The sequence below is a fragment of the Glaciimonas immobilis genome (genome assembly GCF_011947285.1).
Lineage (GTDB): Bacteria > Pseudomonadota > Gammaproteobacteria > Burkholderiales > Burkholderiaceae_D > Glaciimonas > Glaciimonas immobilis.
Window position 1 is genome coordinate 1 of sequence record NZ_JAAOZT010000010.1, and the last position, 90,200, is coordinate 90,200.

The 90,200-nt window shown below is 51.1% G+C and carries 79 protein-coding genes and 3 pseudogenes; 38 read left to right on the top strand and 44 right to left on the bottom strand.

The window, feature by feature from the left end:
• Window positions 1–1,041 precede the first annotated feature (1,041 nt).
• The 5 genes and pseudogenes from HAV38_RS16480 to HAV38_RS16500 form a co-directional block, all read left to right on the top strand.
• Entirely contained in the window at window positions 1,042–1,347 is a 306-nt protein-coding gene (locus tag HAV38_RS16480) for a hypothetical protein (protein ID WP_168056491.1), read from the top strand.
• 234 nt (window positions 1,348–1,581) lie between these two features.
• Complete coding sequence (locus HAV38_RS16485; protein ID WP_168056492.1) at window positions 1,582–1,851, top strand: hypothetical protein; 270 nt, start codon at window positions 1,582–1,584, stop codon at window positions 1,849–1,851.
• 130 nt (window positions 1,852–1,981) lie between these two features.
• Window positions 1,982–2,488 carry a YbaK/EbsC family protein gene (locus tag HAV38_RS16490; protein ID WP_168056493.1) on the top strand — a complete coding sequence of 169 codons (507 nt, stop codon included), beginning with the start codon at window positions 1,982–1,984 and terminating at the stop codon, window positions 2,486–2,488.
• A gap of 18 nt (window positions 2,489–2,506) precedes the next feature.
• A complete protein-coding gene (locus HAV38_RS16495; protein ID WP_245182403.1) occupies window positions 2,507–3,421 on the top strand; it encodes an MBL fold metallo-hydrolase in 915 nt (304 codons plus the stop codon).
• Window positions 3,422–3,865: 444 nt separating this feature from the next.
• Window positions 3,866–5,275: pseudogene (locus HAV38_RS16500) on the top strand (alanine/glycine:cation symporter family protein); the annotation flags it as partial.
• A 40-nt stretch (window positions 5,276–5,315) separates the two neighbouring features.
• Here the strand turns inward: HAV38_RS16500 and HAV38_RS16505 are convergent.
• From HAV38_RS16505 to HAV38_RS16515, 3 genes are all read right to left on the bottom strand, one after another.
• Entirely contained in the window at window positions 5,316–5,705 is a 390-nt protein-coding gene (locus HAV38_RS16505; protein WP_168056495.1) for a VOC family protein, read from the bottom strand.
• Between the two features lie 91 nt (window positions 5,706–5,796).
• Entirely contained in the window at window positions 5,797–6,081 is a 285-nt protein-coding gene (locus tag HAV38_RS16510; RefSeq protein ID WP_168056496.1) for a HepT-like ribonuclease domain-containing protein, read from the bottom strand.
• Window positions 6,078–6,368: a nucleotidyltransferase family protein gene (locus HAV38_RS16515; protein ID WP_168056497.1), complete on the bottom strand. Its 291-nt coding sequence runs from the start codon at window positions 6,366–6,368 to the stop codon at window positions 6,078–6,080. The genes HAV38_RS16510 and HAV38_RS16515 overlap by 4 nt, the downstream gene beginning before the upstream one ends.
• Before the next feature lie 286 nt (window positions 6,369–6,654).
• Between HAV38_RS16515 and HAV38_RS16520 the strand changes: the two genes are divergently transcribed.
• Window positions 6,655–7,614 carry an NAD(P)H-dependent flavin oxidoreductase gene (locus HAV38_RS16520; protein WP_168056498.1) on the top strand — a complete coding sequence of 320 codons (960 nt, stop codon included), beginning with the start codon at window positions 6,655–6,657 and terminating at the stop codon, window positions 7,612–7,614.
• Between the two features lie 377 nt (window positions 7,615–7,991).
• On the opposite strand, the gene HAV38_RS16525 is transcribed toward HAV38_RS16520, so the two are convergent.
• The 3 genes from HAV38_RS16525 to hisC all read right to left on the bottom strand — a co-directional run bounded on the left by HAV38_RS16525 (window position 7,992) and on the right by hisC (window position 11,414).
• A complete protein-coding gene (locus tag HAV38_RS16525; RefSeq protein WP_168056499.1) occupies window positions 7,992–8,741 on the bottom strand; it encodes an META and DUF4377 domain-containing protein in 750 nt (249 codons plus the stop codon).
• 250 nt (window positions 8,742–8,991) lie between these two features.
• Window positions 8,992–10,143 (bottom strand): MFS transporter, encoded by a 1,152-nt coding sequence (locus tag HAV38_RS16530; protein ID WP_168056500.1) that lies wholly within the window; start codon window positions 10,141–10,143, stop codon window positions 8,992–8,994.
• 197 nt (window positions 10,144–10,340) lie between these two features.
• Complete coding sequence (gene hisC, locus HAV38_RS16535) at window positions 10,341–11,414, bottom strand: histidinol-phosphate transaminase (protein ID WP_168056501.1); 1,074 nt, start codon at window positions 11,412–11,414, stop codon at window positions 10,341–10,343.
• 325 nt (window positions 11,415–11,739) lie between these two features.
• Here hisC and HAV38_RS16540 point away from each other — a divergent pair, with 325 nt between their 5' ends.
• The gene (locus HAV38_RS16540) at window positions 11,740–12,660 is read left to right on the top strand and encodes a mechanosensitive ion channel family protein (protein WP_168056502.1); all 921 of its coding nucleotides are present in this window, start codon (window positions 11,740–11,742) and stop codon (window positions 12,658–12,660) included.
• A gap of 245 nt (window positions 12,661–12,905) precedes the next feature.
• Here HAV38_RS16540 and HAV38_RS16545 read toward each other — a convergent pair whose 3' ends face one another.
• From HAV38_RS16545 to HAV38_RS16555, 3 genes are all read right to left on the bottom strand, one after another.
• On the bottom strand, window positions 12,906–13,208 hold the full coding sequence (locus tag HAV38_RS16545; protein ID WP_168056503.1) for a TonB-dependent receptor: 303 nt from the start codon (window positions 13,206–13,208) through the stop codon (window positions 12,906–12,908).
• Window positions 13,209–13,429: 221 nt separating this feature from the next.
• Window positions 13,430–14,557, bottom strand: coding sequence for an asparaginase (locus tag HAV38_RS16550; RefSeq protein ID WP_168056504.1), 1,128 nt, complete (start codon window positions 14,555–14,557; stop codon window positions 13,430–13,432).
• Between the two features lie 22 nt (window positions 14,558–14,579).
• Window positions 14,580–15,188, bottom strand: a complete 609-nt coding sequence (locus HAV38_RS16555; RefSeq protein WP_168056505.1) for a LysE/ArgO family amino acid transporter — start codon at window positions 15,186–15,188, stop codon at window positions 14,580–14,582.
• A gap of 164 nt (window positions 15,189–15,352) precedes the next feature.
• Between HAV38_RS16555 and HAV38_RS16560 the strand changes: the two genes are divergently transcribed.
• A complete protein-coding gene (locus HAV38_RS16560; protein ID WP_168056506.1) occupies window positions 15,353–16,267 on the top strand; it encodes a LysR family transcriptional regulator ArgP in 915 nt (304 codons plus the stop codon).
• A gap of 55 nt (window positions 16,268–16,322) precedes the next feature.
• On the opposite strand, the gene ettA is transcribed toward HAV38_RS16560, so the two are convergent.
• From ettA to HAV38_RS16575, 3 genes are all read right to left on the bottom strand, one after another.
• Window positions 16,323–17,990 (bottom strand): energy-dependent translational throttle protein EttA, encoded by a 1,668-nt coding sequence (gene ettA, locus HAV38_RS16565; protein WP_168056507.1) that lies wholly within the window; start codon window positions 17,988–17,990, stop codon window positions 16,323–16,325.
• A gap of 311 nt (window positions 17,991–18,301) precedes the next feature.
• Complete coding sequence (rarD, locus tag HAV38_RS16570) at window positions 18,302–19,180, bottom strand: EamA family transporter RarD (protein WP_168056508.1); 879 nt, start codon at window positions 19,178–19,180, stop codon at window positions 18,302–18,304.
• A gap of 189 nt (window positions 19,181–19,369) precedes the next feature.
• Window positions 19,370–20,608, bottom strand: coding sequence for a Bcr/CflA family multidrug efflux MFS transporter (locus HAV38_RS16575; RefSeq protein WP_168056509.1), 1,239 nt, complete (start codon window positions 20,606–20,608; stop codon window positions 19,370–19,372).
• 523 nt (window positions 20,609–21,131) lie between these two features.
• On the opposite strand from HAV38_RS16575, the gene HAV38_RS16580 reads away from it, so the two are divergent.
• A complete protein-coding gene (locus tag HAV38_RS16580) occupies window positions 21,132–23,222 on the top strand; it encodes a putative bifunctional diguanylate cyclase/phosphodiesterase (RefSeq protein ID WP_168056510.1) in 2,091 nt (696 codons plus the stop codon).
• Window positions 23,223–23,308: 86 nt separating this feature from the next.
• Here HAV38_RS16580 and HAV38_RS16585 read toward each other — a convergent pair whose 3' ends face one another.
• The 6 genes from HAV38_RS16585 to HAV38_RS16610 all read right to left on the bottom strand — a co-directional run bounded on the left by HAV38_RS16585 (window position 23,309) and on the right by HAV38_RS16610 (window position 31,004).
• Window positions 23,309–24,547, bottom strand: a complete 1,239-nt coding sequence (locus HAV38_RS16585; protein ID WP_168056511.1) for a M20/M25/M40 family metallo-hydrolase — start codon at window positions 24,545–24,547, stop codon at window positions 23,309–23,311.
• A gap of 197 nt (window positions 24,548–24,744) precedes the next feature.
• Window positions 24,745–26,907, bottom strand: coding sequence for a xanthine dehydrogenase family protein molybdopterin-binding subunit (locus HAV38_RS16590; RefSeq protein WP_245182407.1), 2,163 nt, complete (start codon window positions 26,905–26,907; stop codon window positions 24,745–24,747).
• Window positions 26,908–27,033: 126 nt separating this feature from the next.
• Entirely contained in the window at window positions 27,034–27,501 is a 468-nt protein-coding gene (locus HAV38_RS16595) for a (2Fe-2S)-binding protein (RefSeq protein WP_168056513.1), read from the bottom strand.
• Window positions 27,502–27,925: 424 nt separating this feature from the next.
• Window positions 27,926–28,663 (bottom strand): GntR family transcriptional regulator, encoded by a 738-nt coding sequence (locus tag HAV38_RS16600; protein ID WP_168056514.1) that lies wholly within the window; start codon window positions 28,661–28,663, stop codon window positions 27,926–27,928.
• A gap of 198 nt (window positions 28,664–28,861) precedes the next feature.
• Complete coding sequence (locus tag HAV38_RS16605) at window positions 28,862–29,947, bottom strand: BMP family ABC transporter substrate-binding protein (protein ID WP_168056515.1); 1,086 nt, start codon at window positions 29,945–29,947, stop codon at window positions 28,862–28,864.
• Between the two features lie 220 nt (window positions 29,948–30,167).
• A complete protein-coding gene (locus HAV38_RS16610; RefSeq protein WP_245182404.1) occupies window positions 30,168–31,004 on the bottom strand; it encodes an outer envelope protein in 837 nt (278 codons plus the stop codon).
• A gap of 589 nt (window positions 31,005–31,593) precedes the next feature.
• On the opposite strand from HAV38_RS16610, the gene HAV38_RS16615 reads away from it, so the two are divergent.
• The 5 genes from HAV38_RS16615 (at window position 31,594) to HAV38_RS16635 (ending at window position 36,986) form a co-directional block, all read left to right on the top strand.
• Window positions 31,594–33,204, top strand: coding sequence for an ABC transporter ATP-binding protein (locus HAV38_RS16615; RefSeq protein ID WP_168056516.1), 1,611 nt, complete (start codon window positions 31,594–31,596; stop codon window positions 33,202–33,204).
• 25 nt (window positions 33,205–33,229) lie between these two features.
• Window positions 33,230–34,291, top strand: a complete 1,062-nt coding sequence (locus HAV38_RS16620; RefSeq protein ID WP_209216787.1) for an ABC transporter permease — start codon at window positions 33,230–33,232, stop codon at window positions 34,289–34,291.
• The gene (locus tag HAV38_RS16625; RefSeq protein WP_168056518.1) at window positions 34,288–35,217 is read left to right on the top strand and encodes an ABC transporter permease; all 930 of its coding nucleotides are present in this window, start codon (window positions 34,288–34,290) and stop codon (window positions 35,215–35,217) included. Before HAV38_RS16620 ends, HAV38_RS16625 begins: the two co-directional genes overlap by 4 nt.
• A gap of 154 nt (window positions 35,218–35,371) precedes the next feature.
• A complete protein-coding gene (locus HAV38_RS16630) occupies window positions 35,372–36,418 on the top strand; it encodes an aldose epimerase family protein (protein WP_168056567.1) in 1,047 nt (348 codons plus the stop codon).
• 103 nt (window positions 36,419–36,521) lie between these two features.
• Window positions 36,522–36,986, top strand: coding sequence for an RDD family protein (locus HAV38_RS16635; RefSeq protein WP_221313789.1), 465 nt, complete (start codon window positions 36,522–36,524; stop codon window positions 36,984–36,986).
• A gap of 163 nt (window positions 36,987–37,149) precedes the next feature.
• On the opposite strand, the gene HAV38_RS16640 is transcribed toward HAV38_RS16635, so the two are convergent.
• Window positions 37,150–37,503 carry a PXPV repeat protein gene (locus HAV38_RS16640; RefSeq protein WP_168056519.1) on the bottom strand — a complete coding sequence of 118 codons (354 nt, stop codon included), beginning with the start codon at window positions 37,501–37,503 and terminating at the stop codon, window positions 37,150–37,152.
• Window positions 37,504–37,797: 294 nt separating this feature from the next.
• Window positions 37,798–38,109, bottom strand: coding sequence for a hypothetical protein (locus HAV38_RS16645; RefSeq protein WP_168056520.1), 312 nt, complete (start codon window positions 38,107–38,109; stop codon window positions 37,798–37,800).
• 317 nt (window positions 38,110–38,426) lie between these two features.
• Here HAV38_RS16645 and HAV38_RS16650 point away from each other — a divergent pair, with 317 nt between their 5' ends.
• Window positions 38,427–39,524: a tartrate dehydrogenase gene (locus tag HAV38_RS16650; protein ID WP_168056521.1), complete on the top strand. Its 1,098-nt coding sequence runs from the start codon at window positions 38,427–38,429 to the stop codon at window positions 39,522–39,524.
• A 433-nt stretch (window positions 39,525–39,957) separates the two neighbouring features.
• Entirely contained in the window at window positions 39,958–41,313 is a 1,356-nt protein-coding gene (locus tag HAV38_RS16655) for a carbohydrate porin (protein ID WP_245182405.1), read from the top strand.
• A 59-nt stretch (window positions 41,314–41,372) separates the two neighbouring features.
• Here the strand turns inward: HAV38_RS16655 and HAV38_RS16660 are convergent, their stop codons facing one another.
• The 5 genes from HAV38_RS16660 to HAV38_RS16680 all read right to left on the bottom strand — a co-directional run bounded on the left by HAV38_RS16660 (window position 41,373) and on the right by HAV38_RS16680 (window position 47,315).
• Complete coding sequence (locus HAV38_RS16660; RefSeq protein ID WP_168056522.1) at window positions 41,373–42,080, bottom strand: transcriptional regulator NanR; 708 nt, start codon at window positions 42,078–42,080, stop codon at window positions 41,373–41,375.
• A gap of 156 nt (window positions 42,081–42,236) precedes the next feature.
• Window positions 42,237–43,631 carry a 3-oxo-isoapionate kinase OiaK gene (gene oiaK / locus HAV38_RS16665; RefSeq protein ID WP_168056523.1) on the bottom strand — a complete coding sequence of 465 codons (1,395 nt, stop codon included), beginning with the start codon at window positions 43,629–43,631 and terminating at the stop codon, window positions 42,237–42,239.
• Window positions 43,628–44,872 carry a ribulose-bisphosphate carboxylase large subunit family protein gene (locus HAV38_RS16670; RefSeq protein WP_168056524.1) on the bottom strand — a complete coding sequence of 415 codons (1,245 nt, stop codon included), beginning with the start codon at window positions 44,870–44,872 and terminating at the stop codon, window positions 43,628–43,630. Before HAV38_RS16670 ends, oiaK begins: the two co-directional genes overlap by 4 nt.
• Window positions 44,873–45,121: 249 nt before the next feature.
• The gene (locus HAV38_RS16675) at window positions 45,122–45,952 is read right to left on the bottom strand and encodes a phosphogluconate dehydrogenase C-terminal domain-containing protein (RefSeq protein ID WP_168056525.1); all 831 of its coding nucleotides are present in this window, start codon (window positions 45,950–45,952) and stop codon (window positions 45,122–45,124) included.
• 103 nt (window positions 45,953–46,055) lie between these two features.
• On the bottom strand, window positions 46,056–47,315 hold the full coding sequence (locus tag HAV38_RS16680; protein ID WP_375791670.1) for an MFS transporter: 1,260 nt from the start codon (window positions 47,313–47,315) through the stop codon (window positions 46,056–46,058).
• Between the two features lie 443 nt (window positions 47,316–47,758).
• Between HAV38_RS16680 and HAV38_RS16685 the strand changes: the two genes are divergently transcribed.
• Window positions 47,759–49,519: a glycosyltransferase family 2 protein gene (locus HAV38_RS16685; RefSeq protein ID WP_168056526.1), complete on the top strand. Its 1,761-nt coding sequence runs from the start codon at window positions 47,759–47,761 to the stop codon at window positions 49,517–49,519.
• 148 nt (window positions 49,520–49,667) lie between these two features.
• On the opposite strand, the pseudogene HAV38_RS16690 reads toward HAV38_RS16685, so the two are convergent.
• Both HAV38_RS16690 and HAV38_RS16695 read right to left on the bottom strand, forming a co-directional pair.
• Window positions 49,668–50,096, bottom strand: a pseudogene (locus tag HAV38_RS16690) (gluconate 2-dehydrogenase subunit 3 family protein); the annotation flags it as partial.
• Window positions 50,097–50,114: 18 nt separating this feature from the next.
• Window positions 50,115–50,261, bottom strand: a complete 147-nt coding sequence (locus HAV38_RS16695; RefSeq protein WP_168056528.1) for a hypothetical protein — start codon at window positions 50,259–50,261, stop codon at window positions 50,115–50,117.
• A gap of 184 nt (window positions 50,262–50,445) precedes the next feature.
• Between HAV38_RS16695 and HAV38_RS16700 the strand changes: the two genes are divergently transcribed.
• From HAV38_RS16700 to HAV38_RS16735, 8 genes and pseudogenes are all read left to right on the top strand, one after another.
• Complete coding sequence (locus HAV38_RS16700; RefSeq protein WP_168056529.1) at window positions 50,446–50,931, top strand: MarR family winged helix-turn-helix transcriptional regulator; 486 nt, start codon at window positions 50,446–50,448, stop codon at window positions 50,929–50,931.
• Window positions 50,932–51,273: 342 nt separating this feature from the next.
• A complete protein-coding gene (gene msrA / locus HAV38_RS16705; protein WP_168056530.1) occupies window positions 51,274–51,999 on the top strand; it encodes a peptide-methionine (S)-S-oxide reductase MsrA in 726 nt (241 codons plus the stop codon).
• 418 nt (window positions 52,000–52,417) lie between these two features.
• Window positions 52,418–52,846: a VOC family protein gene (locus HAV38_RS16710; RefSeq protein ID WP_168056531.1), complete on the top strand. Its 429-nt coding sequence runs from the start codon at window positions 52,418–52,420 to the stop codon at window positions 52,844–52,846.
• Window positions 52,847–53,085: 239 nt separating this feature from the next.
• The gene (locus tag HAV38_RS16715; protein WP_168056532.1) at window positions 53,086–54,444 is read left to right on the top strand and encodes a DEAD/DEAH box helicase; all 1,359 of its coding nucleotides are present in this window, start codon (window positions 53,086–53,088) and stop codon (window positions 54,442–54,444) included.
• 132 nt (window positions 54,445–54,576) lie between these two features.
• Window positions 54,577–55,581: a polysaccharide deacetylase family protein gene (locus tag HAV38_RS16720; protein WP_245182406.1), complete on the top strand. Its 1,005-nt coding sequence runs from the start codon at window positions 54,577–54,579 to the stop codon at window positions 55,579–55,581.
• Window positions 55,582–55,930: 349 nt separating this feature from the next.
• The gene (gene ggt / locus HAV38_RS16725; RefSeq protein ID WP_375791669.1) at window positions 55,931–57,592 is read left to right on the top strand and encodes a gamma-glutamyltransferase; all 1,662 of its coding nucleotides are present in this window, start codon (window positions 55,931–55,933) and stop codon (window positions 57,590–57,592) included.
• Between the two features lie 240 nt (window positions 57,593–57,832).
• Window positions 57,833–58,159, top strand: coding sequence for a barstar family protein (locus HAV38_RS16730; RefSeq protein WP_168056534.1), 327 nt, complete (start codon window positions 57,833–57,835; stop codon window positions 58,157–58,159).
• Window positions 58,160–59,104: 945 nt separating this feature from the next.
• Window positions 59,105–59,965 (top strand): annotated as a pseudogene (locus HAV38_RS16735) (crotonase/enoyl-CoA hydratase family protein); the annotation flags it as partial.
• A 236-nt stretch (window positions 59,966–60,201) separates the two neighbouring features.
• Here HAV38_RS16735 and pdeR read toward each other — a convergent pair.
• The 5 genes from pdeR to HAV38_RS16760 all read right to left on the bottom strand — a co-directional run bounded on the left by pdeR (window position 60,202) and on the right by HAV38_RS16760 (window position 66,812).
• The gene (pdeR, locus tag HAV38_RS16740) at window positions 60,202–62,214 is read right to left on the bottom strand and encodes a cyclic di-GMP phosphodiesterase (protein WP_184013402.1); all 2,013 of its coding nucleotides are present in this window, start codon (window positions 62,212–62,214) and stop codon (window positions 60,202–60,204) included.
• Window positions 62,215–62,396: 182 nt separating this feature from the next.
• The gene (locus HAV38_RS16745; RefSeq protein WP_168056537.1) at window positions 62,397–62,639 is read right to left on the bottom strand and encodes a hypothetical protein; all 243 of its coding nucleotides are present in this window, start codon (window positions 62,637–62,639) and stop codon (window positions 62,397–62,399) included.
• Window positions 62,640–62,747: 108 nt separating this feature from the next.
• Window positions 62,748–64,001: a 6-phosphofructokinase gene (locus tag HAV38_RS16750; RefSeq protein WP_168056538.1), complete on the bottom strand. Its 1,254-nt coding sequence runs from the start codon at window positions 63,999–64,001 to the stop codon at window positions 62,748–62,750.
• A gap of 239 nt (window positions 64,002–64,240) precedes the next feature.
• The gene (locus HAV38_RS16755) at window positions 64,241–65,437 is read right to left on the bottom strand and encodes a glycerophosphodiester phosphodiesterase family protein (RefSeq protein ID WP_168056539.1); all 1,197 of its coding nucleotides are present in this window, start codon (window positions 65,435–65,437) and stop codon (window positions 64,241–64,243) included.
• Between the two features lie 544 nt (window positions 65,438–65,981).
• Complete coding sequence (locus tag HAV38_RS16760; RefSeq protein WP_168056540.1) at window positions 65,982–66,812, bottom strand: AraC family transcriptional regulator; 831 nt, start codon at window positions 66,810–66,812, stop codon at window positions 65,982–65,984.
• Window positions 66,813–66,943: 131 nt separating this feature from the next.
• On the opposite strand from HAV38_RS16760, the gene trxA reads away from it, so the two are divergent.
• The 3 genes from trxA (at window position 66,944) to gorA (ending at window position 69,468) form a co-directional block, all read left to right on the top strand.
• Entirely contained in the window at window positions 66,944–67,276 is a 333-nt protein-coding gene (trxA, locus tag HAV38_RS16765) for a thioredoxin (RefSeq protein ID WP_168056541.1), read from the top strand.
• 166 nt (window positions 67,277–67,442) lie between these two features.
• Window positions 67,443–67,838 carry a DUF4148 domain-containing protein gene (locus tag HAV38_RS16770; RefSeq protein ID WP_168056542.1) on the top strand — a complete coding sequence of 132 codons (396 nt, stop codon included), beginning with the start codon at window positions 67,443–67,445 and terminating at the stop codon, window positions 67,836–67,838.
• Window positions 67,839–68,091: 253 nt separating this feature from the next.
• On the top strand, window positions 68,092–69,468 hold the full coding sequence (gene gorA, locus HAV38_RS16775; protein WP_168056543.1) for a glutathione-disulfide reductase: 1,377 nt from the start codon (window positions 68,092–68,094) through the stop codon (window positions 69,466–69,468).
• A gap of 160 nt (window positions 69,469–69,628) precedes the next feature.
• Here the strand turns inward: gorA and HAV38_RS16780 are convergent, their stop codons facing one another.
• From HAV38_RS16780 to HAV38_RS16810, 7 genes are all read right to left on the bottom strand, one after another.
• Window positions 69,629–70,420: a class I SAM-dependent methyltransferase gene (locus tag HAV38_RS16780; protein WP_168056544.1), complete on the bottom strand. Its 792-nt coding sequence runs from the start codon at window positions 70,418–70,420 to the stop codon at window positions 69,629–69,631.
• A 17-nt stretch (window positions 70,421–70,437) separates the two neighbouring features.
• On the bottom strand, window positions 70,438–71,763 hold the full coding sequence (locus HAV38_RS16785; RefSeq protein WP_168056545.1) for an MFS transporter: 1,326 nt from the start codon (window positions 71,761–71,763) through the stop codon (window positions 70,438–70,440).
• A 46-nt stretch (window positions 71,764–71,809) separates the two neighbouring features.
• Entirely contained in the window at window positions 71,810–72,979 is a 1,170-nt protein-coding gene (locus tag HAV38_RS16790) for a HesA/MoeB/ThiF family protein (protein WP_168056546.1), read from the bottom strand.
• 287 nt (window positions 72,980–73,266) lie between these two features.
• A complete protein-coding gene (locus HAV38_RS16795) occupies window positions 73,267–74,025 on the bottom strand; it encodes a hypothetical protein (protein ID WP_184013399.1) in 759 nt (252 codons plus the stop codon).
• Complete coding sequence (locus HAV38_RS16800; protein WP_168056548.1) at window positions 74,022–74,696, bottom strand: TfuA-like protein; 675 nt, start codon at window positions 74,694–74,696, stop codon at window positions 74,022–74,024. The genes HAV38_RS16795 and HAV38_RS16800 overlap by 4 nt, the downstream gene beginning before the upstream one ends.
• The gene (locus HAV38_RS16805) at window positions 74,677–75,891 is read right to left on the bottom strand and encodes a YcaO-like family protein (protein WP_168056549.1); all 1,215 of its coding nucleotides are present in this window, start codon (window positions 75,889–75,891) and stop codon (window positions 74,677–74,679) included. The genes HAV38_RS16800 and HAV38_RS16805 overlap by 20 nt, the downstream gene beginning before the upstream one ends.
• 52 nt (window positions 75,892–75,943) lie before the next feature.
• Window positions 75,944–76,102 carry a hypothetical protein gene (locus HAV38_RS16810; RefSeq protein ID WP_168056550.1) on the bottom strand — a complete coding sequence of 53 codons (159 nt, stop codon included), beginning with the start codon at window positions 76,100–76,102 and terminating at the stop codon, window positions 75,944–75,946.
• 760 nt (window positions 76,103–76,862) lie between these two features.
• Here HAV38_RS16810 and HAV38_RS16815 point away from each other — a divergent pair.
• Window positions 76,863–77,642 carry a helix-turn-helix transcriptional regulator gene (locus HAV38_RS16815; protein ID WP_168056551.1) on the top strand — a complete coding sequence of 260 codons (780 nt, stop codon included), beginning with the start codon at window positions 76,863–76,865 and terminating at the stop codon, window positions 77,640–77,642.
• A gap of 85 nt (window positions 77,643–77,727) precedes the next feature.
• On the opposite strand, the gene HAV38_RS16820 is transcribed toward HAV38_RS16815, so the two are convergent.
• Together HAV38_RS16820 and HAV38_RS16825 are read right to left on the bottom strand one after the other, a co-directional pair.
• Complete coding sequence (locus tag HAV38_RS16820) at window positions 77,728–78,246, bottom strand: hypothetical protein (protein WP_168056552.1); 519 nt, start codon at window positions 78,244–78,246, stop codon at window positions 77,728–77,730.
• 313 nt (window positions 78,247–78,559) lie between these two features.
• Window positions 78,560–79,642, bottom strand: a complete 1,083-nt coding sequence (locus tag HAV38_RS16825; RefSeq protein ID WP_168056553.1) for a calcium:cation antiporter — start codon at window positions 79,640–79,642, stop codon at window positions 78,560–78,562.
• A 582-nt stretch (window positions 79,643–80,224) separates the two neighbouring features.
• On the opposite strand from HAV38_RS16825, the gene HAV38_RS16830 reads away from it, so the two are divergent.
• From HAV38_RS16830 to HAV38_RS16840, 3 genes are all read left to right on the top strand, one after another.
• The gene (locus tag HAV38_RS16830) at window positions 80,225–80,488 is read left to right on the top strand and encodes a hypothetical protein (RefSeq protein ID WP_168056554.1); all 264 of its coding nucleotides are present in this window, start codon (window positions 80,225–80,227) and stop codon (window positions 80,486–80,488) included.
• A gap of 31 nt (window positions 80,489–80,519) precedes the next feature.
• The gene (locus HAV38_RS16835; RefSeq protein ID WP_168056555.1) at window positions 80,520–80,702 is read left to right on the top strand and encodes a hypothetical protein; all 183 of its coding nucleotides are present in this window, start codon (window positions 80,520–80,522) and stop codon (window positions 80,700–80,702) included.
• A 101-nt stretch (window positions 80,703–80,803) separates the two neighbouring features.
• Entirely contained in the window at window positions 80,804–82,294 is a 1,491-nt protein-coding gene (locus HAV38_RS16840; RefSeq protein WP_168056556.1) for a DHA2 family efflux MFS transporter permease subunit, read from the top strand.
• Between the two features lie 62 nt (window positions 82,295–82,356).
• Here HAV38_RS16840 and HAV38_RS16845 read toward each other — a convergent pair whose 3' ends face one another.
• On the bottom strand, window positions 82,357–83,955 hold the full coding sequence (locus tag HAV38_RS16845) for an EAL domain-containing protein (protein WP_168056557.1): 1,599 nt from the start codon (window positions 83,953–83,955) through the stop codon (window positions 82,357–82,359).
• A gap of 375 nt (window positions 83,956–84,330) precedes the next feature.
• Between HAV38_RS16845 and HAV38_RS16850 the strand changes: the two genes are divergently transcribed.
• The 5 genes from HAV38_RS16850 (at window position 84,331) to HAV38_RS16870 (ending at window position 88,656) form a co-directional block, all read left to right on the top strand.
• The gene (locus tag HAV38_RS16850; RefSeq protein ID WP_168056558.1) at window positions 84,331–84,873 is read left to right on the top strand and encodes a hypothetical protein; all 543 of its coding nucleotides are present in this window, start codon (window positions 84,331–84,333) and stop codon (window positions 84,871–84,873) included.
• A 349-nt stretch (window positions 84,874–85,222) separates the two neighbouring features.
• Entirely contained in the window at window positions 85,223–85,501 is a 279-nt protein-coding gene (locus tag HAV38_RS16855; RefSeq protein ID WP_168056559.1) for a DnaJ domain-containing protein, read from the top strand.
• Complete coding sequence (locus tag HAV38_RS16860) at window positions 85,498–86,037, top strand: hypothetical protein (protein ID WP_168056560.1); 540 nt, start codon at window positions 85,498–85,500, stop codon at window positions 86,035–86,037. The genes HAV38_RS16855 and HAV38_RS16860 overlap by 4 nt, the downstream gene beginning before the upstream one ends.
• Window positions 86,038–86,358: 321 nt before the next feature.
• Window positions 86,359–87,081 carry a hypothetical protein gene (locus tag HAV38_RS16865; protein WP_168056561.1) on the top strand — a complete coding sequence of 241 codons (723 nt, stop codon included), beginning with the start codon at window positions 86,359–86,361 and terminating at the stop codon, window positions 87,079–87,081.
• Window positions 87,082–87,411: 330 nt separating this feature from the next.
• Window positions 87,412–88,656: a hypothetical protein gene (locus HAV38_RS16870; RefSeq protein ID WP_168056562.1), complete on the top strand. Its 1,245-nt coding sequence runs from the start codon at window positions 87,412–87,414 to the stop codon at window positions 88,654–88,656.
• An 86-nt stretch (window positions 88,657–88,742) separates the two neighbouring features.
• Here HAV38_RS16870 and HAV38_RS16875 read toward each other — a convergent pair whose 3' ends face one another.
• Window positions 88,743–89,036, bottom strand: a complete 294-nt coding sequence (locus HAV38_RS16875) for a 2Fe-2S iron-sulfur cluster-binding protein (protein WP_168056563.1) — start codon at window positions 89,034–89,036, stop codon at window positions 88,743–88,745.
• A 487-nt stretch (window positions 89,037–89,523) separates the two neighbouring features.
• Between HAV38_RS16875 and HAV38_RS16880 the strand changes: the two genes are divergently transcribed.
• The gene (locus tag HAV38_RS16880) at window positions 89,524–89,928 is read left to right on the top strand and encodes a hypothetical protein (RefSeq protein ID WP_168056564.1); all 405 of its coding nucleotides are present in this window, start codon (window positions 89,524–89,526) and stop codon (window positions 89,926–89,928) included.
• Window positions 89,929–89,999: 71 nt separating this feature from the next.
• Here HAV38_RS16880 and HAV38_RS16885 read toward each other — a convergent pair.
• Window positions 90,000–90,200: hypothetical protein (locus HAV38_RS16885; RefSeq protein WP_168056489.1), on the bottom strand; the 201-nt coding region annotated here is incomplete at its 5' end.

Here is a 90,200-nt window from a genome sequence, read left to right on the forward strand (position 1 = left end):
CAACAGCAACAGCAACAGCAACAGCAACAGCAACAGCAACAGCAACGTCAAGGACCGCAACCAAGATAATCAACCATCCAATTAACAAGGCTGCGGCGGTTGCGGTTGCTGTTGACCTGCCCCGTCATAGGTGATGCCGGTTATTTCGGCTGTCAGTCGGGAATTGTCGGAATACATGTTTGAGCGCCAGCGAGTTGGTATTTCGACCCGGCTGATAGTCGAAATAATCGGGGACCCGACCAAAGGGAGGGCAGCACCTCTGCGGTCGCCTTCTTTTTGGTTACTTTTTCTGCGGGGGCGCCTAGCCGAAGCAAGAAAGAAGTAACTGGCCGCCGGGCCACTCCCGGCCAGCATCCACGGAGCACTAACCATTTTAGCTATCGAATAACCGAACCAACCAAACCAACCAAATGGGTCAACGTCGGCGGCGCTCCATTCCCGTCTGATGACTAAAACAATGAGAGAAAGGTACTAAACTATTCGCGCTCTCAATCGCCAAGACAATCAACCCTCCAATTAACAAGGCTGCGGCGGTTGCGGTTGTTGTTGACGTACCCCGTCATAGGTGATGCCGGTTATTTCGGCTGTCAGTCGGGAATTGTGGGAATACATGTTTGAGCCACAGGCGAGTTTGTATTTCCACCCGACTGATGGCTAAAACGCTTGGGGAACCGAAGGGCAGCGTCGTTGCGGTCGCCTTCTTTTTGGTTACTTTTTCTGCGGGGGCGCCTAGCCGAAGCAAGAAAGAAGTAACTGGCCGCCGGGCCACTCCCGGCAAGCATCCACGGAGCACTAACCATTTTAGCTATCGATCAACCGAACCAAGAAAAACTGGGTGAGCGCTAACCATTTTAGCTATCGATCAACCGAACCAAGCAAAACTGGCTGTCGCACCACCCCCGATCAGCATCCACGGAGCACAAATCTAATTCATACATTAAATGTCAACACGCCCTAGTCATGTTGCTAATATTAAACATTAATTTGCCTAATATTTTAGACATTTTTCGGATCGTCTATATTGCGTTATCGGAGGTCTCCATGATGGACATCAAAACATTGGGCACAAAAGTGCGGCAACGACGGCTAGCCGTTGGCCTGGCGCAACAACGGCTAGCCAAGCGGGCAGACCTGTCACGTCAGACGCGGCGACTTACGGGGGCTATCGGCAGGAAATGTGGAAATGACAGAAGCTCAGCTCACGCCGGGGATTTGGCAATCACTTCTTCCGAAAGCCTTGCACCAGGCCACAACAGTGTCGCTATCCATGATCTGCATGGACTTCCTGTAAGTGCCAAAGACTACTCAAAGGATGGTGAAATTGTGCGCCTCCGTTATCGTAATTGACCTATCAGTACCGAAACGTCGTCTAGTCGAACGATTTTTGCGCATATCTAGCAATGTAGGCCTATCGCTACGTGTTATGACAAATGCGCTTCGCGCTTAGCTTGATGGGGGGCGCTCGTGGCGCTCACGGCTTCGGTACTGTGGTTGAAATAGATGTCAACATACCCTAATAGTCTGCTTTCAGCGCCGGGACTGCGTAGAATGGCGAACATAATTTAATCAGGAACTGAAATAATGAAAAAATCAGGCATGGCAAAAATGCAAGCAATGAAACTTTCCGGCAAAATGAAGCAGCCGGGCACTGACGCCGCGTTCGGTCAGGTCGCTCCGGTGGCGCTGGATCGTCGTGAACAACGTAAACTGGATCAGTCGCTAGGATTGGTGCCATTCGCAGTCAAACTCAATAGCGACCTGGTACAGCAAATACAAACGCTGGCACAAGAGCGCGAAGTTGGCGTGAATGAACTGGTCGCAGAATTGTTGATCAAGGCATTGGCAGCGTAATAATTCAGCAAGGACTGATTAAACCGCTCGCCTGCATTTGATGCTAACTTGGCAATAAGTTACTTAGCATAAATAGTGGCAAGCAACCGCCCGGCGGCAGGTACCGCACAATGACCATTGATCGCGCCACATGTTGATACCAAAAACGATAATTCCCGATAGCGCCCGGCGTGTAGCCGATTTGCTGGCAGCAATGGGGCATGACAAGTTGGTGGTGATGTTGCCAGCAAGTGGCAAAACCTCGGCAGAAGCTGCGGCCGGGTTGGGATGCAGCGTTGCCGAGATCGCTAAGTCCATCGTTTTTCGCCGCCTCAGCGATGATGCTGCGGTGATGGTGGTTGCCAGCGGCAGCAATCGTGTGGACGAGGCTAAGGTTGCGGCGATCGTTGGCGCGCTGGGTAAAGCCGACGCCCGGTTCGTTAAGGAGCGGATAGGTTACGCTATCGGCGGCGTGTGTCCAATCGGTCACGTTGGCAAAACTATCATGCTAATTGATCAGGATTTGCTGGCGCTGGATAACGTCTGGGCGGCGGCGGGTCACCCGCACGCGGTATTCAATCTGACGCCGCAACAATTGGTCGCCATGACCGCCGCGCCGGTAGCCGATGTGGCACTGGTCACACTTCCGAATTTATAACTGTCCATGAGCGGGTCCTTGCGTGATTTATTTCCGCCGACGATACATGTGTTGCAACGCGGCTGGTTATCGTCCAATAACATTCTCTTTGTTGGTCGCGAACAAACCGCGCTGATCGATAGCGGCTATGCCACGCATGCACCTCAAACGGTCGCGCTGGTTGCAGAAGTATTACAAGGCCGCTCGCTCGACTGGCTGATCAACACGCATATCCACTCCGACCATTGCGGGGGCAACGCAGCCCTGCAACAAGCTTACGGTTGTCGCACCTCCATCCCCGCGGCAGAAGCCTCCAGAGTGCGCGATTGGGACCAGAGCGCTTTAGGTTATCTCGCGACCGGTCAGCAATGCGCCCGCTTTAACTTCGACGATACGTTGCAAGGTGGTGACGAGATCATGCTTGGGGACGTGGGCTGGCAAGTGCTGGCCGCACCGGGGCACGATCCGCATTCACTGATTTTTTATTGCCCGCAATATCGGACGCTGATTTCTGCCGATGCATTGTGGGAAAAAGGCTTCGGCGTGATTTTCCCCGAGCTCGATGGCGAGTCGGGATTTGCAGAAGCGCGGGCGACGCTGGAGATGATTGCAGAGCTTGATATTGCGCTGGTGATTCCCGGTCACGGTCAACCGTTTACCGATATCGCGAGTGCGCTGACTTTCGCCAACTCACGATTAGATTATCTTTCTGCCGAGCCTGCTCGCAACGCGCAAAATGCGCTCAAAGTGTTGCTCAAGTTTTTGCTATTGGAGCATCAGCAACTTAGTCTGGCAGAAGTCAGCCGGATCGTCGCAACCACGCCGCTGATCGTCTCGACCAATGCGCGTCACTTACATCTCTCGGACACCGAGTTGACCACTTGGCTCATCGCCCAATTGGTCCGCGCCGGTGCGGCTAAAGTGGACGGCGATAGCTTGCTGAATGCAGATTAATCTGTACGCCTCTACAGATTAATGTGAAAAATTTCTAAGAGTTTTCTCGAATGGTATAAGACTTTTCTAAAATTTCGACTTTATCCCGATACCCAGCAGTCAATGTGCTAAATTGCGCCATTTGGCGGATAAACTCCAGCGTGACCACTAACTTCTACATGGTCCAACGCGCCACAACCAGACGTCTGATTTGCTCATCGATCGATACCTGCCGTCAGGGCACATAAATCGAAGCGCAGCTTGCTTATGCGTCGCAAACCAGTCGCCTCCTGGTTGCAGTTAAGTAGCCAATAAGTAGCTAAAAAGTAGCCAATAAGTTGTGCAAAAGCAGTCGTGATGACTTCGCGTTTGCACACAATTTTTTAGCACAGCGGTCTTACGGAGTCCTATAATCCCGATCCCAAAAATCCATTCCTTTCTTTTATCGGAGACAACCCAGCAATGATTGAAACCTTCCTTCATCCCATCGTGAACTTCCTTAATCAGATTTTATGGGACTACGTTCTCATTTATTTGCTGCTAAGCGTCGGAGCATTCTTTACGATTCGTTTTGGCTTTATTCAGTCGCGAGTATTTCGCTCGAACCTTTTTAAGCGCGAGCCAGGACAATCTGTTGAAGGGATAACCGGATTTCAAGCCTTTGCCACCGGCATCGCTAGTCGGGTTGGTACCGGTAACATTGTGGGGGTCGCGGTCGCATTGACCGTCGGCGGTCCGGGTGCAATTTTCTGGATGTGGGTGGTGGCACTGCTTGGCATGTCTTCCGCTTTTGTGGAAGCGACCTTAGCCCAGATTTTCAAGGTCCGCAGTGAGGACGGCGGATTTCGTGGCGGACCCAGTTATTACATTCAGATTGGCTTGCGCTCCCGTATCTTCGGCATCGTATTTGCACTCTCGCTGATCCTGGCTTTTGGCTTTGTGTTCAATGCGGTGCAAGTCCAGTCGATTGCGGAAACGATGAATATTTCCTTTGGGATTCCACGGCATTGGGTTGGTCTCGCGCTCATGTTATTGACTGCGCCGGTTATTTTCGGTGGTATTCGACGCGTGGCAAAGTTTGCCGCAGTGATTGTGCCGATCATGGCGCTTGGTTACCTCGGGGTAGCGGCCTTCGTACTGGTGACGCATGTGAATGAACTGCCGGGCATCTTGAGTTTGATTTTTAGAAGCGCGTTCGGCCTTGAGCAAGCAGTCGGCGGCACCGCCGGATACGCGGTCACGGTAGCAATGATGACAGGTATAAAACGGGGATTGTTTTCCAACGAGGCAGGGATGGGCTCAGCCCCAAACGCGGCAGCAGCAGCAGTGACTTCGCACCCGGTCTCGCAAGGTTTATTGCAAATGTTGGGCGTCGTGGTGGACACGATGATTATTTGTACCGCTACGGCATTGATTATTTTATTGTCCGGCGAATACGTTCCCGGTAGCGGCACGCAGGGTGCCAGTCTGACCCATGCCGCGATTACTGCGCATTTAGGCAGCGGCGGCGGCATATTTCTGACCGTAGCGATTTTCTTCTTTGCCTACTCATCAGTGTTGGGTAATTACGCCTATGCAGAGGGTAATGTGCAGTTCATCAGTAAGCATCCGATGCTGTTGTTGGTATTCCGCCTTGGCGTACTTGGTATGGTGATGTTCGGCGCTACCGGCAGCTTGCCGTTGGTGTGGAATATGGCCGATACCAGTATGGGTTTAATGGCGGTAATTAATCTGATCGCGATTGTGCTATTGAGTAAACATGCTTACGCCGCGTGGCGAGATTATCTGGCGCAAAAGAAGCGCGGTGTTGCGGTACCTCAATTCACCCGGGATTCTATTCCGGCGCTGCGGGATACGTTGCCTAAGGATGTCTGGTAGGTTTAGCGTAATTGATTATGGGAGTTTTCCTTTGTGTTTACTCCAGCGGCTGATGACAAACAGCTTGGATGTTGTGGCCGTCGGGATCGAGCACAAAGGCACCGTAGTATTTGGGGTGGAAATGCGTCCGCAGTCCAGGTTTGCCGTTGTCTTTGCCGCCAGCCAGTAAAGCCACGCTGTAAAACTCATCCACAAGTTTTCTGTCATTGACGCGAAATGCGACATGAATCGACGGTTGGTTTGGCGTGCCTTTACTGATCCAGAAGTCCGGCTTGCCTGCTTCACCGAATCCAGCAACATCGGTGTGTCCGATAACAGCGGCAGGGAATTTTGCCAAAAGGTCATAGCCGATGGCCGCGAGAGCGGATTGATAGAACTTCTTGCTGCGCTCGAAATCGCTGACAACTACGCCAGTGTGATCAATCATGCTGTTACTCCGTCGATTAAATTTTGTTTGATGTGTTTTGCACAAGGGATAGTTGCTTCAATAATTCTGGTAACGCGGTTTGTATCGTCTCTCACACCACATCGAGGTTAATGTCAAAGTAGCCGTGGGCGATGCGGTTGCGCATGCCTCGCATGCTGCGCCATGCGACTTCAGGGTGAGCTAGCGTGAACTCGGCGTATCCCTCCTTTACTTTCGTAGCGGCCTCGCCGATGATGATGAAGCTCATGACGACGGCCTGCTGGGTGCGCTTATCGGCAAGGAAGTCGTCTTTGCTCAGACCCTCCACGAAGGCGCACACATCGGTTGCAGCCTGCTGTATGTGTTCGAGGTAATCGGGCAGTCGTTTCTCATTCATACCGGTTGCGCCTCCGCGAGCACCTTTGCTCGAAACTTTGGCGGCAAGTCGCCTGGTGTCAGCAAATCAACGTGAATGCCGAGCAGTGACTCCAGATCGTCTTGTAGACCGCCTAAGTCCAATAACGTGGCACCAGGCAGCGCATCAACCAACAGATCAAGGTCGCTACCATCCCGGTCGGTGCCATGCAGCACCGAACCGAAGACGCGCAGGTTCGCCGTACGAAAGCGGTTCACCGCTTCGCGCACTGCACTTCGCTTCATGTCAAGGACAACGGACGGTCGCATGGGCATCCTTTCTTATCGAAACTCACTGAAAATGGTAAGGGATCGAGAATAACATTTCAAGAATTATTTTCGCGAATCGCAACGCCTTGATTGCGCGCGTCGCGTCGGTGGTCGGTTGTCGCGTCAAATAAAGAGAATCAGGAAGTGATGTCTTCCGATTTGGAAATAGCCGCCAAAGATGCGCTTCACCAAAGTTTGCAATTAGAGCGCTAAATCTAGCACGACCGTACTTTTTAATTCTTTTCACTTTATAATCATTTCTTTGATTCCCATTGAAGAGGTCGTTATGTCACTGCCTGCTGTGTTGCAAAACCTGAGTCTTCCTGTTATCGGTTCTCCGATGTTTATCGCCAGCGGGCCTGCTTTAGTTGCAGCGCAATGCAAGGCGGGGATTGTCGGGTCCTTTCCAGCGTTAAACGCCCGCCCAGCGGCGGAGCTGGATGTCTGGCTGACACAATTGCAAGCAGAGTTGGCCGCCTATCAGGCCGAACACCCACACGCCAAAGTAGGTCCGATCGCCGTCAATCAGATTGTCCACCAATCGAACGACCGTCTGGCGCATGACGTAGAAATGTGCGTCAAGCATCGTGTTCCGATTATCATTTCCAGTCTGCGCGCGCCACCAAAAGAGATGATGGACGCCATTCATAGTTACGGCGGGATTGTTTTGCATGACGTGATTTCAATCCGTCACGCAGAAAAAGCATTAGAAGCTGGCGTTGATGGCCTGATTCTGGTCGCGTCCGGCGCGGGCGGTCATGCCGGGCCTTTATCGCCGTTCGCACTGGTTGGCGAAGTCAGAAAGTTCTACTCGGGCACGATTGCATTGTCTGGCGCGATTGCTACCGGCGACGCTATTCTTGCGGCACAAGCAATGGGCGCGGATCTGGCCTACATCGGCTCGCGCTGGTTAGCGACCAAAGAGTCTAATGTGGATGAAGCGTACCGGCAGGCCATCGTTGACTCATCCGCGAATGACATTGTGTACACAAACTTATTTACCGGCATCCACGGCAATTACCTGAAAAAATCGATCGTCAACGCAGGACTCGATCCCGATAATCTGCCAGAAGCGGATAAAAACAAAATGAATTTCGGTTCTGGGGCGTCCGGTGCCAAAGCCTGGCGTGATATTTGGGGCGCAGGTCAGGGCGTTGGCTTAATGGATGACGTGCCGACAGTAGCGGCGATGGTAGATCGCCTGCAAGCGGAATATCAGGCTGCACGTCGGCGATTGGCGCTTTAGGCCGTTACGTTATGTAGGTATTAATAATTTGAGGTTTCGTAGAGCAAAGTACAATGCCCCATCGCCCGCACACAGGATCGTGCAGCGATGATTGTTAGCTGAGACAGCATTAATGTTGTGTTCTCTGCCGCTTCTTATAATGCGCCGGTGACGCTTACCCAAACTAGCGTCTATTTTTGGCTTAAGAATTTCGCAGTTAGAAATGAAGGGTAGCTACCTAACGCCGCCAGAAAATGCCGTCACACTATAATTTCAAGCCTGTAGTGTCGGCGAGAATTGTTCATCAAACTTCGTTGAGAATTTAATTACCTCGGAAATCCACTGATTAAGTGCGGTCAAGTCAGAGCTTGCCACCGCACCAGGTTCAGCCTCCTCCCTTACCTCTGCGATTCCACCAACTCCTGCTCCACAATAATATCCAGCGTCCACTTAACCGCGCTGGCATCGGCGGCAGGATTGGGCACCTGTTCTTCTAATATGCGCAACCGATATTGGACGCCGGGAGATGGTTTAAAACCGATGATGTCGCCATACCAGAGTTGCCACGGGGCTTTTTTGTCCTCACGTATCTGATAACAAGTAGTCTGCATGACGCCGGTGGAGCAAGGTACTTTTTTGGCGGCCACGTAAATGAATTTTATTTTGGCCGTGGCACCGACTTTTTCACGCGCCTGAAAAGTCATGGTTTTGCCGTCGACGGTTTGCATACTTAACTTTTTGCCAGTGATTTTGTAGTTATTCACGGCTTGCAGCTTTTCAAGGAAGTCGGCCTCAAAGCGCATCGCTGGTTCGTCGCACGCCATGCGGGTAGTGACTGCTTCCACAATCGTCAGTCGACCGGGGCCGCGGATCGAGAAAGGCGCGGTGAACTGATTGCACCAGGCGCGACCACTGACGCGGCCCTCGCCCTTTTCGACGCTAAAATTGAGCACAACCGGATCGCCGTTATCACCGTTTGGGATGATATGTTCAGGCCAGCTGGTGAGCTCCCAACGCGATGACAATAATTGTGGATCATCCGTCGCTGTGCTTTCAGACGAAAGGCTGGCGCAGCCAGCGAGTGTCACGCTAGCAACACAAATAATGGTGAGAGTGCGAGCGAAAATACGAGCAGACAAAAATGGCATGACGGCGGGCTCCAGGGCATTGTAAGCGGGAATTGGTATTGCAAATTGACACTATTTTATAGGAGTTAGAGTGTTTTTAGCGATAGCCTCTATTTTGGCCTGTGTGGAACTAGGTCGCAATCATCAATGTTGGTCAATATAGTTACCCGCCCAGCCCTATCCCAGAGGGCCTTCCGGTGCGTATTAAACTGGCTTAAAGCGATTAATCCGATTCTTAAGCGACCAAGTACGCCTTCAATCATCGCCAGACTTACTCTAACCATCTGGCCCGGCTGGCCGCTAAGGCCACGGCCAGACATAGCACGCCGACTAGCACTAGCGCTGCGTGCAGGCCAAATCCATGGGCCAAAAAACCGATCATTGGTGGCCCGATCAAACCACCGCCATAACTCAGTGTGGCGACCCCAGCCAGCGCGGTGGAACCATGGCGACCCGCAGCGCTAAATACAAAAGGGAAGACAGTCGCAACGCCAACGCCGGTTAACGCAAAGCCAGCGATTGAGCTGGCGACGTTGGGCGCGACGAGTGCGATAAACATTCCGACACTTGCGACCAATGCGCCAGCGGTAACGACCTTGCGTGCATTAAAGCGTTCCTTGAGACGATCGCCTATCAGTCGGGTGATCAACATCATGCCAGCAAAGGCCGCAAAAGCCAGCGGCGCTACGCCGTCGGTGGCATGCAGCCAGTCTTTCATATAGACGCCACTCCAGTCGGCGACTGAACCCTCGACAATGGCACCGCAAAATCCGATGACGCCCAGCACGATCAATGGCCCATGCGGCATGGAAAAATATTTCTTGCCGACAGATGGCTCCGGGCGGTCATTAGGTAAGGCGTTGTAGCAAAGACGCAGTGGCACCGCGAACACGATGGATAACAATCCGAAATGGCAAAACGGGGACATCTCAATCCCCGCAAAAGCGCTTCCGATCAGCGCGCCGGATAGCGTCCCTACGCAGAACCATGCGTGTAACAGTGACATGATGGAGCGTCCAGCAACTTTCTCCGCGGTTGCCCCGAGCGCATTAATAGCGACATCGAAGCAGCCGGAACCCAGACCGAGGCAGGTCATGGCCAGCATCAGCCACGCCATATTGGGGGCCAGCGCCAGACAAGGCATCGTGAGCAATAATCCGATACCGGCATACCCCGCACTGTGACGCGCGCCGAAATGACCTGTCAGCCACGCCGCCAACGGAAACGAACCCACTGCACCAATCCCGGCGCAGAGCAACACCAGACTCAGCTCGGCAGGGTCGAGTTGCAAGGCATCGCGTATTGCCGGTATGCGCGAGGCCCAAGTGGCATAAACCATCCCCAGCAAAACGAACAGCAGCGGAAGTGCTACCAGACGTAATCGGCTGATATGAGGTGCGGGAAACACAATTTCACTAGACATTGGTATCAAGATACGTGACAAAAACCGGGCGCGCAGGCGGCTAGGAGAACAACGTTGTTGAGCGATCCAAAAACGCAGGAGTCACGCAAAACCGTCCCAGCAACGAAGTTGTCAACCCTGCCGACGCAGACAGTACGCCAGTACCAAGCATGCGGCAAGGAAAGCACAACGCCGATGGGGCGATTTTGCGCAATTCCTTATAGTAAATGCTTTGGCAATGCGGTCAGCAACGCGTGACAATCGCTATCCGAGCCCACAGTAATGCGTAAAAATTGGGCAATGCGCTCATTGGTGAAATGACGCACGATGACGCCATCGGCGCGCAATCCCGCAGAAAGGATTGCAGCATCGTGGTGCGGATGACGGGCAAAGACGAAATTGGCGGCAGAGGGCAATACCTCGAAACCAAGGGCGTTCAAACCGGTAACCAGCCCGGTGCGGGTATTCATGACGGCCAGACGCGTGCGGTCGAAATGGGCTTGGTCCTGCATTGCCGCGGTGGCACCGGCAATCGCCAGTCGATCCAGCGGATAGGAGTTGAAGCTATTTTTGACCCGCTCAAGTGCTGCGATCAGATCGGGATGACCCACAGCAAACCCAACCCGTAGGCCAGCCAGCGAACGCGATTTGGACAAAGTCTGTACGACTAGCAGATTAGGATAACGTGATACGAGTGGAATCGCGCTGTCGCCGCCAAAGTCGATGTAAGCCTCATCCACAATCACGACGCTGTCGGGCTGTGCCGCGACCAGACGCTCAACTTCGGATAAAGGCAACAGACATCCGGTGGGCGCATTTGGATTCGGAAAAATGATACCGCCGTTTTTGCCCGCCTCAAGATAATCATCTACCTCAATCATGAAGTCGTCGGAAAGCGGTATCGTCTTATAAGCGACCTGATACAAGCGTGAGTAGGTCGGATAAAAACTGTACGTAATGTCTGGATACAGAATCGGCTCATCGTGCTGCAACAATGCCTGGAACGCGTGCGCCAATACCTCATCGGAACCATTGCCAACAAAGATGTGCGCAGGCGTTACACCGTATTCTGCATTTTGCGCGGCGATAGCGAGCTTAAGCGGTTCCGAGTCAGGATTTGGATACAGTCGCAACGTGTCGGCGGCTTCGCGCTGAATCGCTGCGATCGCCAGCGGTGACGGGCCGTACGGATTTTCGTTAGTATTCAGTTTGATCAAATTATTGATCTTTGGCTGCTCGCCTGGGGTGTAAGGCGTCAGACGACTGACAATGGGACTCCAAAATTTGCTCATGGGATCAATCAAGTGGGTGGCGGATGCGTAAGCCGATATAGTAGCAAACCCGCGCAAAGTATCACGCTGCATTGCTGCCTTATTATTCTCGGTACTGGCGAATAGAGTGCTGTGGAGGACTTATTGCAATGAATTGTACCTAACTACTCAGATCGGGGCTGATATTGCAACTAAATGGGGGATTCTGTACCTAACTGCGAACTTTAGATGGGCCGAGACTTTAGGGGGTACTAGACGCAAGTCAAAATATACCGGGTCTGTAGCGTGCATTCATCTCTCTATGATCTGCTTTTTAGCTTGTTTGTAATTGAATAGGAGTTTACTTTTGAATACTTTTGCCATTGACCAACTTCGTACGCTTTGGACGTTTTTGGCTACATCTTCATTGCACTACGCGGTGAATGCGTTACTGGCAATTATTATATTGATGTTGGGATGGTGGTTCTCATCCAAGCTGTCGCGTGCTTTTGAGCGCTTGATGATACGCTCCAAAGTGGATGCGACGTTGCGACCGGTCTTACGCAGCGTGCTCCTGTGGCTTATCCGGTTGATCACGGTTATCGCGGTATTGGGACAGTTTGGTGTACAAACAGCCAGTATTATTGCTGTATTGGGCGCAGCCAGTTTGGCAATAGGTCTGGCTTTGCAAGGCACATTGCAAAACATTGCGGCTGGCATGATGCTGCTATTTTTGCGACCTTTTCAGGTCGGTGAATACATCGCAAACAGTAACGCGGAGGGCACGGTCAACGAAATCGGCCTTTTTGCCACGAAGCTGACCAAAGCCGATGGCGTATGTCTGTTTGTGCCGAACAATCAATTATGGAACAGTGCGGTAACCAATTTTAGTCGGCATGACCGGCGCCGTATGGATTTGCCAATTGGCATCGATTATAAAAACGATCCGGCCATAGCGATCCGTGCATTAACTGACATGCTGGAGGCCGACGCACGCATCTTAAAGACCCCAGCGCCGTTGGTCGTCGTCAGCGATCATGCCGAAAGCGCGGTAATGCTGAAAATACGGTTTTGGACCATGACCTCTGATTATTGGGCAGTGTGCTGGGATATCAACCAGCGTATCAAGCCGACACTGGATACGATTGGATTTTCGATCCCATTTCCGGTGCAAGAATTACGGCGGGAAAACAAGGCACATCAATCATCCTTGCCATTACCAGATCCCGCATCTTCAAAAGGGAGTTTAGGATCAACTCCGCAACCGACTAGCGGCACCGTTAATTAATAGGAAATGAACGGCATCGCTAAGTGTGAGCGGAGATGAAAGGTCAGGCGAGGCAATAAATCATCGAAAAGGCTAAGCGGCTCGACGGGCGTCTCAGACCTTGTGAGAAAAATCTGAAGACAAAATAAATGGCGGATGGGAGCTAATCCCATCCGCCATTTTTTTAATCCCGGTGACGGCCTGCAATGCAGTGAGAGCGTGTACCAGTTCTAAGACAACATCACGCGCGCGAAGCGTCAGTAAGATTAATCGTTAGTGGCCGAGGCGGATTTTTTGTCGTCAAATTGACATGTCAAGCCAACCCGGAAGCCTCGACTGGTGGATGGCACGACCGCCAGTTCATTTTGCGCGGTGTACATGTTTTTTTCAAGGAAAGTACTGTAATTCTTAATGAAAAGGTTACTTACCTTAGCAAATACCTGCCAGTTTGACGCTAAGTTGTAATGCGTGTCCAGATTGAAGATCGTGTAGCCCCCAACGGACCATTCGCGTCCTGATTGTTTTCGTTTCCATGTGCATACTTTTCCGGCTGCAAGCGTTGATTTCATCTATTCACTCCCCTGCCAAGAAATCAGAACAGGAAAAAGAAGCACAATGCATGCCTGTGAATATTGTCTAGTCTGGTGCTAAGGTTAGCAAAGTACACACGGTGGCGATCCGGGCGAAGTATTCAGTAATCAGATCGCTAGTTTTGTTTCACGGGACACAGTGATCGCAACAATAAAGCGAGCGGAGGGTGGTCTGCATATCGACGATACGTTGATAAGAATCAATAGGTGTAAAACATCCGCTGAATTTCCTGCGGACTAGTCGTTCTGGTCAATCCCAGCATGAGCAATACGCGCGCTTTTTGAGCATTGAGCGTATCCGCCACCACGAAGTCCAGTGCGTCGTCGCTGGCCTCGCCGTTCCGGGCGACAATACCTTGGCCGACACGGCTGGCACGTACGATGATAACGCCTTTTTTGCGGGCAGCAAGGAGCGGCACTTTCATCTGGGCGGCGACACTGCCATTCCCCACACCTGCATGAATGATGCCTTTGGCACCCGCTGCCACCTGCCCATCGAGAGCCGCGCTGTCCATGTCAGCGTAGCCGTAGACGATGTCCACTCTGGGTAAAACAGCCAAATTACTGATATCGAATTCCGTATCCAGCGTATTTTTTCGCGTCGACTGACGGTAGAAATACACTTTACGTCCTTGAACATAGCCGAGCACGCCCAGCTCGGTCGATTTAAAGGCATCGGTTGTAGAGGTATTGGTCTTGGTGACGTCACGGGCCGCATTAATCTGGTCGTTTAATGCCACCAGAACGCCCTTGCCGATGGCTTCTTTGCTACCTGCAAGCAACACCGCATTGTATAAATTGAGCGGACCGTCTGCCGACAGCGCGTTGGATGGACGCATGGCACCGACCATCACGACCGGCTTGTGACTCTTCACCGTGAGGTCGAGAAAATAGGCAGTTTCTTCGATGGTGTCGGTGCCGTGGGTAATCACGATCCCGTCTACGTGGGGCTGAGCCAGCAGTACGTTAACCCGCTTTGCCAGCTTTAACCATTGATCAACCGTCATGCTTTCGCTGGCAACCTGAAATATCTGCTCAGTTTTTATGTTGGCGACTTTATTCAACTCCGGGATTGAGGCAATTAATGTATCAATGGCGACGGTTGCGGCCTTGTAGCCTACCATCGCCGTCCTGTTAGCACCCGTTCCGGCAATCGTGCCGCCGGTGCCGAGGACCGTCACGTTGGGTAAACCTTGGGTCGGACTTTCAGCTGACACGGGCTGCAACTCTTGGGCGACGACGCTGGTAACAGCGCCCGATAAAAGTAGCGTAAAAAACAGCCGCCGGATACAGGCCGGAAAAGGGGCGTTCAATGTATGCGATTGCATGGATGCCTCAGGTGTAAACGCCTCACAGCAAAAGTGAAGTTGCAATCCCCCACATTACCACGGCAATGATGCTGTCAAGTATTCGCCATGCCACAGGCTTGGCAAAAAGCGGTGCTGCAAACCGTGCGCCGAATCCCAGGCTGATAAACCAGAGCGACGAGGCTAGTATCGCGCCAGCGGCGAACAATACCCGACCCATGCCGATCTCTTGCCCACCCACGGATCCCAATAAAACAACGGTGTCCAGCAACGCGTGGGGATTGAGTAAGCTAAATGCCAGCGCACTGGCGATTACTGCCGCGTAACGCTGCGGTGCCAGTGGCGCGGTGGTGGTCATCAGCGCGCCCGGCTTCCAGGCAGCCATGGCGGAGCGAATACCGCACCACGTCAAAAACGCAGCGCCGCCCCATTTGGAGAACGCAAATAACGCTGGATTTTCAGCAATCAATGCGCCGACGCCAGCCACCCCTAACGCAATCAGCAAGGCATCGCATAGCCCGCAAATCAACACCGATGTGAGTACATACTGACGTTGCAACCCCTGCCGCAAGATGAACGCGTTCTGAGCGCCGATAGCGATGATCAGGCCACCGCCCAGTCCCAACCCTTTGATAAATGCTGCGCTTTCCATGTTGACTCCCTTGTTAATGAAGAAAGTTTACTGCGCGATCTAACATAAGTAAAATGAATGAATCTACTACTTAATAAGTAGTGCTAATACTAGTACTAATAAATAAGGCTAATAAATAAGGCTAATAAATAAGGCTAATAAATAAGGCTTAAAAAGAGCGCGATATGAAAAATGTTGATTACCGTGGTTTGGCGGCATTGGATGCCGTCGTTGGGCTAGGAAGTTTTGAGAAGGCAGCACTATCCTTGCACGTTAGCCAGTCGGCAATATCGCAGCGGATACGGACCTTGGAAGAGCTGAGCGGCCAGTTATTAATTGTGCGTGCGCAACCACCGTTTGCCACCACGCTCGGGCAGCGTCTGATTGCGCATTACCGACAGGTTAAGTTAATGGAGGCAGCACTTGAGTCCGACATAGGCGAACCGGCCAGCCTGCCGGAGATTGCTATCGCGGTCAACGCAGATACGCTGGCAACATGGTTGCCCGATGCGCTTGCGCCGGTGCTTAAACCGCCGCAATGCCAATTAACCGTCTTAATAGACGATCAAGACCATACGCTGCAATTATTGCGAGAAGGCAGCGTTTTTGGGTGTGTGACCAGTTCGATGACACCAGTGGCAGGCACCACTGCCACGCCGCTGGGGGTGGAACGCTATATTTGCGCGGCATCGCCCGCGTTTGCCAGGACTTGGTTTAAATACGGATTTACCACGGCGGCAGTAGCGCAAGCGCCCGCGGTTGTTTTTAACCAAAAAGACGCATTGCATGCGCGGTTTCTGCGTCAGCGTTTGGGATGGCAGAGCGCCTATCCGCATCATTCGATTGCCTCAGTCGATGCGTTTGAGAAATTTATTCAAAGGGGTTTCGGTTACGGGATGTTGCCGACGGTGCAGATTGCGACTGCGTTAGCCTCCGGACAGTTGGTGGACTTATGTCCGGGCGAAGGTATTGATGTGCCGCTGGTGTGGCATGCATGGAATATTCATACGCCGCTAACGGCGTCGTTATCGCGGCACATCATCGACATTGCCCGGCAGAGTTTGAATTATACGCAGCCCGAGGACGACAACTTAAAATAGAAAACAACGGGCAGAATATCGATGGATATTTATTATCGCATTCGCCCGCAAAGCCCTATCGCGTTACCGGCTTATACCGAATCCGCTTAGGCTTGGCACCTTCTTCACCCAGACGCTTGCGCTTATCGGCTTCATATTCCTGATAGTTGCCATCAAAGAACGTGACTTGCGAATTACTCTCGAACGCCAGGATATGGGTAGCAATCCGATCCAGGAACCAGCGATCATGGGAGATCACCATGACGCTACCGGCAAACTCCAGCAGGGCGTCTTCCAAGGCGCGCAAAGTTTCAACATCCAGATCGTTAGACGGTTCATCAAGCAACAGAACATTGCCACCTTGCAGTAGTGTTTTTGCCAGATGCAGGCGACCACGCTCACCACCGGACAGATTGCCGACGATTTTTTGCTGGTCGCCACCTTTGAAGTTGAAGCGTCCCAGATAAGCGCGCGATGCCATTTCAAAGCGGCCTACGGTCAGAATGTCGGCACCGCCAGAGACATCCTCAAACACCGTTTTGCCGTCCGATAACGCGTCGCGATGTTGGTCAACGATGGAAACGCGTGCAGTCTGGCCGAGTACGACTTCGCCACTGTCCGGCTGTTCCTTGCCGGTAATCATCTTAAATAACGTCGATTTACCAGCACCGTTAGGACCGATGATGCCGACAATAGCGCCTGCTGGCACGGTAAAACTCAGATCGTCGATTAACAAGCGGTCGCCGAAAGACTTGGATACGTTCTTGAATTCGATGACTTCGTTACCCAGGCGCTCTGCCACCGGAATAAAAATTTCCGAAGTTTCATTACGCTTTTGGTATTCGTGTTCGCTCAATTCATTGAAGCGCGCCAAACGTGCCTTACTCTTGGCCTGCCGTCCCTTCGGGTTCTGGCGTACCCATTCCAGCTCTTTGGCGATGGTTTTCTGGCGCGATGATTCGGTTGCTTCTTCTTGCTTCAGGCGGTCGCTTTTTTGCTCAAGCCATGAGCTGTAATTGCCCTTCCAAGGAATGCCGTGGCCACGATCCAGTTCGAGAATCCATTCAGCGGCATTGTCCAAAAAGTAGCGATCATGGGTGATACCCACGACCGTGCCGGGAAAGCGTTGCAAAAATTGCTCCAGCCAATCGACTGATTCGGCGTCCAGATGGTTGGTCGGCTCGTCCAGCAGAAGCATGTCTGGTTTGGATAATAGCAAACGACACAATGCAACCCGACGTTTCTCTCCACCGGATAGTACGCCGATGATGGCGTCCCATGGTGGCAAACGTAATGCGTCCGCGGCCATCTCAAGCTGTAATTCCAGATTGCCACCGTCGGAGGTCGATATGATGGCCTCCAGACGACCTTGCTCAGTTGCCAACGCATCGAAATCAGCATCCGGTTCTGCGTAGGCAGCATACACGGCATCCAGCTTAGCGCGGGCTTCAAAGGCCTCGCCCAGACCGCCTTCAACCGCTTGTCGCACAGTTTGTTCGGGATCTAGCTGCGGTTCTTGGGGCAAGTAACCGATGTTCAAGCCCGGCATAGGCGTCGCTTCGCCCTGAATGTCGGTATCGATGCCAGCCATAATTTTAAGCAAGGTCGATTTGCCAGAGCCGTTCAGGCCTAGCACACCGATCTTTGCACCGGGGAAAAACGACAGTGAGATATCCTTCAGAATTTGTCGTTTTGGCGGCACGATCTTGCCGACCTTGTTCATTGTATATACGTATTGCGCCATGATGATCTTCTCGTGAAGTGTCAGAAAAAGGAGGTGAGGCCGAGGCAAACTGCCATCGCATCCACTTTGTCTAAAAGCGCTCAGTCTTACCGAAATAACAAGCTATCTCGGCAAACGGGATGACGATATGTGGGCAGTGCGTGCGAAGCCCAGAAAAAAATTGTGCGGTAACCGCTCGCAGGATGATAAGGATAACCGAAGTGCCCGGGGATGACTATCTACTATCGACCATCAACTGTCGCCGCACGATCAAGATCGTCTCCTCAGTCGCTGGCGATTGCGCTAGCTTTTGAATTTTTACGCAGATCAGATTACTTCCGGATGCTTGGTCGCGCACGCCACAAGCCCTCTGCCGTATACAATGCCAGCGCGCTCCAGATTACTGCGAATCCCAGCATTTTGTCTCCATCCAGCTGTTCTTTGTAAATCAGGACGCCCAGCAGTAACTGAATAGTCGGCGTAATGTACTGCAATAAGCCTAGCAGTGACAGCGGAATCCGGCGTGCGCCAGCAGCGAACAGCAGGAGTGGAATCGAGGTAATAGGACCCGCCGCCGCCAGCAACCAACGCGACGAGGACGATGCGGCCATGAAACTATTTTGACCGTGAAGCGTGCTATAAAACAGATAAGCCAAAGTTAGCGGTAACACCAGTGCAGTTTCTAACGCCAGGCCGGGAAGGGCGCCAAGACTGGCGGTTTTGCGCAGCAAGCCGTAGCCGCCAAAGCTAGCGGCCAGCGCCAGCGAAATCCACGGCGGATGTCCGGTTTGCCAGCTAAGCCAGACGACGGTACTGGCGGCGACGATGATCGATAGCCACTGAATAAATCGGGGCCGCTCCCCTAAAAACATAAAGCCCAGTCCGACACTGACCAGCGGACTAATGAAATAACCCAAACTGGCATCTACCAAATGGTCGTTATTGCATGCCCAGACATAAGTGACCCAATTTGTCGCCAGTAAAAGTGCGCTGGCGGTAAAGCCGCCGATAACGCGCGGTTGCCGCAGAACCGGGACTATCCAGTCCCATTGCCTGCGAAAAGCCAGAACCACCAGCAGGAACAGAAATGACCACAGCATCCGATGCATGACGATGTCTACGGGCGGTATATCCTGCAATGCCTTGAAGTAAACCGGGAAAAGGCCCCATAAGGCGTAAGAAGCGAACGCGTAAAGCATACCTGCTTGCATGAGTGAGCTGACTGTAAGATGTACCGTGTTGACCGGGAGTGCTTGCGTATTCTACTCAAAAAAATTGCGGGCATTTTATCCGCAACTAAACTGCTTGTTAAAAGGCTTGTTAGCACGCTTCTTAGTACGCCTGTTTTAACACCTGTTAATACAGGTGTTAGCGACCGTAATGGTTGGGCGATAATTGCTTTACGATTTAGCGCCAGACTTTAGCAAGCGATGATATTCCGGGCTGGCGATAATGCGATGCAACAGCAATGCCCCGAGCGCGCAGATTGCCATCACCGTCATCAATGGCAGCGCAGTCCCATCGTGCCATAAACTCATACTGACGCCGGACATGATGCCGAGAGAAAATTGTAGCGTGCCCATTAATGCCGAAGCGGTCCCGGCTTGATGACCTTGATGCGCCAGAGCGATGGCCGATGCGTTGGGACTGATAAAGCCGTAGCACGCAAGAAAACCAAAAAAGCCGATCAGCAGTAACGGCAAATTATTGACGCCTGCGGCAACCAGTAGCGCAATGACCAGCGTTAAACCGGCAGGCAACCACAACGCACGTCCTAATATTTTATCCGGTGTGTGCTTGCCGACCAGTCGTGCGTTCACCTGCGATGCGCCGATCAGGCCGACAGCGTTGACCCCAAATACCCAGCCGAAATTTTCTGGCTTAATACCGTGCAATTCGATCAGTACAAAAGGGGAGCCACTGATATACGCGAACATACCTCCCTGCAACAGGCCGCCGCATAAAGCGTAAGCCAAAAATTGGCGATCAACCAGTAACGCGCCATATTGCTTTAATATCCGGCCCAGATGCAAAGGGGTCGATTCTTTGCGCACAAGGGTTTCTTGCATAGTGGTATGAATCATGATCAGACAGAGCAGTCCGAAGCACGTAAGGCCAGCAAAGATCACGCGCCATCCCCACAGCTTTAACACCATTCCCCCGATCAGCGGCGCAAGAATGGGCGAGATGCCCATGACCAGCATCAATAACGAAAACGCTTTGGCAGATCCCGCCGCGCCCATGCGGTCCCGGATCACGGCCCGGCCGACGACCATCCCCGCGCAGCCGCCCAACCCTTGCATGAAGCGGCCGATGATCAGCATCGTGACATTCGGTGCGAACAGGCAGGCCAGCGATGCCAACGTATATAAGCCAAGTCCGAAGTAGAGCGGCGGCTTGCGACCGAAGTGATCGCTCAGCGGTCCGTAAAAAATTTGACCAACCGCCAACCCTACCAAAAAACTGGCGAGGGTCAGTTGCACCAGATTGCTTCCGACTGCCAAATCTTTTGCGATAGTGGGGAAACTTGGGAGGTACATATCAATCGAAAGGGAGCCAATCGCGGTCAGTGCGCCGAGCAGGATAAGCCAGCCAGGCAGCAATTTCTCTTGCGCTGTAGGGTCGTTGTTGTTAGCCATGAATAGTGTTGAAGTGTGCGGGGAGAGACCGTTTACGTTGACTAAAAAAAGCGCCCTAGCAAAATATTTTGTGCCGATCACGCTGTGTCGATGCCATCAAAGCCTGACAATTAGTGTCGACAGAAAAGAATCCGGTGGAAACAGAGAGATACTTTGCAAAAATTTTTACTAAGCGGCGAATAAGCGCCAACGTATTTTAAAGCATACTGGATTTTTTTGCCGCGAGGCAAATAAGTGACGTCTCTATATCGCGCTGAAAGTAAAGTTGTGGCGGTTGAATAAACGCTGCTAAAGCACCTGTAGCGGTAATCTAATTCATCAAAAAATAAGCGCAGAAAACCACCAAAAAATAAGTCGGTCCAGAAAGAAATAACGGGTTAACCATTTTAGGTTGTCGCCGCAAAACGCAAACAGAACACCATTAATATTTTGGTGCCAGCCACAGAACCGCAGAACTTTACGCTGCCTGAAGCGTCAACTAATCGACTGAATCTTGATTGCACTTCATGAGCAATTTTATTTAATGAACGCACCTATTCCAGCGCTCTATTTATTGTCCTTCGTTGTTGCCGTGACTGCTTCCTATATTGCATTGATACTGGCCGGGCGCGTTAGTCGTGCTCGCAGAGGCCAGGCGCTGGCATGGTTAATGGGCGGCGGTATTACCATGGGCACCGGCATTTGGGGAATGCACTTTATGGGCATGATTGCCTTTTATTTGCCGATAGCGGTGTCCTATAGCATCAGGGAAACCGTCCTTTCGTGGGTGACGGCAATAGCGTTGTCGTTATTCGCCTTATTACTGCTCAAGGCGACGCGCCGGGGAAGTCGCAGTCTTATTGCCGGCGGCGTCATCATCGGCCTTGGTCTCGTGACAATGCACTACGTCGCAATAGAAGCTATCACGCCAGGTCAGGGAATTACTTATGATCCGGCGCTGTTTTTAGTCTCGGTCGCGGTGGGAATAGTCGGTTCGATTGTCGCCTTATGGCTAGCATTTCGCTTACGCGGAGGTGTCGCCTGGCACTCCACGCTGACGCGATTTTCTGCTGCGTTCATCATGGGCCTGGCGATTACCGGAATGCAATTCACCAACATGGCGGCGTCCCGTTTTGGCGCACAGCCACTAGATGTGCTGAACGATGGACTGGACCACAACTGGCTCACGTTTTCTGTCGCTGGCTTTACTATGACGATTCTCGCGTTCGTGCTCTTATTGGCGCTGATTGATATGCGTAGTCGCCGCTATGCAAATGCGCTGAGCGCCTCGCTTAAAACAGTCCACTCAAAGCTGGCTTTTTTAGGCACGCACGACGCGTTAACCAGCTTGCCTAATCGCTTATTATTGATTAAAAAAATCGCTAAAATTATCGCCGCCAACAATACCGACAAGCCACTGTTGGCTATCCTGCACCTCAATATCGACCGCCTGAAAACTGTCAATGAATCACTGGGACGTGCTGTGGGCGATCAGTTACTCAACGCGTTTGTGCTGCGTATCAGCCAAAAGCTTAATGCCAGCGATATGTTGGTGCGTCTGAGCGGCGACGAGTTCGTGGTGCTCAGGGAGTTAGCGGACCAGTCCGACGCCGCGCGACTGGCAGAAAACCTGATGACGTTGCTGAGGCCTCCGCTGTATGTGCCTTTGCATGAGGTACACCTGACGGCGTCAATCGGCATTAGCACCTATCCGCACGATGGCGATACCGCGGAATCATTATTGGCCCGCGCCGACATGGCGATGTCGCATGTGAAGCTGCATGGTCGCAACAACTACCAATTTTTTACTCCGGAAATGCACGAGCGCAATCGTAATCGAGTGAATTTGGAAAGCGGTTTGCGTCCGGCTTTGCGCGAGAATGAATTTCGGATGTATTACCAGCCCAAGGTCGATATACAGTCGGGAAAAATTGTCGGCGTGGAAGGGCTTTTACGTTGGCAGCACCCTGAATACGGTTTGGTGCCACCGACCAGATTCATTCCGCTGGCAGAAGAAAGTGGGCTGATCGTAGCGCTCGGAGAATGGGTACTGGAGGCCGCATGTCGCCAAAGCCGTCTATGGCAAAACCGGGAATTGATGTTGGATGCGGCGGCAGGCAGGCCCATCCCTATCTCAGTGAACCTGTCGGCACATCAGTTTTTACAACGCGATCTGGTCGATAGCACGATTACTATTTTATCGCGGCATGGAATTTCCACAGCTAGCATTATTCTGGAGTTGACCGAGGGATCTCTGATGGGTAATCCGGAAGCCGCCATTGATGTTCTGCGTGAACTGGCACACTTGGGTGTGCGAGTGTCGGTTGATGATTTTGGGACCGGCTATTCCAGCCTGAGTTATTTACGCCGCTTTCCGCTGAGTGAAATTAAGATTGATCGCTCTTTTGTCCAGTTACTCGATAGCAATCAAGAGGACCGCGCAATTGTTCATACTATCGTCACGCTGGCGCATAGCCTGCAATTGACGGTCATAGCGGAGGGCGTCGCTAAAATCGAACAGTTGCGATTTTTGAGACAGATTGGATGTGACCAGTATCAGGGATTTTTGTTCAGCGAACCGGTGCCTGCGGGAGTGATCACTGAAATGCTGGCGCGCCAGCAATCGACAGAATAGCTTAGCCGCCTTGATCGTGGTCGTCCTTCTAAGCACCGCTTGATCGCGACGGGGAACAATCAGACGACGGCAAAGCGGCGCTATGGCTAGGCCTGTAAAAAATCCAGCAGCGTCATCGAGACTACTTTAGTCGCCTTGCGCAAATCATCAAGCGCCAAATTTTCGTCGGCCTGCTTGGCGTTAGACTCACTCAATGTGCGAGGACCAGCGCCGTACAGGACGACTGGAATACCTTGTTCGCCATACAGCCTGGCGTCTGTGTAAAGCGCTGAACCCTCGGTAGTAATCGGCTCGCCAAATATCGCTTCTGCATTTTTTTGCAGGCTTGCAGATAGTTTTTCATGCCCCGGGAGTGGACGTAGCGCACGCGCCAGCAACAAACGTTTTATTTCTACGCGGATGCCCGGTTGTCCGGCAACGGCGTCTGCGATCATGGCGCGTACGTCGCTTTCAACCTGAGTCGGGTCTTCTTCCGGGATCATGCGGCGATCCATTTTGAGCACAACCTTCCCCGGTACGACGTTGGTGTTGGTGCCGCCATCAATGCGACCGACGATCATGGTCGGATGCGTAATGCCGGGTATGGCTGAATTGATTGCCTTAAGGCCCGGCAACCGCGCGTAAATCGCTTGCAAAATCAGCGTCGCAGCCTGCAACGCATCATGACCGGTTTCCGGCGCTGACCCATGGGTCGCTTTGCCGTGCACGGTGATCTCAAATTGCAAACACGCATTGTGCGCGGTCACCACGTTATAGCTGAAGCCGGGTGCAATCACATAATCCGGCGTGGTCAGCTTATTCTCCAGCAACCAGCCCGGACCGAGCAAACCGCCGAATTCTTCATCATAAGTAAAGTGTAATTCCAACGATCCTTTTAACGGGACGCCTAGCGCTTCCAGCGCGCGCACCGCAAAAATAAAAGTAGCGAAATCACCTTTCGATACCGCCGTAGCCCGACCGTATATGCGCCCATCCACAATCTCGCCGCCATACGGAAGTGTGGTCCAGCCGTCGCCCGGCGGGACCACGTCGCCATGCGCATTGAGCGCGATGGTGGGGCCGCTGGCATCGTAACGCCGCCGAACGATCAGATTGGTAATGCTTTCCATGCCGTACGCATGCACGGTCTCTGCTGGCACCGGATGTTTTTCAACTGCCCATCCCATGGCGCCAATCAACTCTGCCACCACCTCTGCGTGGGGCGCATTGTTGCCGGGCGGTGTGTCGGTGGGGATACGGACAATGGTCTGAAGGAAAGCGACTTCCTCATCGAAGTGGTCATCAATCCATGTGGATAGTTGCGTAGCGGTGTCTGGGTTTGCCATGATGTACGGGAATATGGGGTAAGGAAGGGTTTTTTATTTTACGTCCATATGCACGTTTGTTCTCAATCTGGTCGTTGTTTTTGACGGTTAATACGGGTTAATACTGGTTGATTTTTGACGGTTGATACTAGTTGATACCAGAATACTTAACGTATCCAGGGACGGAACGTGCGGATATGCCCGCACGTTCCATTTGCTTAAGCTTTCTGCGTAAGTTGATTGCCAATCGGCAGCGTCCGCAAGCGTTTCCCCATTGCACTAAAAATCGCATTAACGACGGCTGGTGCGACCGGTGGCACGCCCGGTTCACCGACGCCGGTAGATTTTTCGGTCGAGGTTACGATAAATACTTCGATCTTTGGCATCTCATTAATGCGCAAGACCTGATAGTCATGGAAATTCGACTGTTCGACCACACCGTCTTTCAGGGTGATTGCACCGTGCAGGGCAGCGGCCAGACCGAAGCCGATACCGCCTTCCATTTGCGCCTTAATGACGTCGGGATTGACCGCGACGCCGCAATCGACCGCGCAAACAATGCGATCGACCTTAAAAGTGCCATTCGCTTTGACCGTGATTTCGGCTACTTGCGCGACGAAAGTATTGAACGACTCATGTACCGCCAGACCCCGCCCGCGCCGCTCGCCTTTGGCGCCCGGTGCCAGCGGTTTGGACCAGCCTGCCTGCCGCGCCGCCAGCTGCAGCACGCCACTATGGCGCGGATGGCTGGTGAGCATCGACAGGCGAAACGCCAGTGGGTCCTTGCCAGCGGCAATGGCCGCTTCATCCATCAACCCTTCGGATGAAAAGGCGCTATGCGTATGGCCGACCGAGCGAAACCACTGAATCGGCACACCAACATCTTGGGGCGTATATAGCTCGACCTGAAGATTGGGTATGTTGTAAGGCAAATCAGCTTGCCCTTCCACTGAGGTCGGATCAATACCATCCTTAATCACGCCCGCAAATGCGCTACCCTCCATGATCGACTGTCCGGCCATGCGGACATGCCAGGCCGACAAACGTCCCTGCGCGTCGAGTGCCAGGCGCGCACGGTGCACGTTTATTGGGCGGTAATAGCCGCCGCGGGTATCGTCTTCACGCATCCATACCATCTTGACTGGCACCCTAACGCCTTGTTCGCGTGCCGATTTAGCGATGGAGACTGCTTCCAGCAGATAATCGCTGTGCGGATTGGCACGGCGACCAAAACTCCCGCCCGCATAGAGCTGGTTGATCTTGATCTTTTCCGCTGGGAGGTTCAAAAATTTTGCAACTGAACCTTGGTCGATGGTCTGAAACTGCTCACCGTTCCAGATTTCGCAAGTAGTCTCGCCAAGCTGGACCAGACAATTCAACGGTTCCATCGCCGCATGCGCCAGGAACGGTACTTCATAGTCCGCTTCGATCAAGATGGCGGGCTTCACTAGCGCCGTATCGACGTTCCCGACTTTTTTAGCGATCATGCCCGGCTTCTTAAGTGCGGCGCGATACTGCGCCAGAATTTCGGGCGATCCCTTTTTATAAGCATGGGTTTCATCCCATTCAACTTCCAGCGCATTGCGTCCCTGACGCGCAGCCCAGGTATTGGTGGCCAGCACGGCGACGCCTGCAAAGCTGCGCGGCGTGCCGGCAAACTGTACGACTGCCACGACGCCAGGGATCGCTTTAGCCTTGACAGCATTGACAGTCTTGACGGTCGCACCAAAGCGGACCGGATGCAACGGTACGGCGACCAGCATGCCGGGCAACTTCATATCTTGCGTAAACATTGCGGTGCCATCGGTCTTGGTCGGACTGTCCAGGCGCGGCAATGTGGGGTTGCCTACCAGCTTGAAATCCTTCGGTGATTTCAATTTAACGTCGGTCGGCACTGGTTGTGTCGCCGCTGCGGCGGCTAGCTCACCAAAACCCGCGGCACGGCGCGATGCGGCATGATGCACGACACTTTTAGTGATGGTAATGCTTTCTGGTGCGACGTTCCATTTGGCGGCCGCTGCCGATACCAGCATCGCACGCGCGGTGGCTCCCGCCTTGCGCATTTGTTCGTAGGAATTGGCAATGGAGCTACTGCCGCCCGTGCCCTGGATACCCCATCCCGTGTTTTGATAGAGTTTGGTGTCGGCTGGCGCGCCTTCGGCGCGCACATGGCGCCAGTCTGCATCCAGTTCTTCGGCGATCAAAGTGGCGAGACCGGTGTACACGCCTTGTCCCATTTCAAGATGTTTAGCTAAAATTGTGATGCTGCCATCGGCGCTGATCTGAACAAATGCGTTAGGTTCAAAAGCAGCGCCGGTGCCGGTGGCGGCCATTAGCGAGCCAAGTTGCAAGCCTAAAACGAGGCCGCCACTGGTTTGCATGAAGCGCCGACGGCTGACATTGGTGATAGGAAAATGACTCGGCACGTCCGGTGACGTGAACTGAGACGCTGCGGTCTGGAATGCGCGATCTATGGATTTCATCTTGGTGTCCTGTTTTTGCCTGGATTATGCCAGCGTCTTGGCGGCTTCGTGGATCGCCGCGCGAATGCGAACGTACGTGGCGCAGCGGCAAATATTGCCGGTCATGGCTTGATCAATATCGGCATCGGTAGGCCGCTTGTTCTGACTCAACAGCGATACTGCAGACATAATCTGGCCCGACTGACAATAGCCGCATTGGACTACGTCAAGCTTGCGCCACGCTGCCTGCACTGCTTGTCCAACATGACTGGCATGGTCAACATCAATGCCTTCGATGGTGGTGATTTTTTTGCCGGTCGCGGCAGAAATCGGGGTGATGCACGAGCGGATTGCAGCACCATCCAGATGGACCGTGCAAGCGCCACATAATCCCATGCCGCATCCAAACTTGGTACCGGTAAGGTTGGCGACATCACGCAATGCCCATAGCAAAGGCATGTCGGCAGGAACGTCAATGTGCGTTTCTTTGCCGTTAATGTTCAGGCTGACCATTGTGTTTCTTTCTTTAAGTAATTTTGTATTGCATTGAATCCAGACGACATCTTCGATTGCGCATGTTTTCCATGCGCCGTACTTTTTGACGCATCCTTATGTCACTGGGTGCGCCCTCAAACCTGGGTAATGCGTAGCTGGTTGTAATGCGAAAGGATCGGCTTATCGTCTGGAAAGTCGACAGAGTTGATGGATGTATAAACTTTCTTTTCATCAATACGAGGAGAGTACTCTAAAACCGAGAACCGGTTTTGAATCCGCCAAAAAGGGCGGGGATGAGGCTGCCGGCACTGCTTTGGCCTCTGGAATGGGGCATGCGGGCGAACTTACAGCGGGTGTGATTTGCGGAATCGGTGAGTAGCCGATCCTAAGAGTTGACCGCGTCTACTGCGTCGATTTTTCCACCCCACCACTCTATCGCGATTTACAACGTCTTGCTGAGGGCCGCCCGCAAATCAAAATTCGATGATTGCTCCGGTTGCACGCGCTCCTCGCAATTATGCAGATGATGCGCCATTTGGGCCTGCGCCTGCGCTGCATCGCCGCTTTCCAGCGCTAGCAATACACTCTCATGCTCGTCAAACGAACAGGCGTTTTGACCCGGCACTTCTATCTTTGCGATTAGCAACGTGGTGCGCGACACCAGCTTGCGCAACACTTCCACCAACAAGACGTTGTCGGTCAGTGCGGCCAGTTCCAGATGAAATTGTGCCGACAATCGGATCCAGCGTGGCCGGTCTCCGTTAACATAGGCAGCCCGCTCTTCATCGACCAGTTTACGCAGTGTCGCCAATTGCTTCGGCGTGACGCTTTTTGCGACTTTATCTAGTGTCGCGTGTTCAATGATCTTGCGTAGTTCGAACATGTCCCGCGCTTCAGCGGTGGTCGGGCTGGCAATGAACGCGCCGCGATTGGCCTCCAGCTCAACCAGACCTTCGGTCGCCAGACGGCTTAAAACCTTGCGCACTGTATGCCGCGCCGTGTCATAAATTTGGCACAGGACTTGTTCTGTCAGCTTGGTGCGCGGGGGTAAGCGATGTTCCATGATGGCGTCGTAGACGTCATGGTAAATACGCTCTTCGGCATTGGTGTGGGGTTTGGACGGCGCGATTTTGGTGGCTGCAATACTTGCGAGGCGCAATGGTTTGACGGGTTTGTTCATTTTGTTCGCGTTGGAAAAAGTCGTAGTCACATTCTCTTTGTGCCGATACGTATGTTTAAAGTTCAATAACCCTGGGCAGGACTTACGCAAAACCGTCCCCGCAACGAGCTTGTCAATCCTGCCGACCAAGACAGTACGCAAGTACGGCTAGGGAAGCACTACGCGGCTGGGGGAACTTTGCGTAAGTCCAAGTTATATTTACTTAGGCAATGAACCTTCTACACCAGCAACCAGCCAGTTAATTCCCATCAGATCGTTCATAGGCATTACTGCGCCGGCCGCGACTTTTACTGCACCGGTATTGTCTTTCAGAGGACCTGCAAACGGCACCAGTTTGCCATCGACGATGTCTTTTTTCTTTTCATTAAAAAGCTTGGCCACATCCGCTGGTACCGAGGCATTCAATGGCGAGAGAACAACGAGGTTTTCTTTGATGCCCCACAGGGTCTGTGCCGGTTTCCAGGTACCCGCTAACTGGCTCTTAACTTCCTGGATGTAATAAACACCCCAGTTTTCGGTATTGGCGGTGAGTTGTGCTTTAGGGCCGTACTTGGCCATGTCCGTATCCCAACCGAATGCGTGTACACCTTTTTCTTCAGCAACCTGAACCACGGCTGGTGAATCGGTATTTTGTGCCAGCATATCAGCGCCCTGCGCTACCAATGTTTCTGCCGCTTGACGTTCTTTGCCCGGGTCATACCAGGTATTTACCCATACGACTTTGGTCTTGATCTTAGGATTGACGCTCTGCGCACCCAATGTATAGGCGTTGATGTTGCGCACCACTTCCGGGACCGGAAACGAACCGACAAAACCCAATGTATTGGACTTCGTCATTTTTCCTGCGATCATACCGAGCAAATAAGCGCCTTCATAAAAGCGCGTTTGATACGTGCCGACATTGGCCGCGGTTTTATAGCCGGTGGCGTGCATGAAATGGACTTTAGGGAAGGATTTTGCGACCTTCATCGTCGGGTCCATATAGCCAAACGACGTAGTAAAGATCATTTGGTTACCATCAACCGCCAACTGGCGAATTACGCGTTCAGCATCCGCTGTTTCCGGCACGTTTTCAACGAAAGTCGTCTTGATTTTGTTGCCGAATTCTTTCTCTAAGGCGCGTCGTCCCTGATCGTGCTGAAACGTCCAGCCACCGTCACCGACTGGCCCCAGATATACAAAAGCCACTTTCAGCGGCTCGGCAGCTTGCGCAACGGGAAGCGCGCCCAAAGTCAAACCGGTAGCTGCCGCAATGACCGCTAATGTGGAACGTAATCTAAACATCGTGAACTCCTTTTACGTGAATCCGGTTTCCGTATGCTGACTTGCGGAGAACCGGACAAAAAGCTGCTCAGGCAAATAAAAAACCTGTCGCAGGATCGATTGTCAGGGTTAAAGTGCGCTCAAAAGCCGCATAGTTTTTAGGACTACTTTGGCTTCTTCGCGCGCTTTAGCTAATTTATAGCCAACTGACGCCCGCTCGTTGCAAATTGCAAACGGGTTCTTAGAAGTGGTATTCGGCCCGGATCATTGGCGTTTTTGCTAAAGAACCGCGCACAGTTGATGGTGTGCCGAACTTGTTGCGCCAGTATTGGTATTCAACACCAACGCGCAAAGTGTTTTTACCCATTCCCATTGGCGTGCCGAGGTCGTACATGACTTGACCATCAAAATTCAATTCCGGCGCTGTGCCGCCACCGTATTCATTGGTGCCCTTGGCTGCGATGTAATTCACATATCCTTCGAACGCGAATCCGGTCGAAGCAATTGGGAGTCCCCAGGCTGCGCTCAACATAGGATGCAGATCGTAGGTGTAACGGCTGGAGATGCCAACTGGCTGATTGCTTTCCTGTATTAACAGCAAACTGATGTTAAGGAAACCTGGCACGTCCATCATCAACGTAGGTCCCAATACCAGCATACGTTTTTTGGAAGCATAACCAGGATCGTTCTTAGTGTTCCAATCAAAACCGGCAGTGACGCCCAGGCCGCGAACGGGGCCGAAGGACAGGTTTTTGCCTGAAACTTTGCCCAGATCAAGTGTGTTGCGATAGACGATATAGGCTTCTTGCGCGTTACTATCCTTGCTGTTGGATTGCAATAGATCGACGTTGAAAAAGTTAGTACCATATTTGTAACCGCTGGCATGGGTCAGATTGATGATGCTTTTTGCGATGCCGGTACCGACGTACGGCTCAGCAAATTGCGTACCGTAGCGATAGCCGATCGATGTGTCGCTCCATTCTGCTGCGCTGGCGTGTTGAACACTGACCAACGCCGCTGCCACTGTCAACGCATTGACCGCCAATTTACCCATTTTCATTGCTGCTTGCTTTGCCATTTTTTTTCCAGAAGTGTTGATAACCAAAAAAGGAATTAAGGAGCCCCGTTTCTCCTCATTGCGATAATGCGTGTGAGATTGCAGCGTTAAATCAAACTGCTGATGTCTATAATTTTATTGCCAGCAATTCTTGTGCCAATTGTAGACAATCGTTGCTCATAGTAGAAAATTGTTTATGCATATACGGTATCAATTCCTTATGATGAGTATCGGTGCAGAAATTATGCATATTTGCCTTATTTTGGTCAGTAGCCCGGAGATTTGCACTATTGCGGTGCGTAAACTATTGCGAAGTCGGATGGAGGTGCAAAGTTATGTGACACTTTTCGTCAAAATATTGCCGTCAATTAGCGACAATTTTGTCGACAAAATTAAATTAATTTTGATCATCCTCTCGATTTAACCAACGATGAAGAATTTATTTTTCAGGGAAGAAATTCGCTTGGCAGAGATCGACTGTCGACGGCGTTTCTCTCCCAGGGAATAACTCTCTTTGACCGTACTGGCATGACAATTGCAGGTCTCCTATGTGCGCGTAGACGCGGAACAAGCTGCTGACCGCTTTTTAATATTTTTACGGATTATTCCAATGGACCAACTGCCGGTTTATTTTGATTTGCCGCCACGCCTGGTCTTGACCGGCATCACCAAGCGGTATCCTTCCGTCGTTGCTAACGACGACATCGGCCTAAGTGTGCGACCCGGTGAGATTCATGCCCTGTTAGGTGAGAACGGCGCGGGCAAAAGCACGCTCATGAAGATCGTCTATGGCGTGACCAAGCCGGATGAGGGCAGCATTTTATGGGAGGGTCGTTACCTTGATATCGCCAGCCCGTCGCAGGCGCGGCGGTTAGGTATCGGCATGGTGTTCCAGCATTTCTCATTGTTCGAGACATTGACCGTCGCTGAGAATATTGCTCTGGCGCTAGACGGGCAAATGGCGCCGCCGTTGTTGGCAGCGCGGATTACCGAAGTCTCAGAAAAATACGGTCTGCCGATTGATCCGCATCGATTGGTCCACAGCATGTCGGTGGGTGAGCGCCAGCGCGTTGAAATCGTGCGGTGTCTGTTGCAGGAACCAAAGTTGCTGATTATGGATGAGCCGACATCGGTGCTGACGCCGCAAGCGGTGCTGGTCTTGTTCGCTACCTTGCGTCAGCTGGCGGCGGAAGGCTGCAGCATTCTTTATATTAGTCACAAACTTGATGAGATTCGGGCTTTGTGCGACACGGCCACCGTCTTGCGCGGCGGACGTGTCAGCGGCACTGCTACGCCAAAAAATGAAACCAACGATAGTCTTGCGCGCATGATGATTGGCGGCGAGCTGGCTGAATGCCATTTGACGCCGCAAGCCACCGGAGAAGTCCGACTGGCGCTGGATCAGCTATCGCTCGGGACCATCGATCCGTTTGGAACCACGCTCAAGGCCATTAGTCTGGCCGTAAAAAGCGGCGAAATACTGGGCATCGCGGGCGTATCCGGCAACGGCCAGAAAGAATTGCTGGCAGCGCTCTCGGGCGAAAGTCTCAGTCCACAAGGTCCGATGATTACGTTAATGGGCGAACAGGTCGGCCATTTACATCCGGCCCAGCGGCGCAGACTCGGTTTGACCTTTGTGCCGGAAGAACGGCTGGGACGTGGCGCAGTACCCGCCATGAGCCTCGCCCAAAATGTATTATTGACAGGCGCCCGTCATGGCCTGGTACGCAAAGGCCTGATGCAACACGGTGCCATACGTCAGTTTGCGCGCGATGTGATAACGCGTTTCGGCGTCAAATGCGGTGACGAACAATCGGTGGCGTCCAGTCTGTCTGGCGGCAATCTGCAAAAATTTATTGTCGGTCGCGAGACCATGCTGAATCCCAAAATGATGATCATTGCGCAGCCGACATGGGGCGTGGATGTCGGGGCGGCACAACTGATTCGGCAGGCACTGATAGATTTGCGTCTGCAAGGCGTGGCGTTGTTGGTGATTTCGGAAGAGCTTGAAGAACTGTTCACCATCAGCGACCGCATTTGCGTATTGGCCGCCGGTCGGTTATCGCCAGCGGTACGACTCGCCGACACCAATATTGAGCAGATCGGTAACTGGATGAGCGGCAATTTTGACGGTCTGCCGCCGGATTCCGGCACTGATCGCTATGCCTCACATCAACTGAACAAACAGATTAAACAGGAGAGTCATCTTGCTCAAACTTGAACGGCGGGCGGATCCGTCGCCGCTGATGCGCGTTGCCTCACCGTTGATCGCGGCGGCGGCCATGCTGCTAACCGGGATTATCATCTTTACCATTCTTGGCAAGGATCCAGAACAAGCGTTTTATGTTTTTTTTATTAAACCGCTGACCACCTTGTATGGCGTTGGTGAATGGCTGCTGAAGGCCACGCCTTTGCTGTTATGCGCACTAGGATTGGCGCTAGGTTTTCGTGCCAATGTCTGGAATATTGGTGCCGAAGGCCAGCTCACCATGGGCGCGATTGCTGGCGGCGGCGTCGCGTTATGGCTCGGTGACAGCACCGCAATCTGGGTCTTGCCGCTGATGTTTGTCGCGGGTGCGTTGGGTGGCATGGCATGGGCGGCGATTCCTGCCTTCCTGCGCAACCGGTTTAATACCAGTGAAATTTTGGTTACCCTCATGCTGGTCTACATCGCCCAATTGCTTCTGTCGTATCTGGTGCATGGTCCGTGGCGCGATCCGATGGGCTTTAATTTTCCGCAATCCAAAACTTTCAGCGACGCCCACCTGGTGCCGCTGTTAATCGAAGGTGCGCGCACTAATTGGGGCTTCGTCCTAGGGTTGCTACTGGCCGTTGCTTCCTGGTTGTTCTCTAGCAAAACCTTCGCCGGTTACCGCATGCAGGTCGCCGGTCTCGCACCAGCTGCCGCAGCCTACGCGGGATTCTCCAACAAACGCAATGTGTGGGTGGCACTGCTCATCAGCGGTGGCACCGCAGGACTCGCCGGACTATGCGAAGTAGCAGGCCCCATCGGACAGTTGCAAGCGCAAATTTCTCCCGGATACGGTTTTGCGGCCATCATCGTCGCGTGGATCGGACGCCTGCATCCGGTCGGTATCGTGCTCGGCGCGCTCCTGATGTCGCTGTTATATCTGGGTGGAGAATCGGCCCAGATGCAAATGGCCCTGCCATCCGCCATCACCGGCTTGTTTCAGGGATTGCTGCTGTTTTATTTGCTGGCGGCTGATTTGTTCATCACTTTCCGTCTAAAAAATGTGCATGTTGTTCGCTCACAGGCCTCTGTCGCAGTCATCAAGGAAGCCGTATGAATGCCGCCAGCCCGATCCTGCCCATCATCACCAGTACGGTAATTGCTGCCACGCCGTTGATTTACGCCGCAATCGGTGAAACCGTCGTTGAAAAAGCAGGCGTCCTCAATCTCGGTATCGAAGGCATGATGCTGGTCGGTGCCGTCGCCGGATTCGCCGCCGCATTGACGACCGGCAGCGCCACCGCTGGCTTTGTCGCCGCCGCTGCCGCAGGCGTCGCGATGTCGCTGATTTTTGCTTTTCTCACGCTTACCATGCAAGCCAATCAGGTTGCTACCGGGTTAGCACTCACGCTATTCGGCATCGGCTTGTCAGCGTTCCTCGGCCATGATCTGGCTGGCACGCCGATTCAGGGTTTGAAAGGCATCGATATCCCGGTTTTGTCGCAGTTACCAGTGCTTGGTCAGTTATTGTTCCACTATGACGTGATGGTCTATCTTTCACTCGTGCTGTGCGCGTCGGTATACTGGTTTTTGACCAAAAGCCATGCAGGATTAAAAATGCGCGCAGTAGGCGAATCCCCGACCGTCGCGCATGCCATCGGTCATCCTGTGATTTTTATTCGCTATCTGGCAGTGATGTTTGGCGGCGCAACCGCAGGCATGGCGGGTGCTTATCTTTCCATCGTGCAGACCCCAATGTGGGTGGAAGGCATGACCGCGGGCAAAGGCTGGATTGCGTTGGCGCTGGTAGTGTTCGGCACCTGGAAACCTTTGCGCGTGGTCTGCGGCGCATACCTGTTCGGCGGCGTCACAGTGCTGCAGTTATACGCACAAGGTTTTGGATTGGGCATTCCGTCGGAACTGTTGTCGATGCTGCCGTACATCGCGACCATAGTGGTGCTGGTGATTATTTGCCGCGATCCGAAGACTATTCTGCTGAATCAGCCGGTGTCGCTGGGGCGGAGTTTTCATCCTGATGCTTGATGAAATTTTGTGGTCTGTCGTGCATGAGGCGTGAACCACAATTGTTTGGAAATGGCATTAAATTTTCTTTGGTACAAAATGGCAACGATGTCTGGATCGGAGATAATGGATGTTCGATGGCATATTCATCAGAACACCTCAATTAATTCCAAACATGATCCAACTCCCTGTTTCCAGTACCAAAACCGCTACCGGCGAGATTCTATATACGCTGCGCAATGCCAGCGATATGCGCGTTGTTATCAGTAATCGCGGCGGCACGCTGATCTCGTGGCATGCGCCGGACCGTTACGGTCGCATCGCGGATGTCTTGCTCGGCTATCCGGACACCAAAGGTTATGTCACCAACCTACCATTTTTCGGTGGCCTGATCGGGCGGTGGGCTAACCGGATAGCTGATGGGCACTTCATGCTTGATGGTGCCGATTTTTTGGTGGACCGGAATAATGGCACCAATCATTTACACGGGGGTGACGCTGGGTTTCATCTGGCGCTATGGGACGTGCATGTTGACAATAATGGCTTGCGGTTGCGGCACACTTCTAAAGACGGTGAAGCCGGTTTTCCCGGTAATCTTCAGGTTGAGGTGCGCTATCGGCTTGACGAGGAGGGTGAACTCACCATCGATTATCAGGCGATCACGGATGCACCGACACCAGTCAACCTGACGTCGCATGCCTACTTCAATCTCAATGGCGGGTGTAGCGATATCAGCGATCATATGCTCTCAATTGATGCAGATTATTTTCTCAAGGTGGACCAAAGATTGATCCCGACGGAACGCGCGGAGGTCGCGGGCAGCACCTTTGATTTTCGCCAGCCTTCGCTTATCGGTCCCCGCCTGGCGTCGTCCGATGCGCAACTTGGATTGGCAGGTGGGTTTGATCATTGCTACTGCCTGCATTGGAATGAAGGAATGATGCACGGCGCATTGCGCGAGGTCGCACAGGTGTACGATCCTGGCTCGGGACGTGCGTTAACCGTCGCCACCACCGAAACCGGTCTGCAATTTTATAGCGGTAATTTTCTGGATGGCGTCGTAGGGCGTGGCGCACAACCGTATGCGGTGCATGATGGTTTTTGCCTTGAGGCGCAGGCCTTTCCGGATCAGATCAACGGCCCCGATGCCGAAGCGGTGATATTGCGCCCCGGTCAAATCTACCGGCAAACAACGGTGTATAGATTAAGCGTACGGGATTGAAAATGTGGGACAATCCTGCGAGCAACTTGCTAATAACGCACGGTCAACGCAGGGTCGCTGGTGGGACTGCGCTGCTTACCCTTAACCCGCATGGAGTCCACATATGATTATTTCGACTGAGCTTGAATACGTAGGATTTTGGGCAAGAGTCTGGGCTAGTTTAATTGATACCGTTCTGTTGATGATCGTTGTCTTTGCGATATCATTCGCCATTTACGGACGCATGGAAATGGCCGAGGGTGTCACATTTACTGGCTTTAAGAATATTCTGATTGCCTATGTATTACCTGCTGCCATTGTTATCGTATTTTGGACCGCAAAGCATGCGACGCCGGGCAAGATGGTCATCGGCGCGACCATTGTCGATGCCGCGACAGGTGCGCCTCCCAGCATGAAGCAGCACATCATTCGCTACGTGGGTTACTACGTTTCTGCTTTTGTCTTTTGTATTGGTTTTATCTGGGTCGGTATAGATAAAAGAAAACAAGGATGGCACGACAAGATTGCCGGGACGGTTGTAGTCAGGAAGAGAAACAGAGGGACCGAACCGGTCCAATTTGGCGTCTAATCGCCGAAAGATGTATTAAACCGGCGGGTGCCTGCGTGGCAACCCGCCCGAATAAACCGTACAAAAGCTTCCCGACGGAGAGTCTGTTGATCAGACTCGGTATCGCCTCTTAGTGGCGTAAGTACTTACCATTTCCAATGCTGCGCCATTGCTTCGAGCTTGCTTAATCGTCATCATCATGTTCATCCTTCCAACCCTTGTGGTGGCCACGGTGGTAATCACGACGATCTTCGCGAAAACGGTTTTCTTGCCATTGACGTCCACGCCATTCCGGTTCTTGTTGTTGCTCTATATACACTGGGCGAGGTTGCAGGTAGACAGGGCGCGGCTGGACGTATATAGGGCGCGGCGCAATATAGACCGGCTCGGGCTGAACATAAACAGGTTCGGGGGCCACGAAAATACCCGGCAAACCGATATTCACACCCACATCCACGTGCGCCATCGCAGGGCTTGCTGCCATCAATAAAGCGGCGCTTGCAAGAAGGCCAGCTGCAATGCTGATAATTTTTTTCATGTTTTTTCCTTCGGTTTGATGCTTTTTAGCACCTTTCAGGGCAATTTTTGCACTGAATAAATATTTATTACGGTCGGACTAGCCGTCAATAAAACGACTGACTTCACTTATTCGGGCAACGCCATATAAGCAGAAAGATAATCGGAAATACGCGGGAATATAACAAGACGGGTCGCGCCAATAACGCTGTTGGGTGCCGCAATTGTCGATTAGTCGACGCATCGACCAATTTTATCATTGCTTAGCGGACAATATGTAGGCCGCGCCCGTCTATTTTGCTGACAACTTACTTGATTACTTCCCTAACGAAACACCTGCTTTTGCATCGACGTCTGCATCACCGGCATTTGCTTTGGCTTTCGAGTTGACCGATGCGTGATGCGACTTCATTTTGTTGACGGCTGTTGAGGCATCGCTTTTGGTGTCCTCTACGCCAGCCTTTGCTTTTGTGTCTGCAGCGACGACGGCATTCGGTACCTTGATATCCGGACTAGCAGATATCGAAGTCGATGTCGTGGCACCGATTGTTGACGCTGGCAACGCAGCTTGTGCAAAGGCAGTAGTAACAAACAAACCAGCGATTAAAGCAGCATGTAATTTTTTCATTTGTATCCCGTCGAGTGTTTAAATGCCTCAAGTGATTCTTGAGGAGTTAGGATATTAACGACGGCAGCAATGATAGCGTTGACGTTCATTACAACCCGTTACAATGTATCGGTCAGGCGCGGAATGATTTTATATCGCCGGTTTATTCGATTCACAATAAACACTGCTATTTGGCCCCCATTACACAAAGCGAACATTTATCATCTACGTAGTTGTTCCCAGAACATTCAAGAATATGTCAGGCCCAGACCGGAGTAGCCGAGTTCGGCCTAACGCCTAAAGACGCATTTGCGTCAACCACGCCAGGAGAGCAATCTATGAACACCACATACAAAATCGCCGTTCTTGCAGGCGATGGCATCGGTAAAGAAGTCATGCCGGAAGGCTTACGCGTTGTTACGGCTGCCGCAAAGCGGTTTGGCATTACGCTGGAATTCACCGAATTTGGGTGGGCCAGTTGCGATTATTATGCGCAAACCGGCAACATGATGCCTACCGACTGGAAGGCGCAATTATCGGGCATGGACGCCATTTACTTCGGTGCGGTGGGCTGGCCCGACATCGTCCCCGATCATATTTCACTATGGGGTTCGTTGTTAAAGTTTCGACGCGAATTTGACCAATATATTAACTTGCGCCCGGCGCAGACATTTGAAGGCGTTCGCAGTCCGCTGGCCGATCGTGGTGCCGGTCCCATCGACATGATGATCGTGCGTGAGAACACTGAAGGCGAATACTCATCGGTCGGCGGTATCATGTATGAGGGCACGCCTAACGAAATCGTGATGCAGCAGTCAATATTTTCTCGTCGCGGTAGTGATCGTGTACTGAAATTTGCGTTCGAACTGGCAAAAACCCGTGCGCGCAAACACGTCACGGTCGCCACCAAAAGCAACGGTATCTCAATCTCCATGCCTTGGTGGGACGCGCGCGCTGCCGAGATGGCCGGTCAGTATCCGGAGATCACCTGGGACAAGCAGCACATCGATATTCTTTGCGCCCGTTTTGTATTGCAGCCACAACGATTTGACGTGGTAGTAGCGTCGAATTTGTTCGGCGACATTCTGTCCGACCTCGGCCCGGCATGTACTGGCACAATCGGCCTGGCACCCTCCGCAAACATGAATCCGGAGCGCGATTTTCCTTCGCTGTTTGAGCCAGTGCACGGCTCGGCACCGGATATCTACGGCAAGAACATCGCCAATCCGATCGCCATGATCTGGTCTGGTGCGATGATGCTCGATTTCCTCGGTGGTAACGACAGTGACGGACAATGCCGGTTAGCCCACGACGCCATCGTGGCTGCGATCAAATCCACGCTGGCGACCGGGCCGCATACCGCCGATATGGGCGGCAATGCATCCACGACTGAGATTGGCGTAGCTATCGCAGCGCTGGTCACCGACGCCGCGTAATCCAGGCCCCGCCTCGCTTGACCAGAATGTCGGTTTGGGTATGGCGGCGGCGGGCCGCTCCCAGCTAATCCTTAGCTAGCGATGACATGACGCGTACGCGGCGGCTAAGGCGCTAAGTGCCCGCTCGGTGCGACTGCGCCAGAACCTTGCATCATATTGCGACGTTCTCCTGATGTTCATCTTAAGTTGCACCGGGCTTCCCCCTAAAAATACTAACGCTTCGCCGCCGTACATCTTTGTCGGTATCGAATCACCGAATGCGCTTGCCCGGCTTGCCTATGCAAGCGACAGGGACATTTGTAGCATGAAGATGCTACGCCATTATGTCGTTGTCGTGACGCAACAATATCCGCACATGCGTGGTTTTGAGCCGCCTGCTTCCTTGACTAAAAAAATAGCGAGCAATAAACTCGCCCTGTTTCCTGGAGGCCCCATGTTTATAAATAAAAAGAATGTCATCGGCTTCATGCTGGCGCAGCTAATTGCTATTCCATTGCTGACAAAGGCACAGGAGGAGCCAGTCGTAGTTGCGCAGGAATCCGAAAAAATCATTCCCGCCGAGACGTGGAACGCAAAATTTCAATCGACCTACATCTGGCAACGCAAGCCTTCGTTCGATGCCCCCTATAGTGGCGCGAATAGCCTTTTGCCGCAGCGTGAAAAAGCCTATTCCTTGACCGCCACTGCGTATTTTGGGGTGCGGCTTTGGGGCGGTGCGGAGTTGTATTTCAATCCAGAAATGGTCCAGGCCGTGCCGCTATCCGGCTTGCACGGCTTAGGTGGCATGACCAATAGCGAGCAGCAAAAAACTAGCGGTCCCAACCCAAAATTCTACCGTGCGCGCTTGTTTTTGCGTCAGACATTCGATTTCGGTGGTGGCGCAGATCCGGTGGAATCCGGCCAGAATCAACTGGCGGGTATGGTCGATAAACGGCGGCTGGTATTCACACTTGGTAACGTGAGCGTGACAGACATTTTTGATAACAACGCCTATGCGCATGACGCCCGGACGCAGTTTGTGAATTGGTCGTTTTTAACTTACGGTGCCTATGATTATGCTGGCGACGCGCGCGGTTATACGTGGGGCGGGGCGGTCGAATATTATTACGATGAGTGGGCGTTCCGCTATGGTCGATTTATGGTGCCGATCATGTCGAACGGTCAGCCTTTGGAAACCCGCTTAGCAAATTTCTATGGCGATCAAGTGGAGCTGGAACGTGGCTACACGCTAGCGAATCAATCCGGAAAAATACGTTTTCTGGTATTCCGCAACAAAGAAAACATGGGAAGTTTTAGCGATGCGAACGCCGCAGCGAACGGTGGTATTCCCTCGGTCGCTGCCGTGCGCAAAGATAGTTTCAAGGTCGGTTACGGTGTAAGTCTGGAGCACGCTCTGCGCTCTGATATCGGACTATTTGCCCGGGCCAGTCGCAACGATGGCAAGACCGAAACCTATTCTTTTACCGAGATCGAACGTTCGGTGACCGCTGGCGTAGCAATCAAAGGCGAGCAATGGGGACGCTCCAAAGATACTGTCGGTCTGGCCGTGGCGCAGAACGGACTAAGCAAAGCGCACCGCGATTATTTGTCTTCAGGCGGCCTTGGCGCTTTTATTGGCGACGGGCAACTGAATTACAAACCCGAAAAAATTGTCGAGATGTACTACAACATCCATCTCATCCAAGACACTTATTTGATGTTCGATTATCAACGTATTGCTAACCCGGCGTATAACGCTGATCGCGGTCCAGTCAACGTGGCAACGGTACGGTTGCACGCTGAGTTTTAAACCGCTATGGATTCATTCGGCGTCCCGGTTACTGGTTTGTCGTGTGAGTTAAGCGAACCTTAACTTTGCACGAAGCGTCGATAAAGTTCGTTTGCACGGTTGAGGTGGCTATGCATTGCCTCGGCAGCGGCATCGCCGTCATGTGCAGCAATTGCGTCGATGATGCGCTGGTGTTCGGATAGTGTTAGTTCTTCTGCTCCTGGCGCACGCACCATGGTTTGATAATATTCGCGTGCCCAGCCGAACATGGATTCGACGATTGCAGGGAAGATAGGATTCCCGCTGATCGCCGCAATCTCGCAGTGAAATTCCATGTCGCGATCAATGAATTCCTCCAGATTGACCATCGAGGCGCGATGCTGAACTATTTTAAGTCGAAGTCGTGCAACCTGTTCATCGGTCGCCCGCTCGGCGGCCAATCTGGCGGTGCCGGTCTCCAGAAAGATGCGTGCTTCTTTGAGATGTTGCAGCATGTCCGGTTGTGTACGCAATAAATGCATCGCGCCACCAGCAATCTGCCCGATCAATTGTTCGGCCGTCGGCACCACTACTCTGGCCCGCTCACCGTGGGCGATTTCGACGATACCCGAGCGCTCCATTGCTTGCAGCGCCTCCCGCACGGCTGGTCGTCCCACGCCGTACAGTTCCATCAATTCGCGCTCCGAAGGTAAATGCGCCCCTAGCGGAATAGACCCGGAACGAATCCGTTCCATCAGACGATCCAGGACTTCGTGATAGAGCTTGCGGCGAGGAATGATTTCGGTCATGGAGGGCGTGAAGGCGACGTAAAGAAAAAGAGGACAAGCAAAGTGAGGTGCTGACTATACCATACCAGTCTGGCGCTCCTACGATGACGTAGTCTTATGCTGGTTACGGTTTATGCAAATATGCGCACTACATCAGTCTTAGGATTCACTTTATTCTTAGGTATTTATCGGCCTTCCCGCCACCACCTCCCCAAAGAACCCGTCACCGCCGATTTGCCCACCCTTCAGCACAATCTGTAATCCGTCCCGGCGTGGATTATCCGACCAGACGCGGCATAACGGCGCGCCCGGTGCCAAACCAGCGATCACACTGAGCGCGCTGATGTCGAGTGCGCTGGCGACTTCGCCCGAACTGTCGCCACCTGCTACGACGATGCGTTGCAAATCTGCCTGATCGAGCAAACGCCGCATGACCTCGGCCAGCGCGGTGCCTACCGAGCGCGCAGCGTCAGCGCGACTTAGCTTGGCTGTGGCTGCCATTGCGTCAAAACCCAGTACGCTGGCATCGTTAGGTCCTTCGGCGCTATAGACGACAGCGCTGATACCGCGTTGTATTGCGGCGCTGGCGCTGTCTACTACGCGATTGATTTCCGCATCGCGCATGCTCGGATTAAGAGCGCGATCCAGCACCAGCCGTTCGGTATGAAACCCGTTTTCACGGGCCCAGCGAATTTGTCCCGCCGTAACGGGGGAGCAACTGCCGCTCACCACCGCTATCGCCGCTACGCTTTCTGCCGTGGGCAAACCGGCCTGTTGCGGCAGCAATCCCAGCGCACGCCAATACGCGGCAAGTGCGTACTGCAAACCGGAGGATGAAGCGCTGAAAACACCTTCGCCGCGTTGCTCCCACAGCAGGCGTCCTGCGGCGAGCAAGGTTGCGTCATCCAGGACGTCAATCAGCACGACAGGTGTGTCGGCACCCGCACGCGTACTTAATACTGCATCAGCGGTTTCACTGCCTTGCTGCAATACCACCATATCGATCAATGCGATACGGCGTGCGGTTTGCTGGCCCAAGTGCAGGCGCAAATCGGCTTCGCCCATCGGCGTGACAGGGTGATGCGCCATTGTGGGATGGCGGTCCAGCCGATGGCCGACGCCATCTACGGCAGCAAACAAATTGCCGAAAACCTGATAGCGTTTTAAACGCGGTGCGCCGACAATCATGGGAGACCAAAGACCGGGCATATGCCGTACGCCGAGATCGATCGCACAACCGATTGATCCGGTTTCGGCCGAAGAATCGAAGGTTGAGCATACTTTGTATTGCAGAATCGGTGCGCCCAACGCCGCCAGACGCGCAAAAAGGGCCGGTAAATGCTCCTTCATCCATGCCGGACTGCGACCGCGGGAAGAACCGGCCAATCCGATGCAACGCACGTCTGGAAACCGCGCCAGCATCGCTGCGGTAGGCGGTGTCAGAAACAGCACGGTCGGTACGCCAGCGGCGGTCATCGCCTCCATCGCATCGGTTGATCCGGTGAAATCATCGCCGTAGTAGGCCAGTAGCAAGCCATCGGGCCATGCGGTGGAGGGTGCAGAAATCGTCATTGCCAGAATCCCAGTGCCTCGCGCAAGGCCGGACTACGTTCCGCCTGTTGTGTCAGTGGGACGCCTGCGATTGCAGCAACCCACGCTTCGCGCAGCGCAGCAACGCCTGCCGCGACACCGCTTGGATGACCAAAAATCCCGCCGCCTGCGGTATGGATCAGATCGGCACAACCAAGTGCCGCATAGGTATCGGCAGCTTGCAAGCCGGTTTGGCCGGAACTGAATACCGGCATCGCGATCATTGGTGCGCTGGCCATAACGGGCGTTAGCACCGAGCGCGCTGCGGCGATGACGCTTTCATCCGACTCGCTGAATTTGTTGCGCAGGCCGTTGACATGCAAATGATCGGCACCGGCAAGACGCCAGATTTTTTGCCACGGCGCGAAGTCCCAGCCCAATTGCGGCGAGCGGCTCAAATAGCCCCATCCAGCCCGATGGGCGTGGATCGGCAATTGCGAATGACGGCGCAGTTCGCGCAAACCAACCAGTCCGACCGAGTTCAGACACACCATGACGCAGGTGCCGCCCTCGGCTAAGACCAAATCATGCCGCCGCCGCATCTCGTCCAGATCGCCGGTTAGATTGAATGCGACCATGGCTTTTTTGCCAGTGCGTTCAGCATTGTCGTTGACCACGCGCATCACGGCGCGTACACGTTCGTCGAAAGGACAATAGGTGCCGTCGGCCTGCAACTCATCATCTTTAATAAAATCAATGCCGCCGGTCACCAGCTCATGCACGTGATGCGCAGTCTCAGCGACAGACAGACCAACGCTAGGCTTGATAATGGTGCCGATCAACGGGCCGTTTTGAACGTTGGTCAGTTTGCGGGTGCCTTCGATCCCAAACGCCGGGCCCGGATAAGCGGTACCGAACGCGGACGGCAGTTCAAGATCAGTCAGCCGCAGGCCCGATACCTGACGTAATTCAAAAAGATTGCCAGCAATCGTGGACATCAAATTGGGTAACGATGGCCCGATATTTTCTAACGGCCATGACAGTTCAAGCTTGCAACGACTGTAGGTGTTGGATGTCATGCCTCCGGCCAGACTTGGCGCGGCCACTACGTCCAGCACCTCAAGCTTTTCTACCCGCGCGCCCGAGCGTGCTTTTAGCGCGGGGGTTTCGGACGGCAGCGCGATAAACGTGCCGCTAGATTGTTCACCGGCGATCACCTCTGCCGCACGGGCGGGATCGTCTCCTGTTTCTAGCCAGTAACTGGCATATATCCGCTCACCCACTTTTGTTCCTTTAATCGGACTCCCGCAAAGTCGCCCCCACTGCGTTGTGCTTTCCTAGTCGTACTAGCGTACTGCCTTCGTCGGCACGCCTTGCTGGGACGAGTTTGCGGAAGTCCTTTGTTCATTAGGCGCTGTAACCCGCTCGATTTGCGTCAGCCTGTATTTATCGCGACCATTCGTGCGATCCAATTATCGCGTGCAATCGCATGAATGGTGCACAACATTTACTTCTTAAACTTATTTTACTGCTTACGTAATCCGACGAATACTTTCGCTGATTTCATCGCGGTCAAATACTTTTAGCCAGTCATCGCGCATCAGGCGGGGTTTGCCGAATTCGATTGCTTTGTTGCAGGCGTCTGAGAAAGCACCGGGGATTTCGTTGAAAATGACGGCGCCCAGGATGTTCATATGGCCTAGTAGAAAGTCGCGTGCGGCTTCTTTTGGGACACCGCGGCGGACGGTTTCGTCCATCGCGTCGCGCATCACTGACAGCAACGTGGCGCAGATGGTTTCGGACAGGCCAGGCTCTAATATCGCCATCTGGTCTACTGTCAGACGATATGATCGCATGATCGGGGCGTAGATGACTTTCGCTACTGCTTCGCCGAGGTCGAAGGCTTCTTCCGGGCCTTGCATTAGCGCGCTGGTGATGGATTGTTTGGCCGCAGCGCCGCCAAAGTAGTCACGTCGGGCTTCTTCTGTCGTCTCATCGTTATAGATCGGCGGATGGCAAGGGTGCGCAACAAAGTAGGTCAGATCCGGTCGCACTGGCAGATGGCCGGCAAACGGTGCCGCCGCGTCAAGCGTCATGACCATGACGCCGGGGCGCAATTTAGGGGCAATCTCGGTGGCAATCTTGCCGATTAATGTGTCCGGGACGGCCAGGATGACGACATCGACATTATCCAACGCCGAGTCAACACTGACGCAATCGATGCCCAGTTCGTCCTTCAATCGCTTTTGTCCGGCAGCACCGACTTCGACGTGCGAGACTTGATAGTCGGACGACTGCAAGTTCTTAGCCAGACGCACACCCATTTTGCCGCCAGCACCGAAAAGCGCGATTCTTTCGTTCATGATTAACTCCAATTTGGTTAAATATAATAAGGTCGAAGTAGAGCGAGAGTGTTGCCTGGGGACTACTTCACGAGTACCGGAGACTTTAATTCCGTATTTATGCTTAAGCCTTATGCATGCCGATAGGGTTGTTTTTAACAGCTGGTTTAGCCAACGTAGTGAGCGAGAAGGCGAGCACCGCCGATAGCAGCATCAATGCGCCAACGATGAACATGGGAGCCTGATATGAGCCGGTAGCGTCCTTTACCGCGCCGGTAACATACGGTGCGGCGAAACCCGCGATGTTGCCGATAGTATTAATCAGTGCGATCCCGGCAGCAGCACCAGCACCGGACAAAAAGCGTCCGGGGATGGACCAGAAGGTCGGCAGTGCTGAAAAGATTGCACATGCGGTCACGGTGATGACCGCGATAGTCGCGACCGGGGATTGCATGAACAGGGCGAGCGGGATACTGATCGCTCCAACCAGCGCCGGCACCCCAACATGCCAGGTTCTGACGCCGCGGCGCGTCGCGTCGCGACTCCACAGAAACAGTGCGGCAGCGGCGGGAAGGTAAGGCACGGCGGTGATGATGCCTTTTTGGACGACGTTGAATTTGGTCCCGAACTGTCCTTCAAAGCCGCCGATGATGGTCGGCAGGAAGAACGCCAACGCATATAAACCGTAAATCAGGCCGAAGTAAATTAGCGCCATGACCCATACACGTTTATCCAGCAAGGCTTTAAGAGCAAACGGATTGTGCGAGCCTTCCTTGTGCTGCTCTTCCTTTGCCAGCTCAGTGGTGAGCCAGTTTTTTTCCGCGGCGTTGAGCCATTTGGCATCCGCGGGTTTGTCGGCCAGATAAAACCAGGCAACGATACCGACTGCAATCGCCGGAACACCAACACCGAAGAACATCAGTCGCCAGCCTTCTAGCCCGAACGCGCCATGCGCACTCATCAGCCATGCAGCTAGTGGCGCGCCGATCACGATGGTGAGCGGCTGCGCCAGATAGAACAGCGAAAGGATGTGGCTGCGATGTTTGGCCGGTACCCATAAGCTGAGAAATAGAATCGCGCCCGGGAAAAATCCGGCTTCAGCGATACCCAGCAAAACCCGCAATATATACAGTTCAGGAATACTGCTGACCCAGGTGAACAGCAGCGTGACGATGCCCCACGTGACCATGATGCGCGCCAGCCAACGGCGTGCACCAAATTTATAGAGCGCCAGATTGCTAGGAATTTCCAAAAAAATATAGCCGACAAAAAACACCCCCGCCGCAAAACCAAACTGCGCGGCGGTCAGACCTAAATCTTTGTTCAGTCCGTTAGGACCGGCAAACGAAATCGCGGTGCGGTCCAAAAAGTTGATAAAAAACATTAACGCTACAAAAGGTACCAGCCGTAGCGATACCTTTCTGATAGCGGATTTTTCGATAGCATTGGTTGCGGTATTCACAACTGTCTCCTTACGTTGATTAATTTTTATTATTTTTAATAGGGGGTATTGGGGCGATATCGTCCGACACGACGATATAAACTCCGGCATCTCAACTGGTATAACGAGCATACCACTGTGAATTGAGTTGATACAAGTTATTTTTAGCATGCAGGGTTGCCGCGAGGATGTTCGTAAGGTTTTAAATTGTATTTTTAATATTGATATTGGACGTAAGGGGTCAAAAATTTATAAATAATTAACAAAAAGTTGCAGTATCAAGAAAATATTTCTTATGGAAAACTTAAGCCCTTACTTGGTTGAGAAAAAGGTTGTTGCGGAATGCGCGACCGGACGACTTTGCACTTTCATTGGAATTAATAACTATGTTCGACAAGCGCTCACCGGGACACCACTCGGCAGCAGTTTTGCTCACAATGTTACCTGCGGTTGGCTGGCTGTACTGGTTAGCGGTATACAACCAAAATTTGCCGAGTTATTGCAGTCTGGGATTGATCTGCACAACGTTCCTCCTTAGCAAGACGGGAACGTGGTTTCGCTGGACGCCCGCGTATGTCGTGTGCGTCGCTCAAGCGGCTATTGCCGTCGTCTGGTATGCGGTAAATATTGTTCTGCGGGCAGAGAGTTTCCCTGAGGAGCTGTGGGTGGCTTTATTTGCAAGTGTCGGCTGCATTCTCTTTTTGATCGTGGCGGCATCGATGTTGGATCTGGTTTGGTTTCTGGGGAGGAGAAGGTTCCCAGTCCGGGACGCAATACGCCAATGCGAACCACCCGCAACATGGCCTGGGGTGTGCTTTCAGGTACCGGCCTATGACGAGCCGCCGGAGATGGTTATCAACACCATCAGCCAATTAATGCAGCAGGATTATCCCGGCAAATGGATGGTGCAGGTTATCGACAACAACACGCCTGATGTGCTGACCTGGCATCCGGTGCGGGATTTTTGTGCAGAGTACGGGGACCGTATCGCATTCATGCATCTGGACAATTGGCCGGGGCACAAAGCGGGCGCGCTGAACGAGGGCATTCGTCGTCTGCCATCCTGGGTCGAGCATGTTGCAATAGTGGATGCAGACTATCTTGTCGCGCCTGATTTTTTGCAAATGGTGGTGAGGCAGCTCGCAGACATCCGCGTCGCATTTGTCCAGACGCCCCAAAGTTACCACGGCTGGCGAGGTTCTCGTTTTCGCGAAAGCGTTTTTTATATGTACGAAGAATATTACCAGACGCGCAAGCCCGGACGTCGAGAGGTAAATGGTGTTATCTGCGTCGGTACGATGGCTGTGATCCGGCGCTCGGCGATAGAAGAAGCCGGTTTTTGGGACGAGACTTCGTGCACCGAAGATGCGGAAGTATCGGTGCGACTTTTAGGCAACGGCTGGCTTGGTCTCTATGATGATCGGGTGAAGGGTGTAGGAATTATGCCGCTCGATTTTAACGGATTGCGCCGCCAGCGCTTTCGCTGGGCACTTGGCATGATGCATATTTTCAGAAAACACTGGCGATTGTTATTCGGACTGCCGCAAAATGGTCAGCTCACCCTTTCGCAACAGCTTTCTCTCTGGGGACTTGCCAACCAGTATCTGGCAGCGTGGGTTCCCGTGGCCTCCATTGGACTTCTGACTTTAGCGGTGGGAGATGTGATGTTAGGGAATGGCAGTGTGAGAGTGCAGGCGTTATTACTATTGCCTTTAGCTGCATTGTTCCTTCAGGTATGGACCACGATAGCGTGCATATTGCTGGCAACGCGAGATGATACCCGGCCCATTGTCATCGCAGGCACCATTGCAGTCGGTTGGTCGCTCTCCTGGGTGACGGCCTGGGCCTGTATCTGCGCATTTGTTTCCCGCAGGGTGGTATTTCTGCGAACCCCCAAAACGGGGCGCGACAGCACAGGGTGGCAAGTACTCCGAACAGCACTTCCGGAAACGGTCCTTGCTACGGCATCCACCTTGCTTATGTTGTGGTCATTAGAAAAATGTCCCGGTTATTTTTCGCTCATCGCCGGGTTGTTGGCCATTATGTTCGCCTGCGCGCCCTTAGTAACCATAGCGTATGTGCGTAATAAGAGAGAGTCAGACAAAATCGGCATCCCGAAAATTAGTGAACATGAAACTAGCGCTTAGGTGGACGCCTATGGGGACGCCTAAGGGGAAAAGCGCCCCACTGGCGATACCAAATAATCGCCAGTAAAATCACCACTAGCCCAAAAATTCTCGCCAGAAAAAATTGTCCTTCGTTCTCCCTAGCTTGATGATTGAACGAGCCTCTTACTTAAGGCTTTGCCGCAAAAGTGCCCGAGCGTCCGGGCGCGAATGATGCTTCGGTGACAGCCTTCACCGGCACCGATATTTTGCGTATCTTCGCCACTTGCGCCGCTTTCGCTACGCCGCCGGTATTACTCCAACTAGCTTGAATATAGGTGACCACTTGCGCTACCTGCTCGTCATTCAACAACGCTGCATACGGCGCCATCGTCAAGCCTACCAAAGCACTGCGATACATTTCTCGCGGATTCATATGAAACTGGTAGCCGAATTGTTCCGGCGCCACCACAAAGGGAGCTTGCATATACCAAAGTGCACCATAGGCGTAGGGCATGTTCATTTGCAGATCGATAAATTCATGGACGCCCGATTCCAGCACGCCGGGACCTTCAGGGGCCGCCGGAATCAGGCCGTCAACCAATGTCCGCAAGACCGCCCATTCCTCTTCGGTAAATTAGGTCGGTTTGAACGCATCTTGGGCGCTCGATACCGCAGATGCGATACCGGTCGCGCCGCCAACCAGTAAGACGACGGCGGGTGCTGCCGCCGCAGCATTGCGCAAAAAGTGGCGACGCGTGGGGGAAATGCCGATAATTTTCATGCAAGGTTCCTTAGAGATGGTTTCGCTATTTACTACCGTGCACAATAATTATTGCGTGGTTATTCCAATATATTTGGGGAGATATACGTGAAAACTAGTTTTGTATACAAAAGTATCATAAGGGAAAATGGTTTGCATGCAAACCTAATTTGACGGCGAATATTGCATCATGCACAATAGGTAAATGGATACTGTTACCGAATTTTCACGTTTGCTTGGGCCTTTGCGGCGTGCAGTGATGAAGAAAGCACGTGAGGCGGCAGCGCTACCCGACCTGCCGGAGGCACAGATTGAGCTGTTGAGAGTGCCCGCTGAAAGAGGCGCCATGAGCCCCAGTGAAGCCGCGGCACGTCTGCGCATCGCGCCCTCTACTATCAGCAATTTGGTACGCGCTATGCAGGTAGCTGATTTGATTGAGCGAATTCCGTCACCCGCTGATTTACGCACAGTCACGCTCGTGCCTTCAGCTAGCGCGCGTGACCTGCTTAATCGTTATGACCGCACAAGTGCAATCGCCATCAAAAAAGCCGCCGATCATCTGGATGCAGATCAGCAGTTACAGTTTGAGCGCGCGATACCAGTTTTGAGAGCGCTTCTGACGGCGCTGGAGTTGCCGGAGGTATTGGGCATATTACCTACCGACACGCCCGACAATAGCCCGGACAATTAATCACCGCGATAACCTAAAGGACAGATGCCTCTGCTCCGATGCCATTCTTGACCATGGCGCTCCTCCATTCTCCGTGTCACTTTCATCGCCAACGTTATATTTCCAGACCACGCCGGACGACTTCGTTGCTCAATATGTGTCTCCGTCATGGGTCGTGGAAGAAGCGGCTATGATGAGACAGGCACCACGCCAATGGATTTGTGGTATTGCATGCATTCGGTCGCGCTAAAATTGCGCGGATAATTTGCGCTATCGCTTAGAGGGGCTAGTCTGGTGACAGATAAGGTCATTAAAAGTGGCATGTAAAATTATCAATAAGCAGGTAATGCATAGGAGTATCAAATGAACATTTCACACTCACGTTATGCCGCCCCCGTTGTGCGGATTCTTTCTACGCTATTGATAGGTGTTGCCGTTGTCACCGGTAGCGTAGGGCCAGTATGCGCATACGCTGCCGAGTCGGCGGTAATCATTGCAGCACCCACGGTAAACCAAGCGAAAATAAAAGGTCCTCTGCAAATCGCCGTGTTTGCGGGCGGATGCTTCTGGGGTGTACAAGGCGTATTCGAACATGTGCGCGGCGTGCGCAAGGTGGTTTCAGGTTACAGCGGCGGCGATAAGAACAGCGCGCAATACGACACGGTCAGTACGGGAAAGACTGGACACGCCGAGTCGGTCCAGATTACTTTTGATCCCGCCGAAGTGACTTATGGCGAACTACTGCAGGTGTTTTTTTCAGTGACGCAGGATCCTACCCAGCTTAACCGTCAGGGGCCAGATTCTGGTACGCAATATCGTTCCAATATTTTCTATGTGGATGACGCGCAAAAAAACATTGCTCAAGCATATATAGCGCAACTCACTAAAGCACATGCCTTCAGCGGAAGCATCGTCACGCGCATAGATCCGCTAAAAAGTTTCTATCCTGCAGAGGCCTACCATCAGGACTTTCTGCTTCACAATCCTACGTTTCCTTATATTGTGTATAACGATTTGCCAAAGATTGAGAATCTGAAAAAAGTCTTCCCAAAGCTGTATACCAGCGTGGCTGTTGCTAGCGGGTATTAATTCAGCTTTTTAATCAAACACGCTAGTTAATTAGGTTTGACGCGGAACATTTAAAAAATCCAAAAAAGATTTCTCAAACAATGTTCGGCCGGAGCTTAAAGAGGGGCCGAACACGGTAACAGAAGGGCCGAACCCAGTAACTACCACGGTAATTTTTTGTTGTCTTTTTTGGAAGGGAACATTTATCCTTGTCTGTATCTAATGTCAATAGCGGCCACAGTAGCGGTGCGAAAAAAGGGTTGGTGCGGCTCTTATCGGTGTATTAGCTGGAAGTAATATTCAGGCTAACGTTAGCAACAGAGTGCCTGGCACTATAGCTACCACCATTGTAGGGAGAGTGTGTCCGCAGCTATTCTGTACCGGGCCTGCTAAAAATAGGTGACGGTCAAATCATGAATGGGACTTTCAGGAGATCACCATGCAATTAAATCCCTATCTCAGTTTTAATGGTCGGTGTGAGGAAGCATTTACATTTTATGCATCTTGTCTGGATGGCGAAGTTGTCGCAATGATGACTTACGGCGAGACCCCGATGGCAGACCAGATGGCACCAGGGTGGGAGTACAAAATCGCGCACGGTCGTCTGATGGTTGGTGACAAGCTATTGATGGGTGTGGATACCCCGCCAGATCGTTACGAAGCAGCCAAAGGCTTTCACGTACTGCTAGGGTTTGATGATCCGGAAGAAGCGGGCCGCGTGTTCACCGCATTAGCAACGGATGGCACCATACAATTGCCAATTGCGGAGACTTTCTGGGCGCAGCAGTTTGGTATTCTGATTGATCGGTTCGGCACGCCATGGATGATTAATTGTGAGAAAAGAGCTGACGGCGGCGATGCTGCTTAGTGTAATTGCAGTTATCTCACCCGTGGGAACGGGACGCAGGTAAATGGGAAACGGTTTAGTCATCCCCGATGATGTGATGTTTCCCAGGACATCCGCTACGATGGCGGTGGTCAAAGTGGTCATTTAGGGCGACAATCGTGCATCCGGTGGTTTAATCAACACAGTCAACGCAAGCAACCCCACCATCGCTATTCCGAGCGCTAATACATCGAATTTGATTCAATCAAAATAATCCCCTTATGCCATTTTCTTTATTGGGTCTACAGCCCTCCCTCATTCGTGCCGTTAGTCAAAAAGGCTATCTCACGCCGACCGCCATTCAGGAAGCCGCGATCCCCGCCATTTTGCAAGGCCACGACGTGGTGGGTTCTGCCCAAACCGGCTCGGGCAAAACCGCAGCGTTCGCTTTGCCGATTTTGCAACTATTGCAAGATATCCAGACTGAAAACGCACCACCCGGACGCGACACACGTGCTACGCGTCCAACGCGGGCATTGATTCTGGTGCCGACCCGAGAACTCGCGGCGCAAGTGGGCGAGTCAATCCAGACCTTGATGCAATACAGCGGTCAGTCACTTAAAATGAAGACGTTATTTGGTGGCGTATCAATTAACCCGCAGATGATGGCATTACGGGGCGGGGCTGATATCGTGATCGCCACGCCCGGGCGATTGCTGGACTTGCTGGATCACAACGCGTTGAAGATATCAGCGGTGGCGATGTTGGTGCTGGACGAGGCTGATCGCTTGCTGGACCTCGGCTTTGCGGATGAAATCGGGCGAATTCTGGCGCTACTGCCCAAGCATCGCCAGAACATCTTTTTCTCCGCGACCTTTCCGCCTGCGGTTGAGGCATTGTCCAAAAAGATTCTTAACAATCCCAAACGCATCGCAATCATCGCAACCGAAACGGCGCAACCAGCCATTTCGCAACGTGCGATTGCGGTCGATCCAAAACGTCGCACGCAGCTACTGGTACATCTGTTGAAACAAAATGAATGGGACCGCGTACTGGCTTTCGTCGCCACTAAATATGCCGCCGATTACGTGACCGAAAAACTGCACCGTTCAGGCGTGAAGGCCGCGGCGTTTCATGGCGAGTTCAGCCAAGGTGCGCGCACCCGCATATTGGCCGAATTCAAGGCCGGTGAGCTGCAGGTATTGGTTGCCACCGATGTGGCCGCGCGCGGTATTGATATTCCACAATTGCCGGTCGTCTTGAATTATGACTTGCCGCGTTCTGCTGTTGACTACACGCATCGCATCGGTCGCACCGGTCGCGCGGGCGAATCGGGTATCGCGATTAGTTTTGTCAGTGCCGATACAGAAGCGCATTTTCGGCTGATAGAAAAGCGTCATGATATGCGCTGTCCACGGGAACAGATTGCGGGCTTTGAGCCGGTAGAGACGCTGGCGGCCGACTCGCCGTCTGCGCTGACCGCAAGTAATCCGTGGAATGCGGCGCTCAATGCGCTGAATTCCAGGGATGCAACATCGGAAAACTCGCCCGACAACCCTGTTAACGGGGGGATTAAAGGCAAACGCAAGAGCAAAAAAGACAAACTGCGGGAAGCGGCGACGACCGACCCGATAGAATAATGCCGGATGGCGTCAGTGCACGTTTTTAGCAATCTGAACACGCCAGCTAAACCTATAATAAGTTTCCTAGCCAAATTTCTCATTAGCGCTGCCTCTTTAAAAAGGCAAGCGCATCACTTTTGTCTGCTGCGTATGTCCACCCTGTTCGCTTTACCTAACACCATCGCCACCGTGAATCCCGCGCATCCCGCGCTTGCAGCGATTGCTGTTATGACTGGAAGAGGGGGCCGTTTTCGAAAAGCCCTTTTGCGCATGATGGCCGTCTTGATAACTGGATTAATGGCCTTGGTAGTCACCGGCTGCGCCATTCAACCGGTTCCGATGTCACCGCAAACAGCAACAGCACTACAGTCGCAGCCGCCCATTCGATTTTTGCTGACCTTTGACGACGGCCCCGCTCGACCGAAGACGGATAATTCGACGCTCTCCATCCTCGATACGCTGGCAAATAACCCGGTTCAGCCGGGTATTAAAGCGCTCTTTTTTGTGCAGACGCGTTCGTCGGGCGCGGGCGAGACAGATTTCGGCCACAGCATATTACGACGGGAAGCAGAAGAAGGGCATCTGCTCGGCTTTCATACCGCCACGCCCCGGCATGCCAACCATCGCTTTCTCAGTCCCGAAAAATTCGAACAATCGCTCAACGATGGAATCAGCGACATTGTTGCGATTCAGGGCGTCGCGCCAAAATTGGTGCGACCGCCGTTCTGGAACTATGACGCACAGACCTTCGCGGCCTACCAACAACATGGCATGCATATTTTGCTCACGGATTTGAGTGCAAATGACGGCAAAATCTATGGCTTCAAAGCGAGCTTGCGCCGCCGCTCAAATATGTTGCATATGTTGACCGAGGTGCGCGCCAGAATCGCCGCCGGGGAGCTGCCAGCGGTTGACGGAAATATCCCTGTCGTGGTGACTTTTCATGATATCAATGGCTACACCGCCGACCACATGGCGGAATATCTGCAAATTTTGCTTGATTGTGCTCGCGCCGTTCAGTTGCCGACTGCCGCCAAACCATTTTATGATAACAGCGGTGCGGTGGAGCGCGCCGCGTTGACGCGAAGTGTTCGGGATGGTTCGCAAAGCCCACACCTGCCCGGTTTCTGGAATTTCTTTTGGGCGTGGTTATAACGGTCGTTGTGCAACAACCGCAACACGGCGCAAACACGGTACACAATCGCAGCCCACGTCGCTACAATGGCAAAGTTGTCAGCTTGTGGCAACCTGTTAATCTGCAACGGAAAATCTTGACCACGCAACCTCTGCAGTCCGTATTAAGGTACTTCACGCCAGCCGCATTATCCGTTATCAGCACCATTGCTGCCTCGAATCAATTGCCGGTTTAATAATAGTTATTTGTAAGGGAAATTATATGCGTCTCAAAGATTGGCTTAAGCCCCTAATCGCATCCGTTCTTGCGCTAGCCTTAATTGGTAATGGCTACGCAGTCGGCGTACCCGCGGTTGAAGCAAAGAATGGCATGGTTGTGACCTCCCAGCATTTGGCATCACAAGTAGGCGTGGACATCCTGAAAATGGGCGGTAACGCCGTGGATGCAGCTGTCGCAGTCGGATACGCTCAAGCGGTGGTTAATCCATGCTGCGGTAATATCGGTGGTGGCGGATTTATGACCATCCATTTGGCCGATGGACGCGATACCTTCATCAATTTCCGTGAAAAAGCACCAGCAGCGGCCAGCGCCAACATGTACCTCGATGCAGACGGCAAAGTGATTGGTGACGCCAGTTTGTACGGCTATCTGGCTGTCGGCGTACCGGGCACAGTGTTGGGACTCGACACTGCGCAGCGCAAATACGGCAAGCTGACGCGTGCTCAGGTAATGCTACCCGCCATTAAGCTGGCGCGGACTGGATTCATACTCAACCGCGGCGACACCGATATTCTCGATACAACCATCAAAAACTTCAAAAAAGATCCAGAAGCCAGCAGGATTTTCTTGCGCCGCGATGGTTCGCCATTGCAACCGGGCGACCGTCTGGTACAGAAAGATCTGGCCAGGACGCTTGAGGCGATTTCCAGACACGGGCCTGACGCCTTTTATAAAGGCGCTATTCCAGAAGCAGTTGAACGCGCCTCCAAGAGCGGCAAAGGGATCATCACTGCAGCCGATTTTGCTGATTACAAAATCACAGAAACTGCGCCTGTAAGTTGCGATTACCGTGGTTATGTATTTGTGTCTGCACCACCGCCAAGCTCAGGCGGCGCGACCATGTGCCAGATTTTGAATACGTTGGAAGGATATGACTTGAAGTCGATGGGCTTTAACTCCGCCGCTGCCATCCATGTCATGACAGAAGCCATGCGTCATGCTTACATGGACCGCAATACATTTCTGGGCGATCCGGAATTTGTAAAAAATCCGCTTGATCGTTTATTAAGCAAGCCTTACGCTGCAGCAATTCGTGAAAAAATCAGCGCCGACAAAGCAACCCCATCCGCAGAAGTGCAACCCGGCATGGCACCGCATGAAAAGCCTGAAACCACGCATTACTCTATTGTGGACAAAGATGGTAATGCCGTGTCCACCACCTACACCATCAATGGTCGTTTTGGCGCGGTCGTGATTGCGCCGGGCACGGGATTTTTCCTGAACGATGAGATGGATGACTTCACCGTCAAAATTGGCGTAAAGAATTTATACGGTCTGGTGCAAGGCGCGACTAATTCGATTGCGCCGGGCAAACGTCCGTTGTCATCGATGTCACCAACCTTGATTACCAAAGATGGTAAGACCTTCATGGTCCTTGGTTCGCCAGGCGGCTCCCGGATTATCACTATCACCCTGGAAACAGCGCTGAATGTGATCGATTTCGGCATGAGTCCGCAAGAAGCAGTGGATGCGCCGCGTTTTCATCACCAGTGGCTACCGGATGAGGTCTTTTATGAAACCCGTGGCATATCGGCAGATAGTTTGAAAATCCTGCGTGGAATGGGTTACAAAATGACCGAACAAACTCCTTGGGGCGCTGCCGAAGTCATTATGATTGGCTTGCCGGGTGCAGCGGGGGTTTCCGCAGCCAGCTCTGGTAACGACGCCGGAGTCTCAGGTAAAGTATTGCCGGGGTTCTACTACGGTGCAAACGATGGTCGTCGGCCTGCTGGTGCAGCCATGGGTTATTAAGATTCTGGTGATTTCGGTCAAATGGCCGAATCATTGACCTAAAAAATAAAAAGGAAGCGTTCGCGCTTCCTTTTTTTGGATTTTGACATTGACGTGTTCCGGGTCAGGCTGATGCAATCGTCCGGTTGATCCCTGAATCGCCGCATAGCCTTAATTACGCACGGCAGGCCGACCATTACTTGGGTAAAATTGAATAATACACACCCAACCAGCCGCCTTCAATTTACCGAGAAAGTCATCATGCCCACAGTCCGTTTAGAAGGCAGCCTCCTTACCGATTGGGATGCCTTTCATACCGAATCCCAGAAAGTTTTTGGCTTCCCCGACTTTTATGGTCGCAACATGAGCGCCTGGATCGATTGCCTAAGCTATTTGCGCGATGAAGACGGAATGAGTAAATTCCGGCTGAAGCCAAATGAAACGCTGATTATCGAACTCCACGACACCGAACTATTGCAAAAAAAAGCCCCTGAAATTCTGGAGGAATTGCGTTTTTGTGTCAGCGCTATTAACGAGCGCTATGACGATTACGGTGAGAAGTTGGCGTTGATTTTACGATTGTGTTGAGTTTGCCGCCGTTAATCGGATGGGATGCATAATCGCTGCTGGAATAGATAGCCGCGGTGCCAACTGTGCCAATTGTGCCAATAACGCCTAGGCCATCGACCCTTCGGAATTTGGTTCAATTTCTTCCCCAGTGCCGCCACGGCCGCGCTGTATCAATCCTCTGCAAGAAGCGATCACAACACGTGTGTTTCTTTTTGGCAGCGTAATTCTCCATGCCTGAAAAGCTTTTTTGCACGAACGGATCGTCAATCCAAGGAAAAGCGTTATTGTCTCGGCATCTATAAATTACCGAAACCGCTGCTGTCCGCATAGCATTCGCTAGTTTGCGTGTTGATGATGTGCTTTCTAACTTTATAATATTTTGTTGATGCAATTTCTATTTAGAAATGTTGTAAAATAAAAATTTGGTCATCGTGGTCGCGACCATGCACAACATTATTGAAGATTTTAAACATGAAAATCACCACTAAAATCCGCATGCCTCTAGATATCGATCCATTCTTTGGAATATCAGTATCCTGCGATGAACCCTGAAAAATATTTACCCGTCCCCACTTTGCCTCGAGGAAAATAAAATATGTGCGTTGCATTGGTTATCGGTGTTGTATTCGTTGTCGCATTCGTATTGCGCAATGGAGCAACAATGAGCTATATGCCTGACGCCGTGTCTTTTTTGCGCATTTACAACAAGAAATTCTTGTAACGTTCGCGAACTTTGTCATTTTTCGGGAAATATCGTCTGTCAATTGCCCCCGTTAGCGATCTCAACGATACCAGCGAGCGCAAGGGCATCCTCGAGCATCAGCTTTACATGGAGACCGTCCGCGTTCAACCTGATTTTGAGCCGTGGAGGGTTGTAGAGGCTTAATTTTTCAGGCTGTTCAAGTATCTCTTTATTGGCCGCTACCGTGCGACTCGCCTCTCCTTTATTGGATTAGTTTCTGAATGCCATTACTAAATCACCTTAAAACCCGACGTTTTATCGAAGCTGGTACGCTTTCCCAAATGTCTGCCTGGTACGAAGCTGAGCGCAATGTGATGTGGATGATGTTGCATGCCCATCCGCGCCCCTGTTTCAACCCTGAGCTTCTTAAAGACATCTCTAACCTGACTCGCGCGGCACGCGCTTTCCATTTGCCTATTGATTTCTGGGTCACTGGCTCTACGGTCCCTGGCCTCTACAACGTCGGTGGGGATTTGTCCTATTTTGCGCATCATATTCGCTCCGGTGAGCGTGCGCCGCTGATGGCATATGCCCGCGCTTGCGTGGACGCGGTGTATGAAGCAATGAACGGCTTTGGCGTCGGTGCTATCACGATTGCAATGGTAGAAGGAACGGCGCTGGGCGGTGGCTTTGAAGCTGCACTGGCCCACGAATACGTGTTAGCACAAAAGGAGGCGAAGTTGGGATTTCCAGAGATCGCCTTTAACCTGTATCCGGGCATGGGTGCCTACTCCCTGGTGGCGCGCAAAGCACATATGCGTCTTGCAGAGCAGCTAATCAGTACAGGCGAAGCACACAGTGCGGTATGGCATCATGAAAAAGGTCTGGTCGACCGATTATTCGATGAGGGCGACGCCTATAAGGCGACCCGCACTTTTATTGACGGTATCCGGCCAAAACTTAACGGCATCCGTGCAATGCTGCGTACACGCCGGCGGGTGTTGCCTATTACTAAGACCGAATTGCTGGATATTACGGAAGACTGGGCCGAGTCGGCGTTCCAGCTACAAGAAAAAGACCTCGCGTACATGGAACGATTGGTGCTGCTACAGAATAAACGCAGTGTTAAGTCTTCGGTTGTTGCGACTAAGGACGTGTCGGTACCGCTGGTAAGTACGTCTGTTGCATCGATAACTCCCCTATTTTCGGTCGTACCGCCTACACCTGCATAGGCTTTGGGCCTTGCAACGCACCCAAAAATTAAAGAAAAGCCCCGGAAGTCGCTGACTTCCGGGGCAGATGGGCTGAGATATTGAGTCTTCAACGGTCAGGACCATAATCGTGCATGCTGAGGAACGGACTAACTATCGCCTTTTCGCTAGCTTGCCCGCTTTGTGACTATGCGCACCACCTTGTTCGAGGACGCTGGCATCCAGGCCATCAAGTCCGACAGCTTCATGGGCTTTGCGAACAGAAAACCCTGGGCATAATCGATCCCGATATTCCGTAAAAAATCTGCTTGCTCAGGGGTCTCGATACACTCGGCAACGATTTTAAGATTCAGCGCGTTACCGACTGCGACCATAGAACGGACGAGCGCCTGCGCCTTGGCATCAGTATGAATCGATTTAATGAAACTTCCATCGAGTTTCAGTACGTCCAGCGGTAAACGGGCCAATTGTGATAATGATGAGTACCCCGTACCGAAGTCATCCAGATGCACTTCTGCCCCCAGTTCGCGGAACATGCGAATGAGGCGGTGCGCCAATCTTTCGTCTTCTGCCAAACAGCTTTCAGTTAATTCGATGTCGACCATTGATGGCGACAGATCGTTGGACAGAATGGCGCGCGTAAAGTCTTCAATGATGGTCGGAATGCGTAATTGCCGGGCCGATATATTAATCGCTATACGCAAGTTAAGCCCTTGTTTTTTCCAGGCCCCAGCCTGTTTGGCAGCCGTTTCCATGACCCAACGTCCGAGCGGCACAATCAACCCGGATTCTTCGGCATACGGAATAAATGCTCCCGGCATTATTAAGCCGCGCTTTGGATGATTCCAGCGAATCAGCGCTTCGACACTATCTATTTCGCCAGTCAACAAAGACACTTTTGGTTGATAATATAGTTCGAATTGGTTTTCCGCCAGCGCGTTACGCATGTTCGTGTCGAGCCAAACATATTCGCTGATTTTTTCGTTCATCTTCGGCGAGAACACGCAGAACGTGCGTTTGCCCTCGTCCTTTGCGACATACATCGCGGTATCGGCGCTGCGGATCAACTCTTCGAGGTTCGCGCCGTGCTCGGGGAACATGGCAATTCCCATCGAGCATCCGGAGTAGACTTCGGCACGCGTGAGCTGGAAAGGTTGCTTCATGCGCTCAAGAATGCGGTGCGCCGTGGCTTCGACCTTTTCTTGGGACCCCGTTGCCACCATAATGAGAAACTCATCACCTCCTAGCCGCGCAATGACGTCGTTTTCGGTCAGACAGGTGCGCAGGGCAACCGAGACCTCCTTGATCAGCGTGTCGCCGGTGAGATGGCCGTAGTGGTCGTTTACCTTTTTAAAGTTGTCCAGGTCGAGAAATAGCAGTCCGAAGGCGTTGGGATTCGGCGCGGTAACCGCAGCGGTAATTTTTTCCTCGATGGCATTGCGGTTCGGCAGACCGGTTAAGGCGTCGGTAGTGGCCATTTCGACCAATTGCTCCTGCGCACGTAATTCTTCCGTTACATCGGTGCCGGAGCAAACGAGGTATTTTTCTGGTACGCCGCTCCCGGATTCGATAATGGTATTGCGCCACTTAATTATGCGGACACCCTTATTGGTATTAATAGGACGCATCGTTTCATACGTTTTTGCTTGCCGGAAGAAATCACTAACGCTAGAGCGCGTCTCCTCTCGCTGTGTCTCATTGACAAAGAGATCCAATGCGTTTTTTCCCACAACATCCGACTCCAGGACGCCCGTAACCTCTTCGCACAACCGATTGAATCGTTTGATTTTTCCTGCGCTATCAATAATGATAACGAGCGAATTTACCTCAGAGACGACTTGTTCAGCAAAAGTCAGGCTGCTCTCCAGATCCTTTGCAACCGCGTCCGTGTCGCCGTAATGCGCAGCGGTTCCGCCCCACATCCAGGTATCGATTTTTCGGCCAACCAAATGGAGCCGGATAGGATTGCCAAAAATCGCAACGGAAAGCGCAATAGTCGAGGTAACGCCAGTCATCGAGCGTACCTCCCGCGCTTGCGCGGGTGATAGTTCGATAGCAGCCGTGGCGGTGTTGTTCTCGCCTGACAAATTCAGCGCATCGCTATCGGTGGTTATCTTCCAATATGGACTGTTTGTACCGAAGTGCGTAAAAAGCTGGGGGTTATCAATGTCTTCTTCAATATTAAGCATCGCTACTCTCTTGTGTCACGCTTCTGAAGGCGTCATCCATTAGATTAATTTGTTCTATAACATTGCGCCAATAATGATTCTTTTAATACATTAACCATTCCTTGAACATTAGCAACGTTACCTATATGCACATAATAAGGGAGATTTTGTGATGCATGGACCGATATGTTGTTTTAAGCAGTAAAAAGGCCGGGCGATAGGGGGAAATCCGATTGAAGCTTGGTTCTCTGGCCGCTTTGGGGACTGGAAACGGCCTGTTTAATGCCAAACCCAGCGACGGTGTAGTGCGTGACCAGTTGGCGTAAATCGGTGAGCGAGCGTAGCTGATCGCGTCCGTCGTAGCTAAACTTGACCCCGGGTTCTCCCACATTGGTACATAGCGGGGCCAATAATAAGTTGGTGGGTGCACTGATCAAGTTAAGAAACCATAGCGAGGTGTTTTACTAGGGTGCCCCATGAGAGAAGGTATCAAGAATGTAGGGTGCCATAATCTTTTACAGGCTTTCCTTCACTCCTCCCACCGATTACACTTTAAAAGCAGCCAGTTTCTTCGGTACTGCAATATTCTTCAACGTCACATACTGCGGCAAACCGTCTACATACTTTGGATAGTCTTCGCCCTGAATTAACGGTAACAGATAGCGTCTACACTTTTCCGTAATTCCAAACCCATCACGGCTGATGAAGTCTTTCGGCATAAACTTCTCCACATTTGCCACGTCCTTCAGATCGGCGACACCAATCCGGTATTTGTAAGGCACATCTGACAAGCGCTGAATGGTCGGCATCACAGCATTGCTGCCTTTGAGCGCCAGTTCTACTGCGGCCCGACCTAATTGATAAGCTTGCTTTACATCGGTTTTAGAGGCGATGTGGCGGGCTGAGCGTTGCAGGTAATCCGATACCGCCCAGTGGAATTTATAGCCGAGCGCCTCCTTAATGATATTCGCAACGACTGGCGCTGCGCCGCCCAACTGCGCATGACCGAACGCATCCGTGGTGCCTTGCTCGGCCAAAAATTTGCCATCCGGATAATGACAGCCTTCCGAGACGACGACGGTGCAATAGCCGAACTTCATGACGTTGGCATCGACTTTTGCCAGAAATTTCTTTTGATCGAATACGACTTCGGGAAATAAAATAACGACGGGGATATCATGATCAACCAACAACCCGCCCGCCGCGGCGATCCAGCCGGCATGACGTCCCATTACTTCAAGCACGAATATTTTGGTAGAGGTTTTTGCCATCGACTTCACATCAAAGGATGCTTCTAGCGTCGACACCGCCACGTACTTGGCGACCGAGCCAAAGCCCGGACAGCAGTCGGTAATCGGCAAATCGTTATCGATGGTCTTTGGCACGTGGATGGCTTGTAGCGGATAGCTTAACGACTCGGACAATTGCGATATCTTGAAGCAGGTATCAGCCGAATCGCCGCCCCCGTTATAGAAAAAATAACCAATATTGTGCGCCTTGAAAATAGCGATCAGGCGCTCGTATTCGCGCTTATTGGCTTCCAGACTTTTTAGTTTGTAGCGGCATGATCCAAAAGCACCGGAAGGCGTATATCGCAGTGCCGCGATGTCGGCGTCGGATTCTTTGCCGGTATCGATCAAATCTTCGGTGAGTGCGCCAATAATCCCGTTACGACCCGCGTAGACTTTACCGATGATGTCTTTATGCTTGCGCGCGGTCTCGATCAGGCCGCAGGCGGACGCATTGATCACGGCAGTGACGCCGCCCGATTGTGCGTAAAAAGCGTTCTTTTTAGCCATGAGTTCTATTCTCCGAGTGGTCGATGGTGGCGACACCGTCGAAACAGATCACTCCCGACAGGTCGACAGACGCATAGTATTGCCACATGTGGCAAATCTTGCAATCATTTCTACGCGATGCGCGGCCTCGGCATGGTTTTCTCGGCGTCACGTTGAACCACCTCGGGATCACCTCCGGCGTGCTTCACTTATCGGAACCACGCCGGAGGTGATGTGGAAATGATGCAAAGGTCAGCGCTTTACTTCGCTTTATTTGCGGTCATCCATTCCGTCAACGCGACCCGACCAGTGGTTGAAAAGTCAGTGAAAACGCCATCCGTACCCAGATCAAAATAGGCTTTATATTCCGCCTTAGGATCGCCCTTATAGGTCGTCGTCAGCCGGACTGCTTCATCCCGGAAAGTGAAGGGATGCACAAATAAGCCTGCTTTATGGGCATCGGCGACCAGTGTTGTCGGTGCCATATTGGCCGCCTGATCCAGTGATTTAACCGCATTACCCGCCGCGTCCACGCCTTGTGGTGGCAGAATGTACAGTTTCCACGGCCCGATGCCATCTGCATAGGTCTTGATTTCCGCCAAGCCTGCTGGCGTGACCATTGCGGCAAAAGTGCGTGGATCGTTAGCTTGCAGCCATGAATAAGGCTTGGCAGTATCCGGCGATCCGTAAGTCATTGCACCAGTTTTAAAATTGGTACCGTCGCCGTCGATCAATTGCACGACTTTGGTTTTCAGGCCCATCTTGCGCATTAACTTCAGACTCTCCGGTTCAAACGATTGCACAAAAACCGGCGAATCAGGCGTGTTCCAACCCTCGGCCTTCAGCATGGCTAACAACTTCTCTTCTAGCGGAACGCCGAGTTGACGTTGGTAAATCGGGTTCTTGGTTTCCGGATAAATAAACATTCTGCGCTGTGGATTGGCTGCAATAGTCTCTTTGGTCAGGTCAATGACTTCCTGAAACGTTGCCAATGGATACAGTCCGTCGTATTGCTTGCTACGCGTGGCGATTGGCTGGCGCACGCGTAGCGTTTTCAGTTCGGCGGCGGTGAAATCACTAAAATACCATTCCGGGCCGGTTTTAACCCCATCCACCATGCGCGATTTTTTACGCGAGGCAAACTCCGGATGACTGGCAACGTCCGTGGTATCGCTCAAAAAGACGTTGTGGCAGGCGAACAATACGCCATCGCTGGAAGATTGCAGATCAAGTTCCAGCGCATCGGTACCGGCGGCGATGGCTGCCCGATACCCAGCGATAACTTCCTCGGGATAAAGCCCCGGCAAGCCGCGATGTCCAACGATCAGGGGTGGCGTGCCATCTAGCGTCTTGATATTGCCGCCTCCCACTTGCGCGTGATCGTTATTGCTGGCGCATCCGGCGATTAATATGGTAGCGGCGATGAGTGAAGCGGTAACGGTCAGTGGTCGTTTCATAGGTCCTTTTGGGGTGTTATTACGATACCTGCGGTGCCTGAAGGTGCAGGTGTTGACATTGAAATAAATTAATAGCGGTGTGGGTAATTTGGTAAATCGCTTAGTAAGCACGATTTACATGACCGGCTGATGACCGTGCGTCAGAGTGGACCGCTCGGACCTTAAATGCGTTCCGTGGGTTTTGGCAGATTGGCATTAAAAGGTAACGTTCCTCCGCCATTCCCGACCTGCCGAAGAATCGCTCTACATCACGATGGTGTAGGCACGCGTTTGCTTGAATGTAGGGTAATCTCAACCTCACATGAGCACTCATCGTCTAAAAATTCGCGTCAGAGCGCTGACATTTTCGTCTACTTTTATCTTTGCGTTTGCGGATGCAACCGGGAAGGCACTGAAAACAAGTTGCGCGAGCAGTTTGCCGATTACGTGCTTCCCACAGTTTGACGGGTGTAAAAGAAGCGTGATTGCATTGCCCTATTGCGTCGCATAATGTCCGCTGCAGTCTTGCCGCGTGTAGCAGGGGCCGGAAAAAGTCTCAAAAAGTCTAATAGGCGTTCGCGCTCTGCGCCAACCATTCTGTCGGCGATGCGCCTATCCGCTGGCTAAATACGCGAGTGAATGCTGTAGGGCTCATATAGCCCACCGCTGGCGCGACGAATTTCAGCGATTGGCCGCCTTTGAGTAATACCTGCGCGACGCCGACCCGCCAGTCAGTCAGATAATCCAGCGGCGTCATACCGACCGTCTCCCTAAAATGTACTGCAAAGCGCGCTCTGGACATGCCGGCAGATTCTGCCAGTTGCTCCAGCGACCAACTCTGCTCGGGGCGCTCGTGCATCGCGGTAATCGCCTTGGACAGGCGCGGATCGCCCAGACCGGCAAGAATCCCGCCGCCCACGATATCGTTGGTCATCGCATGGCGCAATAACAGCACCATCAAATATTCGGTCAACCGATCAATGGCCGCCTGGCGACCACATTTATCGGAAAATGCCTCCGCAAATAATAACGCCAGCATTGGCTTCAGACTCGGGGCCGATTCCAGCGGCACCACCATGACTTCAGGCAGCGCCCGCATTACCGGACTTTCAACGCCATTGCCGAATTTGATGGTGGCACAGACCATCTCAGTTTTATCGTGTTCATCCACTTGCAGGCGATGGACGCTGGGCCGCGGAAAGAACAACACCGACGGCTGCTCAATTGTAATGGAATCGAACTGCGGGCGGGAAACCGTTACGCGACCGCTATTAATTAGGTGTATATGGCCGCCGCCATCGGATAAGTCCGCATCGGCGCTGCCGCACAACGATCCGGAGTGAAATACCCGTGCTGACGGGGCAAAGCGCGCAAACAACGGTGACAATCTATCCATTTTTCCTTTGATTTCCTCTGATTGATACTATCTGCATTATTTTGAAGACTATTAATCACAAATAGTATCACTTTCGGTGGCATGATTCTACTCATGCACTCAGCAGTAAATTTAAAGAAAGGAAATCTACCATGTCCGCATTACCTGATTTGAAAGCCGATGCAGTAGCCGACTTTACCAGCAACACGTCGGGGTTTTCTTTGATTGATTTTTGGGCACCTTGGTGCGGTCCTTGTATCGCACAGACGCCTACTCTGGATACGCTTTCCTCCGAATTCAAAGGTCAGGTTCGCATGGCAAAAGTGAATATCGATGACGCCGCCGAACTGGCGCAAACGCACGGGATACGCGGTGTTCCGACATTGATTCTGTTTGAAGATGGTAAGCCGGTTTCACAAAAAGTCGGCTTGCAAAGCAAATCCTCTTTACACGCGTGGCTGACCGATGCGGTCTCACAGCATTAACTGCGCAGGGTTTAGTCGCTACTTTTTTACATTCTGATTATTTAGATTCGAATTAACCTGCCGGGCAATGGTGCCGGGCGGGCGTTGCGCCAACATTGTCTTTAAGGCTTGCTTTATTGCTTGCCGGCTTACAAAGCTCCAATGCTCTACTACTGAAAGAAAAAAAATGAACATCCAAAAATTGCTTATTTCTGCAGCCTTTGTTGCTACTACTGCCGCTGTTGCGGGTTCTGCCTTTGCTGAAGCCACTTATCCGGTCGAAACTCCAACGGTTTCCACCAAAACCCGTGCGGAGGTGATCGCCCAACTGACCCAGGCTGGCGACGAGGGAAGGTTGAACTATGCGCGAAATCTGTATCCGGTCACGCCCGTCGTTGCCTCCACCAAAACGCGTGCCGAGGTGATTGCGGAACTGACCCAAGCCCAGGATGAAGGACGTATGAACTACGCCCGCAATCTGTATCCTGCAACGCCAGTATCGGCGTCGACTAAGACGCGCGCTCAAGTGCGGGCTGAGGTAGCATTGGCGGACACCGATCAATACTTAACCGGAAGTAATTAATTTGCCGATTGCATAATTACGCTAGCACGCAGAAACGCGGTTGCAAAAACGTCGACGTAAAATTTTATGCAGAACGAGGTAGTAAGCAGAACGAGGCAGGTTGCGTGATCGCAAGCTGCCTCGTTTTACGTCTGGGGCGCACATATTAATTTGGTCAACAGGACTATTTCAAACCGGTTAAGATCGCTTTCAGTAGTTATTTACAACAAACAACTTCCGGCCCGGTGTGCCGGAATGGCCAAGGAGAAGTAGTATGTCTTTCGGTTTTGACCATTTTGATTTTGATCTTTTCGTCATTGGTGCCGGTTCCGGCGGCGTACGTGCAGCGCGCTTTGCGGCGGGTTTTGGTGCCCGGGTCGCGGTGGCAGAGAGCCGCTATCTTGGTGGCACCTGCGTGAACGTTGGCTGCGTGCCCAAGAAATTGCTCGTCTATGGCGCGCATTTCAGCGATGACTTTGAGCAGGCCGGCGGTTTTGGCTGGACCACCAATAAGCCAAAATTCGACTGGACCACCCTGATCACCAATAAAGATCGCGAAATCCACCGCCTCAATGACGTCTATCGGCATTTACTCGAGAACAGTGGCGTGACCCTGATGGAAGGCCACGCCCGTCTTATCGACCCGCATACGGTGGAAATCAATGGGCAACGATTTAGCGCTGCCAACATTTTAATCGCAACCGGTGGCTGGCCGAGTGTTCCCGATATACCGGGCAAAGAATTGGCGATTACCTCCAACGAGGCATTTTTTCTCAAGGATTTACCGCGGCGTGTGCTGGTCGTTGGTGGTGGTTACATCGCCGTCGAGTTCGCCTCTATTTTCCACGGTTTAGGCGCGCATACGACGCTGGTATATCGTGGCGAAATGTTGCTGCGCGGGTTTGATGGCAGTGTGCGACAACACCTGCACGAAGAGTTGACCAAAAAAGGTATGACGCTTGAATATAAGGCCGACATTGCGCGCATCGATAAGCTGGAGGATGGCAGTCTGCGTGCCACGCTAAAAGACGGTCGTAAGATAGAGGCCGATTGTGTATTTTATGCCACCGGTCGGCATCCGATGCTGGACAATCTCGGGCTGGAGCATACTGCCGTTGTACTGGATGACAAAGGTTTCATCAAAGTAGATGACGAATATCGCACCACCGAACCATCGATTCTGGCGCTGGGAGATGTCATTGGCGGGGTGCAACTAACGCCGGTAGCGCTGGCTGAGGGCATGGCAGTGGCACGTCGCTTGTTCCGCCCCGAAGAATACCGTCCGGTGGATTACAAAATGATTCCGACCGCCGTCTTTAGCCTGCCTAACATCGGCACAGTCGGACTCAGCGAGGAAGAGGCGCGTGCAGCAGGACACAACGTGACCATCTTCGAAAGCCGCTTCCGCCCGATGAAACTGAGCTTCAGCAGTTCCGAGGAAAAAGCTTTCATGAAGCTCATCGTCGATGGCGACACCGACAAAGTCCTCGGTTGCCATATGGTCGGCCCCGAAGCAGGCGAAATCATTCAGGGAATCGCGGTCGCATTAAAGGCTGGCGCAACCAAACGTGTGTTTGACGACACGATTGGGATTCACCCGACGTCAGCGGAAGAATTTGTGACATTGCGAACGCCGGTGAGGAGGAAGTAAACGGGTGTCCTCATTACAGCCGCTTGATGGCTTAGCCTCGTAGGACGTTGGGTACAACCGTCGTACGAGGCATGATTTTCTGGATAAATTTGATATTGCGCAACTAGTTTTAAAGCGATGGCACCTAAAGCAATGTAGAGTCAGAGGGTGTAGCGCGACCTCAGTATCCAGCAACACTTGGCTTAGAAAATGTCGCTATTATTCTCGATACATTTCCTGCATGGTGCCACATTGCCCTCGCCTCATTCATCAAGAAGCCATAAATTTCGCGCCCTAACTCGGCAGTTACCCGTGCGCGGTTATCGTGGATAGCCGCATAAACTTTTAGTTGCATAAATATTCCAGGATCGGCTTCATAAAGGTGCTCAATTTCTAATCCATTTTTCAGCAATGCAAGGTAAAGTGGATCAAGCGCAGGAAAGCGTAAAGCTTTTCTGTCGGTCCAGTGCGTAAATATTAGCCTACCGTCTGGTTGAAGAACACGCGCTATTTCGGCGGCGGTTGCGGTGAAGGGTCTACTATGATGAATCGCATCAATTGATAAAATTGCGTCGATACTGTTTGAGGAAAAAGGTAACTCTGTCATATCAGCAACGGCAAAGAAAATTCGCTCAGATCCGCTCGTTGGTATTTGCGTTGCATACGCGACCGCACAGGGTGATATGTCGATACCTATCGCTAATCCGAGGCGATCTTTGGATAGGTAATGTAGAAGGCCTCCGGTTCCGCATCCCAACTCTAGAATAGTCGAACGCAGGCGAAGACTTGATAGAGATTCTTTGAGCTTATGAACGTCGCTCCTCCGAATGAACGAAAAATTCTCCAGATCAGGAAAGTAGTCCTCCACGAAAACATCTTGAAGTATTTCTTGAAATACTTTTGATCCCTTAAGTCCTGTATAGATCGTGTCATAAAAGACTGCTAATTCCGTAAAATTATTTTGTATGGACATCTTGTCGTTGCTTGGTTTTACCGAAAAGCGGAAGGATAAAAACGACCATATGCGCCATCTAGTTCATCTTCTGACATTCTCATAAATACCCGTATATTGGGGACGAGGGCGACCCCTAGCATTAATGTTAAGGTAATAACGCCGGTTAGTAGGGACGTTATTTCTACGCCATAGTGCGCGATTGCAAGTCCTACTATCAGACTCCCGATGGGGCTTGCTAACGATGAAAAAAACGACACGGTAGCGACCATTCGATTTCGAAAACAGGCAGGTGTCGCAAGCGTACGAACAATCGCTGTATTGACATTAATCAAAATTAATCCGCAACCTCCTAATGCAAAGAAGATTGGCAAAATAAAATAAGGTACGGCTAATCCAATTGCCAATAAATTAAGGCCGAGGAGTCCAAATCCAGTCATCAACAAACGATCCCGAAATCTGATGAAAGATAATAATCGCGGTAAGAATTTGCTGGAAAGAAGCAGACCGACGCCAAAAGAGCAATCCAACAAGCCGATATACCAAGCTGGCAATTGGATTGTTTCCTGGACGTAAAAAGGAACGATGATTGTAAAAAATGGAAAAAGAACTAGATTGATCATCATCGCTAGTAACGCCAGATAAAATTCTATTTTTACCCGAAAAACGACTTTAAACCCTGACGATATCAGCGTGTGCCAAGGTGGCGTGATCGTAGTCAGCGGTTTCTCAATGGATTGAGTCGTTTGCGTTTGTATCGTCGATGAAGCGCCGACTATATTTAAATTCACGATCATCGATATAGCGATAGCAATTAAAGCAAAATCGATAATCAACGCTATGGTGACCCCCCATGTGGAGACAAGAAGCCCTGCTATTGCAGGCCCGAGTAACATGGCGATAGAAGAAAGCACAGCTTTACGATTGAATGCTATAGCTATGCTGCGTAGAAGCGTTAATTGAGGAATGATACTGGATTGAATGGGGTCTCTAATTCCAACTGCTATGCCAAGCAACATCATCGCGAAAGTTACTAAAGTAATAGAAAAATAATCTATGAATGAAAGCGCCAACAAGCAAGCCGCGCTAAACATCGTTAAGACGTTACAGAAAAGTACGATCTTCATTTTTGAATAACGGTCCCCGGTCCAACCAAGTAGGGGTTTAGACAGTACTTCCGCACCAATTGTGCAGGCAATTATTATCGAAAACAAACTTGCAGAACCGGTTTCTTTTAATGCCCACCACGCCACTGCTAATTGGTTGCAACGTGCGCCGACAGTCAGCAGAAAGATGCTCCATTGAAATCTTAACAATCGCCAATTGTCGCTCTCGTAACTGGTTACCCAGTTCCAGATATTCATTTTTTTGTTTAACGCGAGTATCAACCACTTTAGATGGGCAGTGAATTTATGTCGCAATCAACACTCCATGTTGATCAAAGCGGCGGAAAATCTGCGTGGCTTCTGTATTTTGTCTCATCAATTCCATTACCCCTCCTTTAAGACTGTATGAGTTTTTTCCGAGACCCATGCTTTCTAACATAGCGCAGGCTTGAGTACTCCGATTTCCAGATGCACAGTAAAAAACGAGCGGTACTTCAGAGCGAATACTTACTGACATTCCTTTAACGTTAATTAACGGCACATGTAAACCTCCATATGAAATTACTTGCCTCTCTTCATCTGAACGGACGTCTATCAACTGAAATTGTTTTTTTAATTTCAGCCAACTCAAAAACGTGGTGACTTCAAGTTGCTGTACGCTAGTATTAATAAAGTTACTTTTTTCTTCGGTGACGTCATGCAAAGTAAAACCTGGGCGACGTAAAGGATTTAAGTAATCCAACTTCACATTGAATAATCTTGTTTCTAGCGTGATGGAATCCATACAAAGTAGTTTTCCGGATAGTCCGGACGGGATATCGCAAATTAATTTTATTGTTTCGTTGGCCTGCATACATCCAAATAGACCCGGCAATACACCAATGACTCCGGCCTCGGCACAGTTTGGGCTCAGAACATGAGGTGGTTTTGACGGAAAAAGGTCGCGATAATTGAATGACGTTTCAAAGCGGCTGTCAAAAACAGCAAGCTGTCCGTCGAATTGATTGATCGATGCATAAATTAAAGGTTTTAACAAAACATGGCAGAGATCATTAATGAGATATTTGGCTTCGAAGTTATCGGTGCTATCTATGACGATATCAAATTTTGAAATAATTTCAACCGCATTTTCTTGGGTTAGTCTGACGGGAAATTTTTCAATATTTAGTTGCGGTGCTAGTAGAAGCAGTTTGTCGGCCGCCGCGTGTATTTTTTTTCGACCGACGTCCAAGTTTCCAAATAAAATCTGACGGTGAAGATTGCTTTCTTCTATCACGTCATTTTCTACTAAACCGATAGTGCCAATGCCAGCAGCAGCAAGGTACAGCGCTGCAGGACATCCCAAGCCACCTACTCCAATAATCAGAATTCTAGCATTCTTAATTTTCTGTTGTCCTGACAAACCAATTTCGTTAAGTGATATGTGTCTCGCATACCGTTTCAGTTCATCATTGGTTAGTTTATTAGAAACCATTTAGCTAGCCTCCTGCAACTGCATTAATGAGAAAGATAGGCGTATTGGAAGACAGGGTTTTGTTTGCATATTCGTCCTCGGTAACCAGACTATCTTGGACCACGATCCGTGTGAAAGGATATGGTTTTCCGTTTGAGGAAAAAACAGTACCAATCAAGGAGGGGTATCTACTAATTAATTCAATAAAAAGGGTGTCTAAGGTAGTTGCGTTACTGTTGTATAACTTTGCCTCACCTGTATGCTGACGGTAAGCCCTGGGAATATGAATAATAGGAATGTTTATCTCCTTAATTTTTTGAGCGTTGTTCTTGAAGGAATAAGGCCAGATGGTTGTTGATTTGAAGACCAAGATAGGAGGCGTCTGTCGACTTATGGACCACGTCGATACATCCTGAAAGATAGTTTTCAAGAAAGGCGATACGGTCTTCACATTTCGGAAAAATTTTGCCCTCCACATAATAAAATTTGATAGCTGCTGCGGCGAATAGGCCTGCAAATAATACGCCACGTACACTCTTATTTTTCGTGCCTGATGGAAGAGTTAATTTAGCCAATGAGTTTTTTTTCTGGAAATCAATGATTTCCGCTATGAAGCCACACCAGACATGAGACATTTCATGAACAATGGTTTCTTCAAGAAGGAGCTCATCGGCGAATGCTGATTCACCTAAAAATATAAATTGAGGAAAAACAGGATTAGTTAAACTTATTTGTCCGGTGGTTAACTTTCGCCATTCAATCGAAATAGTCAAAAGCGCGTTCCATTCGGGATGCTTCTCTAGGATTCGCCGGATGGCTTTATTCACAAGTTCGATTCGGCTGTCATTAAGGAAAGCAGACTCAGGACGAGTGGGCATTTTTTTCATCAGCCTCTGGTAGATCCTAAGGGCATTATCTGGAACAAGATAGTCGTTGAGGAATGGGAGGTATCGCTGATCGGCTTCCGAGCGGAGCGAAGCGACTAATGTAAGTAGCACTTGTGGCTTGAACGTTGCGTCAATAAACGGTAGGCCGTTTAGTAGTGTTAGTAGATTATCTGGAGTCATGATGAGGCGATCGATAACCATGGCTTTAACGATAAAAAATCTATCAAATCATGTGTTTTTATTTCAAAGCGCGAGAACATATGATTGATGTCTGCTATTTGCTCTTCTTTTACGCCAGCCTCCGCAAGATATTCACGTAAGTTTGTCATGGTCCTTTCCCCAAACCACATTTTTTTAAGTCGCATTATGATTTCTTCTCCAGACTTCGGCGAAAGAATTTTCAGATGAATTAGATCATGAATTAAAAGTCGTATATGTATCAATGGTTGGCTAAGCGATATGTAGGGAAATTCTTCCTGATGCAGTAAAGTTACTTCATCGTCGGACAGATCATGATCGCGATAAGATATAAATACTTGGCCGAACCCTCGCATACCATATGTGTGCATTTCCGCTGCGCGGATTGCCCCCATGGACGACAATCCCCATATCGACCAGCCTCTCTTTAAGGCAAGCATAATTTCGGCGTGACCAACTGCCGGATATGAATGAAATGTGCCGTCGACTAGGGCAATTTTACCTGGCGGTTCATCTCTAACAAGGCGTGCAACATCGCCGCGGCGTGCCGGTGCGTGAACTATCAGTTGATCGTCCCATCCTTCCTTAAGAGTGATGCCAACTAAAGTTGGTCCGACAAATATATGCAGAAGTTTATTTTGTATCGGAAACATATTTTCCTAGGCGGGGCCCTATTCTTTTTAGTGACGGATCAAATGATTCGAGGGACGGAACTACGACTCGTACCACTTGAATCGGAGAATTGTTCGGAGTCAGCGGGAGAAAGCAGATTGATTTCAAACCGTAGGCTTGTAGCCGCCTAATGATTAACCCTAACGCATCGGCTATTGACCGTATGTCTTTGCTAGAATCGTTAATCGTGGAATAGCTAATTCTTTTGGTTGGTGACTGTGCATCATTTCGTAGCTGGTAAATAGCTTGCAATTCAATGGGGCGGCCCAACCTCTCAAAATATTTTGCGCGCTCAATTAAATCGTCTCTTCCTCCATGAATGTGACTTAAACGGCTTTGTGCGGCTTCGCAGATCGCTCGGACGAGGGCCACCTCTTTGATCAAGTGTAGCCCTGATCCGATGGCGATACTTATAGGAGACTCGGGGTGCGCTTCCATGAGAAAGGCTTGGAAGTAAGCGAAGCCAAATGAAGACTCCGTATGTCTGATACTTATAATGAGTCCGGCATTTTTTATCTTTCTTATCAGAGATGTGACTTCCGGGGAAAGACAATCCAAATCTACTAAAGCGGAGCGGTCATAAATAAAATTAAATGCTTGAACGTCCCGTTCCATGAGCTCACAAAGTCCGTGAACAATCGCCTCATCTGTTGTGTTCCCAGAGCAAAGTCCATTTGAACTTTGTCCAAAAACTTTGCGATTTAGCTCACTATGGAAAGGTATGAAAATTAATTCTGCTGGCAGTAAAACCTCATTGGTGTCCAACAGATCGCGAGCGCAAACAGCCATCATAAGTTCTTCCGCTAAAATGGTCCTATCCATCAGGGGACAAAGGTCGACGAAGTCGATACGTCCGTTATAGGATGCTAAAATTTCGGCGGGGGATGACCTAATAATAGGAATTTTTGAATCATTGAATTCTGCGTAAGCGAACTCTATTGACTCCATATAAGCACCGATTTTAGCCTCGATATCGTGAAGGCCTTTTCCTGCGTTTACGCATAGAGATCCGGTCGCAGCAGCGGGGCGTATGCTTGCATAAACGGGTATGCCAATTCTATCCAGCCAAGTGGTATCCGTGACTCGGGTTATACCTAGACGCGGGGCAATTTCCATTGCGTATTTTAAAGTTTCCGCTGCCGAGCGAGTACGTAAGCTGGAACTGAGTCTGTGCATATTGGATCCAAGAATTGATAGCGGAAGTAAACATAATTCCGCTATCTATTAATTAAAAATCTAAATTTTCTTCCGTTCCGTTGTTGATATTGTTGGCTTGATGACCAACGTTACCGGCATTCATCAAACTTTCCTCGCTTAAAATCTCACTAAATTTTTTGGCTAGTACTTCGTCAATTTCCAGATTAAAAGTATTGTGATTAGTAGGCATTTTTTCTCTTTCTTTGTCATTGAATTTACCTGCATAACGCCCTAGATCCGGGCTCTACTTATTGCGACTCCGGGCAACGCGCCTAGAGGTACGTGCTTTTAACGACGGGTATTAATTAAAAATCTAAAATATTTATTGGTATATGTTGCGGACGTGAAGTGATCCGAATCCGAGATATCCAAACGAAAAAGTTAGCTCTTTGTTTAATGGCCCAAGGTCAGTTCCATATTATTAAATCTGGTTGAAATTTGTAATCCGTATTCTTTACGGAGTAATTTTAAAAAGAATTTCAGTGAACGCTACAGGTGCGTGATTTTTGGCTAATTATGGAGTGCCCGCCAATGAGGTGCGAATAGAGAGCGCTTCACACTGGCGGATGAATGTAGGTCGTAAATCGAAGGTATTTGACGATCTTGAAGTGAAAATTTTTGTCTGGTGATGGAAGCGATTGTTTAAGGATTACGGAATGAATTTGTATCAAGCGTAAGTAAAAGGAGCTACTTACTCGATGTTTGGCAGTTTTTAAGGACTATTTTCATACTCTCGGCGTATAGTGGATTATCGAATTTGTTTATTTGTCAATATATTTTCGATCCGTGCATATTTTGTTTGTGATTTAGTAACCAATGTGTTTTCGGGAGTAATCGATTCTGGAAGTAGATTTGAGCATTGGATGTGTCCAAAGCTTGCAAAAAACTCCCGACTCTTAAATTTGGCCATCGAATGATGTTTGTAAAATCACCAGTGAAAGTATTTTGATATGGCGCGTCAAGTTGATCCAAAGCTTTTGGAAATCTTCGATAAAATGCCAGGCTGTTGGGGTTGCAAGGACCAAAATTCAAAATTTTTATATGTCAACGAAGCCTACGCACGTTTAATCGGCTTGAATAATAATATAGACATCGTGGGTTGCAGTGATTTTGATCTACCTTGCGGAGCCTCTCGCTGTGCAGGTTTATTTCAAAGGCAAGATCAGGAAGTAATTAGTTCGGCAAAATCGTTGAGAGTCTTGGACATTCATCCCCGTTCTGAAGGGGAGTGGAGTGCGTACATTTTTACAAAAATGCCCATGCGAGATGAAGAAGGTCGCATTTGCGGAATAATCTTCCATGGGGAAAATATTACTTCGGTTCGAAATTTAGAATTAGAGGCGTTTCTGACGTCTGTTCGCGGCAATCAAAGAGGGTGCGATTTGCTTAAACAGGAAAGCTATTTTATCAAGCAAGAAAGAGGGTCTATAAAACTTACGTGCAGGGAATCGGAGGTGCTATTTTTTCTTATGCGTGGAAATACAGCAAAGATGACTTCGTCGATTTTGAATATTTCAAGGCGCACCGTAGAACAATACGTTACTTATCTTAAGGCGAAATTTGCAGTTGTTAGCAAATACGAATTGCTGGATCGTGCAATTGAGCTGGGATACCTTAGTTACATTCCGCAGTCTTTATTTTCTCAACAGCTTTCCGTCATTCTGAGGGATACCACGGAGTCAATATTCCCCTTGATGATTGGTGATTACGGGCCTGATCAAGTGCCGTAGGATGAGGGTAGTACCACATCATTCAACACTCAATCTTTGGGAAGCGTAATCCGTTGGCGTCAATAAAGTCGCCAAAAAAATCCGCTTAGAAATGCAGTTTTATCACCGTATCAAAGGCTTCTTCAGCCGTACTTCCCAGTTTCATCAGATCGGTAATCTGTACCGAATATTCGCCTATGGAAGGTGGCAGCAAATCGCGGTGGAGTTTAAAGTAGTCGTATTTTTGCGAATCGATTACGTCCTGAATTTTGACCGCGCTGGTCCGGGTGCCGCCGACGCTTTTGGCGCGAGGTGCCCTCGACGCCGCTGAAGAGCGGGTGTTAACGCCAGCAATCGCTGCTTTAATTTGGTCGAGCGAATAGACCATACTGACATTGCCCGGATCAAACTCTTCGCCGACCGGATGCAGCAAATGATGCGTGCTGTTAAATGCCATTTTTTTATCAGAGCTATTGATAACCTGATAATGCGGTCTTTGACCTGTGCCTAGTGCAAATTGCACCCTATCCCCGTAGGCGATCATTTGCTCCATCGCGTCTTTCAGGAACTCAACTGCCAGACTATTAATTGCGCCGTCCCAGCGTTTGCCTCTTGTCGTCTTCAAAATACAATATATCCAATAATGATAGCTAACCACATCACGGCAAGCTGAAGCATCGAATATGCTACAAAGCGGCCATGATCTGTGGGGGTGAATCAGGTCATTAATTAAGCAAGACCCTCAGTAAGACCTGTATTATCCCCCGACAGGATTTATTTCGAGCAGCTCGGCCAAAAATATATTTGTGTCATGCGCAAAACCACGCAAATTGAACAAAAATAAGTGGCGTTTTTTAGGTTTTGTCGGAATTGCTGGGCATTAATGGCATAGAAATCATCTAATCCGAAGCCCGCGAGATGAAAACCCTGAACGGTCTCTACGGCACAATCGTTGTAAAAAGATACACGGCGAAGATAACCAGATGGATCGTTCCCTGCATAACGGTTGTTCGGCCTGTCCCCAACGATAACGTTGCAACAATAAAGGATAGTACTAACAATACGGTTGATTTGATATCCAGACCCAGCGACAAGGTCAGGCCGGTCGTTAGCGAGACAATGGCCACCGCGGGAATCGTCAATCCGATACTCGCCAAAGCTGAGCCAAGTGCTAGATTAAGACTGGTTTGCAGCCGATTGGCCCGCGCAGCACGCACTGCCGCCAATCCCTCGGGCAAAAGTACCACGGCTGCAATGATAATACCGACCAGCGTTTTAGGTAAACCGGCGTTAGCCACTGCCAGTTCCAGCGTTGGCGCCAGCGATTTCGCCAGCAGCACTACAGCGCCCAGACAAACGATCAATAAGCCGCCGCTCACCCACGCTACTTTGGCGGAGGGTGGGGACGCGTGGATGTCTTCGTCATTGGTCGATTCGTCCGGCAAAAAGTAATCCCGATGGCGCACGGTCTGCACCAGCACGAAAGTCCCGTACAGCACCAGAGAAATGACCGCGATGAAGGCCAGTTGGCTGGAGCTATAAAACGGCCCGGCAGCACTTGACGTGTAATTAGGCAAAACCAGCGTTAATACGGCAATCGCGGCCAACGTAGCAAGTGACGCGCTGACGCCAAGCAATCCGAAGGTTTGTTCTTTGTGGCGACTGGCACCGGCCAGCAAACAAATTCCGACGATACCATTGAGAATAATCATGATGGCGGCAAAAACCGTATCTCGCGCAAGGCCCATGGTCTCTGTGCCGCCAGCCAGCATCAGCGACACAATCAGCGCCACCTCAATCAACGTCACCGCTAATGCCAGCACTAATGTGCCGTACGGTTCCCCTACCCGATGCGCTACTACTTCGGCGTGGTACACGGCAGCGAGTACGCCACCGAGCAGGCCGATTATCAGCAATAACGTGTACATAGCACCGAAATCAAACTGCGTGCCGGCGAGTAATAACCAGGCAGCAATCGGTGCCACGATGGTCCATTTGGGTAAAGGGGGAAATTTTTTCATGTTTCCGATTGGACACGAGTAACGCGTTTTTGGCAAGCGACTGATGGTCTCCGAATCGCTAAAGCACTCTTCGCGGGGGATGTCGCTAATCAATTTTTTGTTCCGCATTATCCAAAGCATAGACTCTGAGTAGCTTGAACCTTTCGACCGCTCGCCAGCGTAGCAAGCGGCAGCCGGAAATCAACAGAAGCAAGACATTTACTTAAATCACTCGGCGAAGGACGGTTTTCGACGTGAATAAGGTGTAGGGTTGCGGATAGGAAAGAGTTGAGAAGAGGGGTAAGCATGGGTAAGTGCGCAATAAAGTTTTTTATAAAAGCCGATACTCATTGTCCGTAACGAGTGAGCGGTACCAGCCAGATCCTACTGAAGGTGTCAACTACTGATAATCCAAGATCGTACTTTTGCTTTTGGATTCTCACGCTACCTTTCCCGTTTCAAGCGCCGCAATTATTGCGATAGCGTAGCAAATGTACTGGTTGGATTGCGCATTGATCTCGTGGGAATTATGGATGGGCAATACTAATTTTGAAGGTCGATTTTTTCTTCTAAAATTATCAAAAATATGAAAGGTGCCTGCTCTTGAAATCTGAATCTAAGTTTGAAATTGAAATTGAAAATAATGCAGTAGTTGGGCCAAATTTGTTTCGTAATAATGCCAAGATGGTTGCCGCTTCTGAGATTGGTTATAGCATCGCGCAGGAACATAACATGATAGGTATTCGTGTCGTCGCCAATGCTGGTCAGAATAAGTTGCGTGATATGTCGACGGGCAAAGATTTCGTCAATTTATGCTCTTGTTCTTATCTCGGACTCAATAGTCATCCGGACGTTTTGCAATATTAAAGTTATTGAAGTAGGCGGCCAAAGCAAAGCGGTGTATTTATCCAAAGCGCTGTTCGACCAAGGTTACTATTGCTCACCGGTATTTTTTCCTGTCGTCGCCAAAGGCCGGGCAGGTGTGCGACTAATGTTGCGCGGCGATTTGCCGTCGGCAACAGTGCAGTCCTTCGTCGACCATCTTAAGAATATCTTGTCAGAAATGGGCGTCGAACATTAACTGTCTCATTTTTCTCCAGCAGCCCAACGACCATCGTCTTCGCGACTTCTTTGCGCGGATGAGGTTGCACTGCATGCCGCCCTTAATTTTTGATCGCTTAAATGGAACCTCGCTCAATTGGCGGTGTAATGGATCGGGATAAAAAAACTACGCTCGCCTGGCTTAGTTTTATCGGTAGCATTATTGCGGTCTTGATGAGCATCATGGACATCCAGATCACAAATGCGGCGATCGGGACGATCCAGACCGCGATGCATTTTCCGTTAGAAAAAGGCTCGTGGCTGTCGTCATCTTATTTGATGGCTGAAATAGTTACCTTGCCGCTTTCCGGCCTGATGCTAAGGGCGCTGGGAACAAAACGCTACGCATTTATATTTTGCGTTACCTTCATGGTGAGTTCAGTCCTTTGCGCGCAAGCCTGGAGCTTTGCCAGTCTGGTTTTTTTTCGGGCTCTTCAGGGTGGTGCTGGGGGCGCCCTAATGGCTTTCGCCTACAACCTTATCATTGTTAAGCTGCCGCCGTCCGATCACGGCAAGGCAAACATGCTGTTTGGTGCCACCGTCGCCTTGGCACCGACGCTTGGTCCTATGATTGCCGGGGTCATGACAGAGTCGTACGGCTGGCAATCACTGTTTTATATTAATTTGCCTATCGGGCTATTGGCATTGTCTTTAATGATGACAGGGCTGCATAACGATATTCACGATTTTTGCCAAAAACTGAAAGTAGATTTTCTTGGGCTGGCGACGATAGTGATTGGTCTGGCTTGCCTGCAATATGTGTTGGAGGAGGGGGGTAGTCAGGGCTGGTTTTCTTCTCCCCTGATATTGACTTTGTTTATGACGGCAATGTGTGCATTAACGGTATTCGTTATTAATGAATTGCGCGTACGCGATCCCTTGGTGAATCTTTTTCTTTTAAAAAATTACCAATTGTTGATCAGTTGCACTGCAAATTTGCTCGCTGGAGCAGCATTGTTTGGATGCTATTTTTTAATTCCCTATTTGCTCATTACTTTGAAGTCCTATTCGCCGATCCAGATTAGCCACATCATTGTTTTTGGCGGTGCGGCGCAACTGGTTACGCTAATGTGTATGCCGTTGATTTTAAGACGCGTAAATATTTATATTTTGATTGCGATTGGCAGCGCTCTCTTTGCGCTGAGCGCTATTACGTGGAGTTTTGCTTCCCTGCATTTTCAGTTTGATTGGGTGATCGTCGCGCAAATATTACGCGGTATCGGCGGAACATTGATGTTAACGCCGTTAGGTATATTGGCTACGACCGCGATCAAAAAAAGCGATGCTGCATCCGCAGCGATTCTATTTAATGTGTCGCGTACGCTTGGGGGTGCGCTCGGCGTGGCGATGCTGACCACGCTGGTGAGTTATCGGCAGGCACACTATTACGCCGACTTTATTCATGCCGACCATGTGGCGGAGGGGGTCGCATTGGTAACCCTGAAAAGTCAGAGCTACCAACTGGCGTTTAGTGATACCTTTCAACTGATATGCGGGGTGTTGCTCATTACCGCATGTATCTTTACCATTTTATGGCGCAATGATCGCGATACGGGACGCCGGCAGCGATAAGGATAATCGACGCTCAAGTCTGTAAGGGTCGGCGTTTTTGGTTGACCCGGCGGCACGTGAGTTTATTGTGCTGCCACCCCGTTACGGTCAGGTTTTTTATTAGGTGGTGATGACAATAATTTGTTATGCCAATAATATTGTATAAATCCAGTCGATGTCAGCGCCTTTGCGTACAGCCAGCCCTGACCGTATTCAACCTCTTGCTCTAGCAGATAATCCGCCTGAGCCTTGGTTTCGATTCCTTCCGCGACAATTTTTAGTTTTAGAGATTTCGCCATGCCGATAATATGTGGCGTCACACTGCTGGTAACGGAGTCGGTGCCAACGGTATCGATAAATGACTTGTCGATTTTTAGGGCATCCAGGCGGAATTCCTGCAAGTACGACAGGCTGGAATAGCCCGTTCCAAAATCGTCGATAACGACCGTATAACCCAGCGCGCGTGCGCGCTCGATCGTCGCGCGAGTGGTATCGATATCCATGAAACCACGCTCGGTTACCTCCAGCCAGATTTGTTGCGGTTGTATGCCGGAGTTAAGCAAGGCTTTACCTAAAACTGTTAGCGCACGGCCAGATTTTATATCCGATGCGCTGAGGTTAATTGCGATATGTAAATTGTGGTCCGTCGCGAGTATGGATTTCATCTCGCGAATCACTAATGCGATGACCTGGTCCGTGATTCCCAAAATCAGGCCGCTTTCTTCTGCCAGAGGAATAAACAAATCAGGGCGCATTATGCTACCGTCTGGTCGCTGCCATCGCACCAGGGCTTCTGCTCCCACACACGCGCCTGATTTTAGTTCTATTATCGGTTGATAGTGAACGATGAACTCGCGGCGATCGATGCCAATCTTCAGCTCCCCCAAAGGCGAAAGCCTTCTACGCGAAAATAATATGACTGCGCCGACCATAGAAATGGCGAGTAACAACCCGAGCGGGAACAGCACAATTTGTTCGCGCCGCACTTGTGGAATAATTTTTCTACGCGGTTCTATGGCGATTGCGACCAAGCCTGAACGGCGCTTGGTCGCAAAGAGATCGTCTTTGACGTGAGTCCCATTAGGCCCCCGCGCAATGGCATTGATCAGCGAAAGATCCGGATTATGTAGCGTACCTAGCAGCTTCCCTGACGATGTCAGGACGGCTAATTGAACATCCGGTTCTATAACGATATCGGCAAAGCGGCTGGCGTCAATTAACACCATGTGTGATTTATAGGATACGCTCGTCATGGACTTGTTACCGCCTACATCGGGCGCGACGCCCACGCTAACACCTTCGCCATCCTCTAAAGTAAAGTCGACAGGATTTCCCCTGATCATAGTACGCGTCATGCCCCCCGCATTACATTTCAGAATGCCGTTTGCCATATAACCGATATCGTCAACGGTGTGTGTGGTGATGGTCACCGTCCGCATTAGTTTTATATGCGCTTCTGAACACGGCTTGAATGGGAGGGTATCAAATTTATGTAGCGCCTTGATCGCGCTGGCAAAGGTCGATATGGACCGGTCAAGGGCGAGGTCGGAAATAAGTTGAAGGCGCCCCTCTTCAGCCTCAAGTGCAAGGTATTGGGACAGATAAAATGTCAGAACTAGCGGACCAACACCGCCAAGTAACGCCAGCAGCGCTGCAATGATAATGACGCGCTTACGATTCAAACTATCTCCTCACTGTATTGTTTTTGTTTAGTGGTGCTGACTACACAATTTTGAGACTTATGCGGGCCCCAGCTTACTTATGTCTGCGCCAGAGTATTACATTGATCATTGGATTTAGTCTGTCTGATCGACCACATTATGTAAAAGATACCCGATAATGTATTTCACGTAGTTGCCAGGATTGATGCCCGCCTTATGCCGACCTTACCTTAATAATCTTTCGATCCAATTTTTTCTCAATGCAAGGGGATAATTGCAATTGGACTGAAGCCGTCCATCCTTGCACATTCTTCCCGCTACCGCTACATGCAGCATGTGTAAATGGAGGATTTCGACTAAGATACTCTCCCAAACCCAGTTGTGAGCGATATCGTAATGAATGATTTACCGGTTCCACCGAGCAATACTCTAGACCCCACGTTGCACGCCTCCAGCGATGAGGCCGACAATCCGCTAGAGAAGACTACCCAAGAACCCCGCTTGTGGCGCGATGTTGGCTGGACGGCGCGCGTGATCAAGAATGTGGACGATGAAGGCTGGGCAGTAGAGATGATCAAAGATGGCGAACCGGAACCGGCGCTAGTCGGTCCCTGGACCATGGGACGCGATAAGAAGAACCCTAAACCGCTCGACACGAACGCGTTTAATACCTTGGTAAAGACTGCATCAGAAGTTTTGCGTCGCCATGAGCAGCAATTGCATGCCATGCTGCATAAAGAAGTAGTTGTCGCGACCGATTCCGCTACCGTTAATGTAACCCTCGATATCGTTCCCGATGATGACTTCCCGTATGCGGTATTGACCGCCCATGACGAAGATGGCAACCAATTAGCGCAGGTGCAAGTGCGGTCCACATTTGTGTTAACCAAGAGCAGTGCTAATGCCTGGATAGAGACAGATTTCCGCAAACCTGCCTGATAGTACGCTTTGCGTCACCCATTTGCGTGATTTGTCGCGAGGAACTGTCTCGCTGCGCTGACATTGCATGTAATGCTGATCGGCGGATAAATCACCCGACATCAAGACTGTTACCACCATATTAGCAACAGAGTTGTCATGTTGATTATCGACCTTGTCCCACACACTAGTGTAGACTACTAGATGCTTGCCTTAAACATGATTGCTAATTTAGTAACTTAATAAGCAAATAATTGGCGGCTTAACTATGTGTTTACATCTGAAGTCTACATGGGAACGTTATTGATCGCTACCCTGAATATCCCAAACAGAAAAAATAAAATCACATCCAGTACGGGGTACTAAACGTATGAAAGATTATTACGCTGTATTAGGCGTTGAAAGTAATGCGTCGTTTGGCGCGATAAAAAATGCCTATCGCAAGAAGGCGTCAGAATTTCATCCAGATAGAAATAGTTCGCCGGACGCGCCGTCGCAGTTCCGACAAGTACAAGAAGCCTATGATCTGCTGGCAGATGAAATCAGGCGCAATGAGTACGATGAGAATCGACGGCGCAGTTTGCTGGAAAATCCGCTAGAAACAGCGCAACAAATCTGGACCACCTATATTAATAAGGTACTGCAATGATGCTTTCTACCTATTTTGAAGATTTGACCAAAGCCTATCAGGCTGAACTGGAAGACTTACGCAGCGACTCCGAGGGCAATGACATTCTGAAGTCCCGGCTAAAAGCCAAGCGTTCGCAGTTCGCTTTGATGATGCCGATGATCGAAACCGCCCCTGAAATGGTGTCTGTCGCATTTCATGGTGGTGTCAGCTTTCCCAATCCGCATGCGATGGTGTTGCTGTCGACCAACGAGGTGGAAGAGTTTCCGGCATGGGATGAGATCGCCGCGACGGTAGAATTTGAGCCTTGGGCCGACGCATTGGTCGCGATTGCACTGAAGGAAACCGGGGGCGAAAACTTTTTGATCACTACCGTCTGCCTTGAATATCTTTACGAAAAAAGCAACGGTAACTATCACGGCGACTATGCGCATCAATCCGCGATTGACGATTCGGACGATAGCGTGGATGAAGTCGAGCGCGATGAAGATCGCGATCAGGATCTTGAGACCGAAGGAGCCGACTGGCTGGCGGAACAAGGTTTCGACCGTCATTAATTTAACCATCATAATAGTTGGTGGCAGAGGGCAGCAATCAAGGCGCGTCGATTTCGACGCCTTGATTGGTCTGCAAATAGTTGAATGATCTACAAAATTTCTGCGGGTTCCGTGAGGCTTAGATCGCTGGAAAAAGTTTCTCCGCACGAAAGCCCTTAAGATATCGCCCGACCGTACCATCCTGGCACTTGGAATATTGCTCTCCATAAATGGCTTTCACACGCTGTTAAAGCCACGCACCGCACCGCGCGTGTCGCTAAAAATTTGATGCGTCGTGCCCGCCGTGGCTGCCCATTTTTACTATCTTTTATAAAGTACACCATGACAAACGCGCTCATCATCAAAGCCGCTAATCTGATCCGTGAAGGCGATATTGCCGGGGCAGAATACGCGCTGGTCAATCTGGCTGAAACCGAGGGCGACTACGCTTTGGTGGCCGTGCTGGAAGAAATGCCGCCTAAGGATCTACTGGCCGTAATTCGTGAATACGACACGTCGAAGGAATCGGTCGTCAACCTGCTCGTAACGCCGGAGCAATTCGCGCGCGCCGTCGTGATTGAAAAGCTCTACGCCGACCACACGCACGTGCGTCTGCGTGGCATGATGAATTCGGTACTGTTCCGCGACGACACCAAAACCAGTGACTTCATCGAAGCCATCGCCGAGCGCGAAGGCGGTTACGAAGCATTTATCGACTATTTGTCGGACCGCGATGAGGAAGTGACGCATTTCGCCGCGTTTGATACATTCAACGTCAATTTTTCGGAAGAGCGTGACGCCGTCGAGAAATCCGAAGTCGCCGATCGCGACTGGAAAGAGTTGACCTGGTTGCTCAAGCATGAGCACGAAGATATTTTTGAGCAAGTATGGCCTACGCTCAAAAAACGCAGTATCGAGCGCAAGCGGCGTGAAGCAGAACTGGAGCGGCTGGAACAACTCGAAGCCGCACAAGAATACGATGACGAAGCGCCAGCGCCCGTTGCAGCAAAGGCCGTGGTCAAACCGACGATCCTCATCGATCCTTCCGAAGAGTCGGCGCTGTAAGCAACCGGTAATCCGACCCCGGCATTCAGCGCGTGGCCATGTGGGGAATCCATTGAAGATGCACAAAGTTTTAGCATTTTCGCCTGATTCACCCACCGGCTTAATGGCTGAAATATTAGGCAACTTACTGAGCAATTTACTGAGTTGCTCAGTAAGTTGCTCAGTAAATTACTTAATATTTTTCCAATATTTACTTAATATCAAGATTAAAATATAACGCTTTCGGTCATTGGCAGGCTCTGCATGCCGATAAAAAAAATGCCGCAGGGATCCGTCCATACCCAAATGCTCTGGTCCTTCCTGCCTCTTACACCTTTTAATTGCCCATCCATGTCCGAAAACAACCGTCATATTGCCACCGTCGATAAGCGTCCTTTTTTTGAAAAAGCGCTGACTTATGGCGCGCACAATGACATTATCGATCGCGCTAAAATCCAGGTAATCATCGCGGACGGCGCCAAAGGATCGGTACAAATTGCCAATTTTTTCGGTTCGAGTCATCTGCACACCGATCTGGACAACGCACGCAAGCGTATGGTCAATCTGATCAGCCTTTACCTTGAAGACGCCTGTCAGGGTAACTTGGAGGAGGCCGCCATATCATTGCGTGACAATTCTTTTTTATCCCATTCACGTGGCGGCAACGAAATGCTAAAGGCGTTGCACGCATTGCCGGACTGCGCAGTGTTCGGCGACGTAAAAAGTCAGGACGTTAAAAGTTTTCAGGATGAGCGCACGCTCATCAAACCCTATTCATTAAGTGCCTACCGCAAAGAACGCCAAACTCGGGAAGAAGACGCCAACACGCTGGCGGCCGCGACCTGGTTCGCCAAAAGCATGGGACTGCCGCGCTCAGCACTTGAGTTCACGAGTGCCGAAACGGTTATCCGTAGCGCTATTCTAGTGCGTGCAGCAGGGGCGGACAGCTTCCCCGGGCGCAATGCTTTTGCGGCACAGCTGAGCACCGTCCGTATCCAGGCGACCGCCGTTGGCAAATTGAAAATAGCCAAAAAGCTGCTCGATGATGTGCCGGAAGAGTATCAAAAGATCTGCGATAAAATTCGCCGGGAAATTGAAAAACACGACGGTCCGCTGATCGTAAATAGCGCCCTCGGCCTCGACGAAATGCGCAATACGGTGGAGCTGCGCTATTTCGTGCGAGAGAGTGGGATGGACGATGTCGAGGAGTTCGATACCCTGATGTCGGAAGAGTGGCGCAAGGTCACCGGCGGCAAAGAGGACCCATTTTCGCGCCTCACCGCCTTTTTGTGTATCGCAGCGGACACCAGGCCCAAGACCACGATTTCCGAAGCGGAAGCCAAAGCGATCACGCGCCAGGTGCGTCAACGCGGCTTTAATAGCGAAGCCGTGGCGTCGTTTATCGCCAACGCTGCGCCATTTGAAATGAAAGATAATTTGTTATCGTTATGGGAGGAGGAATTCCTCCCCGAGGCAGCGGCATTCATGCTGGACAAGGATGATGACAAATACGTCAGCGCGATCAAATTTTTAAAAGAGAATTGCAACGTCAGGACGAAGTCTGCACCCAAGACAAAAGCTAGCGTGGCGAAGTAAAAAGATCTGAAAAGCTAGCTCCCTGACGCCGCCGATATGGTTATTTGGCGTGGCGCAGGTTAAACCTTGGCACCTCGTTATCTGGGTCATTCCATGGCAATTGCGCGCGGGGCTTCTATCACCAGACTGGATTCTGCATGGGCCACACAAGGGAGAATATAGCCGTCATATTTTTCGTCTGCGCTCAGTCCCGGCCATTCGATATCATATCTGACGCGACCGCTCAGCATCCGGCACAAGCAGGTTCGACACGTCCCGTTGCGGCATGAACTAGGCAGAATGACGCCACCATTTCTGGCTGCCTGCAATAATGTCACCGTATTAGTTGATTCAAATACCCAACCTTTTGGCGCTATCATTATCTGAAATGCTTTATCCATAGTGCGTCGTTAAAAGGTTATTCACCGGTTAGTGAAGGGTTATTGCGAGTGTTATTGCGTGTGAGGGATGCTTATTGGCTTATTGGGGGCCGCCGGACGGCATTTGGTACCAGGCGCAATCAAGAGTGCCTTTTTGATAGTTGTCATACGATAAATAATCAGGCCCCACGATCAAGAAGGTAACCGCGACTCCTATAAATGTACTTTCATAAGTCTTACCTCCTCGCGGTACCATAAACCTTACAATACACCGTTTTTACGCTCTAAAATTGCGTAGATCGATGGATCTGATCTGGACGCTCTGATAGGGGTGAGCAAAGTGCGAACGATAACGCAAAATCGTCCTGAATTCCCTGTCCCGATAGCGCTTTATCCATTACAGTAACGTTCTTAAATTCAGCACAAATCTTAAATATTTTAAGGAAGCCGCCTAATTTCTCAAGCACATTTTAGCGCGCTGGACTCTCATCAACGGTAAGGTGCAACAATGCAAGACTCAGACGTCGACCCGATTGATCTATACGCTAAACGGCCCTGGATAGTGTTAAACACCACCTACGACATCGAAGCATGGATTGATAGCTACAACCGCGATCTGCAACATGCCATCAAAAAAAACAACGCGACCGGTTACGGTATTTGTTTTTTTCTGGAATTGGGTGGCGAGATTTACTTGCACACCACGCAGGAAGGTGACGTCATGCTTGATGTCACCCCAGACGCAGAGTGGGTCAGTCCGGTCATCACTGCGGCCACCGGCGTTGCCGCGCCCGGATCGCAAATATGGGCGTTGCCCGGCGATACATTGACACAATTAATACTCGGGCTCAGCAACATGATCGCAGCCACTCGCATCGTGCTGGATCATCCATTTAAAGTGCCAAAATATTAAGCTAGCGCCCAACGCTACTAAATCCAAGACGTTTCTGGCGTCTTTGCGCCCTTTTCGCATCAAAAAAGTCATTAGTCGGCCATGAATAAATTAAGAGAACGGCCTCTGGCATAGGTTGGATACGTAAAAGTAGTTGCTGAATTCGAAGCGGCCAAACGGGCTGTGATCATCAAGGCCGCCAGCATCAGGCGTGTGATTGTCGACACCACGGCGATGGAAAAGGCGATTGTCCATCCGACCGACTCGCGCTTGCTGGAACGCGCGCGCTGCCA

Coding starts and splice junctions, on each gene's coding strand:
- HAV38_RS16720 (WP_245182406.1), top strand. CDS start 54,577: ATGTCCACCCTGTTCGCTTTACCTAACACCATCGCCACCGTGAATCCC.
- HAV38_RS16850 (WP_168056558.1), top strand. CDS start 84,331: ATGAATGATTTACCGGTTCCACCGAGCAATACTCTAGACCCCACGTTG.
- HAV38_RS16860 (WP_168056560.1), top strand. CDS start 85,498: ATGATGCTTTCTACCTATTTTGAAGATTTGACCAAAGCCTATCAGGCT.
- HAV38_RS16560 (WP_168056506.1), top strand. CDS start 15,353: ATGAAAAATGTTGATTACCGTGGTTTGGCGGCATTGGATGCCGTCGTT.
- HAV38_RS16590 (WP_245182407.1), bottom strand. CDS start 26,907: ATGCAAACCAGTGGCGGCCTCGTTTTAGGCTTGCAACTTGGCTCGCTA.
- HAV38_RS16660 (WP_168056522.1), bottom strand. CDS start 42,080: ATGACCGAAATCATTCCTCGCCGCAAGCTCTATCACGAAGTCCTGGAT.
- HAV38_RS16770 (WP_168056542.1), top strand. CDS start 67,443: ATGAACATCCAAAAATTGCTTATTTCTGCAGCCTTTGTTGCTACTACT.
- HAV38_RS16800 (WP_168056548.1), bottom strand. CDS start 74,696: ATGTTTCCGATACAAAATAAACTTCTGCATATATTTGTCGGACCAACT.
- HAV38_RS16760 (WP_168056540.1), bottom strand. CDS start 66,812: ATGGATAGATTGTCACCGTTGTTTGCGCGCTTTGCCCCGTCAGCACGG.
- rarD (WP_168056508.1), bottom strand. CDS start 19,180: ATGCAAGCAGGTATGCTTTACGCGTTCGCTTCTTACGCCTTATGGGGC.
- HAV38_RS16615 (WP_168056516.1), top strand. CDS start 31,594: ATGGACCAACTGCCGGTTTATTTTGATTTGCCGCCACGCCTGGTCTTG.
- HAV38_RS16730 (WP_168056534.1), top strand. CDS start 57,833: ATGCCCACAGTCCGTTTAGAAGGCAGCCTCCTTACCGATTGGGATGCC.
- HAV38_RS16515 (WP_168056497.1), bottom strand. CDS start 6,368: ATGCGACCGTCCGTTGTCCTTGACATGAAGCGAAGTGCAGTGCGCGAA.
- HAV38_RS16480 (WP_168056491.1), top strand. CDS start 1,042: ATGATGGACATCAAAACATTGGGCACAAAAGTGCGGCAACGACGGCTA.
- HAV38_RS16485 (WP_168056492.1), top strand. CDS start 1,582: ATGAAAAAATCAGGCATGGCAAAAATGCAAGCAATGAAACTTTCCGGC.
- HAV38_RS16580 (WP_168056510.1), top strand. CDS start 21,132: ATGAACGCACCTATTCCAGCGCTCTATTTATTGTCCTTCGTTGTTGCC.
- HAV38_RS16875 (WP_168056563.1), bottom strand. CDS start 89,036: ATGGATAAAGCATTTCAGATAATGATAGCGCCAAAAGGTTGGGTATTT.
- HAV38_RS16865 (WP_168056561.1), top strand. CDS start 86,359: ATGACAAACGCGCTCATCATCAAAGCCGCTAATCTGATCCGTGAAGGC.
- HAV38_RS16695 (WP_168056528.1), bottom strand. CDS start 50,261: ATGAAAATTATCGGCATTTCCCCCACGCGTCGCCACTTTTTGCGCAAT.
- HAV38_RS16715 (WP_168056532.1), top strand. CDS start 53,086: ATGCCATTTTCTTTATTGGGTCTACAGCCCTCCCTCATTCGTGCCGTT.
- HAV38_RS16790 (WP_168056546.1), bottom strand. CDS start 72,979: ATGGTTTCTAATAAACTAACCAATGATGAACTGAAACGGTATGCGAGA.
- HAV38_RS16815 (WP_168056551.1), top strand. CDS start 76,863: ATGGCGCGTCAAGTTGATCCAAAGCTTTTGGAAATCTTCGATAAAATG.
- msrA (WP_168056530.1), top strand. CDS start 51,274: ATGAACATTTCACACTCACGTTATGCCGCCCCCGTTGTGCGGATTCTT.
- HAV38_RS16530 (WP_168056500.1), bottom strand. CDS start 10,143: ATGTCTAGTGAAATTGTGTTTCCCGCACCTCATATCAGCCGATTACGT.
- HAV38_RS16805 (WP_168056549.1), bottom strand. CDS start 75,891: ATGCACAGACTCAGTTCCAGCTTACGTACTCGCTCGGCAGCGGAAACT.
- HAV38_RS16785 (WP_168056545.1), bottom strand. CDS start 71,763: ATGAATATCTGGAACTGGGTAACCAGTTACGAGAGCGACAATTGGCGA.
- HAV38_RS16550 (WP_168056504.1), bottom strand. CDS start 14,557: ATGCAATCGCATACATTGAACGCCCCTTTTCCGGCCTGTATCCGGCGG.
- HAV38_RS16810 (WP_168056550.1), bottom strand. CDS start 76,102: ATGCCTACTAATCACAATACTTTTAATCTGGAAATTGACGAAGTACTA.
- HAV38_RS16525 (WP_168056499.1), bottom strand. CDS start 8,741: ATGCCATTTTTGTCTGCTCGTATTTTCGCTCGCACTCTCACCATTATT.
- HAV38_RS16825 (WP_168056553.1), bottom strand. CDS start 79,642: ATGAAAAAATTTCCCCCTTTACCCAAATGGACCATCGTGGCACCGATT.
- gorA (WP_168056543.1), top strand. CDS start 68,092: ATGTCTTTCGGTTTTGACCATTTTGATTTTGATCTTTTCGTCATTGGT.
- trxA (WP_168056541.1), top strand. CDS start 66,944: ATGTCCGCATTACCTGATTTGAAAGCCGATGCAGTAGCCGACTTTACC.
- HAV38_RS16680 (WP_375791670.1), bottom strand. CDS start 47,315: ATGTTTTTTATCAACTTTTTGGACCGCACCGCGATTTCGTTTGCCGGT.
- HAV38_RS16505 (WP_168056495.1), bottom strand. CDS start 5,705: ATGATTGATCACACTGGCGTAGTTGTCAGCGATTTCGAGCGCAGCAAG.
- hisC (WP_168056501.1), bottom strand. CDS start 11,414: ATGAGCAAATTTTGGAGTCCCATTGTCAGTCGTCTGACGCCTTACACC.
- HAV38_RS16575 (WP_168056509.1), bottom strand. CDS start 20,608: ATGGCTAACAACAACGACCCTACAGCGCAAGAGAAATTGCTGCCTGGC.
- HAV38_RS16700 (WP_168056529.1), top strand. CDS start 50,446: ATGGATACTGTTACCGAATTTTCACGTTTGCTTGGGCCTTTGCGGCGT.
- HAV38_RS16755 (WP_168056539.1), bottom strand. CDS start 65,437: ATGAAACGACCACTGACCGTTACCGCTTCACTCATCGCCGCTACCATA.
- HAV38_RS16490 (WP_168056493.1), top strand. CDS start 1,982: ATGTTGATACCAAAAACGATAATTCCCGATAGCGCCCGGCGTGTAGCC.
- HAV38_RS16870 (WP_168056562.1), top strand. CDS start 87,412: ATGTCCGAAAACAACCGTCATATTGCCACCGTCGATAAGCGTCCTTTT.
- ettA (WP_168056507.1), bottom strand. CDS start 17,990: ATGGCGCAATACGTATATACAATGAACAAGGTCGGCAAGATCGTGCCG.
- ggt (WP_375791669.1), top strand. CDS start 55,931: ATGGTTGTGACCTCCCAGCATTTGGCATCACAAGTAGGCGTGGACATC.
- HAV38_RS16675 (WP_168056525.1), bottom strand. CDS start 45,952: ATGAACGAAAGAATCGCGCTTTTCGGTGCTGGCGGCAAAATGGGTGTG.
- HAV38_RS16640 (WP_168056519.1), bottom strand. CDS start 37,503: ATGAAAAAAATTATCAGCATTGCAGCTGGCCTTCTTGCAAGCGCCGCT.
- HAV38_RS16710 (WP_168056531.1), top strand. CDS start 52,418: ATGCAATTAAATCCCTATCTCAGTTTTAATGGTCGGTGTGAGGAAGCA.
- HAV38_RS16650 (WP_168056521.1), top strand. CDS start 38,427: ATGAACACCACATACAAAATCGCCGTTCTTGCAGGCGATGGCATCGGT.
- HAV38_RS16655 (WP_245182405.1), top strand. CDS start 39,958: ATGTTTATAAATAAAAAGAATGTCATCGGCTTCATGCTGGCGCAGCTA.
- HAV38_RS16685 (WP_168056526.1), top strand. CDS start 47,759: ATGTTCGACAAGCGCTCACCGGGACACCACTCGGCAGCAGTTTTGCTC.
- HAV38_RS16595 (WP_168056513.1), bottom strand. CDS start 27,501: ATGGTCAGCCTGAACATTAACGGCAAAGAAACGCACATTGACGTTCCT.
- HAV38_RS16645 (WP_168056520.1), bottom strand. CDS start 38,109: ATGAAAAAATTACATGCTGCTTTAATCGCTGGTTTGTTTGTTACTACT.
- HAV38_RS16750 (WP_168056538.1), bottom strand. CDS start 64,001: ATGGCTAAAAAGAACGCTTTTTACGCACAATCGGGCGGCGTCACTGCC.
- HAV38_RS16840 (WP_168056556.1), top strand. CDS start 80,804: ATGGAACCTCGCTCAATTGGCGGTGTAATGGATCGGGATAAAAAAACT.
- HAV38_RS16635 (WP_221313789.1), top strand. CDS start 36,522: ATGATTATTTCGACTGAGCTTGAATACGTAGGATTTTGGGCAAGAGTC.
- HAV38_RS16620 (WP_209216787.1), top strand. CDS start 33,230: ATGCGCGTTGCCTCACCGTTGATCGCGGCGGCGGCCATGCTGCTAACC.
- HAV38_RS16880 (WP_168056564.1), top strand. CDS start 89,524: ATGCAAGACTCAGACGTCGACCCGATTGATCTATACGCTAAACGGCCC.
- HAV38_RS16780 (WP_168056544.1), bottom strand. CDS start 70,420: ATGTCCATACAAAATAATTTTACGGAATTAGCAGTCTTTTATGACACG.
- HAV38_RS16510 (WP_168056496.1), bottom strand. CDS start 6,081: ATGAATGAGAAACGACTGCCCGATTACCTCGAACACATACAGCAGGCT.
- HAV38_RS16555 (WP_168056505.1), bottom strand. CDS start 15,188: ATGGAAAGCGCAGCATTTATCAAAGGGTTGGGACTGGGCGGTGGCCTG.
- HAV38_RS16625 (WP_168056518.1), top strand. CDS start 34,288: ATGAATGCCGCCAGCCCGATCCTGCCCATCATCACCAGTACGGTAATT.
- HAV38_RS16605 (WP_168056515.1), bottom strand. CDS start 29,947: ATGTTTAGATTACGTTCCACATTAGCGGTCATTGCGGCAGCTACCGGT.
- HAV38_RS16795 (WP_184013399.1), bottom strand. CDS start 74,025: ATGACTCCAGATAATCTACTAACACTACTAAACGGCCTACCGTTTATT.
- HAV38_RS16585 (WP_168056511.1), bottom strand. CDS start 24,547: ATGGCAAACCCAGACACCGCTACGCAACTATCCACATGGATTGATGAC.
- HAV38_RS16600 (WP_168056514.1), bottom strand. CDS start 28,663: ATGAACAAACCCGTCAAACCATTGCGCCTCGCAAGTATTGCAGCCACC.
- HAV38_RS16855 (WP_168056559.1), top strand. CDS start 85,223: ATGAAAGATTATTACGCTGTATTAGGCGTTGAAAGTAATGCGTCGTTT.
- HAV38_RS16630 (WP_168056567.1), top strand. CDS start 35,372: ATGATCCAACTCCCTGTTTCCAGTACCAAAACCGCTACCGGCGAGATT.
- HAV38_RS16545 (WP_168056503.1), bottom strand. CDS start 13,208: ATGAAATCAACGCTTGCAGCCGGAAAAGTATGCACATGGAAACGAAAA.
- HAV38_RS16520 (WP_168056498.1), top strand. CDS start 6,655: ATGTCACTGCCTGCTGTGTTGCAAAACCTGAGTCTTCCTGTTATCGGT.
- oiaK (WP_168056523.1), bottom strand. CDS start 43,631: ATGACGATTTCTGCACCCTCCACCGCATGGCCCGATGGCTTGCTACTG.
- HAV38_RS16610 (WP_245182404.1), bottom strand. CDS start 31,004: ATGGCAAAGCAAGCAGCAATGAAAATGGGTAAATTGGCGGTCAATGCG.